This is a genomic window from Flavobacterium profundi (assembly GCF_006491645.1).
In the GTDB taxonomy this organism is placed as follows: domain Bacteria; phylum Bacteroidota; class Bacteroidia; order Flavobacteriales; family Flavobacteriaceae; genus Flavobacterium; species Flavobacterium profundi.
Genome location: NZ_VDCZ01000011.1, coordinates 1 through 115,343 on the forward strand (window position 1 = coordinate 1; position 115,343 = coordinate 115,343).

97 protein-coding genes and 1 pseudogene (1 of these 98 running past the window's edge) are annotated in these 115,343 nt (G+C 31.4%); 72 read left to right on the top strand and 26 right to left on the bottom strand.

The window, feature by feature from the left end; translation table 11 throughout:
- Window positions 1-143: 143 nt before the first annotated feature.
- A complete protein-coding gene (locus FHG05_RS13540) occupies window positions 144-824 on the bottom strand; it encodes a hypothetical protein (protein ID WP_140998637.1) in 681 nt (226 codons plus the stop codon).
- A gap of 141 nt (window positions 825-965) precedes the next feature.
- Between FHG05_RS13540 and FHG05_RS13545 the strand changes: the two genes are divergently transcribed.
- Genes FHG05_RS13545 through FHG05_RS13555 form a run of 3 tightly spaced genes read left to right on the top strand, consistent with a single transcriptional unit; the run spans window position 966 to window position 4,868 of the window.
- Complete coding sequence (locus FHG05_RS13545; RefSeq protein ID WP_140998638.1) at window positions 966-3,332, top strand: TonB-dependent receptor; 2,367 nt, start codon at window positions 966-968, stop codon at window positions 3,330-3,332.
- Between the two features lie 4 nt (window positions 3,333-3,336).
- Window positions 3,337-4,161 (top strand): DUF4249 family protein, encoded by an 825-nt coding sequence (locus FHG05_RS13550; RefSeq protein WP_140998639.1) that lies wholly within the window; start codon window positions 3,337-3,339, stop codon window positions 4,159-4,161.
- A 44-nt stretch (window positions 4,162-4,205) separates the two neighbouring features.
- Entirely contained in the window at window positions 4,206-4,868 is a 663-nt protein-coding gene (locus tag FHG05_RS13555; protein WP_140998640.1) for a thiamine diphosphokinase, read from the top strand.
- 25 nt (window positions 4,869-4,893) lie between these two features.
- Here the strand turns inward: FHG05_RS13555 and FHG05_RS13560 are convergent, their stop codons facing one another.
- Window positions 4,894-6,072 (bottom strand): M28 family peptidase, encoded by a 1,179-nt coding sequence (locus FHG05_RS13560; protein WP_140998641.1) that lies wholly within the window; start codon window positions 6,070-6,072, stop codon window positions 4,894-4,896.
- A 57-nt stretch (window positions 6,073-6,129) separates the two neighbouring features.
- Entirely contained in the window at window positions 6,130-6,711 is a 582-nt protein-coding gene (locus FHG05_RS13565; RefSeq protein WP_232338095.1) for a C40 family peptidase, read from the bottom strand.
- A 148-nt stretch (window positions 6,712-6,859) separates the two neighbouring features.
- Between FHG05_RS13565 and uvrB the strand changes: the two genes are divergently transcribed.
- The 27 genes from uvrB (at window position 6,860) to FHG05_RS13695 (ending at window position 45,183) form a co-directional block, all read left to right on the top strand.
- The gene (gene uvrB / locus FHG05_RS13570; protein ID WP_140998642.1) at window positions 6,860-8,848 is read left to right on the top strand and encodes an excinuclease ABC subunit UvrB; all 1,989 of its coding nucleotides are present in this window, start codon (window positions 6,860-6,862) and stop codon (window positions 8,846-8,848) included.
- 2 nt (window positions 8,849-8,850) lie between these two features.
- A complete protein-coding gene (locus FHG05_RS13575; RefSeq protein ID WP_140998643.1) occupies window positions 8,851-9,309 on the top strand; it encodes a YciI family protein in 459 nt (152 codons plus the stop codon).
- 4 nt (window positions 9,310-9,313) lie between these two features.
- Window positions 9,314-9,775 carry a DMP19 family protein gene (locus tag FHG05_RS13580; RefSeq protein ID WP_181369177.1) on the top strand — a complete coding sequence of 154 codons (462 nt, stop codon included), beginning with the start codon at window positions 9,314-9,316 and terminating at the stop codon, window positions 9,773-9,775.
- A 238-nt stretch (window positions 9,776-10,013) separates the two neighbouring features.
- On the top strand, window positions 10,014-11,027 hold the full coding sequence (locus tag FHG05_RS13585; RefSeq protein ID WP_140998645.1) for an SAM-dependent methyltransferase: 1,014 nt from the start codon (window positions 10,014-10,016) through the stop codon (window positions 11,025-11,027).
- A 191-nt stretch (window positions 11,028-11,218) separates the two neighbouring features.
- Complete coding sequence (locus FHG05_RS13590) at window positions 11,219-12,859, top strand: DUF6377 domain-containing protein (RefSeq protein ID WP_181369178.1); 1,641 nt, start codon at window positions 11,219-11,221, stop codon at window positions 12,857-12,859.
- A 291-nt stretch (window positions 12,860-13,150) separates the two neighbouring features.
- On the top strand, window positions 13,151-16,099 hold the full coding sequence (locus FHG05_RS13595; RefSeq protein WP_140998647.1) for a SusC/RagA family TonB-linked outer membrane protein: 2,949 nt from the start codon (window positions 13,151-13,153) through the stop codon (window positions 16,097-16,099).
- Between the two features lie 11 nt (window positions 16,100-16,110).
- Window positions 16,111-17,583, top strand: a complete 1,473-nt coding sequence (locus FHG05_RS13600; RefSeq protein WP_140998648.1) for a RagB/SusD family nutrient uptake outer membrane protein — start codon at window positions 16,111-16,113, stop codon at window positions 17,581-17,583.
- A 10-nt stretch (window positions 17,584-17,593) separates the two neighbouring features.
- A complete protein-coding gene (locus FHG05_RS13605; protein WP_140998649.1) occupies window positions 17,594-19,318 on the top strand; it encodes a SusE domain-containing protein in 1,725 nt (574 codons plus the stop codon).
- 15 nt (window positions 19,319-19,333) lie between these two features.
- Window positions 19,334-20,776, top strand: a complete 1,443-nt coding sequence (locus tag FHG05_RS13610) for a glycoside hydrolase family 30 protein (RefSeq protein ID WP_232338096.1) — start codon at window positions 19,334-19,336, stop codon at window positions 20,774-20,776.
- A gap of 13 nt (window positions 20,777-20,789) precedes the next feature.
- Complete coding sequence (locus FHG05_RS13615; RefSeq protein ID WP_140998650.1) at window positions 20,790-22,277, top strand: glycoside hydrolase family 30 protein; 1,488 nt, start codon at window positions 20,790-20,792, stop codon at window positions 22,275-22,277.
- Between the two features lie 145 nt (window positions 22,278-22,422).
- On the top strand, window positions 22,423-24,315 hold the full coding sequence (locus tag FHG05_RS13620; protein ID WP_140998651.1) for a cellulase family glycosylhydrolase: 1,893 nt from the start codon (window positions 22,423-22,425) through the stop codon (window positions 24,313-24,315).
- 153 nt (window positions 24,316-24,468) lie between these two features.
- Complete coding sequence (locus FHG05_RS13625) at window positions 24,469-27,261, top strand: response regulator (RefSeq protein ID WP_140998652.1); 2,793 nt, start codon at window positions 24,469-24,471, stop codon at window positions 27,259-27,261.
- Between the two features lie 305 nt (window positions 27,262-27,566).
- Complete coding sequence (locus FHG05_RS13630) at window positions 27,567-28,055, top strand: hypothetical protein (RefSeq protein ID WP_140998653.1); 489 nt, start codon at window positions 27,567-27,569, stop codon at window positions 28,053-28,055.
- A 5-nt stretch (window positions 28,056-28,060) separates the two neighbouring features.
- A complete protein-coding gene (locus FHG05_RS13635) occupies window positions 28,061-28,804 on the top strand; it encodes a leucine-rich repeat domain-containing protein (RefSeq protein ID WP_140998654.1) in 744 nt (247 codons plus the stop codon).
- Between the two features lie 85 nt (window positions 28,805-28,889).
- On the top strand, window positions 28,890-30,173 hold the full coding sequence (locus FHG05_RS13640) for a hypothetical protein (RefSeq protein ID WP_140998655.1): 1,284 nt from the start codon (window positions 28,890-28,892) through the stop codon (window positions 30,171-30,173).
- A gap of 129 nt (window positions 30,174-30,302) precedes the next feature.
- Window positions 30,303-33,083, top strand: a complete 2,781-nt coding sequence (locus FHG05_RS13645; RefSeq protein ID WP_140998656.1) for a hybrid sensor histidine kinase/response regulator transcription factor — start codon at window positions 30,303-30,305, stop codon at window positions 33,081-33,083.
- A 302-nt stretch (window positions 33,084-33,385) separates the two neighbouring features.
- A complete protein-coding gene (locus tag FHG05_RS13650; RefSeq protein WP_140998657.1) occupies window positions 33,386-34,138 on the top strand; it encodes a hypothetical protein in 753 nt (250 codons plus the stop codon).
- An 11-nt stretch (window positions 34,139-34,149) separates the two neighbouring features.
- Window positions 34,150-34,926 (top strand): hypothetical protein, encoded by a 777-nt coding sequence (locus FHG05_RS13655; protein ID WP_140998658.1) that lies wholly within the window; start codon window positions 34,150-34,152, stop codon window positions 34,924-34,926.
- A gap of 122 nt (window positions 34,927-35,048) precedes the next feature.
- Window positions 35,049-36,311, top strand: a complete 1,263-nt coding sequence (locus FHG05_RS13660) for an OmpA family protein (RefSeq protein WP_140998659.1) — start codon at window positions 35,049-35,051, stop codon at window positions 36,309-36,311.
- Window positions 36,312-36,319: 8 nt separating this feature from the next.
- Window positions 36,320-37,429: a hypothetical protein gene (locus tag FHG05_RS13665; protein ID WP_140998660.1), complete on the top strand. Its 1,110-nt coding sequence runs from the start codon at window positions 36,320-36,322 to the stop codon at window positions 37,427-37,429.
- Between the two features lie 181 nt (window positions 37,430-37,610).
- A complete protein-coding gene (locus FHG05_RS13670; RefSeq protein WP_140998661.1) occupies window positions 37,611-40,511 on the top strand; it encodes a response regulator in 2,901 nt (966 codons plus the stop codon).
- A 130-nt stretch (window positions 40,512-40,641) separates the two neighbouring features.
- Window positions 40,642-41,670, top strand: a complete 1,029-nt coding sequence (locus FHG05_RS13675; protein ID WP_140998662.1) for a hypothetical protein — start codon at window positions 40,642-40,644, stop codon at window positions 41,668-41,670.
- A gap of 35 nt (window positions 41,671-41,705) precedes the next feature.
- Window positions 41,706-42,197, top strand: a complete 492-nt coding sequence (locus tag FHG05_RS13680) for a hypothetical protein (protein ID WP_140998663.1) — start codon at window positions 41,706-41,708, stop codon at window positions 42,195-42,197.
- 17 nt (window positions 42,198-42,214) lie between these two features.
- The gene (locus FHG05_RS13685) at window positions 42,215-43,504 is read left to right on the top strand and encodes an OmpA family protein (protein WP_140998664.1); all 1,290 of its coding nucleotides are present in this window, start codon (window positions 42,215-42,217) and stop codon (window positions 43,502-43,504) included.
- A gap of 6 nt (window positions 43,505-43,510) precedes the next feature.
- Window positions 43,511-43,666: a hypothetical protein gene (locus FHG05_RS18440; protein WP_181369179.1), complete on the top strand. Its 156-nt coding sequence runs from the start codon at window positions 43,511-43,513 to the stop codon at window positions 43,664-43,666.
- A gap of 19 nt (window positions 43,667-43,685) precedes the next feature.
- The gene (locus tag FHG05_RS13690) at window positions 43,686-44,573 is read left to right on the top strand and encodes a hypothetical protein (RefSeq protein ID WP_140998665.1); all 888 of its coding nucleotides are present in this window, start codon (window positions 43,686-43,688) and stop codon (window positions 44,571-44,573) included.
- 25 nt (window positions 44,574-44,598) lie between these two features.
- Window positions 44,599-45,183: a hypothetical protein gene (locus FHG05_RS13695; RefSeq protein WP_140998666.1), complete on the top strand. Its 585-nt coding sequence runs from the start codon at window positions 44,599-44,601 to the stop codon at window positions 45,181-45,183.
- A gap of 69 nt (window positions 45,184-45,252) precedes the next feature.
- On the opposite strand, the gene FHG05_RS13700 is transcribed toward FHG05_RS13695, so the two are convergent.
- Window positions 45,253-45,687, bottom strand: a complete 435-nt coding sequence (locus tag FHG05_RS13700; RefSeq protein ID WP_140998667.1) for an Hsp20/alpha crystallin family protein — start codon at window positions 45,685-45,687, stop codon at window positions 45,253-45,255.
- Window positions 45,688-45,960: 273 nt separating this feature from the next.
- Here FHG05_RS13700 and FHG05_RS13705 point away from each other — a divergent pair, with 273 nt between their 5' ends.
- Complete coding sequence (locus FHG05_RS13705; RefSeq protein ID WP_140998668.1) at window positions 45,961-50,142, top strand: T9SS sorting signal type C domain-containing protein; 4,182 nt, start codon at window positions 45,961-45,963, stop codon at window positions 50,140-50,142.
- A gap of 58 nt (window positions 50,143-50,200) precedes the next feature.
- On the opposite strand, the gene FHG05_RS13710 is transcribed toward FHG05_RS13705, so the two are convergent.
- On the bottom strand, window positions 50,201-50,602 hold the full coding sequence (locus FHG05_RS13710) for a TerB family tellurite resistance protein (protein WP_140998669.1): 402 nt from the start codon (window positions 50,600-50,602) through the stop codon (window positions 50,201-50,203).
- A gap of 46 nt (window positions 50,603-50,648) precedes the next feature.
- Between FHG05_RS13710 and FHG05_RS13715 the strand changes: the two genes are divergently transcribed.
- From FHG05_RS13715 to FHG05_RS13765, 12 genes are all read left to right on the top strand, one after another.
- Window positions 50,649-51,434: an alpha/beta hydrolase gene (locus FHG05_RS13715; protein WP_140998670.1), complete on the top strand. Its 786-nt coding sequence runs from the start codon at window positions 50,649-50,651 to the stop codon at window positions 51,432-51,434.
- 180 nt (window positions 51,435-51,614) lie between these two features.
- Window positions 51,615-52,046, top strand: a complete 432-nt coding sequence (locus FHG05_RS13720) for a DUF1456 family protein (protein ID WP_140998671.1) — start codon at window positions 51,615-51,617, stop codon at window positions 52,044-52,046.
- Between the two features lie 323 nt (window positions 52,047-52,369).
- Window positions 52,370-54,298, top strand: coding sequence for a vWA domain-containing protein (locus FHG05_RS13725; protein ID WP_140998672.1), 1,929 nt, complete (start codon window positions 52,370-52,372; stop codon window positions 54,296-54,298).
- Window positions 54,295-55,548: a dihydroorotase gene (locus FHG05_RS13730; protein WP_140998673.1), complete on the top strand. Its 1,254-nt coding sequence runs from the start codon at window positions 54,295-54,297 to the stop codon at window positions 55,546-55,548. The genes FHG05_RS13725 and FHG05_RS13730 overlap by 4 nt, the downstream gene beginning before the upstream one ends.
- A gap of 153 nt (window positions 55,549-55,701) precedes the next feature.
- A complete protein-coding gene (locus FHG05_RS13735) occupies window positions 55,702-56,028 on the top strand; it encodes a DUF4870 domain-containing protein (RefSeq protein WP_140998674.1) in 327 nt (108 codons plus the stop codon).
- Entirely contained in the window at window positions 56,029-56,394 is a 366-nt protein-coding gene (locus tag FHG05_RS13740) for a hypothetical protein (RefSeq protein WP_140998675.1), read from the top strand. It begins immediately after the preceding gene.
- Window positions 56,395-56,668: 274 nt separating this feature from the next.
- A complete protein-coding gene (locus FHG05_RS13745) occupies window positions 56,669-57,208 on the top strand; it encodes a hypothetical protein (RefSeq protein ID WP_140998676.1) in 540 nt (179 codons plus the stop codon).
- 447 nt (window positions 57,209-57,655) lie between these two features.
- A complete protein-coding gene (locus FHG05_RS13750) occupies window positions 57,656-57,865 on the top strand; it encodes a DUF4287 domain-containing protein (protein ID WP_140998677.1) in 210 nt (69 codons plus the stop codon).
- A 135-nt stretch (window positions 57,866-58,000) separates the two neighbouring features.
- A complete protein-coding gene (locus tag FHG05_RS18445; protein WP_157504268.1) occupies window positions 58,001-58,162 on the top strand; it encodes a hypothetical protein in 162 nt (53 codons plus the stop codon).
- Between the two features lie 81 nt (window positions 58,163-58,243).
- Complete coding sequence (locus FHG05_RS13755) at window positions 58,244-58,828, top strand: YciE/YciF ferroxidase family protein (protein WP_140998678.1); 585 nt, start codon at window positions 58,244-58,246, stop codon at window positions 58,826-58,828.
- Window positions 58,829-58,995: 167 nt separating this feature from the next.
- Window positions 58,996-59,814: a peptidoglycan-binding protein gene (locus FHG05_RS13760; RefSeq protein ID WP_140998679.1), complete on the top strand. Its 819-nt coding sequence runs from the start codon at window positions 58,996-58,998 to the stop codon at window positions 59,812-59,814.
- Window positions 59,815-60,074: 260 nt separating this feature from the next.
- Complete coding sequence (locus FHG05_RS13765; protein WP_140998680.1) at window positions 60,075-60,719, top strand: alpha/beta hydrolase; 645 nt, start codon at window positions 60,075-60,077, stop codon at window positions 60,717-60,719.
- 61 nt (window positions 60,720-60,780) lie between these two features.
- On the opposite strand, the gene FHG05_RS13770 is transcribed toward FHG05_RS13765, so the two are convergent.
- Complete coding sequence (locus tag FHG05_RS13770) at window positions 60,781-61,347, bottom strand: fasciclin domain-containing protein (protein ID WP_140998681.1); 567 nt, start codon at window positions 61,345-61,347, stop codon at window positions 60,781-60,783.
- A gap of 142 nt (window positions 61,348-61,489) precedes the next feature.
- Between FHG05_RS13770 and tpx the strand changes: the two genes are divergently transcribed.
- Genes tpx through ribB form a run of 6 tightly spaced genes read left to right on the top strand, consistent with a single transcriptional unit; the run spans window position 61,490 to window position 68,114 of the window.
- Entirely contained in the window at window positions 61,490-61,987 is a 498-nt protein-coding gene (gene tpx / locus FHG05_RS13775; protein ID WP_140998682.1) for a thiol peroxidase, read from the top strand.
- 1 nt (window position 61,988) lies between these two features.
- The gene (locus FHG05_RS13780; RefSeq protein ID WP_140998683.1) at window positions 61,989-62,363 is read left to right on the top strand and encodes a diacylglycerol kinase; all 375 of its coding nucleotides are present in this window, start codon (window positions 61,989-61,991) and stop codon (window positions 62,361-62,363) included.
- 32 nt (window positions 62,364-62,395) lie between these two features.
- Window positions 62,396-64,879: a DNA translocase FtsK gene (locus FHG05_RS13785; RefSeq protein ID WP_140998684.1), complete on the top strand. Its 2,484-nt coding sequence runs from the start codon at window positions 62,396-62,398 to the stop codon at window positions 64,877-64,879.
- A 10-nt stretch (window positions 64,880-64,889) separates the two neighbouring features.
- Complete coding sequence (locus FHG05_RS13790) at window positions 64,890-65,534, top strand: LolA family protein (protein ID WP_232338097.1); 645 nt, start codon at window positions 64,890-64,892, stop codon at window positions 65,532-65,534.
- Window positions 65,535-65,537: 3 nt separating this feature from the next.
- Complete coding sequence (locus tag FHG05_RS13795) at window positions 65,538-66,971, top strand: LptF/LptG family permease (protein ID WP_140998686.1); 1,434 nt, start codon at window positions 65,538-65,540, stop codon at window positions 66,969-66,971.
- A 9-nt stretch (window positions 66,972-66,980) separates the two neighbouring features.
- A complete protein-coding gene (gene ribB / locus FHG05_RS13800) occupies window positions 66,981-68,114 on the top strand; it encodes a 3,4-dihydroxy-2-butanone-4-phosphate synthase (RefSeq protein WP_140998687.1) in 1,134 nt (377 codons plus the stop codon).
- A 4-nt stretch (window positions 68,115-68,118) separates the two neighbouring features.
- On the opposite strand, the gene FHG05_RS13805 is transcribed toward ribB, so the two are convergent.
- Entirely contained in the window at window positions 68,119-68,871 is a 753-nt protein-coding gene (locus tag FHG05_RS13805) for a sulfite exporter TauE/SafE family protein (protein WP_140998688.1), read from the bottom strand.
- Window positions 68,872-69,020: 149 nt separating this feature from the next.
- On the opposite strand from FHG05_RS13805, the gene FHG05_RS13810 reads away from it, so the two are divergent.
- Entirely contained in the window at window positions 69,021-70,043 is a 1,023-nt protein-coding gene (locus FHG05_RS13810; RefSeq protein WP_140998689.1) for a M28 family metallopeptidase, read from the top strand.
- A gap of 53 nt (window positions 70,044-70,096) precedes the next feature.
- Entirely contained in the window at window positions 70,097-70,480 is a 384-nt protein-coding gene (gene gloA2 / locus FHG05_RS13815; protein ID WP_140998690.1) for an SMU1112c/YaeR family gloxylase I-like metalloprotein, read from the top strand.
- Window positions 70,481-70,483: 3 nt separating this feature from the next.
- On the opposite strand, the gene FHG05_RS13820 is transcribed toward gloA2, so the two are convergent.
- Window positions 70,484-71,443, bottom strand: coding sequence for an ion channel (locus FHG05_RS13820; RefSeq protein ID WP_140998691.1), 960 nt, complete (start codon window positions 71,441-71,443; stop codon window positions 70,484-70,486).
- Window positions 71,444-71,542: 99 nt separating this feature from the next.
- On the opposite strand from FHG05_RS13820, the gene FHG05_RS13825 reads away from it, so the two are divergent.
- From FHG05_RS13825 to FHG05_RS13835, 3 genes are all read left to right on the top strand, one after another.
- The gene (locus tag FHG05_RS13825; protein WP_140998692.1) at window positions 71,543-72,307 is read left to right on the top strand and encodes an NYN domain-containing protein; all 765 of its coding nucleotides are present in this window, start codon (window positions 71,543-71,545) and stop codon (window positions 72,305-72,307) included.
- Window positions 72,308-72,383: 76 nt separating this feature from the next.
- On the top strand, window positions 72,384-74,291 hold the full coding sequence (locus tag FHG05_RS13830) for a transglutaminase-like domain-containing protein (protein WP_140998693.1): 1,908 nt from the start codon (window positions 72,384-72,386) through the stop codon (window positions 74,289-74,291).
- 12 nt (window positions 74,292-74,303) lie between these two features.
- The gene (locus FHG05_RS13835) at window positions 74,304-76,463 is read left to right on the top strand and encodes a hypothetical protein (RefSeq protein ID WP_140998694.1); all 2,160 of its coding nucleotides are present in this window, start codon (window positions 74,304-74,306) and stop codon (window positions 76,461-76,463) included.
- Window positions 76,464-76,524: 61 nt separating this feature from the next.
- Here FHG05_RS13835 and FHG05_RS13840 read toward each other — a convergent pair whose 3' ends face one another.
- On the bottom strand, window positions 76,525-79,521 hold the full coding sequence (locus FHG05_RS13840; protein WP_140998695.1) for a T9SS-dependent choice-of-anchor J family protein: 2,997 nt from the start codon (window positions 79,519-79,521) through the stop codon (window positions 76,525-76,527).
- Between the two features lie 229 nt (window positions 79,522-79,750).
- On the opposite strand from FHG05_RS13840, the gene FHG05_RS13845 reads away from it, so the two are divergent.
- From FHG05_RS13845 to FHG05_RS13870, 6 genes are all read left to right on the top strand, one after another.
- Complete coding sequence (locus FHG05_RS13845; RefSeq protein WP_157504270.1) at window positions 79,751-80,617, top strand: LytR/AlgR family response regulator transcription factor; 867 nt, start codon at window positions 79,751-79,753, stop codon at window positions 80,615-80,617.
- 129 nt (window positions 80,618-80,746) lie between these two features.
- Entirely contained in the window at window positions 80,747-81,853 is a 1,107-nt protein-coding gene (locus tag FHG05_RS13850; RefSeq protein ID WP_140998697.1) for an acyltransferase family protein, read from the top strand.
- 433 nt (window positions 81,854-82,286) lie between these two features.
- The gene (locus FHG05_RS13855; RefSeq protein WP_140998698.1) at window positions 82,287-82,925 is read left to right on the top strand and encodes a hypothetical protein; all 639 of its coding nucleotides are present in this window, start codon (window positions 82,287-82,289) and stop codon (window positions 82,923-82,925) included.
- A gap of 231 nt (window positions 82,926-83,156) precedes the next feature.
- On the top strand, window positions 83,157-85,028 hold the full coding sequence (locus tag FHG05_RS13860) for a PAS domain-containing sensor histidine kinase (protein ID WP_140998699.1): 1,872 nt from the start codon (window positions 83,157-83,159) through the stop codon (window positions 85,026-85,028).
- On the top strand, window positions 85,025-85,423 hold the full coding sequence (locus tag FHG05_RS13865) for a response regulator (RefSeq protein ID WP_140998700.1): 399 nt from the start codon (window positions 85,025-85,027) through the stop codon (window positions 85,421-85,423). The genes FHG05_RS13860 and FHG05_RS13865 overlap by 4 nt, the downstream gene beginning before the upstream one ends.
- A 168-nt stretch (window positions 85,424-85,591) precedes the next feature.
- The gene (locus FHG05_RS13870) at window positions 85,592-86,113 is read left to right on the top strand and encodes a hypothetical protein (protein ID WP_140998701.1); all 522 of its coding nucleotides are present in this window, start codon (window positions 85,592-85,594) and stop codon (window positions 86,111-86,113) included.
- A 57-nt stretch (window positions 86,114-86,170) separates the two neighbouring features.
- Here the strand turns inward: FHG05_RS13870 and carB are convergent, their stop codons facing one another.
- Both carB and rpmH read right to left on the bottom strand, forming a co-directional pair.
- Entirely contained in the window at window positions 86,171-89,023 is a 2,853-nt protein-coding gene (carB, locus tag FHG05_RS13875; protein WP_140998702.1) for a carbamoyl-phosphate synthase large subunit, read from the bottom strand.
- Window positions 89,024-89,281: 258 nt separating this feature from the next.
- Entirely contained in the window at window positions 89,282-89,443 is a 162-nt protein-coding gene (gene rpmH / locus FHG05_RS13880) for a 50S ribosomal protein L34 (RefSeq protein ID WP_008464848.1), read from the bottom strand.
- Between the two features lie 164 nt (window positions 89,444-89,607).
- Here rpmH and FHG05_RS13885 point away from each other — a divergent pair, with 164 nt between their 5' ends.
- On the top strand, window positions 89,608-90,123 hold the full coding sequence (locus tag FHG05_RS13885) for a DUF2892 domain-containing protein (protein WP_140998703.1): 516 nt from the start codon (window positions 89,608-89,610) through the stop codon (window positions 90,121-90,123).
- A gap of 56 nt (window positions 90,124-90,179) precedes the next feature.
- On the opposite strand, the gene FHG05_RS13890 is transcribed toward FHG05_RS13885, so the two are convergent.
- Together FHG05_RS13890 and FHG05_RS13895 are read right to left on the bottom strand one after the other, a co-directional pair.
- Window positions 90,180-91,082, bottom strand: coding sequence for a lytic transglycosylase domain-containing protein (locus tag FHG05_RS13890; RefSeq protein ID WP_140998704.1), 903 nt, complete (start codon window positions 91,080-91,082; stop codon window positions 90,180-90,182).
- Window positions 91,083-91,085: 3 nt separating this feature from the next.
- Window positions 91,086-91,757, bottom strand: a complete 672-nt coding sequence (locus FHG05_RS13895; protein ID WP_140998705.1) for an alpha/beta hydrolase — start codon at window positions 91,755-91,757, stop codon at window positions 91,086-91,088.
- Between the two features lie 202 nt (window positions 91,758-91,959).
- On the opposite strand from FHG05_RS13895, the gene FHG05_RS13900 reads away from it, so the two are divergent.
- Window positions 91,960-92,241 (top strand): GNAT family N-acetyltransferase, encoded by a 282-nt coding sequence (locus tag FHG05_RS13900; protein ID WP_140998706.1) that lies wholly within the window; start codon window positions 91,960-91,962, stop codon window positions 92,239-92,241.
- A gap of 42 nt (window positions 92,242-92,283) precedes the next feature.
- Here FHG05_RS13900 and FHG05_RS13905 read toward each other — a convergent pair whose 3' ends face one another.
- The 4 genes from FHG05_RS13905 to FHG05_RS13920 form a co-directional block, all read right to left on the bottom strand.
- A complete protein-coding gene (locus tag FHG05_RS13905; RefSeq protein WP_157504272.1) occupies window positions 92,284-92,892 on the bottom strand; it encodes a hypothetical protein in 609 nt (202 codons plus the stop codon).
- A 207-nt stretch (window positions 92,893-93,099) separates the two neighbouring features.
- The gene (locus FHG05_RS13910) at window positions 93,100-94,446 is read right to left on the bottom strand and encodes an RCC1 domain-containing protein (protein WP_140998708.1); all 1,347 of its coding nucleotides are present in this window, start codon (window positions 94,444-94,446) and stop codon (window positions 93,100-93,102) included.
- Window positions 94,447-94,455: 9 nt separating this feature from the next.
- On the bottom strand, window positions 94,456-94,689 hold the full coding sequence (locus FHG05_RS13915; protein ID WP_140998709.1) for a hypothetical protein: 234 nt from the start codon (window positions 94,687-94,689) through the stop codon (window positions 94,456-94,458).
- Between the two features lie 10 nt (window positions 94,690-94,699).
- The gene (locus FHG05_RS13920; protein ID WP_140998710.1) at window positions 94,700-95,866 is read right to left on the bottom strand and encodes a THUMP domain-containing class I SAM-dependent RNA methyltransferase; all 1,167 of its coding nucleotides are present in this window, start codon (window positions 95,864-95,866) and stop codon (window positions 94,700-94,702) included.
- A gap of 159 nt (window positions 95,867-96,025) precedes the next feature.
- Here FHG05_RS13920 and FHG05_RS13925 point away from each other — a divergent pair, with 159 nt between their 5' ends.
- The 9 genes from FHG05_RS13925 to FHG05_RS13965 all read left to right on the top strand — a co-directional run bounded on the left by FHG05_RS13925 (window position 96,026) and on the right by FHG05_RS13965 (window position 101,668).
- Window positions 96,026-96,769, top strand: a complete 744-nt coding sequence (locus FHG05_RS13925; protein WP_140998711.1) for a class I SAM-dependent methyltransferase — start codon at window positions 96,026-96,028, stop codon at window positions 96,767-96,769.
- Window positions 96,769-97,479 carry a ZIP family metal transporter gene (locus FHG05_RS13930; protein ID WP_140998712.1) on the top strand — a complete coding sequence of 237 codons (711 nt, stop codon included), beginning with the start codon at window positions 96,769-96,771 and terminating at the stop codon, window positions 97,477-97,479. Before FHG05_RS13925 ends, FHG05_RS13930 begins: the two co-directional genes overlap by 1 nt.
- 75 nt (window positions 97,480-97,554) lie before the next feature.
- A complete protein-coding gene (gene murQ / locus FHG05_RS13935) occupies window positions 97,555-98,367 on the top strand; it encodes an N-acetylmuramic acid 6-phosphate etherase (protein ID WP_140998713.1) in 813 nt (270 codons plus the stop codon).
- Between the two features lie 11 nt (window positions 98,368-98,378).
- Complete coding sequence (locus FHG05_RS13940) at window positions 98,379-98,843, top strand: hypothetical protein (RefSeq protein WP_140998714.1); 465 nt, start codon at window positions 98,379-98,381, stop codon at window positions 98,841-98,843.
- 2 nt (window positions 98,844-98,845) lie between these two features.
- Window positions 98,846-99,550 (top strand): hypothetical protein, encoded by a 705-nt coding sequence (locus FHG05_RS13945; RefSeq protein ID WP_140998715.1) that lies wholly within the window; start codon window positions 98,846-98,848, stop codon window positions 99,548-99,550.
- Between the two features lie 4 nt (window positions 99,551-99,554).
- Window positions 99,555-99,782, top strand: a complete 228-nt coding sequence (locus FHG05_RS13950) for a DUF6095 family protein (protein WP_140998716.1) — start codon at window positions 99,555-99,557, stop codon at window positions 99,780-99,782.
- Complete coding sequence (locus FHG05_RS13955; RefSeq protein ID WP_140998717.1) at window positions 99,769-100,350, top strand: DUF1572 family protein; 582 nt, start codon at window positions 99,769-99,771, stop codon at window positions 100,348-100,350. Before FHG05_RS13950 ends, FHG05_RS13955 begins: the two co-directional genes overlap by 14 nt.
- A gap of 28 nt (window positions 100,351-100,378) precedes the next feature.
- Window positions 100,379-100,762 (top strand): DNA topoisomerase IV, encoded by a 384-nt coding sequence (locus FHG05_RS13960; RefSeq protein WP_140998718.1) that lies wholly within the window; start codon window positions 100,379-100,381, stop codon window positions 100,760-100,762.
- A 51-nt stretch (window positions 100,763-100,813) separates the two neighbouring features.
- Entirely contained in the window at window positions 100,814-101,668 is an 855-nt protein-coding gene (locus tag FHG05_RS13965; protein WP_140998719.1) for a TerC family protein, read from the top strand.
- 43 nt (window positions 101,669-101,711) lie between these two features.
- On the opposite strand, the gene FHG05_RS13970 is transcribed toward FHG05_RS13965, so the two are convergent.
- The 9 genes and pseudogenes from FHG05_RS13970 to FHG05_RS14010 form a co-directional block, all read right to left on the bottom strand.
- Window positions 101,712-103,442, bottom strand: coding sequence for a cytochrome-c peroxidase (locus FHG05_RS13970; protein WP_232338098.1), 1,731 nt, complete (start codon window positions 103,440-103,442; stop codon window positions 101,712-101,714).
- 64 nt (window positions 103,443-103,506) lie between these two features.
- Window positions 103,507-104,952, bottom strand: a complete 1,446-nt coding sequence (locus FHG05_RS13975) for an alkaline phosphatase PhoX (protein ID WP_140998721.1) — start codon at window positions 104,950-104,952, stop codon at window positions 103,507-103,509.
- 159 nt (window positions 104,953-105,111) lie between these two features.
- A pseudogene (locus FHG05_RS13980) lies at window positions 105,112-107,374 on the bottom strand (multicopper oxidase domain-containing protein).
- A gap of 29 nt (window positions 107,375-107,403) precedes the next feature.
- A complete protein-coding gene (locus tag FHG05_RS13985; protein ID WP_140998722.1) occupies window positions 107,404-108,411 on the bottom strand; it encodes a DNA topoisomerase IB in 1,008 nt (335 codons plus the stop codon).
- 3 nt (window positions 108,412-108,414) lie between these two features.
- Window positions 108,415-110,931: a heavy metal translocating P-type ATPase gene (locus tag FHG05_RS13990; protein WP_140998723.1), complete on the bottom strand. Its 2,517-nt coding sequence runs from the start codon at window positions 110,929-110,931 to the stop codon at window positions 108,415-108,417.
- A 79-nt stretch (window positions 110,932-111,010) separates the two neighbouring features.
- Window positions 111,011-111,574 carry a helix-turn-helix domain-containing protein gene (locus FHG05_RS13995; RefSeq protein WP_140998724.1) on the bottom strand — a complete coding sequence of 188 codons (564 nt, stop codon included), beginning with the start codon at window positions 111,572-111,574 and terminating at the stop codon, window positions 111,011-111,013.
- 3 nt (window positions 111,575-111,577) lie between these two features.
- On the bottom strand, window positions 111,578-112,057 hold the full coding sequence (locus FHG05_RS14000; protein WP_140998725.1) for a DUF305 domain-containing protein: 480 nt from the start codon (window positions 112,055-112,057) through the stop codon (window positions 111,578-111,580).
- Between the two features lie 99 nt (window positions 112,058-112,156).
- Window positions 112,157-112,990 (bottom strand): DUF3347 domain-containing protein, encoded by an 834-nt coding sequence (locus FHG05_RS14005; RefSeq protein ID WP_140998726.1) that lies wholly within the window; start codon window positions 112,988-112,990, stop codon window positions 112,157-112,159.
- A gap of 88 nt (window positions 112,991-113,078) precedes the next feature.
- Window positions 113,079-113,441, bottom strand: a complete 363-nt coding sequence (locus FHG05_RS14010; protein WP_140998727.1) for a hypothetical protein — start codon at window positions 113,439-113,441, stop codon at window positions 113,079-113,081.
- Between the two features lie 214 nt (window positions 113,442-113,655).
- On the opposite strand from FHG05_RS14010, the gene FHG05_RS14015 reads away from it, so the two are divergent.
- Window positions 113,656-115,343, top strand: the 5' portion of a protein-coding gene (locus FHG05_RS14015; protein ID WP_140998728.1) for a serine hydrolase. The gene runs 175 nt beyond the window's last position; 1,688 of the gene's 1,863 nt are visible here — the first part of the coding sequence; its start codon is at window positions 113,656-113,658; its stop codon lies off the right edge, out of view.

Here is a 115,343-nt window from a genome sequence, read left to right on the forward strand (position 1 = left end):
TACGCATTCTAATTTAAATGCATAATCGTACTTGACTTTTCTTTCCATAAAAATACCCCCAAATAGTGTCTAACTTTTTGGGGGCAGTGCAAAATGGGTCGCTTTTTTTATACTTTAATTAAATGGTGTAATTTCTATTCTTATTACTTATTTTTTTTCTCCACAATTGGCTTGATATATTCAATAGTAAATTTAGCAGAAACACCTGTATTCAAGCTCCAATCGTTATTAGTTAATAAGTTTCCATTACCATCATAAATGGCAAAATTAGCCGTATTTGGCCCAGCAAGACCTTGATTTAAAGCCAATATATCTAAATAGTTATCTCCTTCTCTTAAATCTACATATGTGGTTTTGTAACTCGTATCTAAAAGTAAACTGGTAACTACTGTGATGTTGTTTACTAAAATTTGCACTTTGTCTCCATCCGGGTCTGCATAGTCACGTGTCATAATTTTTATAATAGGCGTGGAAACTTTGTACTTGCCAAAAAAAACATCTTCCCAATTCCCCTCTTTGGCGATTTCTTTATTGAGTTTATCTCTAACTTCATCTCCTGGATTGATGAATTTCTTATCATTATTTAATTCTAACACGCTCTTCTTGGGTGTTGTGGTATTTAAATCAGAATATTTTTTCAGATAATTATCATCTTTATCCAAAATACTTTTATACTGCAAAGAAGGTAATGATGAAGGTGAGGTACTGGAAGGATTGGAATCAAAAGGATTATTAAGTTGTAAATTAAAAGCTTGCTTCTTCTTATCTACTTGCGCATGCAAGCTGAGAGAAAATAAAACACCAACTATCACTAACTTTTTCATCACAAAATTCTTTTTCAACAAACGTATCATTTACGAATTAATTTAGCATGATAATTAACCATACATTAACAGATTTTATACTAAAAGTACAAAAAAAATTATTCAATTTTGTAAAACAAAAATCATACCATGGGCAAATCTATGAAATTAGTTTTACTATTTTTATCCTTCTTCTTTTTTAATAGTGTTTCTTCTCAAGAAAAATTTTCCTTAAGCGGGACCATTTCAGATAGTAATACCAATGAAACACTAATTGGCGTTACTGTTATTATTGAAGAATTAAAAACAGGGACAACAACCAATGAATATGGTTTTTATTCTATTACGCTTCCTAAAGGAAATTATACAGTTCGTTATACCTATATTGGTTTTCAAGATATCGTAGAACAAATAAACTTAACGGAAAACATTCGTAAAAATGTAAGCCTTAAAGAAACAGACTATCAATTGGATGAAATTATAGTTTCTGAAAATATTGAAAAACCGAATATTGAAAAACCAGAAATGAGTGTAAATAAAATTTCGGTAAATACGATTAAAAAACTACCCGTTGTACTTGGAGAAACTGATATTTTAAAATCTATCTTAACCTTGCCAGGGGTAACCAATGCTGGTGAAGGACAATCTGGTTTTAATGTAAGAGGTGGTGCGGCAGATCAAAATTTAATTTTATTAGATGAAGCCACTATATATAATTCCTCGCACTTATTTGGTTTCTTTTCTGTTTTTAATGCAGATGCCATAAAAGATTTAAAGTTGTACAAAGGTGGTGTTCCTGCTCGATTTGGTGGTCGAGTAGCCTCTGTTTTAGACATTTATCAAAAAGATGGAAATAGTAATGGTTTTCATATTAATGGTGGAATTGGTCTTATATCTAGTAGAATTTTAGCAGAAGGACCTATTGTAAAAGACAAAGGGTCTTTTTTAGTAGCAGGAAGAAGTTCGTATGCACATCTCTTTTTAAAACTAACGGATAATGAAAATTCTGCTTATTTCTATGATTTGAATACCAAATTAAGCTACAAATTAAACGATAATAATAACTTATACCTCTCTGGTTATTTCGGAAGAGACGTTTTTAGTTTAAACAAAAGTTTTGTAAACACCTATGGTAATTCGGTATTAAATTTACGTTGGAACCACTTATATACTGATAAGTTATTCTCTAACCTATCCCTTATATATAGTGATTATTATTACGGATTAACATTAGATTTTGTAGGCTTTAATTGGGATAGTGGTATTAAAAATTACAATATAAAATATGATTTCAAACATTATTTAAACGATAAGACAAAAATGACGTATGGTTTAAATGCGGTATATTATGATTTCAATCCAGGAAAAATTGAACCTAATAATGACGAATCTTCCATAAATCCAGATCAATTGGATAAAAAATATGCCTTTGAACCTGCTTTCTACATTGATGCCGAACAAAAGCTTTCAGAAAAATTTTCTATCAATTATGGTTTACGATACAGTCTATTTTATCGTCTAGGCTCACAAGAAATAAATGTTTACGCTAATAATGAGGCGGTTTCCTATGATAATGAGTTAAAAATTTATGAAAAGGCTACTCCAATTGGAACTAAAAAATATGGTACCAATGAAGTGATTGCTAATTTTAGCAATTTAGAGCCACGTTTTTCTATGGCTTACATAATCAACAAAGAGCAATCGGTTAAGGCAAGTTATAATCGAATGACACAGTATTTACATCTTATTTCCAATACACAATCTCCTACTCCTCTAGATGTTTGGGCTCCAAGTGATGATTTTTTAAAACCTCAAATTTTGGATCAATTTGCTATTGGTTACCAAAAAAACACAAAAAACGGCAAATACTCTTTTGAAGTTGAATCCTTCTATAAATATGTAAAAAATCGTTTAGACTATATTGATGGAGCCGATTTAATAGCTAATAATGCGATCGAACAAGTTGTTTTAGCAGGAAAATCAAGAGCGTATGGTTTGGAAATTTTAGCTCGAAAAAATGAAGGTAAGTTAAACGGATGGATTTCTTACACCCTTTCAAGATCGGAGCAAAAAACGGAAGGAAGAACCGCTGAAGAAACAGGTATCAATAATGGAAATTGGTACAAAACCGGTTGGGACAAAACCCATAATTTATCTGTTACGGGTGTATACGAATTAAATGAAAAATGGAGTTTTGGAAGTATTTTTTCTTTACAAACCGGACAACCTGTGACCTATCCTAACGGACAATATGTATATCAAGGAATTTCAGTTCCTAGTTATGGTGCAAGAAATGCGAATAATCTGCCAGCTTATCATCGTTTAGATATATCTGCAACCTTAACGCCTAGAAATAATGTTAATAAAAAATGGAAAGGTGAATGGGTATTTGGTATTTACAATGTATATAGTAGAAAAAATGCGGCCTCCATTAGTTTTAGACAAAATGCAGATTCAGGAAATAATGAAGCGGTTCGCTTATCAATATTCGGTATTGTACCGAGTGTAACGTATAATTTTAAATTTTAAAATCATGGTACGAATTCTTCTAAAATTATCTCTTCTACTTATAACTTTAGTATCAATGCTTTCTTGTGAAGACGTCGTTGACATTGGTTTAGATACAGCTGAACCCAAATTAGTAATTGATGCTTCTATTAAATGGCAAAAAGGAACCGCAGGAAACGAACAAATCATTCGATTGTCCACTACTGGTGATTTTTATCAAAATGGAACTCCTATAGCTTCAGGTGCAACAGTTTTTATAACTCATGGTGCAGAAACGTATACTTTTTTTGAAAACATTGGAACCAACACTTATAGCTGTTCTAATTTCAATCCTATTTTAAATGAAACCTATACTTTAACCGTAATTTATAAGGGTGAAACCTATATTGGTACAGAAACTTTATATCCAACACCAGATATCGACAATATTGAACAAACCGTTACTACAGGTTTTGGAGGAGAAGAAAACACACAAGTAAAATTCTTTTTTCAAGACGATGGATTACAAGATAATTTCTATCTCATTGGTTTTAAAAATAGTATGGTTGCTTTTCCAGAATATGGTGTTGTTGATGACGAATTCTTTCAAGGGAATCAAATGTTCGGACTTTACATAGATGAATTAGAGCCCAATGATCAATTGGTATTATCACTACAAGGTGTTTCTTCAAGGTACGCCAATTATATGGACAAATTATTAAATATTGCAGGTACAGACGGTGGTAATCCCTTTACTACAGCTCCAGCAACCTTAAGAGGTAACATGGTCAATCAAACGAACCCAAATAATTACCCTTATGGCTATTTTAGTTTAGGTGAAGTAGATATAGAAAATTATACCATTCAATAAAAAGATCATTTCTTATATTCGTACTTTAATATAAAAACCATTTTATGTCTTCCCATCATATAGTTAGAGATGATCAAGAACCTGCATTAATTATTGCAAATGGTGCATCTTGTAGTGAAGAATTATTAGGACAATTACTAGAATGGTCTCCTTTGGTGATTGTATTAGATTCTGCTATTGATCGCGTATTGGAATTAGGGATAAAAATAGATGTTTTATTAGGTGATTTCGATCGTGGTTTTAACCCAGAACACTATAAAGAAAGTCAATATCCTATTGAAATTGTGCACACACCTAATCAAGATAAAACCGATTTAGAAAAAGCATTTGATTATTTAATTGAACGTGGAATTCCAGCCGTTAATGTAATTTGGGCAACCGGAAAAAGAGCGGATCATACTATTACAAATGTTACGAACATTGTACGTTTTAGAAATGCCTTAAAAATTGTAATTCTAGATGATCATTCTAAAATTTTCTTACTGCCAAATAAGTTCGAAAAATGGTATCCTAAAAACACACCACTATCACTCATTCCAATAGGTGAAGTTTCTGGAATTTCATCCAAAAATTTATTTTATCCCTTACAAAATGATACTTTAAAGATTGGCTATCGAACAGGAAGCAGTAATCATGCAACTGAAGATGGTATTGTAGTCATAGAACATCAAAAAGGAGATTTATTATTAATGGAATGTTGGGATTAAACTTTTAGAAAGAAACCCATCATAATTAATTTATTATTATTTTCTTTCGTATTGTTACTCCTTCAAAAGACAATTGAATCAAATAAATACCCTGATTTAAATGACTAATATTTATATTTTCGAGCTGTTTTGGTGAATGAATCTTATTTTTAAAAACTTTTTTACCATATGTATCCAAAATCTCAATTTCATATTCCTTTGCAGGTAAAGTTCCAAAATCGATGAATACATTTTCTTTTACAGGATTTGGAAAAAAACGAACAGAAGCAGTATTAGTAAAAGCAGTTTCATCTAAGGTTGTTGTGGCAACTGCAAAATGCATCATGGCACCAGTAGCAGCTTTCGCAACATTATAATTATATACAGGATCCATATTGATTAACAAATCAGTAGCTGAATGCTTATGAGAAGTTTCATTCTTTTCAAAAAAACCAGTTATCACCTCATTATTATCTTCAAAAGGCATATAATCAGATGCATATGCATAAGATAAATAAGTATTTAAAGGAGAATATAATCCTACACAAGTTATCAATTCGTTGGTAATTGTATTTGATGCAGCATTATTGGTCGTAGGCGTACCTGTATCTCTTTCACAAGTAATGGTATTATTGGTCATTCCTGCCACTCCTCCTACTTCATCTAAATTAAACACTAACTTTATATCTAATTTAGGATTGGTTGCGTTAACAACGGTATTTACATAATGTTGACTGCCTACTAATCCATCTTCTTCACCACTAAAATTGATAAATTTTATCGAATATTCTGTTGGTATATTTTGCAACAATCGGGCTACTTCCAATATGCTCGCAATACCACTTCCATTATCATTTGTTCCAGTACCAACAATAGAATCGTAGTGACCACAAATAATAACAAATGTATTCGGATAAAGCGTACCTACTTTTGTCACAACAAGATTTTTACAGGTATAACCTCCATTCGTAAAGGAATCTTCCTGAAATTGTGCAACCGTATATCCAAATCCTAAGTATTTATTTCGTAACCAATTGTAAGTATCTTCCAAAGGTTGCGTACCTCTTCTTTTCACTCCTAAATTCTCAAATTCGGTTAAATAGGTAGTAATATTAGTTTGAGAAACTTGATTGGAAACCTCAGCATAATAGGGAATAAAAGTTTGTGAGGAAGCTATACTAGCAAGAAATAATCCTGCTAATAAGTAGATAGATTTAGTTTTCATGTTATGTTATGTTTGTGAAACAATAATACTAAAATAGTAGCTATTATACAATGTATTTTATTGATTAATAACATCTATCGCTTGATAAAAGCGTTTGGTATAATGAGAAGAATTTAATTCACTAATGGTCACTTTCATCACTTTCCCTGAAGAAGCATGAATAAACTTTGAATTCTTTCCATTTGCCTCACACACAATCCCAACATGACCTATTGAGGTACTATCTTGATATCCCTTAAAAACCAAAACATCACCTAAAGCAATGTCATCCACAGAAATTGGTTTTCCAAAATTTTTAAAACCACTTGAACTTCTTGGTACTTGAATATCAAAATTTTTAAAAACATAATTCACAAATCCAGAACAATCAAAACCTTTTTTGGGGTCTTGGGAAGAATAAACATAGGGAATATCTATAAAGGTTTTGGCAAAATCAACCAAAGCTACTCGACTGGTTTCCTGACGGATTTCCTCTTTTACAATTTCTTCTTTTGGTAAAAGCATTTCAGCCTCCTCTTCTTCTATTATAAAAGTTACAGTTCTGGGTTTAGATTCCTCTACCAAATCCTTTTCCTTATCTTCAAAACATTGAAAACTTAACAAAATAAAGGCTAATACAACTAAAAAATTCAATTTCATGGCTTTCATTTTTTGAATACAATCAAAAATAACGATTTCAAATTTGAATTTTGTTAAAATAAAATAAAAGCATACAATTCACTATCTTTGTTAGTTAGATAATGCAATAAAAAAACATTATCAAAACGAATGTAAAAATTAAAAATACATGAAGTTTCAAGTCGTATCAGATTACAAACCCACTGGAGACCAACCACAAGCCATTGAAAAATTAGCGAAAGGAATTATCAGTGGAGAAAAATATCAAACGCTTTTAGGAGTTACAGGTTCTGGAAAAACTTTTACGGTAGCCAATGTGGTTCAGGAAGTGCAAAAGCCAACCTTAGTTTTGGCACATAATAAAACATTGGCAGCCCAATTGTATTCAGAATTCAAACAATTTTTCCCAAATAATTCCGTACAATACTTTGTTTCTTACTACGATTATTACCAGCCCGAAGCTTTTATTCCTGTTACAGGAACCTATATAGAAAAGGATTTGTCGATTAATGAGGAATTAGAAAAGTTGCGTTTAAGTACTACTTCTGCCCTGCTTTCTGGTCGAAGAGACATTATTGTTATTTCTTCTGTCTCTTGTTTGTATGGTATTGGTAACCCTGTAGAATTTCAAAAAAATGTCGTTAGTATTGAAAGAGATCAGGTGATTTCTCGTACCAAATTCTTACATCGTTTAGTACAAAGTTTATATGCGCGTACTGAAGGTGAATTTACTCCAGGAACTTTTCGTATTAAAGGAGATACGGTAGAAGTTTTTCCAAGTTATGCAGACGAACCTTTTCGTATTCATTTTTTTGGAGATGAAATTGAAGAAATCGAATCCTTTGACGCCCGTTCGGCTCAAGTAATTGAAAAATATCAAAAACTGAATATTTATCCTGCAAATATGTTTGTAACTTCTCCAGATGTTTTACAAAAAGCAATTTGGGAGATTCAACAAGATTTAGTAAAACAAGTAGACTACTTTAAAGAAATTGGCAAACATTTAGAAGCCAAACGTTTAGAAGAACGCACCAATTTTGATTTGGAAATGATTCGAGAACTAGGTTATTGTTCTGGAATTGAAAATTATTCCAGATATCTAGATGGCCGTGAAGCAGGTACCAGACCTTTTTGTTTGCTCGATTACTTTCCAGATGATTATTTAATGGTAGTTGATGAAAGTCACGTTACGGTTTCTCAAGTTCATGCGATGTATGGAGGTGATCGCAGTAGAAAAGAGAATTTAGTAGAATATGGTTTTCGATTACCCGCTGCTATGGATAATCGTCCGTTAAAATTTGAAGAATTTGAAGCCCTTCAAAATCAAGTGGTTTATGTTTCTGCAACGCCTGCCGATTATGAATTAGAAAAATCAGAAGGAATTTATGTGGAGCAAATTATTCGTCCAACAGGATTATTGGATCCCATCATTGAAATTCGCCCTAGCGCCAATCAAATTGATGATTTAATAGAAGAAATTCAAGTGCGTTGTGAAGCAGACGAACGCGTTTTAGTCACTACATTAACCAAAAGAATGGCAGAAGAATTAACCAAATACCTGACTAAAGTAGCCATTCGATGCCGTTACATTCATTCGGATGTAGACACTTTAGAGCGTGTTGAAATAATGCAAGATCTGCGTAAAGGACTGTTTGATGTGTTAATTGGAGTGAATTTATTAAGGGAAGGTTTAGATTTGCCCGAAGTGTCTTTAGTTGCTATTTTAGATGCCGACAAAGAAGGATTTTTAAGAAGTCACCGTTCTTTAACCCAAACCGTTGGTCGTGCGGCTCGTAATGTGAATGGGAAAGCCATCATGTATGCAGATAAAATAACACAAAGCATGCAAAAAACCATTGACGAGACCAATTACAGAAGGGAAAAGCAGATGAATTACAACCGAGAAAATAATTTGGTTCCCAAAGCCTTAAATAAAAGTTTAGGCAATGCACTAAGCGGTAATTCGGTTTCAACCCATTACTATGAAAATTTAGAATATAAAGCAGCCGAACCTGAAAGCGAATATTTATCTAAACCTGAAATTGAAAAAAAAATTCGCGAAAAAAGAAAAGCCATGGAAAAAGCTGCCAAAGAACTGGATTTCATCCAAGCTGCTAAACTAAGAGACGAAATAAAAGTATTACAAGAAAAAATATAAGTATGCTATACAAAAAACTGTGTTTCGCTGTATTATTTTTAGTTTTCTTTACGAATGCTCAAAATACAAACCCTAATTATGATGCCACATTAGCTGAGAAATTAAAGGCAGATGATTATGGCATGAAATCCTATGTTTTTGTTGTTCTAAAAACAGGAAGTACTACTACTACTGATAAAGATTTTATTGCTTCATGTTTCAAAAGTCATATGGATAATATTCATCAAATGGTAAAAGACAAAAAATTAATTGTCGCTGGACCTATGAATAAAAATGAGGCAAATATACGGGGTATCTTTATTTTAGATGTTGCAACTTTTGACGAAGCCAATAGGTTACTTCAAAACGACAAGGCAATAAAAGAAAAATTATTTACAGTCGAACTTTATAATTGGTATGGCTCAGCTGCTTTATCTGAATATATTGAAGTTTCAGACAAAATTTGGAAAATTAAACCTTAAAATAATGAAAACACAAGAAATTCTTCAGTTAAACGATGAAATAGAAATCATTGAAGCTATTGGAAGTATCATTTGGAATAAAAAAGACGAAGACGAAACCCTAACTGAAGGAGAAACGAATTTTGTCTTGATTGACATTTTTGAAGGCGCTATGAATGAAGGTGGTTTTTCATTCTTTTTTAGCAAAGAAGCAGGTGATTATGCAAAAGAAATAATGAATGCTTATCAAAAAATTGGTGCTCCAAAAACCGCACATTTAATTTCTAAAGCAATCGGTTTGTTTGGGATGAATAACTATCATGAAGTTACAGAACCTAGAGTAAAAAGTATGGCTAAGCTAGATGAAAAAGTATTTTCAGGTTGGGAAGATTTGGACGAAATTTTTTTCAATGACGAGCAAGAAGAAGATGTGGTGTCACTAATTATAAATTACATTAGAAGTAATCCAAACCAATTTAATTATTAATAAAATTTGTTAATAAAATCTTAAAATAAAGAAAAATTGCTAACTCATAAGTAAAATAATTTTCTACTTTTGTTTCTATAATTTCATAACTCATACACAATTCCCATTTAAATTAGGAATTCACTCCCTTTAAATCAAGCAAATAGGCAAAAAGCTTAGGGAATTGTGTTTTTTTTACCTTTAAATTTTTTATTTCCAAAATCTATTTCTTTCTTTATCACTATTTTATTTAAAAGTAATGTCAAATCCAATTGCAGTACTACAAGAAATAGGTCGCATTTTTCAAAAAGAAGAAAATAATTTTGCAGAACTATCAAATACTATAGCGAATTTTAAAAATTTGGTAAACAAACTTTCAACTATAGATTTAGAAAATGAAACGACCCGAAAAAGTCTCTTTCTTACGAATGGAAAAGCTTTAGGTACCACTTGGGCAGCTCTATGTTTGGATGATGTTTTACGTACAAAAATGTTTATTAAGGGTGTGTTTAAAGCTATAGAACAATTGCAAAAGGAAAACACAAAGCCAATTCACATTTTGTATGCAGGAACAGGACCTTACGCTACCTTATTATTACCCATTTTTGCATCTTTTACGGCAGAAGAAGTTCGAGCTACTGTAATTGAAATTAATACAGAAAGTTTTGAAAACATGAAACGTCTCATCCATAAATTAGGATTTGACCCACACATTCTAAGTTATGAAAATGAAGATGCGACAACTATTCGTTTAAAAAATCCAAAAACAATTGATATCGTTTTGAGTGAAACCTTACAATGCGGTTTAATCAAAGAGCAGCAAATTCCTATTACTTTTAACCTATTGCAACAAGTTCCAGAAAATACTATTTTAATTCCTCAAAGTTTAGCTTTAGATATTTGCTTGCTTGATTATGTTGGTTTAAAAAACAGAAGTGAAGATACACCTGAAGAATCATTTTGCTATGTTTTAGAACGTGTAATTGAAATTACAAATAAGGCTCATACCCAATTTCAATTAGAATCAAATACCTCAAAAACACAAATACTTGCTCAAAAACAAATTGAGTTACCCAAGGATAAAATAGCATCATATGACAATGTAGCCATACTTACTCGAATTACCGTTTTTGAAAATGATAAAATTGCAATTAATGAAAGTGGTTTAACGATACCGATATTATTAAAAAAAGAAATTGATTTAAAAACGGTGCAAAAATTTACAATACAATATAAGATAGACGCACAACCTGGCTATATTATAACCGTATAATACTATCATTTTCTAAATCAAAAAAAATAACAAAGAATTATTTCTGAGTCTTTTTTCATTTTTTTAAACAAAAAAAAGAACCACTATACAAATCAAACTATCCCTTTTTGAAAATACCATAACTTTTACTTAATTTATAGTAAAATTATATTGATTAAGTACAAATTAATATCTCTTAAAAATTCATGTCTTTGAAATCTTCTATACTACTCGCATTTATTTTCTCTTTCAACTGTATGCAAAGTGCAACAGTTAAAACCGATTCTTTAATTTCGGTTTTAGAACAAGAAATACTATTAAGCAAAAAATATGTCGCATCGAAAGAAAATAAAATCAAAAATTTAATTTCGCTTTTGGAGGATGAAAAAGTAAACCTAAATAATCAATATTTTATAATTTCTAAAATTATTGATGAATACCAATATTACAGCTTTGATAAGGCGTTAAACTTCACTGAAAAAAACCTCAACATTGCCTTAAAATTAAACGATGATTTCAAAATTTTAGAATCGAAACTCAAGTTAGGTCGACTTCTGGTAGATTCTGGAAGATATAAAGAATCATTAGATATATTAAAAGGCATTGAATCAAAAAAACTAAAAGATACTTTACTTCGTGAATACTATTTTATTCATAAAGAAGCTTATTCAGGTCTAAGTTTTTACACCATGGTGAAAAATCGAAAAACAGATTATAATATCTTATATTCTAAATATGAAGATTCACTTTCCAAAAGATTAAAAAAATCTTCCTTTGAAATTCTGTCATTATTAGAAAAAAAATACCGTGATAATCGAGATGTTGATAAAGCTTTAGAAATTAATTCAAAACGATTGAAGGAATGCAAAATGGGAACTAGAGAATTTTCATTAGTCACTTTTGAAAGATCATTATTATTCCAACTTAAAGCCGATACGAATAATCAAAAAAAATATTTATGCTTGTCGGCCATTTCTGATATTCGTTCGAATGTTAAAGACAATGCTTCCTTGACAGAATTAGCTATGATTTTATACTCAGAAAATGATGTTGAAAGAGCCCATAAATTTATAACATTCTCTATGGATGATGCAAAATTCTACAATTCTCATTTACGTTTTGTAAACATATCCAATATTTTACCAACCATAACTATTGCTTATGAAAATAAAATAAATAATCAAAAAACAACACTTAAGAATTTTATTATTTTAATTAGTGCACTCGGATTCATTTTATTAATTGTTGTTGTATATGTTTTTAAACAGAATAAAAAACTATCTCAAGCAAAAAATAATTTAAAAGAGGTAAATGACAAATTAAACAACTTAAATAAAGAATTAAATTTTAGTAATGAAGATTTAAGTAAAATAACACAATTATTAGCGGAATCAAATGATATTAAAGAACATTATATTGCTACATTCTTAAATTTATATTCAGAATATATTGACAAATTAGACATCTATAGAAAACTAGTAACCAAGTATATTATTACTAATAAGACAAATGAACTATTGGATTTAACCAAATCAAAACAGGTAATTGATAACGAGTTAAAGATTTTCTATAAAAATTTCGATGAATCTTTTCTTCATATATATCCCAATTTCATTCAACAGTTTAACGAACTTTTAAAAGAAGACGAAAAGATAACTGTGAAAAATAGTGAAGAACTTTTAAACACTGAATTGAGAATTTATGCATTAATTCGATTAGGAATCACAAATAGCACAAAAATTTCAAAAATATTAAGATACTCTGTAAATACAATTTATAATTACAGGGTAAAAATTAAGAATAGCGCAATTAATCGTTCTGAATTCGAAAATTTAGTAAAAAAAATAGAATAAAATTTCATTTTTGACAACTAAAAAACTTAAAAACAACTCATTTTATTTACTTTTACTTCTACTTACGACTACTTTTTTTTGAAACACAAAAACCAATAAAATATTGATAATCATAATATTATATCATAAAATATAAAAAATAAATCTACTTTTTTACTACTCTTAAAAAAAGAGTAAGCGACAATTATATACTTTTGGATTAACAATAATTTAACAAAGAACTACAACGTTAGAGTTGGTTAAATTTTAAAACAGTACTAAAAAAATTATTAACCCATATTATATAATTGTATGATTTTATACGGCAAAAAAAATGGAAAATTATTACTTCTATTCTTCCTATTATCGGTACTCACTTCTTTTGCGCAAGAAAGAAAAATTAAAGGTAAGGTAACCGATAGTAATGGTATTCCTGTACCAAGTGCATCCATTATAGTAAAAAATACTTCCATTGGTACAAATACTGATTTTGATGGTTTATTCGAATTACAAATAAAAGATAATCCCAATACTATTTTAGTAGTATCTTATATAGGTATGAAAGCACAAGAAGTATTGGTAGGTAATCAAACGGAAATAAATGTGGTACTCTCTGAAAATGTAGAAGACCTTAAAGAAGTCATTGTCGTAGGTTATGGTACGCAAAAAAAAGGAGATTTAACAGGAGCCGTAGCAACTATAGATAGTGAAAAACTACAATCGAGATCCGTTGGACAAATAGGAAACTTAATACAAGGACAAGTCACTGGAGTTCAAGTATTAAGCAGTGGTGGAAAACCCTCTCAAGGGTTAAGCTTGCGTGTAAGAGGTACTTCCTCAATTTCTTCAGGTAGCGAACCCTTATATGTTATAGATGGTGTACCAACTTCAGATACTCGTTCATTAAATCCCAGTGATATTGAAAGCATTACAGTTTTAAAAGATGCATCATCAGCCGCAATATATGGTGCGCAAGGAGCCAATGGTGTTGTCTTAATTACAACTAAAAAAGGAACTAGTGCAAAACCAACTATTACTTTTGATACTTATGCTAGTATTTCACAGGTTTGGAAAACCCAGAAAGTTTTAAATGGAGAACAATATCGCGACTTAATGACCGAATTAGGGTATACTACTAATTGGGGGCAGTATACGTATAATACTGATTGGCAAGATAAAATTTTTCAAAATGGTTATTCTCAAAACTATCAATTAGCTGTTTCTGGTAAAAACAATGGAACGAACTATTATGTCTCTACAGGTTTTATAAATCAAGAAGGTGCTGTAAGAAGTGCAGCAATGACACGATACAATTTTAAAGTTAATTTAGATCAAGAAATCAACAATTGGTTAACTATGGGTACTCGATTTACGTACACTAAATATTCTGATGTTGATATTAACGATAATAATAATGTAAATGTAGGTGGTGTTCTTCTAGGCGCCTTAACGACTCCTTCAATTATTGATGAATTCAATCCAGATGGAAGTTTTACTAGCAATCCATTTCAAAATTGGGAAAACCCATTAGCAAGTACAGATGGTTTAGATAGAAAATACGAAAACACAAGAATATTAGGCAATTTATACGTACAAGCCAAAATTTTAAAAGATTTTACTTATAAAAGTAATATTGGTATCGATAATGGTCATGGTGTTTATAATTCATTTTTAGATCCTTTTAGAACAGGTTATGGAAGAGCCATTAAAGGACGTGCTATAAGAACTACAAATGAAAATTTCTTTTACATTTTTGATAATACTTTAAGTTACAAAAAGATACTTAAAAAACACAGTATTGAAGGTTTAGCAGGTTCGGTTATCCAAAAAAATACATATGACAACTCTAATTTAGAAGTTAGAAATTTTGCAAGTGCCAGTATCACTACACCAAATGGCGGTTCAGAAATTATTAGCGCTACTGCAAGTAAAGGTGAAAAATCGAATGTTTCTTTTATTAGCCGAATAAATTATGCTTTTGATGACAAATATCTTTTAACAGCAAATTTTAGAGCAGATGCATCTAGTGTCTTCGGTCCAAATAACAGATGGGGTTATTTCCCTTCCTTTTCCGCTGGATGGAAAATTTCAAATGAAAACTTTTTAAAAGAAAGTAAGGTAGTCAATAATTTAAAATTAAGATTGGGTTGGGGAATTGTAGGTAATGATCAAATTGGAAACTATGCTTACTATGGAAGAATTGGTAATGGTGCAAATTACCCAATTGGTGGTTCAATTCAGCCTGGAAGTTATCCGTCTACTTTAGAAAATCTTTCCTTAAAATGGGAAGAAACTTCTCAAACAAACTTAGGAATTGATTTTGAAACTTTAAACGGGAAAATTAAACTTACAGCCGACGCATACGTTAAAAGAACTAAAGACTTACTATATAATGCTCCTTTACCTACTTCTTCAGGTTTTGATCGTGCCTTACAAAACATTGGTGAAATTGAAAATAAAGGTTTCGAATTAGGAATCAACACCATTAATCTAGATTCAAATTTTAAATGGTCTAGCGGATTAAATATTTCGTTTAATAGAAACGAAGTGATTAACTTAATTGGTGAAGATATTTTATTAGGTTCCATAGCGGGTAGAGGAAATGCGGTTCTCTTAAAAGAAGGATTACCGTTAGGTACTTTATATGGTTATATTTTTGGTGGTGTTGATCCAGCAAGTGGTAACGCTTACTACATCGATAAAAACGGGAATTCTACTTTTACACCTTCTGATGATGATCGAGTGGTTATAGGTGATGCCAATCCAGATTTTATTTATGCAATTAATAACAGTTTCTCATACAAAGGTTTTGGTTTACAAATATTATTAGAAGGAAGCTACGGAAACGACATGTTAAATGCAACACGCATTGAAACGGAAGGAATGATTGATCCGAAAAACCAAAGTATCGAAGTACTTCACAGATGGAAACAACCAGGAGATATAACCGATATTCCTAGAGCAAGCTTTGGAAATACAGACAACTCAAGAATTTCAACTCGTTTTATTGAAGATGGTTCTTATTTGAGATTTAAAGCCGTAACCTTCAGTTATAATTTCAATCATAAAATCATTGAAAAACTAAAGCTATCCAACTTTAAACTATATCTAACCGGTGAAAACTTAATTACGCTTACAAATTATAGTGGATACGATCCAGAAGTAAATGCTTATGGCGGAGCAAATGTAGAAAGAGGAATCGATTTTGGTACCTATCCGCAAAGCAGAACATTATTATTTGGAATGAATGTTTCTTTTTAAAAAAAAATATTATGAAAAAATTTAAAATAACAATCTTATTACTTACGATTCTCTCAATAATTTCATGTGATGATTTTTTAGATTTAAAACCAATATCAGAGGAAACAAGCGGTAATGGTTATGAAACAGGCTCACAAATTGAAGCAGCGTTAGTTGGTGTTTATGAATCATTTCAGTCAGCTGAATATTATGTTTGGGATAACATATTATTTTCAGATGTAAGAGCGGATAATGCATACGCTGGTGGAGACAATCCTGAAATTTTTAGCATTGATAAATTAGAAGTAACTCCTACCAATTCAAGATTATTTAAAAATTGGTCTAATCTTTACAATGCTATTGCTAAAGCAAATTTAGTAATTGACAATGTAGATGGCATTAACGACCCCTTATTAAGTAATGAAAGAAAGCAACAAATAAAAGGGGAAGCTTATTTTTTAAGAGCATATCATTATTTCACTTTAGTAAAATTATGGGGAGGCGTTCCTTTAATTACAAATTATAGTACTTCTGCCGAACCTTCAGCAGTAAATGTACCTAGAGCCTCAGTAGAAGAAGTATATGCAAAAATAATTGAAGATCTTTTGCTTTCAAGCGATTTATTACCAGACACTTATTCAGACGCAAGTATTACCAAAGCTAGAGCTACAGCTGGTGCCGCAAACGCATTATTAGCTAAAGTGTATGCACAAAAACCTAACCCAGATTATCAAAAAGTATTACAACATATTCTATTAGTAGAGAGTAGTAACGCAAATTATACCTTAATCAATTATGATAATTTATTTGATGGAAATAATTACAACAATGCAGAATCTATTATTGAGGTACAATACTTAGGTGGAAATGAAGGAAATTATGGACCACAACTATTACTACCTCCTTCTCTATCTGGAGACAGTTGGAGAAAATTTGTGACACCTTCTCATAATTTGATTGATGCTTTTGATGAACAAGCCGATAATGTACGAAAAAATGCAAGCATAAAATTTGAATCGGTTCAATGGGTGGATGAATATTGGGGTAATACAACAGGCAGCAGTATTCCTTTTAGTTATAAATGGAAAATCGCTGGTGGTTTTGCAAGTTCTAATCGTCAGTATTTATTACGATTAGGTGATATTATTTTATTAAAAGCAGAAGCTTTGAACGAATTGGAACAATTAGAACCAGCAGCTACAGAAGTTAATCGAATAAGATCAAGAGTAAATCTTCCTGATTTAACACCAAGTCAAAAAAGTTCAAAAACGGTTTTGAGAGAAACTATTTTGAAAGAAAGAAGGCTAGAATTATTTCAAGAAGGTCATAGATGGGATGATTTAGTTCGATACAATCTGGCTGTTTCAACTATGAGCAACCTCGTTGAAATTGATTTAAGAACTGGTAATCCTGTCAATTACAATATGACTCAAGCTAAGATTTTACTTCCTATTCCACAACAAGAAAGAGATAGAAATCCAGCTTTAACTCAAAATCCACTATAAAACTGTTATTATGAAACATTATTATAAAATACTTTTCTTTATCATTATGAGTTGGTTGTTTATAGGTTGTGAAAAAGACAATCTAGATCCATTAGGAAATTGGAATCTAACTCCTCCTACATTAATAATTCCATCTGATGATATAAACATAGAACTAGAGGAAGAAGCACCTAATGAAACCGTAACTTTTGATTGGTCTCCTGCTTCATCTTCAGCAGATTTTGCTATAACGTATAGTGTTGTTTTTGACACTTTAGGTTCCACTTCTTTTGATACTCCAATTTTAGAATTATCTTCTGGAAGTGCAGGAAAAGATCATTCTTTAGCGATATCTCACCGCACAATAGATGAATATTTATCGTATAGTGGCTACCCTATTGATGCCTTTTCGAAAATCGCTTGGACTGTTAAAGCTAAATGTTTAGATCGAGTAGTATATGCTTCGAGTCATACCATTTCATTTAAAAGATTTCCAACTGAAATTATTCCTATCAAATTATATATCTCTGGAACAGCAACAGAAAACAACAACGATTTAAATAATGCTATTGCATTAAAACGTTTAAATAACGCTTCTGGTGCGCCCTCAAATACACATGAAGTATATACACAATTAACAGCAGGTAAGACCTATAAATTCTACAGTGAAAAACAAGTACCTTGTCATCAATATGGTACAAATTCGAATGGTGATTTAGTAAAATCTGGCATACCAATAACAGTTACGGAATCTGGAGAATATCGAATTAGTGTTGATTTAGATAATAATACTTATGATCTATTAAAAATAGAGAAATGGAGTATTGTGGGTGATCCTATAAATAACGGTTGGGGTGGTGACGAACCTTTGACATACCAAGGTGGTGGCATTTGGAAAGCTTCTATACAACTTGTTAACACTGGAAATTTTGCGTTTCGTGCCAATGAAAATTGGGGGTATCTTCTAAAAAGAGTTACTGGAACAACAAATCGTGTAATTATGGAATCTCAAGCTACATCTCAAGGACTTAGCTATGAAGATATACCTTCAACTAATTTAGGACATTATTTCATTACATTAAACTTATCTGCAACAGGCTATACTTATAGTATGGAAATCGATACTACTGCTCCAGATCCAATTGCTACACCTGACCAATTATTTCTATTTGCAAACGGTACTATGATTGAAGAATTTAATAAATCGGGAGACGTTTTCAGTTTAGATAAATTTATTCCTTTACAAGCTTCTGTAAATTACTCTTTAAATTCTGAATCAAATGGTTCGGGAACTAGCTACGCTATTAATGGAGTACTTGGTGATTCTAGCACTCCAGATGCGGATAAAGTAATTGGAAATAATACGATTATAGAAAGTACCAATGCCATAACAGTTGCTACTGATCGTGCTTTACGAATAACGATTGATTTTAGTCAGTCCAAAGTAAATTGGGATTACTACAATTTCAAGTTGTTTCATTGGCAAGTATGGGAAAACCGAAATGAATTTACCATGACGTATCAACACCCTAACACCTACACTATTACGACTGCTTTAAGTGCTAACTATGATATGAAATTCATCAGTCCATGGGACTTTGATATGGGTTCAACTACTCCAAATGACCTAACGGGTTCTATTACAAATGGAGGAGGATCAAACATTAACAATATTACATCAGCAGGTAATTATTTGGTTACTATAACCTTAGATGATGATTACCAATCTGGAACTTACACTTTTGTACAACAATAATTCAAAAAAATACTTATGCTTAATCGAATTGCTTTAAATACTTTTAAATTTATCATGCTTCCTCTAATTGTTCTTTCTGAGAACAGTTGTGATGACAAAAATTATCCTTATTATCCACCACCTACAGAAGAAAATGTAAATGCAAAATTTTATTTAACCACACCTAGTAAATCTAGCCTTATTAGTCTACAAAGTAGTGGCATTCAACCCTTAACACAAAATAACAATTTTACCATTACAGTTTCTGAAAACACTACGTATCAAACGATGGATGGTTTTGGCTATTCCTTAACTGGTGGAAGTGCTCAATTAATTAATACTATGTCTCCATCTGCTAAAAATGACTTATTAGAAGAACTTTTTGGAACTGGAGAAAATAGTATAGGTGTTAGTTATTTGAGAATTAGTATAGGGGCTTCCGATTTGGATGCCTCTGTATTCTCTTACAACGATTTGCCAAGCGGACAAACAGATGTAAATTTAGATCAGTTTTCTATTGCTCCAGATCTAAATAACCTAATTCCTGTTTTAACTCAAATTAAAGCAATTAATCCCAATATTAAAATCTTAGGTTCTCCATGGTCTGCTCCTACTTGGATGAAAACCAATCAAGCTACAATAGGTGGTGAATTGCAAACTAATTATTATGCAACTTATGCCAATTATTTTGTGAAATACATTCAGGCAATGCAAGCGAATGGCATTACAATTGACGCTATAACGATTCAAAATGAACCCGAAAATCCATACAACAATCCGAGTATGGTAATGACAGCACCGCAACAAGCTGATTTTATCAAAAATCACCTTGGACCTGCCTTTGCTTCAAATAATATTACCACAAAAATCATCCTTTTTGACCACAATCTAGACCATCCTAATTATCCAATTTCAATTTTAGATGATGCTGCAGCCAAAAATTTTGTTGACGGTTCAGCCTTTCATTTGTATGCTGGCCAAATTGATAATATGAGTCAGGTTCACAATGCGCATCCAGATAAAAATGTATATTTTACAGAACAATGGATTCAAGCTCCTGGCAACTTTGCAGCTGATATTAAATGGCACTTTAGAGAATTAATGATTGGTGCACCACGCAATTGGAGTAAAACGGTATTGCAATGGAATTTAGCCGCAGATCCTACTAATAATCCTCATACACCAGGTGGTTGTACTGAATGTCTTGGAGCCATTACAATTGATGGGAATACTTATGAAAGAAATCCTGCTTATTACATTATTGCACACAGTTCTAAATTTGTACCCACAGGCTCTGTTAGAATTCAATCGAACTACTCAATTGAATTGCCCAATGTAGCTTACAAAACTCCTGACAATAAAATTGTAGTTGTCGTTTTAAATAATACAGACACACAAAAATCTTTTAATATAAATGTTTCAACTGAACCTATAACTACTGTTCTACCTGCTGGAGCAGTTGCTACATATGTTTGGTAAAATGAAAATACAAATGAAAAAAACACACTTATTACTATTTGCCCTATTTAATTTAATTACAAATTCTTGCCAACAATCTAATTCATCTAGTACTGAAAAAGTCTCTGTAATTGAAAAACAAGAAATAAAGAAAACGACTATAGAAAAAGCTCAAATATATACTACAGCTGAAAATACAACTTTGCGATTACGTTTATCAGACACAAAAAGTTTTGGAGCAACGCAACAACCTAAAGAAATCGAAACTTTTATTACTGTAAATGATGCTGTAGAATTTCAAACTTTTTTAGGAATTGGCGGTGCTATTACGGATGCTTCTGCTGAAGTATTTGCCAAACTTAGTAAAGACAAACAACAAGAGTTTTTAAATGCCTATTTTAGTCAAAACGGAAACAATTACAATATTATTCGTACCAATATGAATAGTTGTGATTTTAGTACTACAAGTTATACTTATATTCAAGATAACGATGAAGAATTGAATAGTTTTTCAATTGCAGTAGACAAGCAGTTTAAAATTCCTTTAATAAAAAGTGCACAAAAATTAATTGGCAAAGATTTGGTTTTCTATTTCAGTCCTTGGAGTCCTCCAGCATTTATGAAAAGTAACCAAAACATGCTTCAAGGCGGACAATTATTACCCAAATATTATGCTTCTTGGGCAACTTATTATACTAAATTTATTAAGGCATATGAGCAAGAAGGTATTCCTGTTTGGGGACTTACCATTCAAAATGAACCAATGGCTACACAAACATGGGAATCTTGTATTTATACTGCTGAAGAAGAAAGAGATTTCTTAAAGAATCATTTAGGACCTACTATGGTAAAAGAAGGTTTTCAAGAAAAGAAAATTATTGTTTGGGATCATAATCGGGATTTAATGGTGCATCGAGCAAACACCATTTTTGAAGATCAAGAAGCTGCTAAATATGTTTGGGGAATGGGTTTTCATTGGTACGAGACTTGGACAGGAGCCGAACCAAAATTTGACAATGTGAAAACTGTGAATGAATCCTATCCAACAAAAAATCTTTTATTTACAGAAGGTTGCAAAGAAGTTTTTAATGCAACAGAGTATCAAAAATGGAGTCATGGAGAAAAGTATGGTAAAGCCATGATTAACGATTTTAATAATGGAACTGTAGGTTGGACAGATTGGAATATACTATTAGATGAACATGGTGGTCCAAATCATGTAGGAAATTTTTGCTTTGCGCCTATTCATGCGGATTTAAGTAAAAACGAATTAATTTATACACCATCCTATTATTATATTGGTCATTTTTCAAAATTCATTCAACCCAATGCCAAAAGAATAAGTACAGCAACTAGCAGAAGTTCTTTAGAAAGTACTTCTTTTAAAAATCCAAATGGACAAATTGTAACGGTAGTAATGAATTCAACCAATGCACCAATTACGTATAAATTAATACTACAAAATAAAGAAATCAGTATTGAAATTCCTGCTCATGCGATTCAATCAATCATAAGTGAATAAACTAATAGATAAATAAAAATATCGTTTAATTAAATTAGAACAATGCATTACTCCAAGAAATCTATTATTTAATACTATAAGACATATACTAGTCAATTGTCGCTTTTTTAATAGATCAAAACAAAAATTAATTCAAAACAAATACATGAAAACATTAAAAAATAGGAAGGCAATTTGGCTTAGTATACTCTTATTGTGTACAGCCATAAATTATGGACAGCGTTTAACTGTTTCAGCTACAGGAAGTAAAATTTTAAAAGAGGGTAACCCTATTACACTCAGAGGAGTTAATTTTGGCAATTGGCTTTTGTGGGAAGGCTACATGATGAATTTAGACCAAAACGGTATAAAATCCCATACTCAAATACGAGCCGGTTTAAAAGATTTATTAGGCAATAATGAATCAAAAATTCAAAACTTTGAAACCAATTGGAGAAACAATTATATTACAAATGCTGATTTCGCAAGAGTAAAAGAATTAGGTTATAACGTAATCCGAATTCCGTATCATTATAATATGTTTTGGAATAGCAGTTCTAATACGGTTAAAAATGATGGTTTTGTTTGGCTAGATAAAGCGGTTAATTGGGCAAGTGCCAATAATATTTATGTAATTTTATGTATGCATGCTGCTCCTGGCTATCAAAATCCAGATCATCATTCCGACAATCCAGGAACTAATGTTGGTTTCTGGGGAAATAATTGGGCCAATGTAGAAATCGCTAAAAAAGTTTGGAAACACATTGCTAATCACTACAAAAACTATGCAGGAAACGAATGGATTGCAGGTTATGATTTACTAAACGAACCTAAATTAGACATTCAATCAGAAAAATATAAACTGAAACTAGCTTACAAAGAAATGACTGCTCAAATACGTTCTGAAGACAGCAATCATTTAATCTTTGCAGAAGGAAATTATTATTCTAGCGACTTTTATGACATGCAAGAACGTTGGGACAATAACTTAGTTTTTTCGAATCATTATTATGGCTCTCAAGGGGAAAGCAATCCCAATCCAAGTTTAACAACCATAAAAAATTTGGCAAACAATTTAAACATTCCTTTATGGACAGGAGAATTTGGAGAAAATACAGCTACATGGGTAAAAACAGCTCGAATCGATTATGATACACAAAATGTAGGTTGGGCTTTTTGGGCATGGAAAAGACAAAATACAGACCGTTCTATTTATTCCTTTAATAGTACCTCTGGATGGGACACCATAACCAATTATCTTAAATATGGAGGTACAAAACCTTCTGCCTACAATACTGAATCTTGGTTAAATGGCTTGGTTAACAATATAAAATTAACGAACACTACTTATAGAAATGCCTTACAAGATTTACTAATTCCTTCAAAACCATTAAATCAAACCGTTTGGCTACGCAACAGCAATCAATATGTGTGTTCCAATAATGGTGTGGGGCCCATTACTGCAGATCGTACTAATGTTAGTTTATGGGAAAAATTTACTGTTGTAAATGCTGGCGATGGTAAAATAGCGCTTAAAGGCAACAACGGAAAATATGTTAATTCTCAAAATGGTGCTACTACTATGACATGTTCAAGCAATGCCATTGCGGGTTGGGAGGCATTTGAATGGATTGAAATCAACGGACAAATAGCTCTAAAAGGACTCAATGGCAAATTTGTTAGTTCGGAAGGTGGTTCTGGCTCAGGAATGAATTGCAATCGAGAAACTGTTTCGGGTTGGGAAGCTTTTGATTGGTCAACTACTTCTGCTTCAAGAATGGAAGAAATACATACAGTAGTAAAAGAAGAAACTTACACTTCTTCTCAAATAGTACTTTATCCAAATCCTGCTACTGAAACCATTTCTTTTCAATACAGCAAAAAAATGAGTAACCCTACAGTAACTATTTACAATGGATTCGGACAAAAAATTCTTTCTTTACAACCAGCTATAAATGAATCTATAAATATAAGTTCCCTTCCTTCTGGAGTTTATTTTTTTAAGATAAACGATACAATCACCAAGTATGAAGAAACGATTCCATTTATAAAAAAATAAATTTAAATTAGAATAAAAAGAGCACCAAAAGTGCTCTTTTTTATTTTAAAGAAACATTTTAAAGAATGTAACCTTAAAAATGTTACAAATCAATAATTGAAAAAGTAACGATTAAAAGTATAATTGTATAAATTTACTTTATAATTATTTTCGATGAAAAATTGGATTTCAATAGTACTCTGTTTAATTGTAATGAATGGCTTTTCACAACAAAAATCCATTTCACTTTTAGAGTATAAAATTCAAAATGAAACATCGGAACAAGTAAAAGGAAATGCATATTATCAATTAGCTGAAATTTACTTCACAAAGAGTCAGTTAGATAGCGCATATCATTATGCAACTAAAAGTTGGAAAGTCTTCGAATCTCAAAAAAAAGATTCTTTATCATTTCTAACGACACAACTATTAGTTCAGATAACATCTAAAACACACCAAAACGAGAATACGTATTACTTAAAACGTATTGAAGAAAAAGCTCAAAAAATATCCAATAAGAAAATGGTTAGCCAAGTATTCATGGAGTTAGGAACCTATTTCTATAGTATTCAAAAGGATGATTTAGCGATGCAATTTCGCTTAAAAGCAGATGAAATTAACACGGCTTACCAAATTAAAAATCGAACAGTGGTTTCTAATTTAACCGGAATCGCTCAATTATTAATTTTCTCAAAAAAAACATCCAATTCAAGAAATTTTGACAGAGCAGAAAAGTATGTTATAAAAGCGTTACAAATAGCAGAAGAAATACAAAATGATACCGCAATAGGTGCTGTATATGAAAAATATGCACATTTACAAGCGATTAAAGAAGAATATGATGTAGCCAAAAAATATCTTTTTAAAGGTTTAAAAGCATCACAAAATGTTAAAGATACACTTCGAGAATCAAGTATTTATTTAAGTTTGGCAAGAGTTCAAGAAGCTAAAAAACAAAAAGATTCTGCTTTATTCTACTATCAAAAAAGGATTGCAATACTTTCAACCTCAACACAAAAAAAAGAATTAGGATTTGCTTATCTTAATATGGGTGATTTTCTTTTAGAAGAAGAACATTTTCCTGAAGCAGTAGTAGCTTTGGAAAGGGCTCGAAATATTTTCAACCAAAAGGTCGATCAAAGAAATGAATTGGAAATCAAAACCTTAAAAACATTAGCAAAAGCCTATTCAAAAAACAACCAACCCATACAAGCTTATGCTACCTTGTCTTTAGCGACAAAAAAGAATGACAGCACCCTAATTGCTCAAAATGATGCACAAGTGTTAGAATTAGAAACGAAATATCAAACTGAAAAAAAAGAACAAGCCATTCAACTTCTCGCTACAGAAAACAAACTGGAAAAAAACAAACTATATGTGGTAGTAACTTTGATGTTATTGTTGCTAATTTCAGCATTATTTCTAGGGTATCATTATAATAATAAAATTAAAACAGCTCAAAAAATTCAAGAACTTAACGAATTAAAATCAATTTTTTTTACCAATATTTCTCATGAATTCAGAACGCCTTTAACCCTCATAAAAAGTCCTTTGCAAAGCCTGCAAAAAGAGATCACTAAGAAAAACCAACTGGATAAATTACAGTTAATTGATCAAAATTCGAATCGAATGCTGGAATTAATCAATCAATTATTAGCACTCTCAAAAATTGATTCTGGCAATCTTAAATTACTTTTGAAAAAAGGAATTGTTATTGATTTCCTCCAAAATGTAATCGCACCCTTTCGCTTTGAAGCAAATGAAAATAATAAAATATTTGAAGTTCGTTTTACAGAAAATAGAAACGCTTATTATTTTGATAAGGATGTGTTGGAAAAAATACTCAGCAATTTATTATCAAATGCTTTCAAATATACATCAGAAAAAGATACTATAATTTTTGAAGCAATAATTAATGATGCTGTTTTAACACTAATTGTTTCTAACACAGGAACCCAAATTAATGAAGAAGATTTGCCGCAATTATTTGAACGGTTTTATCAAAAAAAAGAAACTAATGCGGGTTTTGGTATTGGTTTAGCCTTGGTAAAAGAACTAGTCGATCTATATCAAGGTACCATACATGCACAGGTTCACAAAGACACTTTAACGTTCCAAGTTGCCTTACCTTTACAGAAAGAACATCACCACGCAGTTCTTATTGAAGAAAAAGAAATTTCACTTCGTCCTCACGAAAATTCTACCGAATCTAATGTTCCTTTACTTCTAATTGTAGAAGATAATGCAGACATTAGAAACTTACTTATTTCCGTTTTACAGGATTCTTATACTATTTTGGAAGCTAAAGATGGTATGGAAGGCTTAGAAATTGCTGAAAAAGAAATTCCAGATTGTATTATTTCTGACATTATGATGCCTAAATTAAACGGTTATGAATTGACACAACAAATAAAATCAAATGAATTAACTTCATTTATACCTGTAATCTTATTAACTGCAGATGCTTCAGAAAAATCTCAACTTCAAGGTATAAAAAGTGCAGCAGATGCTTTTTTAACCAAACCTTTTCATAATGAAATTTTAAGAGAAACAATAACTCAAATCCTACAAGAACGCAAAAAATTACAAGAACGTTATCGTCAAGAATTAATTTTAAAACCTACAGAAATTGTTGTGGATTCTTATGATGAAAAATTCATTGCTCGTTTGGAAATAATTTTAGATAAGAATTTATCAAATCCTGATTTTACAACTGAAATTTTCGCAAACGAAGCCAACATAAGTCGCATGCAATTGCATCGAAAATTAAAATCTTTGTTTGGTGTTTCCGCAACTGAATTCATTAGAAATGAGCGTTTAAAACTAGCTTATCAACTGCTTCAAAAACCTAACGTGACGGTTTCTGAAGTTGCTTATGCAGTAGGGTTTAATGAGATCACTTATTTTTCAAAATGCTTTAAAGATTATTTTTCAGTTCCACCATCTTCCATTCAAAAACAGCCTTAGTTCATTCTTTTAATTTTTTTAAAAAGCATGAATTTCTTTTTTACAAAGCAGTAACATTACTATGTTACATCTATTCATGCTTTTGTTACATCTGTTCATTCATAAGTTTAGTATTGGGTTTACCTTTGAGTGAAATCAATTAGCAATGTCGAAAAAGAGAAAATATTATTTTGAAGGACATTTAGAAAATCTTCCTTCTCAAAAGATTTATCTCAACATCAATAACCTTGAAAAAGGCAGGTACGAATTGCAAATTATTCACAAAAATAAAATCGTAAAAAAAACAACTTTTAAAAAATGAAACTATGAAAAAAATGAAAACCATATTGCTAATTATGTGTTACTTAGCAATATCTTGTAATTCAGATGATGACACAACAACTACTTCAATTGTAGATTTAAAAGCAGATGAAATCACCTATGAAATGGTTTCTCAAACCTCTGCTACAACTGGAGAAGTGAGAATTAGAGGGCATATAAAAAATGTAGGGAATGCCAATTTCAATTCTTCTTTAGGGCAACAAGTTGCTTATTTAATTGAACGCCCTTTAGGCACAACTACTGAAACGGTTATGGCAACTGCTAACCTTCCAGCAGTGATAAATGTAGACCAAGAAATCACGTTTAGCTATACTAGAAATTGGGACACAACTATCGAATTTCAAAATGATATTATTTTAAGAATTAGTTATGATCCCGATATTTTTATAGATGGTAATCTTACTAATGATGATGCTAACATGAATAATAATACTTTGGTATTACAAGGAAATACAATTAACTCTTTATTTTAAAAATCATGAAAAATACAGTAACTCGTTTCGCAATAATGATACTTTCTGTAATAACTATCTGCTGCAATAATGATGATGAAAGTTCGCAAGTTGTTACCTTATCTCAAAGAGAAGCACTGCTTGCCCTTTACAATGCTAACCCTGGAAACACTTTAGGATGGGATACAAATGCTACTGAAATAGCTTCATGGGAACATGTAGGTGTAAACAGTGAAGGAAAAGTCACAAGTTTAAACTTAATAGACAAAGGATTAACAACAATACCTGCTGCTATTGGGTTTCTAACAGAACTTACTTATTTAGAACTGAGAAATAATGCCATAGAGCAACTTCCAACAGAAATTGGGAATCTAAAAAAAGTCACTTATTTAGGATTAAACAATAATCATTTTACAAGTTTACCCACTACTCTTTCTCAGATGGAAAATTTAGATCGCTTATTTGTCTATAATAATAGTTTAAGCACCATTCCTGCTGAAATAGGTCAATTAAACACTTTAACGCGATTGGATTTTGGAGCCAATACAATTACAGCAATTCCTTCTAGTATAGGACAATTAACCCAATTAGATTATCTCAGTTTCTATTCTAATTCGCTAACCCAAGTTCCCTCGCAATTGAGCAATCTAACCCATTTAACAACTTTAGATGTTTCCGATAATTTTATCACTACTATTCCACAAAGTGTTTGTGATTTAGAAACAACGGGGACTACCATCATTAAAGATGCAACAACTACTTGTAATTAACTCTAAAATGACATAAAAAATGGATTGTATTTTTAATTTACCTATTTCTAATTACTAATAAATCGTTTATTTAAAAAAATACGTTATGAAAAGACTTTTCTTATGTTGTTTTTGTTTAGGTTTGAGTTATCTTCAAGCGCAAAACAATCTGTTTTTTAATCCTGAAGAGGAAGCAGTAAAAGATACGGTACATACTCCTTCTGGAAACCTTCCTGTTATTTTTTTTGATTTTAATCCGAACGAAAGAATCACATTCGATAAAAAAATTACTTTTTCATTTAATTCCAATTCCGGAACCTCTTACACAACCTCTTTTTTAGTCAATACAAATAAAGGCTATATGGGCATGAACAAAGAAATGATGGAAGCTATGATTGGTATTGAATTTCCACATAATGAAAATGTAAAAGTTTATTATAGATTAACCCATACCAATGGAAAGACCTATTATTATATTGAGTTGAATGGTATAAAACAAGTGGTAAATCGATTACCAATGAATGAAATTGCTGTAGATCAAACCAATATGTCTGTAGCAAAATTTAATCGGAACTTCTCTCCTACTGGAAACAACTTAAATGTAAGCAGTCAGAATTATAATTCGCAAGAATATCACAATGTTTCTAATGCAACTGGTCATGAAAATTTTGTGTATTTGTCCAACCAAAATGAAACACAACTCAACCCTAATTCCAATCCTAAAACAGCAGGTTTTTTAGGTCTAGGTTATATTTATAATGATAACAAAACTCAATTGGTTACACGCATTGAAAATGAAGAAGGTTCGGCTGAAATAGAAAACATTGAAAATGTTTCCATTCGTTTTGACGGAAGTAATTATCGTAAAAGAGAAAATATCGTAGCAGAGGACCACGAGCGAGTTACTAATGTAAAGGAAGACTATTTAACGAAAAAACAAGAAAATATCAATCGAGCTACTAATTCAGAACGAACGATTGCGAATAAAGAGCAAGAAATTTTAAATACAGAATCGGAAATGGAATCCAAACGTAAAAGAGCCATGAATAAATACATTGAAGATGGTGCCCCTGCGGAACAAAATAGTCGCTATGCTTTGGAAGGTTTTGATCCAAAAGATGACATTGAAGTTAAAAAATTAGAATGCGAAAAAAGGATACTAATTATTGAAAAAAAATTAGATCGAATGACGAATAGAAATCCAGATTATACAAAACTTCAAGAAGAAAAAGCCTGTTTGGAAATCAAAATAATAGACTATAAAAACGCACAAGAAGAAATGGACCAAATTCAAGAACGCAATACGAATGATTCTCATAAAGCCAATGTAGAAAAAATGAACTACTATATTTCAAATGTTATTCCAAATATTGTAGCCAAACGCTGTTAAACAATCTAAAATGGGTATTATTTATGAAACACTGGTTGTCAGTAGATTAAAATATGTAACTTTAACTTGTTACAAGAATCCATACATCAATTTTATTTTTTGTATACTTGTCATTCACAAACAATCAGCATGAAATACATTTCTCTTATTTTATTCAGTATATTCGTTTCTTACCCTTCGTTTTCGCAACATAAGAGCGTTTCTGATTCCATATCCATTTATATAAAAAAAGCCGATTCAACATTCAATACTCTAAATTATAATGCTTCGTTAACCTATGCTCAAAAAGCATTGGAATTGGCTGAAAATAAAACAGCTGTTTATTCAATCAATGAAACAAAAATAAAAGTCGCAAATGCCTATCTAAAATTAAGATTGTTTGATTATGCTTTAAAGTCCATTGAAGCCATAACTTTAAAAAACAAACCTACTCAAAAAGAAGTAGTTCAGTATGCAGCGGTTTTAAATGCAAGAGGGAACATTCACTATTCTAAATATGAAGATGATTTAGCCATTACAAATTACCTAAAAGCCGATTCTGTTAGCGAAGCACATCAATATAGCAATGATTCACAAATTAAAGCTTTGCAAAACATCGGTTTAATGTTTCTTAGAGGTTATGAAAGTCCAACTAAAACTACTTACGGAAGAGCAAAAGACTATTTTAAAAAAGCGTATGATAAAGCTAAAGAAAGTAATTCCTTAACCGAAATGCATTTTTCAGGTTTGTATTATGGTTCAACTTTTGTGGAAACTGAAAATCCAGAACCTGAAATAGCACTCACGTATTACAACAACGCTAAAAAATATTTTGAAGCAAATAACCTGATTAAAGAATTAAATGATACCTATTGGGCTTTTGCTTCTTTATACCGTAGATTAGGTCAGAATGATAAAGCAGAAACCTATTATTTAGAAAATATTGAAAAAAATAAAATTCATGCCAATACCATAAATTTAGGAAAAGCGTATTGGGCTTACGCCAGTTTTTTAAATGCAATTGAAAGCCAAGATAAAGCAATAACCGCTTATCAAAATGCAATCTCAACTCTAAAGCAAGAAAAAAATACCGATTTAGGAGTGCTCTCTGATTGTTTACACCAACTCTCCAATTTATACCATCAGAAAGGTAAAAATGAAGCTGCTTATGAAAAAATAAAGGAATATATTGTCTATAAAGATAGTGTAGATATTAAAAAAAATAGTATCAATTTTAATCAACTAGAAGCCAAATATCAAACCGAAAAAAAAGAACAAGAAATTGCTTTGCTCACTTCTAAACATCAAGTAGCAGAAAAGCAAAAATACATTTATATCATTATTTCTTTATTACTATTAGCAACTGGACTCTTTTTGTTTTTTGGTTACAAAAATAAAATTAGAACAGCTCAAAAACTAGAAGAATTAAACACCTTAAAATCTCGTTTCTTTGCTAATATTTCGCACGAATTCAGAACACCTCTTACCCTTATTAAAAGTCCGGTGCAACAACTTCAAAAAGACGCAACAACCGAACAAGAAAAACAACTCGAATTAATTGACCGGAATGCGAATAGAATGCTGGAATTAGTAGATCAATTATTAGAACTTTCCAAAATAGACAGTGGCCAATTACAACTGATAGTAAAAGAAGGAAATCTAACTAATTTTCTACATAGTATTGCTGAACCTTTTGAATATTTAGCGCAGGAATCGAATAAAAAACTGGAACTTGAGTTCGATATTCCTAACGAAAATTATCCTTTTGATAAAGACGTTTTAGAAAAAATTACTACCAATCTACTTCATAATGCCATCAAGTACAGTGATGAAGCATCAATCATAAAAGGAGAATTTTTAGTTGATAGCCAAATTCTTAAAGTAAGTATCAGCAATTCTAATGCAACACTCACAAAAACCGATTTACAAAAACTTTTCGAACGTTTTTATCAAAAAAACCCCCATCAAACAGGTGCAGGTATTGGATTGGCTTTAGTAAAAGAACTCATTACTTTGTATGAAGGAACTATTCATACGAATTTAGAAAATGATGTATTAACTATTGCTTTTGAAATTCCATTACAAACACATCTTAAAAATGCTGTTATTGGTCATACCAATGATAATGAACTTGTAAGTGCTGCAGTAACATCGCAAGAACCAAATGAAGTAAATGACGAACTACCTATTCTATTAATCGCAGATGATAATGCTTCTATACGAAGTGTTCTTAAAGATATTTTCAAAGAAGAATTTAAAATTTATGAAGCTGAAAATGGTGAAGAGGCTTTAAAAATAGCAGAAAAAGAAATTCCAGATTGTATTATTTCTGATATTATGATGCCAAAAATTGACGGTTTAGAATTTACCAAGCAAATTAAAACAAATGAATTAACTTCTTTTATTCCTGTCATTTTACTAACGGCAAAAACGACTCCTGAGACGAAATTAGACGCTATAAAAAATCAAGCAGATGGTTTTTTAACCAAGCCGTTTCAACATGATTTATTAAAAGAATTGGTATATCAACAAATTAATGAAAGAAAAAAATTACAAAAAAGATATAGTCAGGAACTGATTTTAAAACCAACCGAAATTGTTATCGATTCTGTAGATGAAAAATTTATTACTCGAATAGAAGCAGTTATTCATGCTGAAATTACCAATCAAGATTTCAATACGGAAGCTTTTGCTGAAAAAATGCATGTGAGTCGCATGCAATTGCATCGAAAATTAAAATCATTATTTGGTGTGACCACTACAGAATTTATTCGAAATGAACGTTTAAAAATAGCAGTTGAATTATTAAAAAATGAAAAACTTTCCATTTCTGAAATTGCCTATTCTGTAGGTTTTAACGATGTCTATTATTTCTCCAAATGCTTTAAAGATTTGTATCAAAAAGCACCTTCTGAATATTATAAAAAATAAATAAAAATTTCCTTTTAAAACCTCGTAAAGCCTCATTTTAGAGGATTTTTTTGTTTGTTACAATGTTACAAAAGCCTGTTACATTATCACAAAACATCTTTTGGATTAGGCTGTACTTTTGGAAAACAAACTGAGACAAAAATGGCTGATAAAAAGAAATACAATTACGAAGGTAAGTTACAAAAGATACCTTCTCAAAAAATTCTAATTAACATTAACCATCTCGAAAAAGGAGAATACGAACTAAATATTATTCACAAAAATAAAGTCTTAAAAAAAACAAATTTCAAAAAAAAATGATCATGAAAACAATCCAAACATTTTTCCTAGTAAGCTGCTTTTTAGTGTTATTATCCTGTAACAATGACGATGATGCCACACCTCAAGATGCTTTTCCAACCCAATTAACACTCACAGACTATACCAATGCAGTTAATAATAAAACGGTGACTCTAACTTACAATAATGATAACACTATTGCTAGTATTACTATTCTAGATAATCAAGGGCTAAAAACCAAACAATATGCGTATAGCAATGGGAAAATAACCAGTGTAGCCAATTCTGGCTTTCTTTCTGGACCAGATGTTCGTACGTTTGTATATAATGCTTCTGGAAAATTGTCTTCTATTATTGATGATGTGAGTGGAACAACCGAAACTTTCCCGATTACTTACAATTCTTCTACAAATACGTATACACTTACTGATGGTGGCGATACCAATACCGTAGTTTTAGATGCTAGTGACAACCCAACCACTTACTCCAACACTTTTGTTGCATCTGATTTAATCTTAACATTAGATAGCAATAACTCAGGCGTTTTTAAAAATGTTTCACCTCAAATTGCGCTTCAATTCGATTTAGGTTTGTATACAGGTCATCTCTTCTATTTTTTCAGTCAAAAGCAAATCAATCATTTCCAATATGGGGTTCAAGATTTTGACTTTGTTCATACAAGAGACTCTGAAAACAATATTACAACTGTAGTGTATAACTTTAGCGGCGGTGGAAGTCAATTAGATATTACCTACGAAAAAAGAAATAGATTCTAAATAAATGAGTTATGAAAAAGTATATCTATAAATCCCTTTTCTTTGTTTTAACGCTTGTATTAATGAGCTGTAATAATGACGATGATAGCCAATCAATTTGGTTACCTGTAAACATGGAAATCATTTATCCTGCTTCAGCAGCCTCTTACCAAACGTTAGCTATCAGTTATACCAATGAATTTTTAATTCAAAATGTAACCCGTAATCTTTCTGGAGGCACTAAAATAAGTTACGATTGTTCTTATAATGAACTTCAATTACTTTCCAATTTGAAAATTAAAGATTTGCCTTCTGGAGAAGAGACCGATTATCAAATTTCATATACTAATGGAATTGTAACTAAAATTACAGTTAATCAATCTGGTTCAAGTACAGAATATAATATTGATCATGATAGTAATACAAATCTTTATCGATACAACTTTCCTTACACTTGGAAATTCAATTCGGCAAATAATTTAGAATATTATTATTTTTCAAGCGATGAAACCCTAGAAGTTACTTATGATACAGAAAATGGGTTCAATCATTTTATGAAACCGCAACCTGTTCTCGCCATTTTGGATACCTATTTTAGAGATAACTTTTTTCAAGATTTGTACTTTCTAAGCACCCAAAATGTAAAAGAAACGCGATATGAAGACTTGATATCATCAGATGTTATTGAATCACATTTCACACATACTTTGGATACCCAAAATCATATTTCTAAGACGGAAATTAGAATAAATTCAGACACCAACCCTTTCATGATAAAGAACATAACGTATCAGGAAAAGAAATTTTAATTAAGTAGAAAAATAAATCGCTTGTATGATACATAAAGAAAAATAGCTTCATTAGTTCAAACAAAATAATGACTTTCAACCCATTAACTAAAAAAAATATAAAATCTTAAAAATCTAAAATTATGAAAATTAAAAATTGTAGTATCGCATTGCTGCTTCTTTTAGGTACCCAAATTTGTAATGCACAATTAATTGATAAATTAAAGAAAAAAGCCGAAAGAGCAGCGGAAAGAACTGTTGAACGAAGAGTAGAAAGAGAAACGGAAAAAAAGACAGATCAAGCCATGGATAGTGTTTTCGGATCGGATAAAAAAAAGACTAAAAAAGAAAAAAAATCTAGTAAAGAAAGCTCTGGTTCTTCATCTTCTTCAACTAAAAAAGGGCAAGATATCGTTACAGGAAGTAGTTTTTTCCCAAATGGAGATATCCTATTTTCTGATGATTTTAACCAAGATAATTTTGGGGATTTCCCAGCGAATTGGGACACAAATTCTGGTGGGGAAGTTATAAAAGTGGGACAAAACAAAGCTTTCAAATTGAATCCAAACGGAACCTATTCAGCTAAAACAAACAAACTCCCTGAAAATTATGCTTTAGAATTTGATTTGGTTACAGAAAATTTGGATTACAAAGGGCTATCTGGTTCTCAATTTGGTATTAACTTTTCCAGTGAACAAACTTTAAACAGGCCTAAAAATGGTGGTAAATTTAGCTTCTCCTTGTGGAAAGGATCAACTGTTTGTAATCAAATAAATGTGCAAAATTGGGGAAAAACAAATGCCAAAATTGACAATAACATTCCCTTCAAAATGCAAGAAAAATTTAATACTACCACACATTTTACTGTAGTTGTAAATGGGAATCGTTTGCGTGTTTTTATTGATAATGAAAAAGCAATTGATTTACCTTCTTTCTTAAGTAATAATTTTGGTAACTATATTCAATTTTATTTAAAAGGAACCGATCCAAAAGAAAACCATATAGCTGCCATTGCAAATGTAAAAATAACAGAAGAAGGAGAAGACTTGCGTTCCTTAATTCTAAAAGGAGGTTTCTCGACTACAAAAATTTTATTTGATTCAGGTTCTGATAAAATCAAAAAAGAATCATATGAATTTTTAGATAAAATGGCAAAAGTATTGCAAGATGACAAAACCCTTCGTTTGAACATTATTGGTCACACCGATAGCGATGGAGATTCGGTAAAAAATATGACATTATCTAAATCAAGAGCAGCTGCTGTAATGAACTATTTTATTGATAATAAAGGATTAGACAAAGCTCGCTTTATGTTTCAAGGAAGAGGTGAAAACGAACCCGTTGCCGAAAATAATTCTGCAGCAGGAAAAGCTAAAAACAGACGTGTAGAATTTCAAAAAATATAATATTTGAAATGAAATTAGCAGTCAAAATTATACTCGGTTTAGTTGCAACAACTGCATTAGGAATGGTTACAGGTGCCATTCCAAATCCTTTTGAAATACCTACAGATGTTCCCCTTCATTTACAACATGAAATGAAAGTGGTATGGAATTATGACGGCAAACAGCAATCTGTACCCACTATTGAACAAGGTACTCCTTTTGATGATTCTAAATATTTTGATTTAAAGGCAAAAATTGCCATTAATCCTATTGAACCTCACGGTATCTTTAAGTTTGATTTTGAAATAGAACAATATATTTCCATTAATAATCAATCAGGAAATTTCACATATAAGGTAAACAGTAATGATAACTCTATGTACATTCATGGAACAGATATTGAAAACAATGACTTGTTCCAAGCTTTAAAAAACAATCCGTATGTGCAGCAGTATAAAATTAATTTTATCATTCGTAATGCTCAAAATGATTGGTACGCTTTTGTAGAACATCAAGAAAAAGGAAAAATATGTATTAAAATGCCTTCTGGTTTTACCTTTTCAAATGTATTTACTGACACCTATAGTAAAAGTTTGGAAGTTTTAAATAGTGCCAAAGCGAATGCAAACACCGTTACCAATACTAGTCCGCTCGAACCTTACAGCGGTACATTTACAGATGATGATGGTTCTCTAAAAAGTATTACTTTTTGGTTTGCCAAAGAGGAAGCTCAAATTCCAACAGGTATTCCTCTGATGGGATTTGGAGTAGGTATTTTTAAAAATGTATTTGAAAAAAAACAAAAATTTTTAGCGGTAACCGAGGCTGAAGATGGCGTTTCTAAATTATTACATTTAGAACAAATTGAAGAATGGGGCATTAATACAGATGGTTATAAAATACTATCTTTTGATTTTCATTTACCATCTGGTAAAGCTAAAACAGAGAATATTGTCAATTGGCTTAAAACGAAGCAAGATGAAATCGCCCAATTAAGAGCAGCAAGAAAGAACTGTCCCTCTCATCAAGCTGGAAGCAATTGTAGAAAAAATTATGAAAAGAGAATTAAGGAAGTACAAGATGAAATTGCTTCGAGAGCACAAGAATTAGCAACTCAAATGATGCCTCCCATGAAGTAAGTTTCTTTTCTATAGTTATATAAAAGTACAAAAACAAGCCTAAAATAAAGGATACTGTTGTTGTACTTTTATTTTTTATAGTCATTTAAAAAACATGTAACACACTATGTTACAATACTTTTATAAAAAAAAGTTTTTTCTTATTATAATTGTCTAAATTTACATATCAAGTAAACAAACTATGAAAAAAAAACAACTGAATCGAGCTGTTTCATATGGCTATTTCCTTTTATTTAGCTTATTATTAGTTATACCCGTTACACTTCATTCACAAACATTTACAAAAAAAGACTCTGTAAAAATATTCAACTATATCCAAAAAGCAGAAGATTTTTATAATCTTTCGGAATATGATTCGGCTGTATTTTATACCACTAAAGCTGAAAAATTAGCAAAAGCAAAAAATTATGAAATAGGTTATGCTCATGCTTTACTTAAAAAAGAAGATATTTTTATCAATTATGATGAATTAGACAAAGCAGAAATTATAAACAAACAAGTAACGGCACTTGGAGAAAAACTGAATAATTCAAAAATCATCGCTTATGCCACCTTACATACAGCTCAAATAAAAATGTATCAAAATAAAATGGATGAAGCTATTCCACTCTTTCAAAAATGCACTAAAAATTATTTTGATCAACATCCCTCCTATCATGCAGCCTTAGCCTATAATGATTTTGGTTATACTTATGGATTACAAGATGATTTAATCAATCAAACCAAATGTTTGATCCAATCGATTAAAATATACGAAAGTCTTCCCGAAACGTATAATGGAGAATTAGCAGTCGTTTACAACAACTTATCATTAGTTTACTACCGATTGAAAGACAATGATAAAACCATTGAATATGCTAAAAAATCGATTTATTACAGGGAAAAACATGGCGATATTGATAATCTAGCATTAGGATATTGCAACATGAGTCAATTGTATCGTCAAATTGACGCAAAAGAAGCTAAGAGATATCAAGAATTATGTGTCAAATATGCAGAATTGTCGAAAAATGAAGATCGTATTGCACAAGCATATATGACTTCTGCTTTAATTGCTAGTGATGCTGAAAACAGAACTTTAGCTATAGCGTTTGAAAAAAAAGCAGTCAAAATATTGGAACAAAAAAATAACAATCCTAGTTTACTTGCGCTACGCTATATCGCTATAGGCATGCATTTAGTAGCCTTGAAAAAAAATCCGGAAGAAGCGATTTCTTACTATAATAAAGCTTTAAAAATAAGTGAAGCCATTCATAGTAAAACAAATATATCCGAAGTTTATAAAAATTTAACCAAAGCGTATACACTACAAAACAATTATAAAGCGGCTTTAGAAGCTCAAAAAAAATATTATGCTTACAGAGATAGCATTGTAGATGAGAAAACCAATGTAAGTGTTGCCGAATTAGAAAAGAAATTTCAAACTGAAAAAAAAGAACAAGAAATTAAACTATTATCTGCCGAAAATAAACTCGCGCAAAAGCAAAAATACATTTATATTGGCTTGGCTGGATTCCTTTTTCTAGCTGGTTTTACCTTATTTTTTGTATATCGAAACCAATTGAAAACAGCTCAAAAAATCAAAGAATTAAACACCTTAAAATCTAAATTTTTTGCCAATATTTCTCACGAATTTAGAACACCTCTAACGCTTATTAAAAGTCCTGTTCAAAGTCTGCAAAAAGTTATTTCAAATGAGGATGAAAAAAAACAATTGCAACTCATTGACAGAAATGCCAATAGAATGTTGGAATTGGTGGATCAATTATTAGCGCTTTCCAAAATAGACAGTGGTAAATTGAAATTAATTGTAAAAGAAGGTAATATCAGTTCGTTCTTACATAGTCTAACAGAGCCATTTGAATTTCAAGCCAAAGAAAACAATTTGAAATTTGAAACTCTCATTGAAAAAAATACAACTTCTCATTATTTCGATAAAGATATTTTAGAAAAAATTGTAACCAATATCTTATCCAATGCTTTCAAATACACTCCTACAGGAGAAAGAATTGAGTTTCATTCGTCCATCGAAAATAAAAAATTAAAGTTAATTTGTAGTAATTCTGGTATTTCCATAAAAAAAGAGGAAATCAACCAACTTTTCGAACGCTTTTACCAAAAAAATGAAAGTGAAAAGGGAGTTGGTATCGGATTGGCATTGGTCAAAGAATTAATTGAATTATACGAAGGGGAAATACAAACACAAGTTACCAATCAAAACCTCCAATTTACAATCTTACTTCCACTCGAAAAATTTCCTAAAAATGCTGTGGTTGTGACCAAAGAAGCCACTCCTATTATAGAAAATCAAACTCAAGAAAATGATTTACCAATTGTCTTAATTGCAGATGATAATGCTGAAATACGAACGGTTTTAAAAGATGTATTAAATGGAGATTTTCAAATATTGGAAGCGGAAAATGGTGAAGACGCGCTAAAAATTGCAAAAAAAGAGATTCCAGATTGTATCATTTCGGATATTATGATGCCTAAAATGAATGGCTATGAATTTACCAAAGCGATAAAATCGAACGAACTTACTTCCTTCATACCCGTTATTTTACTTACAGCAAAAACATCTGAAGAAGCTCATTTAGAAGGTTTACAAAGTACAGCTGATGCTTTTCTTACCAAACCCTTTCATCACGAAATTATAAAACTTACGGTAACCCAACTCATAAAAGAAAGAAAAAAGCTCCAAGAACGTTACAGCCAAGAACTGGTTTTAAAACCGGTTGATATTGTTATTAATTCAGTGGATGAAAAATTCTTAGAAAAACTACAAGAAATTTTACATAAAGAAGTAGCAAATGCCGATTTCTCATCTGATAATTTCGCATCAGCTGTAGGTATGAGTCGCATGCAATTACATCGCAAATTAAAAACACTATTAGGTGTTAGTGCCACCGAATTTTTAAGAACAGAACGCTTAAAAACTGCTGTTGAATTACTCAAAAAAGGGAATGGAAATATTTCAGAAATTGCCTATTCCGTTGGTTTTAATGATGTGTCTTATTTCTCAAAATGCTTCAAAGAAATGTATCATTGTACGCCTTCAGAATATCTTGAAAAAAAAGCATAAAACTCTCAAACACCTTATTTTATTGACATATAAAAGCGTGTTACATATGTCATAACCCTTGTTACAATTCTCCTATTGTCTTTGTTGGATTATGTTCAAATTTGTCATATCGAATTAAAACAAAGAACATATGAAAACAATTAGTAAACCATTTATGATGCTACTTTTTATAGTAACATTATTTTCTTGCAGTAGTGATGATGATAGTAATGTGATTCAAAATCCTATTAATAGAGATATTTATACTTGTGGCACAGAATCTAATGGTATGTATAATATAGCCAAAGTATGGAAAAATGGAATAGGCACCGATTTAACAGATGGCACAAGAAATACCATAGCACGATCTGTGTTTGTTTCTGGTAATGATGTGTATGTTGCTGGTTATGAAGAAAACAGTCTTTCTAGAATTGCTAAATTTTGGAAAAATGGTGTTGTAACTAACTTAAGCGATGGTAGTGAATTTGCTTATGCGTATTCTATTACAGTTTCCGGATCAGATGTTTATGTCGCAGGGTTTGAATCCAATGGAACCGTAAATGTAGCCAAGATTTGGAAAAATGGAACTGCAATAAATATAACCGACGGAACAAAATCTGCTATAGCTAGTTGTGTACTTGTAAATGACGCTGATGTTTATGTAGGTGGTTATGAAACAATAGGTACCAAAAAAGTGGCAAAAATTTGGAAAAATGGCGCTGCCATTAATTTAAGTGATGGTTCCAATGATAATTCCGTTTCTTCAATTGCAATATCGGGTACAGATATATATGCATGCGGATATGCTTTTAATGGGATAAAATTTGTCGCTAAAGTATGGAAAAATGGTATTGGAACAACTTTAACGGATGGTATAAATACTTCCTATGGAAATTCTATAGCTGTATCCAATAATGATGTGTATGTAACTGGCTACGAATCTAATGGTACAAAAAACATTGCAAAAGTCTGGAAAAATGGAATAGCAACCAATTTAACGGATGGTATAAATAATGCTTATGCCTCTTCCATATTCATTTCTCAAACAGATATTTATGTTGGTGGCTCAGAATTTAACGGAACAAAAAATGCAGCAAAATTCTGGAAAAATAGTACTGCAACTGCTATTGAAGAATCCATTTTAAATGACCAACAAGTATATTCTATTTTCATCAAATAAAAGAAATTCGTAAAAACAATTAAAACAAAGAACATATGAAAACAATTATGAAACCATTTATGATATTACTTTTTATAGTAACATCATTTTCTTGCAGTAGTGATGATGATTCTTCAAATTCAACTACATATGATAATTTTATTAGAGCTAAAATTAACGGTGTTTCTTACGAAGCCACAGGTTCAGGATTACATGGAAGTTTCGATGAAGAAGGATTAGATATTGACAGTCGAGATACCAACGGAACAGGTATGGATTTTTATATCATTGGAAATGTGTCACAAGGCACTTACAATTTTAGTTCCTCAAATGTTACTACTCAAGGTAGATTAAATTACCGATTAACTGGTGAAAATTTTTCAAGCGGTTTTTGCTCTGTTTCAAATGGAACTTTAACAATTACTTCTATAAATGGCAAAACAGTTACAGGTACGTTTAGTTTTACAGGAAGTTCTATGTCAGAATCATGTTTGAATCCTTCAACTAAAGCTATAACAGAAGGGTCTTTTAAAATTACTTTTCCTTAATATAAAATAATATTTGTATGAAATTTATACTAACCATTGGTTTACTTTTATTGGTGACCCAATCCCAAGCACAGTTCTTTAAAAAATTAAGTGAAAAAGCAGAAAAAGCGGCAGAACGAACTGTAGAAAGACGTGTAGAAAAAAAATCGGAAGAAAAAACCGATGAATCGATAGATAAAGTTTTTGAAAAGAAAAAAAAGAAAGAGAAAAAAACAAAGGGAAATAATTCACAAACTGAAGAAACGAATTCAAAAACTACAGCTAAAAAAACAACAATTACGAGTGCTAAAGATTTTATAGCAGGAACCAAAATAATCGCTACTGAAAATTTCAATCAGGATGCTATTGGTGATTTTCCAGTAAATTGGAACACTAACAGTAGCGGCGAAGTGATTACTTTTTCCGATTCCAATGAAAAATGGTTGCAATTAAGTGATAAAGGCAACTATACTCCTATAAACTTTTCAAAACTTCCTGAAAATTGCACTTTTGAAGTTGACATTTACACCACAGAAAATTTTTCATTCTACTCTAGTGGTTTAAGTATCGCCTTTGTATCGTCCCAAAAGAAAACGGATTATACCCAATGGGGAGATTTTAAAAGCGGAAAAGAAGGTGTCATTGTTAGCCTTCATCCACAAGGAGCAGGTAGTAGGAAAATAGGTGTTTCAGGCTTTAAAGTAATCACCAATCATGCGCTTGCCATAGAAAACAATGTAGATTTAAAATCTTTTAACAACGATAAAAACACAGCAAAAGTACAGTTTTGGCGACAAAAAAAACGCCTTAGAATGTATGTGAATGGTGAGAAAATTTGGGATTTACCCAATGCTTTCCAAGATGTTACCTATAACAGTATCGTTTTCTACCTACATACCTATGGAAATCCTGAGGATAAATATTATATCTCCAACTTAAAATTAGCTGAAGCAGGTGCAGATACACGTCATAAACTCATTGAAACAGGCACTTTCACAACTAATGAAATTCTTTTCGATACCAATAAATCTAGTATTAAAAACTCTAGTAAAACTGTTTTATCCGATTTAGGAAACGCTTTACAAGAAAATCCAACTATCAAAATTAAAATCACTGGACATACAGATAGCGATGGAAAAGAAACAGATAATCAAAAACTATCGACACAAAGAGCAGAAAGTGTAAAAAATTATTTGAGTAGCAATTTTGGCATTGAAAAGTCAAGAATGCTAACAGAAGGAAAAGGAGAAGCAAATCCCATAGCTAGTAACGATACGGAAGATGGTAAAAAACAAAACAGAAGAGTTGAATTTACGGTAATTAAATAAAATTATATGCCTAAAAAACCTACAAAATATGAGGCAAAAATTGAAAAAATCCCTTCCAATAAAATTTATTTAAATATCAATCACTTAGAAAAAGGAGAATATGAATTAAATATTATTCATAAAAATAAGCTTTTAACGAAAATGACTTTTAAGAAAAAATAAAACTAAAATTATGAAAAAAATGAGTAAAACAATTGTCTATTTCATACTGCTTTTAGGATTGCTATCCTGCAGTAAAGACGATGACAACACAACCGAAGAAACCTATTTGAGCAGTTATACCTTTTCTTTTTCCACTGAAGAATTCCAAGTACACTACAATTCAGAAAATCAAGTAACGGGTTTTGAAACATTAGATCCTAGTAGTTCCACATTGACAAAAATTAATAATGAAATTATTAGAAATAATAATGAAATAACAGCAATTGGTAATGCCTCTCTTACATACAATTCTTTAAAGCAAATTGCTTCAATAAATGATGGTACTGGAAACGGACAAACCGAACTAGAATATGATGCATCAGGAAGACTCATTAATCAAAGTACCACTTACTTTGGTGGAAGTATTACAGAAACTAAAAATATGACGTATGATTCTAATAATAGGATTATTAAAATTATCATTCATATTGTAAGTAGTTCCATTAACCAATATTACAAGTATAATCTTAGCTATGACATACAAAATAACATAAAAGAAATCAATCTAAGCACGAGTACTGATAATAGCACTTATAATCTTATCGAAACGCGATTATATACTTATGATACTAAGGTAAATCCATTTAAAAAAGTAATCGAGCGACTTTCCTCAGGAAACTTTTATATCTGTCCTAACTCTTCTTTTTCTCTATTTGAAACAATCAAATTCAATTATCTCGCTGCCTATGCTTTAAATTGGACTAGCAATAATAATCTTACTCATATTACTATTGTAAGTGCTTTCGGAGAAATTAGTAATGCAACTTACGAATATACCTACAACCAAGAAGGGTTACCCTCTAAAGTAATTATCACAGATGAAGATGGTGGAACCTACTCACAAAACTTTTTTTATACTCGTAAATAACTTTAATTAAATAAAAATCAAACACATGAAAACAACAATTTTAAAAATTTGGTCACTAGTGGTAGTAATTATGATGCTTTCTTGCTCAGCAGAAGATGGAAAAGATGGTATTGATGGAATAGACGGAATAAATGGTATCGATGGCGTTAATGGTGCTACCGGACCACAAGGCCCAGCCGGAACTGCAAATGTAATTTATTCCAATTGGATTCCAGCAAATTTCACGGGCTCATCTGCTTCAATAAAATATATGGGCATCGATTTTCCTGCAGGAATGCCATCTGCTTCTAGTATAAAAAATACCCATACTATCATTGTTTATTTTACAGGTTATGGTGATGGAAATGTTTACCAATTACCTGTTTTAGATTTTAGAGGCGCTCAATTTACCTGTGGGTTTGGTAGCGGAAGCATCTCTGCATCAGACATTAACATTACCGCTAAAGCACTTAGTGGTAGTCTTGTTGATCAACAAATAAGTCCAAGTTTAGGAGCAAAGTTTAGATATGTAATTATTCCTGGTGGTGTAACAGCGGGTCGCAGTAGTTCAATAGATTATTCTACTATGGGCTACGATGAAATATGCAATTATTTTAATATAACGAATTAAAATTTGAGTTAGTTTTTCACAAAAAAAGCCTAATGGAAACATTAGGCTTTTTTTATCTTTACTTCTTAATTAACCAATTTCAATAAAACGTTTTGGTTTTGGTAAAGCTTCCTCTTTTTTAGGAAGTAGTACATGTAAAACTCCATTTTCGTAATTGGCTTTAATATCTTCCTCTTTAACGGTTTCTGGTAAATTGAAAGAGCGTTTAAAAGAAGAAAAACTAAATTCTTTTCGAGTATACTTCCCATTTTCATTTTGAGATTCCGATTCTAATTTTCTTTCAGATGAAATGGTCAACACATTTTCATCAATTTCAATATTAAAATCTTCTTTTTTCAATCCTGGAGAAGCTAATTCAATGGTAAAGTCCGTTTCGGTTTCTTTAATATTAACCGCAGGAATTGTATTTGAAAAACTTTGTACGCCACCCATAAAATCGGGTTTTAAAAAATCTTCCATTACTGATGGGAAAAATAACTTTGGATTTGTTTTTACTAAGTTCATATCTTTAAATTTTTGATTAAACATTTCTCTATTAAATTCAAAATTTATTCCAAAATGAAAAAAAGTCAAAATGTCTATAAAATGAAGTTTTGAAAAGACAATTTGACCTATATTTAAGATTATATTCACAAATTAACTGACTAAATTTCAGTTCTTTAATTTCAAAAAAAACAAATACAATTCTTTTTTATGTACTTTAAAAAGAGTCAAAACAAGAAATAAAAGTTATAATTTGTAGATATTTATATATTTGTAAAATTAAACATTCACTCAATGAAAAAAATTATACTCGTATTTCTTTTGTTTTTAAGCATTTGCGTTGGTTCTTTTTATTTTTTTAAAAATAATACTACCAAAAGAAATAATCCAAAAGAAATTGCTAAACCACAAAACAATTCAAATAACACACCAACTTCAAGTGAAGTGATACTTGTTAGTGAAAAAACAAAGGAAGTAGAAGAAAAAGAAACAAGTACTTCTAAGAACATTTCCAAAAATCAATTGGCTAGTAACCCACCTAAATTAGTTAGAAAAGTTATTAATGCTACTAAAAAAGGAAAAAAGAAAACCTTAGAAGAAAGAGCGCAATTTAATGAAGGCCGTTTATTATATGAATTTTATAGACAGGTAAACCCTAATACAGGTAGCATTTCTGCAAGGGATAAAGAATTAGAAAGAGAAGAGTCTAAAAATGTACCCTTAGCAGATAATGGTAGCTTTTCAAGAGTCTCTGCACCAAATTATGTAAATCGTGGTCCGGGAAACTTAGGAGGTAGAACGAGATCGTTAGTATATGATAAAAGTGATCCAACAGGAAACACCATTTTAGCAGGCGCTATTAGTGGCGGTGTATTTAGAACAACGAATGGCGGTGCAAGCTGGACAAAAGTATCGGCTCAAGATGAAATTCATAATGTAACTACTATTGCACAAGATCCTAGACCAGGCTTCCAAAATATCTGGTATTATGGTACTGGAGAATCTTTAGGAAATAGTGCTTCCTTAAGTGGTGCATTTTATTATGGAAGAGGTATTTGGAAATCTGTAGATAGCGGTTTATCATGGACTCAAATTACTACTTCTAATTCGGTACAAGAAACTTTTGACAGTCGTTTTGATTTTGTACACCGATTAGCAGTTCATCCGGTTACAGGTGACTTATATGCTGGTATCGCAGGACAATTAGCTAGATATAATGGGACAACTTGGACAGCTGAAAGAAACGATACGGCTGCATCTAGTAGCAAACTAGTCGATGTAATTATTACTTCAGCAGGAAGAGTGTATTGCGCTTTCTCTGGTAACTCTGATGCTTCAATCAGAGGAATATGGTCCTCTGCTACAGGTATTGGTGGATGGTCGAGAATTGCAGATAATGGTACTCCAACAGGATGGTCTATGAGTGGCAGAGTTGTCCTTGGTCTTGCACCTTCTAATGAAAATATTTTATATGCATTATATTTAAAAACAGGTACCACACCTTCACCTGGCGATTGTGATTTATGGAGATGGAATCAAGCTACGACTACATGGACTAACTTTTCATCAAAAATTCCTGATGAACCCGGTGGAAGTGCTGGAAATGACCCTTTCAATTCTCAAGGTGCATATGATTTAGTAGTCAATGTAAAACCTGATAATGAGAACTTTGTAGTAATTGGTGGTACTAATGCATACAAAATAAGCAACATTAACACAGGGTCTTTTGTGAGAATTGGTGGCTATGGAAACCCGAATAACTATGCACAATGGAGTGTGGGTGGTGTAACACATCATCCCGATGTTCATACATTAGTCTTTAATCCAATCACAACTAGTATTTTATTGTCTGGTACCGATGGAGGAATTCATCAAACGAATGATATAAATGCCTCTTCAGTAAGTTGGGTAAACCTAAATAATAAATACCAAACCTATCAATACTATCATGTAAACATGGATCCTCAATCGGGTTCTGATGGTGTCATTGGTGGAGCGCAAGATAATGGTACAACTGCAGGCGGAACTATCTTTGGTTTAACAAATCTAACCAATATGACCAGTGTTTTTAGTGGTGATGGTGTAGCAGCTGCTATTTCAAGAGATAATGCTTGTGTTCCTTTCTTCATGGGTTCACAAGGTGGAAACCTTTATAGAGATTGCCCAACTGGTGCAACTATAACCCCTACAGGTTCCGTTAGTGAATTTGTTACTTATTTTTATTTAGATCCAGATAACAACAGTAATTTATATTATGCAGGTAGAAACGTACTTTGGAAAACGAATAATTCCTCTACTGTAACAGCAGGGACTTGGACTAATATGGGGGCAACCTCACTTAAAGGACATAACGATTATTTTCAAACTTTTTCTACAACTAGAGGTACTTACAATGCGAGTACCAGTTATTTATTATTAGGTGGAGATGAAGGACATATTTATCGTTTAAATGATCCTAGAAATGCTACAAGTTTTTCCGCTGCGGTAGACATTACGCCTCCTGGAGCAACAATTGGCTTTCCATCTATTGTTACAGGTTTGGCCATTCATCCAACAAATAGAAATATTGTCTTAGCTACTTATTCTAATTATGGCACACAAAGTATTTTTTATACTACTAATGCAACTGCTGCTACTCCAACATGGACATTAGTGGAAAGAAATTTAGCCAGTCACTCTATTCGTTCAGCAGCTATTACACAAGTAAATGGTCAAACGCTGTTCTATGTTGGAACCGCAAGAGGATTATATAGTACTACCGACCCTTTAACTACGGATTGGGTAAGACAAGGTGCTAATGAAATAGGATATGCTTTAGTAAGTTCTTTAGCGTATCGACATGCAGATGGCACACTTTTAATTGGAACACATGGGAATGGAATGTATCAATCTAAAATTACATTGTGCGATGGTATAACAACAACTTGGAATGGTTCTTCTTGGTCAAATGGTGTACCTACAGCAACCAGAGAAGCCATTTTTACAGGAGATTTTAGTTCAACAGCTAATCTTGAGGCTTGTACTGTAACCATTACAAATAATGCTACAGTCACCTTTAATAGTGGACATACTTTTATTATAGGAGGCGGTTTAACAGTAGATACTGGAGCAAACCTTGTTATTGAAAATAATGCTGCCTTAAGACAAATTAATAAAGATGATAATTCGGGGTCAATTGTAGTAAAAAGGACTTCTTCTCCAATGATTCGACAAGATTATACGGCATGGTCTTCTCCAGTTGCAAACCAACAATTATTAGCTTTTTCTCCGAATACCATCCCAACTCGCTTTTATGAATATTTGTATACAGGAACCACTACGCCAACAGCGTATCAATCAGTCGATCCATCTACAAATTTCCAAAAAGGTAAAGGGTATATGATTCGTGTAGATAACAATTGGTCCTCTTCTACTCCAGCGGCTTACAACGGACAATTTGAAGGTGTTCCTTTTAATGGTGATGTAGTACAGCGCGTAGGTAAAGGTTTCAATGTTTTAGGAAATCCTTATGCTTCTCCTATTAGTGCCGATACTTTTTTAGATGATAATTTAAATGCGAGTACACTCTATTTTTGGACCAATACAACTCCTGCAACTGGTGGTTCATATCCTCAAAACAACTTTGCTTCCTATACTAAATTAGGCGGTGTAGCTGCTTTTGGAAGTGCCAAAATACCAAATGGAACCATTCAAACGGGACAAGGATTTTATGTACAATCTACAGCTTATCAAGATTGTTTCTTTAAAAATACGCAACGAGTGAATGCATCGGTTTCTACACAATTTTTCAAATTCAATCAAACTCCTTCTGAAAAACATCTTTTCAGACTTAATTTTAATGACGAAAATGTTTCTTATAACCAATTCTTAATTGGATATACAGATGGTGCTACTGATGGCGTTGACAATCTTATTGATGGAAAAATGATTGACACTTCTAAACCTTCAATGTACAGTATCATCGATGAAACTGAATATGTCATTCAAGGAAAAGGTTTGCCTTTTAATGATGAAGATAGCATTCCTTTAGGATACAAAGTAATCAATGAAGGAAATTATTCTATCTCCATGGAAAATGTAGAAGGTTTATTTGATACACAAGATATTTTTATTAAAGATAAGTTATCCAATATTGTTACAGATATTAAAAATAACACCTATCATTTTTATTCTAATGCGGGAACATTTGAAGATCGCTTCGAAATTATATATAGAAATACACTGCTATCAAATGATCTTATAACTTCAACCAACGCAATTACTATCTTTTCTGACAATGTAGGAATTAATGTAAATTCTACTGAAAAAATTAAGGAAATAACGATTTATGATGTAGTCGGAAAAACATTATATCAAAACCAAAATGTAAATGCGTCAACTTTTGTTGTGAATAGTTTACCGAAAAACGCTCAGGTACTTCTTGCAAAAGTGACAGATTACCAAAACCAAGTAACTACCAAAAAAATAGTTTTTTAATGGAATTTTAAATGATTTCAAAAAATAAAAAAAGCCTTAAATAAGGCTTTTTTTATTTTTAATTATGTTGTTCTGCAAAAACTGATAATAAGGTTTGTCCATCAATCATTCTATTGGGCGACTTTTTCATCATATGCAATACTCTTTTCATGGCATAAGGATTCAGTCCCATATTAATGCCTATTTCATTAATCTTTATTTGCTCTCTTTCATGCAAAATACCATCTGCATGCATCAATAAAGCCAAACGGTAAAACTGACAAATGCGATTGAACTCATCTTTTATAACTTTGACTTCCGATCTATTTTCAAATAATTTATGAAATGTTTCTTTATCAATTTCTAATTCGAGTGAAATCATCTCAATGAAATCATACTCTCGATCATGCAATTCACCATCGACTAAGGCAAAGGCTATCATTTCTTGCAACAAACTTATTTTTTCTTGGTAGGTTTCCATCAAAGCAGTACTTTTATTAAGTTTTATAACCCAAATATAATTAAAAATGAAAAAACTTGGCTTTCTTTTCAGTATCTTTTTTTTAACATCCCTATCGCTTTGGGCTCAGAAAAGATATTCGCAATTTGAAATTAAAGCACCTCAACTCGATACCATTAAACGCATTTGGGTCTATTTACCCTTAGATTACAATCAATCTGAAAAAAAATATCCTGTGCTTTACATGCACGATGCACAAAATCTTTTCGATGAAAAAACTGCATTTTCTGGAGAATGGAAAGTCGATGAAACCTTAGATAGTTTACAAGCTAAAATTATTGTCATAGGAATAGAACACGGTAATGAAAAAAGAATAGACGAACTCACACCTTATAAAAATGAAAAATATGGTGGTGGTAACGCTAACAATTACTTAGATTTTATTGTTTCCACTTTAAAACCGCATATCGATTCGATATATCGTACCAAAACAAATTCAAGAAATACAGGAATAATGGGAAGTTCACTCGGAGGATTGGTTTCTTTCTATGCCAGCTTAAAATATCCTGATGTCTTTGGGAAAGTGGGTGTTTTTTCTCCTTCTTTTTGGTTTACCAATGATATTTATACCCTTACCGAACAAACAAAAAAAATAGACACAAAATATTATTTCATGTGTGGTGACAGTGAAAGTGAAACTATGGTCGACGATATGAATCAAATGATTCACCTTATCCGACAAAAAAGATGCGATTGTTTGCACCTACATAAAACAAAAATTGTTGCCCATGGAAAACACAATGAAAAACTTTGGTCAAAAGAATTTGCAAAAGCGTATCTTTGGCTTTTCTAAATAAAAAATACAATTTAATTTGTTTAAGCAGGATATTCATTCTTCTATTCAAGTGTTTTTATAATAAATAGAAGAGAAAATACTATATACATAACAAAATGCGTCAGTTCGAGTGTTTTTTATGGAATGAAATGGAATAAAAAATGTATCGAGAGCTTAAATTAAAAAATAAAAATTAAAATGACAAATAACGATATCTTCAAAAAATTACGCGTAGCGCTACAATTAAGAGACGATCAAATTGTAGAAATCTTACAATTGGTAGACTTTAGAGTGTCTAAAGGGGAACTAGGCAACATTTTCAGAAATGAAGAACACCCTAACTATGTAGAATGTGGTGACCAATTATTGCGTAACTTCCTAAATGGTTTAGTCATTCATTTAAGAGGCACAAAAGAAAACCCCAAAAACCCTATGGAGGTCATCAAAAGCCATAAAAATACTCCTCCTAAAGAAGGTTCTATAAAAACGGAAGAACAACCCAAAAAAACAAATTTTAAAAAATCAGAAACGGGTTTTAAACCCAAACCGAAGAAAAAACCGTTTCCTAAAAAAGAACCTATAGTTGAAAAAGTACGCTTTAAAAACGGAAAAAATAAACCGAAAGAGTAATGGTAATTGGACTATTCGGTTTTATATTTCTTATACTTCCCATTGCTGCCCTTTTTTATGAAGGATATAAAAGAAAAGGAATAAAACAAGGAGTATTAAACGTTTTGTACTTTGGTACGTTTTCAACTCTAGTTATAATTTTTACTATGTACTATGGTCTTAATTTTATCATGCTGATTCCATTCTTTTTCATTCTATTTTTCTTTTATAAATACAAGAATAAAAAAAAATAAACATCAACAACGCTCTTTTCATTAAAAACCATTTCATTTTTGTATTTTTGAACACCGTAACTTGATGGTACTGAAATAAACCTAAAATACATGCAGTTTAAACATCCTGAGATTTTATACTTTTTGTTCCTGTTGGTTATACCAATTTTAGTCCATTTATTTCAATTACGTCGCTTTAAAAAAGAATATTTTACCAATGTAAAACTCCTGCGACAACTCCAACAACAAACTCGAAAAAGCAGTACAATAAAAAAATGGCTGCTGCTAGCAACACGTTTACTGCTTTTAGCATTTTTAATTTTGGCTTTTGCCCAACCTTTTTTTACCGCTAAAGAAAGCAAGAGTAAAGATAACGAACTCATTATTTTACTTGATAATTCCTTTTCCATGCAAGCCAAAGGAAGTCGTGGAGAATTGTTGAAAAGAAGCATTCAAGATATTTTAGAGGCTTTTCCTGAAAATCAAACTTTTTCAATTCTTACCACGAATACTGCTTTTTGGGATGTGGATCGCAAAACAATTCAAACGGAACTTCAAAAAATAGACTATTCGGCTTTACCTTTTGAATTGGATTATTTACTCACACAAGTAGCTACTAAAAAACCCAATACTAAAAAAGATTACCTTATTATTACAGATGCGGTAGGACTTCAGTCTAAAAAAATGGAACCTGTGTTTGCTGAAAATGAAGTGTATTTTATGCATCCGAAAGCGGAAAATAAAAACAATATTAGTATCGAAAAAGTAACACTATCACAAGTTTTAGAAACTTTTTATGAAATTACAATTGCCCTGAAATCCTATGGTAAAAACACTGAACCTGTTTCTCTAGCCGTATATAATCAAGAAAATGTAATAGCAAAATCACAAGTCACTTTTGACACTAACGAAAAAGAATTAAAAATAAACATTCCTAAAGCGGCTTTTCACGGCAAAGTAGTCTTAGAGGATAATAGCCTAACATATGACAATGCTTATTATTTTAGTATTTCCCAACCTAAAAAACAAAATGTAATTTGTATTGGTACTCCCGAAAAAAATAAATTTTTACATAAAATTCTAACGGATAAAGAATTTGTGGTTACCAATACGGAATTGGCACAACTGAATTACAACGCCATTGAAAACCAACAAACCATCATTCTTAACGAAATCAAAGAAATCCCACAAGCTTTAGCCACAACTTTGGCTTCTTTTTATTCCAAAGGTGGTAGTGTTATTGTTATTCCTTCTGAAGAAACGAATGTTCAAAATATCAATAGCTTTTTGAAAAATTTTGGTTCGTTACAGTTGGCTCCAATCAATAAAACCGAAAAACAAATTACCAAAATCAGCTTCAATCATCCTTTATATAAGAATGTTTTTGAAAAGAAAATCACGAACTTTCAATATCCAAAAGTAAACCAATACTTTCCTTCTTCTGGGAAAGGATTGCCTATTTTACAATTGGAAGATCAAGCTAATTTTGCCTTTTCGGTTACCAATACTTTAGGAAACTTATATGTTTTTACAGCGCCTCTAAACAAACAAAATTCTAATTTTCAGAATTCTCCTTTAATTGTACCTACTATTTATAACATGGCACAAGCCAAGAATAATTCGAAAACAAATACCTTCACTATTGGCGAAAATGAAACTTTAGTACTTGAGGCTGCTTTATCCAAAGATGAAGTAGTGAGCGTAACCAATACTACGTATAGTTTTATTCCGCAACAGCAAATCATAAGCACAAAAGTGAAACTTTCTTTTGGAGATTATCCTGAAAAAGCCGGAAATTACTCGGTGAAACAAGCCGAAAACGATATACAAGAAATTAGCTTTAATTACACACGTACAGAAAGCGATTTAAACAACGAAAACAACACACTATTTGATAAAGCAACCAGCGTAAATGATGTAACTACGGTTCTTAACGATTTAGAATCCAAACGAACCGATACCTCATTATGGAAATGGTTTATTCTAGGAACTCTCCTATTTTTATTGATTGAACTACTAATACAAAAATTTGTAAAATGACAACCGTTTTAATTAAACAAGCAACTATACAAGATCAAAACAGTTCGTTCCACAACCAAACCGTCGACATTAAAATTGAAAACGGTATCATCACTGAAATAGCAAAAAACATAGCCATTCCTGAAGGTGCAACAGTAGTAGAAAAAGAAAACCTACATGTATCTCCAGGTTGGTTCGACACTTCTGTATCTCTGGGCGAACCGGGTTATGAAGATCGCGAAACCATTGCTCACGGTTTACAAGTAGCTGCTAAAAGTGGTTTTACCGCTATTGCATTACAACCAAATACAACTCCGGTTATCGATAACCAAGCACAAGTAAAATTTGTTTTGGAAAGAGCCAAAGAGCAAGCTACTTCCTTGTTTCCTATTGGCGCCCTAACCAAAAATAGCGAAGGACACGATTTAGCAGAACTGTTCGATATGAAAAATGCGGGTGCCATTGCTTTTGGAGATTACAACAAAGCCATTCAAGATGCCAATATTCAAAAAATAGCACTACAATATGTTCAGGATTTTGACGGATTGGTGATTAGTTATTGCCAAGACAACTCCTTAAAAGGAAAAGGAATTGTAAATGAAGGCATCACCTCTACCCGATTAGGTTTAAAAGGAATACCCACCTTAGCAGAAGAATTGCATATCGCTCGTAACTTATTTTTATTAGAATATACAGGCGGAAAAGTACACTTCCCTACCATCTCTACTCAAAAATCGATTGCCTTACTTAAAGAAGCCAAAGCCAAAGGTTTACAAGTAACCTGTAGTGTTGCCGTGCATCATTTGGTGTTAAACGAAGAGGTGTTAACAGGTTTCGATTCTCGATACAAAATCGCTCCACCTTTACGCGACGAAGCTACTCGTAAAGCTTTGATTGCAGCAGTTTTAGACAATACGATAGATTGCATTACTTCCGATCATAATCCATTAGACATTGAACATAAAAAATTGGAATTTGATATGGCAAAAGATGGAACCATTGGGTTAGAAAGTGCTTTTGGAGCCTTACTTACAGTTTTGCCTTTAGAAGTGGTTCTCGAAAAATTAACTGCAGGAAAAAAAATCTTTGGTCTACCAAAACAGGCTATTGAAATAAACACAACAGCCGAATTAACTTTCTTTACACCAACAGGCGAAAGCACGTTTACCAAAGAAAACATTTTATCCAAATCCAAAAATTCAGCTTTCTTAGGACAAAAAGTAAAAGGAAAAGCTTACGGAATTTACAACAACGGTAAATTGGTAATCTAGAAATTAAGATGAAAGATGAAAGAAGAAAGATGAAAGAAGAAAGAAATACAGCCTGCAACAAATAACAGATAACTGATAACTGATAACTGATAACAGTCAACAACTTTAAACTTTTAAACCATTAAACTTTTAAACCATAAACTTTAAACAAAAATGAATACCGATATCGAAAAAGGAAAAAACGCAGCCATTGTAAGTTACATCACCATTATTGGTAGTGTAATTGCTATTTTTATGAACCAAGACGAAAACAAAAGTGAATTTGCAAGCTTTCATATTCGCCAAGCTTTAGGCATTTTTCTAAGCTTTTTCTTACTAGGTTATCCTATTGGTTATTTCAATAGTTGGATGGTCACTTCAGCTTTTTGGTTGTTTATTTTTATCTTATGGATTTATGGTTTCTTAGGAGCTTTAAATGGTGAAAAGAAATTGGTTCCTTTAGTAGGTGAATTCTATCAGAATTTATTTAAAGGGCTTTAAATGAGCAAAATAACAACTAAAGAAGATGAAAAGAAAATTAGAATAATAATGGGGTTTTTTGCCTTGATAGTCTTTATATATCTACAATTTACAAAAGAAGACACACAGAAAGCAGAAAAAAAACAACGATTGGAAATGGCTTTTGAAGGATATGTTACCAATATTATATTAGACTCTGTAACTCCTAGAACAAGATTAAAACGAACATTAATCATTAATGATACTCTATTTATAATTGATAAAAAAAATAAATCCTTCTTTGACAAAGTAAATTTAGGTGATTATTTAGTAAAAAAAGAAAACGATAGTATGGCAAGAATTAATGCCACTTTCTACAATTATTTAGAGAATTATAACCCTAATTAAATATAACTTATTTATATTCAAATTAATAGGCAGAACAAAATTCATTCCTTTTTATATTTAATGGATACATATTATAAACACTAAATCCTTACCCAATGAAATACCTCAAAATAACATTCGTAAGAATTCTACTAGGCTTTTTTGCCGCAAATATGACACTTGCATTACTAACAAATGATAGTTTCGAAACCTCATCTTATTTAATTTATAGAATACTTCTAACAGCTGTTTTTTATTTTGGACTAACAATCTATACAAACAAACAACCAAAAAAATGAAAAATATCTCGAATTATGTCACTAATTTAAATTTTGAATATGCCATTACGTATTCTGGATTAAGAGGTAAAAAATTTCATGATTTGAAAGAAGTCAACGAAAAGGAAATCAAGAGAATAAAGAAAGAATTGGCATCGTCTAGATATGTACAAATACCAAAATTAAACAAACAAATAGAAGCTTTAGAAGAGGAAATAAATATTTATAGAGCGCTCATTATAGATAAAAATGAAACATTTCACAAATCAACTGAAAAGGTTTACAAATTTGAAAAAGAAGATAAACAACTACAATCTATTCTAGAAATATTGAATACTAAATTTGAAGAACAAACATTCGCAATGTGTCCACCTGTTTTTAGAGATGCAATTGTTTTTTACTCCAACGAACATAAAATAATACGTATTTTACAACTATGTTTTAGTTGCTGGTGGATAAAGGATGAAAATAATCAAGATATTCAAGTAGATCATAAAATATTTCCACTTTTAAAACACAAACTCATAGAAGTAGGTCATAAAATTGAAGAAGAATAATATAAAATAAAATCCATTTATTCTGCAAAATAATGCTTCTTATTCACATTTTAATACCAAAATAAGTATCTTTCCAATTTACTATTAATATGACCAAGTTTATAGTTCAGCGCGTAGCAGTGCTTCTAGGAATATTTTTGATTCCCTTTTTATTATTTTTACTACTTTTCAGTGAACCAAGTGCTGCTTTAGGTGCTAGTATAATCTCATTAGTATTAGGCATACTACTCATTTCCTTTTTTATTATTTTCCTTTTTATAGAATGTATAATTCTCCTAAAGAAAAAACAGAAAAAAAAGGCTTTCGTCGATTTTCTAATCGCATTTCCATTACTAATAATACTCCTACTCGTAATTAATCATGTTTTTTTTAGAATCTATTTTTAAAACCAAATAAAAAGTGGCTTATACTTTAAAATGTAAATTTACAATCGTAAAAAACAATACCATGAAAAAAGAATATTGGGACGTAACAGACGAACAAGTAGTCGAAAAAACAGGCAAAAAAATTGCCGCTTGGATTACGATTTTAGACCAATTCAAAGCTGCTGAAAAAAAATCCAATGAAGTGGTAGCATACCTTCAAGAGGAATACCAAGTTCCAAGATATTGGGCAAGAACACTAACCACTTTGTATACCAAAAGAAAAGATTCTTAAAAAAAACCTCTCGCAATTCTTCAAAAACGAATGGGAAGAATTCAAAAATCTATCGTACAAATGCAACAACGCATCGTAACTTTTCAAAAACCAATGGTAAAAGAGTAAATACGTATCGTAAAAAAGCAAATACGAATGGGAAGAATACAAAAACCTATCGTACAAATGCAACAACGTATCGTAAAAATGCAACAACGTATGGGAAGAATGCAAAAACCTATCGTAAATAAGCAACAACCTTTGGTTCCATTTCAATATACTAATGTACAATACTCAATTAGCACTGTAATTATATAACATCTTCTCCAAATCCTATAACTTCTTCGCTGTAAACTACAACTACCTTTATCCTACTAATAATTACTAAAAATAAACAGTATGGAAACCAAAGAAAAAAAACAAACAACTACCAAAGCAACTCCTAAAAAAGATGCTGCGGAAGGATTAAGAGACTTATTTATCGATTCTCTAAAAGACATTTATTGGGCGGAGAAAGCGCTTTCTAAAGCACTTCCTAAAATGTCTAAAAATGCAACTAGTAAAACATTAATTAAAACAATAGATAGTCATCTAGAAGAAACCCATCATCAAATTGAACGACTAGAAAAAGTCTTTGAAAGTATTGGCGAAAAAGCAAGTGCTAAGAAATGTGAAGCAATGGATGGTTTAATCAAAGAAGGAGAAGAAATTGTAAAGGAAACGGAAATTGGAGCTGTTAGAGATGCGGGAATAATTGCAGCTTCACAAAAGATTGAACATTATGAAATAGCAACTTATGGTACACTTGCTTCTTTTGCCAAAACTTTAAAAGAAGAAAAAGCATTAAAACTGCTATTAGAAACGCTTAAAGAAGAGAAAGACGCAGATTACGCCTTAACAGATGCCGCATACAACTCTATCAATTTCGACGCAAAAGAAGAAGAAGAAGAAGAAGAAGAAGAAGAAGAAGAAGAAGAAGAATAAAAACCCCTCGTGAGTTATTTTTTTTTGATGCCTGCTTTATATTGATTTATAAAGCAGGTTTTTTATTTAAACCTAAAAAACAGGAAATTCATCCCAAAGAAAACAGGCTTTTTCCCCGAAATCACCTCTTTAAGTATGAGTATTTTTAGTATCTAAAAAATCGAATCATGCAAAAAAAATCATACCTTAAAGAAATAAGCATTAGTAGTACCCAACAACGATTTGGAACTACTAAGGTTAAAAAAGATGTTGAAAAAATTCAATCGTGGCTCACCCTCTTTGCCATGCAAATTCCAAACGCTGGAACGGCTACAGGTATCGATGGCGATTTTGGTCCCGCTACTGAAAAAGCCGTCATGAATTTTCAAACCGCAATTGGGGAAAGACCCACAGGAATTGTAGACGCCCACTTGTTTGCACAACTAACAGCGCCTCTTAAAAATGCATTTGAAGCACCTATTACGGGAAACAATGTAAGAGAATTAGTAGTCAACACAGCTAAAAATCACGCCAAATACAACCCTTTCGAACTAATCATTCGAAATCAGAGTAACTCAGGTCCTTGGGTACGTGCTTATATGGATGGCAACGAAGGTACGTATTGGTATTGGTGCATGGGGTTTGCACAAACCATAATCGATCAAGCCGCTTCTATAGTCGGAAAAAATTTCAAAACCCTCATGCCTTTATCTTACAGCTGCGACACCATTGGTACAACCGGATTGCAAAAAAAAATCTTGACACGCTATCAAACTGCCAGAACCAACCCCAGTCTAATTCAACCGGGTGACCTGTTTCTTTTGCAAAAATCTACTTATGATTGGTACCATACAGGTATTGTTATTAGCGTTCAAGGTGATACTATCGAAACCATCGAAGGCAACACCAATGCCGATGGCTCCAGCAATGGGAATGCAGTACTCAATAGAATCCGAAATTTCAAGCAATCTAAAATCGATTTCTTTTCTATCGAGTCTTTGGTGTAATTAAAAGTAAAACCATCAGTTCGAGTGCCTCAATCCCAATTGAGGTGTATCGAGAACTCTTAGGAGCACATAAATCGTATTCGCAGCAAAATCCTCCCGCTATTCGTTCTATCTTTTTATTTTCTTTCATTTAAATGAGAAAAAAAGAAAATAAAAAGGATGCCACTACTATCGGGGCTAACCTACAACTTTTTCAATTTAAGACCAAAAAACTAAATATTAGTGCTATTTTTGACATCCAATAATCAGAATACAAGACCATGAATTTACATTATCTCGTTAGAGAACCAAAAAACATACAAGCACAAAATCCTCTATTATTATTATTACACGGTTACGGCAGTAATGAAGAAGACTTATTCTCATTTGCCAGTGAATTACCGGAAGAATACTATGTCATTTCGGTACGCGCACCTTATAATTTACAGCCCTATGGTCATGCTTGGTATGCCATTCATTTTGATGCGGATGAAAACAAATTCTCAGATGATGTTCAAGCGCAACAATCCAGAGATTTAATTGCTTCTTTTATTGATGAAATAGTGGAAAAATATCCCATTGCAAAAGAGCAAGTAACCTTAATTGGTTTTAGTCAAGGGAGTATTCTAAGTTATGCAACTGCTTTGAGTTACCCAGAAAAAATTAGTCGTGTTGTGGCTTTAAGTGGTTATTTAAACGAAAACATATTGGCTCCTGACTATCAAAATAAAGCAAACCAACACTTACAATTTTATATTTCACACGGTACGGTTGACCAAGTAATTCCTGTAGATTGGGCCCGAAAAGCAAAACCTTTTCTAGAAAATCTTGGTTTTTCAGTAACCTATAAAGAATATCCAATTGGTCATGGCGTTTCTCCGCAAAATTTTTACGACTTTAAAAATTGGTTGGAGGATACTAAATAAAAAAAGAAGGCGCTACTTAGCAGTAGCGCCTTCCCCAAAAAAACAAACTAAAACTAAACAACTATGTACGAGGCAGTAAAACCGAATCTACCACGTGTATAACGCCATTCTTTTGATTTACATCAGCGATAGTAACTTTAGAGCTATTTCCATTTTCATCTGTAATGTAAACGTCTTTTCCTTTCATCCAAGCTGTTAAAGTACCACCACTCACTGTTGTAAAACTATATTTCCCTTTCCCTTTTTTAATAGCAGCTATAATATCTGCAGCACTCCATTTTCCAGCAGCTACATGATATTTCAAAATGGTTTGTAATTGGGCTTTATTTTCTGGTTTTAATAAAGTTTCTACAGTACCTTTTGGCAATTTTTCAAATGCTGCATTCGTTGGTGCAAAAACAGTAAAAGGTCCATCTGAAGCTAACACATCTACTAAATCAGCAGCTTTTACGGCTGCCACTAAAGTCGTATGATCTTTAGAGTTTACTGCGTTTTCAACAATGTTTTTACTTGGATACATAGGAGCACCACCTACTTTGACTGTTTTTTCTTTTTGGGCATTCATTTCAATTCCTGATAAAAAAGTAATAAGAACAAATGCGAAAGCTAATTTTTTACTGGTTTTCATGTTTTATATTTTAAGTTATAAAGGCATTTACGAGAAAAATGTTTTTTTGGTTTTAAAAAACATAAAAAAATGTAAAAGAATAATTATATAAATAGCATTTCAATATAATTTATTACTTTTGAACTTCATTAAAAAACAAATTATGGCTACAGTAACCTTAGGCGGAAACGCAATACATACTTCAGGAGAATTACCAAAAGTAGGATCAAAATCACCTGATTTCAAATTAGTAAAAACAGATTTAAGTACGATAAATTTAGCGGATTTTGCAGGAAGCAAATTAGTATTAAATATATTCCCTAGTGTAGACACAGGAACTTGTGCAGCTTCTGTTAGAGCTTTTAACCAAAAAGCAAGCCAATTAGAGAACACTAAAGTATTATGCATTTCTCGCGATTTACCCTTTGCTCAGAAACGTTTTTGTGGAGCAGAAGGTTTAGAAAATGTAATTAACTTATCTGATTTTAGTACAGGAACTTTCGGTAAAGATTATGGTTTAGAAATTGTAGACGGTCCTTTAGCTGGTTTACATTCCAGAGTGGTTATCGTTTTAGACGAAAACGGAACTGTAAAATATACGGAGCAAGTTGCAGAAATTGCAGACGAACCTAATTACGAATCTGCGTTAGCTTCCCTATAAAATGAGTTTTGAAAAAGATAATACTTTCGTAAAAGGAAGATTAAAAAGTATTGTATTTGCTGTAAAAGGAGCTTTTAAATTAGCCACTACAGAACATAGTGTAATGGTTCAGCTAAGCATTGGATTACTATTAATTATAGCGGGTTTTTATTTTAAAATTACCAAAGAAGAATGGTTAATTCAAACACTTGCAACAGGATTGGTTTTAGGTATTGAAGGCTTGAATACAGCGGTAGAAAAAATTGCTGATTTTATTCATCCAGATTATCATAAAAAAATTGGTTTCATAAAAGACATTGCTGCTGGTGCTGTATTTTTTGCTGCTTTAACTGCAATTCTAATTGGTAGTATAATATATATTCCATATTTATTTTAAATTCTCTATTTTTGTAAAATAGTGTTTGCTACATGGCTAAAAAAAACAAAAAAGAATCACAAAATAAGACAACTACAAAAGAAAAGAAATCGTGGCGACTCTCGAGACAGCAAAAATTTACTATTGGTGTCTTGTTAGTTTTGCTTGCTGTGGCTTTACTATTATCATTTATTTCTTATTTCTTAACGGGAAATTATGATCAAAGTCAAGTTAACGATGTCTTAGACCGAAGTATTCAAACCAAAAATTGGTTGGGTAAATTTGGTGCTTATTTAGCTCATTTCTTTCTTTATGAAGGATTTGGTGTAGCATCTTTTGTTTTTGTACGTATTTTATTTTTAGCAGGAGCTTACCTTATTTTAGATTTGAGTTTAGGAAAACTTAAAAAAACACTTTTTTGGGATTTATATCTCATCATTGTTCTTTCTGTACTATTTGGATTTTTCTGGGATTATTTACCAGAGTTAGCAGGAACAATTGGTTTTGAAATTAACACCTATGTACAAGATTATATCGGTCAAATTGGAACGGGTTTAACGTTATTCTTTGGAATCGTTATTTATTTAATTTTTAAAATCAAAGTTTCTCCAGATCGTGTAAAACAAGCTTTCGAAAAATCAAATACTTCTTTCCAAGAGGATTTACTAAAAGAAAAAGAAGTAGAAAAAGAAACGACAGTAACACCTATAAATACTTTAGAGGATATTACGGTTGCCGATGATGATGATTTTATCATAAGAGAAGATGAGGAAGCCATTTCTAAAATTGAACTGAAAACATCTCCTTTCGAAATCAATAAAGAAGCTTTAAAACCCACTATTTCAAATGCTTCCGAACTCAATTTAGATCCTAAACCTAAAAAAGAAGATTTTAGTATAACAGAAAAAATAAGTCCGCCTGAAACTACCATTATTTCCGATGATAATGATTTTGTAATAGAAACGGCAGCAGAAGAAGAAATTGTTGATAGCAATTTAGCAGCTAAATTAGTTCAGGATTTTGGAGAATTTGATCCTACATTAGAATTATCCAATTATCAATTCCCTCCTATTGACCTTTTAAAAGAATATTCAACAGGCGGAATTACTATTAATCAAGCAGAATTAGAAGAAAACAAAAACCGTATTGTAGAAACACTTAAAAACTACAGTATTGGTATTTCTCAAATAAAAGCAACCGTTGGACCTACTGTTACGCTTTATGAAATTGTTCCCGATGCTGGAATTCGTATTTCAAAAATTAAAAACCTAGAAGATGACATAGCATTGTCTTTAGCGGCTTTAGGTATTCGAATCATCGCTCCAATTCCTGGAAAAGGTACTATTGGTATTGAAGTACCAAATAACAACCCTACTTTGGTTCCCATGAAGAGTGTGATTAGTTCTCCTAAATTTCAACAAGCAGAAATGGAATTACCTGTGGCTTTAGGAAAAACAATCTCCAATGAAACCTTTGTTGTGGACTTAGCGAAAATGCCTCACTTATTGATGGCTGGAGCAACTGGACAAGGAAAATCAGTTGGTTTGAATGCTATTTTAGCATCCTTACTTTATAAAAAACATCCAGCTGAAGTAAAATTTGTATTGGTCGACCCTAAAAAGGTAGAACTAACGTTATTCAATAAAATTGAAAGACATTATTTAGCCAAGCTACCCGATACAGAAGATGCTATTATTACAGACAATACCAAAGTAATCAATACGCTAAACTCTTTATGTATCGAAATGGACAACCGTTATTCTTTATTAAAAGATGCGATGGTTCGTAATATTAAAGAATATAATGAGAAATTTAAATTACGTAAACTAAATCCAGAAAACGGTCATCGTTTTTTACCCTATATTGTACTGGTAGTCGATGAGTTTGCAGATTTAATTATGACAGCTGGTAAAGAAGTAGAAACTCCTATTGCGCGTTTAGCACAATTAGCACGTGCCATCGGAATTCACCTTATCATTGCGACACAAAGACCTTCTGTAAATGTTATTACAGGTATGATTAAAGCCAATTTTCCTGCCAGAATTGCATTTAGGGTAATGTCAAAAATTGATTCTAGAACTATTTTAGATGCAGGTGGTGCAGATCAACTTATAGGAAGAGGAGATCTTTTATATACTAATGGAAACGATATGGTTCGTGTTCAGTGTGCTTTTATTGATACTCCTGAGGTAGATAAAGTATGTGACTTTATTGGTAGTCAAAAAGCATATCCTGAAGCATATCAATTACCAGAGTATGTTGGGGAAGAAAGTGGCATGACTCTTGATATTAATATTTCAGACCGAGATACGTTATTTAGAGAAGCAGCCGAGGTAATCGTGACAGCTCAACAAGGTAGTGCCTCATTAATTCAAAGAAAATTAAAATTAGGTTATAATAGAGCGGGGCGAATCATTGATCAATTAGAAGCCGCTGGTATTGTTGGACCCTTTGAAGGTAGTAAAGCCCGATCGGTTTTAATTGCTGATTTAGTAGCACTTGAACATTTTTTAAACAATGAACAAAACAATAATTAAGTTAAATAAGATGAGTAAAATTTTAAAATTAGTATGTTTTCTTTTAGTAAGTGTTTCAATTCAAGCGCAGGACGCGGCAAAAGCTAAAAGTCTTTTAGATGAAGTTTCTGCTAAAGTTAAAACTTATGAAAATATTGTTATTGATTTTAAGTATGCTTTGAACAACCCTAGTGAAAACATTAATCAAGAAAGTAAAGGAAATGTAACTTTAAAAGGAAATTTATACAATTTAAATTTTATGGGAGTTACCAAAATATTTGATGGCAAAAAGGTATATACAATAGTGCCTGAAGATGAAGAAATATCCATTTCAAAATTTGATGATAAAGATGAAAATGCAGTAACACCTTCTAAAATGCTTACCTTTTTTAATACGGGTTACAAATATTCTTGGGATATTCTACAAGATATAAAAGGAAGAAAAATCCAGTATATCAAACTAATTCCAATTAGCTCAAAAGACCAAAGAAAAGAAATTCTTTTAGGTATAGACGTTCAAACAAAAAATATTTATAACCTTATTGAAGTTGGAAAAAATGGAACAAGAACTACTTTAACTGTTAATTCTTTTAAAACAAACCAACCTTTATCAGATAATCATTTTACCTTTACCGAGTCAAAATATCCAAATTATTATATCAATAGACTAGACTAAAAGGTGAAAATCTTAGATAAATACATTATTAAATCTTTTACGATTACATTTACTTCGGTATTTGTAATCCTTTTTTTTATATTCGTTTTACAAGGAATATGGCTTTTTATTTCCGAATTAGCAGGTAAAGACTTAGATTTTTTTACGATAATTAAATTTTTATCTTTCTATGCACCTACCATAGTTCCGCTAGTACTTCCATTATCTGTCGTTTTAGCCTCGATTATGACCTTTGGAAGTTTTGCTGAAAATTATGAGTTCGCTGCAATGAAATCATCTGGTATTTCTTTGCAACGCGCCATGAGAATGCTTACCCTATTCATATTTGGGTTAAGCATTATCTCTTTTATTTTTGCCAATAATGTGATTCCTAAAGCACAATATAAATTTTTAAACTTACGAAAGACCATTATTCAGCAGCGACCAGCCATGGCTATTGCTGAAGGGCAATTTAATCCAATTGGACCCGCTATAAATATAAAAGTAGAGAAAAAAACGGGTGCTAATGGTCAATTTTTAGAAGATGTAACGATGCACATTAAAAACACTAGTGCTGGATTAGGCGCTAATACAGTTATTAAAGCTAAAAATGGAGTATTAAGAAGTGATGAAAATTCAAACTATTTGCAATTAGAATTACTTGATGGGAACTATTATGAAAATGTAATTCCTAAAAAATATGAAGAAAGAAATAAACACCCTTTTGCAAAAAGTAGTTTTAAAAAATATATCTTAAATATTGATTTAACCAAGTTAAATGAAAATAATGGAGATAATGGAGACATTACTTCTGAGAAAATGTTAACTTTAAACGAATTAAACTACACTATAGATTCGCTTCAAAACAATTATAATAAAGATATTGTTTCTTTTGCTGAAAATACAGTTCAAAGAAACGATTATGTTTTCCAGTTAAATCGTGTTCAAAATATTGATAAAGAAAATAATGTTGACAATATATTAACTGTCTTTTCGAATACTGAAAAACAAAAAATCTTGGAAATGGCCATTAGCAATACTTCCAGTACAGAATTTAGCATTCAAAATAGCCAAAGTGATTTAGAATACAAAAAGAAGAACATTAATTCACATTGGGTAGTTGTACACGAAAAGTTTATTATTGCCTTCTCTTGCCTTTTAATGTTTTTTATTGGTGCACCCTTAGGAGCAATCATTAGAAAAGGAGGAATTGGCTTACCCATTGTTTTCGCCATTGTCATTTTCATTGCTTTTCATTTTATGAATACATTTGGTAAAAAAATTGCAGAAGAAGATACTATTCCTGTCGCATTAGGAATGTGGATTTCTTCCATAATTTTAACTCCATTGGCTTTATTTTTAACATATAGAGCCACAAACGACATAGGAATTATGATTAATTTTGACTGGTTAATTGATCCTATAAAAAAACTTTTTTCAAGATTCTCAAAAAACTAAAAAACTACCATGTCTAACAACATACAACTCAACACTATTGAAGAAGCTATAGAAGATATCCGTCAAGGAAAAGTAATTATAGTCGTAGATGATGAAGATCGAGAAAACGAAGGTGATTTTCTCGCGGCTGCTGAAAAATGTACTCCTGAAATGATTAATTTCATGGCTACTCATGGAAGAGGTTTAATTTGTACACCTCTTACAGAAAGTAGATGTAAAGAACTCGATTTACATGCGATGGTTCGAAACAATACCGATCATATGGAAACTGCCTTTACCGTTTCCGTTGACCTTAAAGGTAATGGAGTAACCACTGGAATTTCTGCAGCAGATAGAGCTAAAACGGTGCAATCTTTATTAGACCCTAATACAAAACCTTTTGATTTAGCAAGACCTGGTCATATTTTTCCTTTAATTGCAAAACAAGGAGGCGTATTAAGAAGAACAGGACATACAGAAGCTGCTATTGATTTTGCTAGATTAGCCGGATTTAAACCTGCTGGAGTAATTGTAGAAATCATGAATGAGGATGGAACAATGGCTCGTTTACCCCAATTAGTAGAAGTGGCTAAAAAATTTAATTTGAAATTAGTATCTATTGAAGATTTGGTTGCCTATCGCATGCAACATGATAGCCTAATTCAAAAGAAAGAGGATTTTGAAATTGAAACTCGTTTTGGAACTTATCGCTTGAGAGCTTATTTACAAACTACCAACAAACAAGTTCATATCGCTTTAACTAAAGGTACATGGAGTAATGGAGAAGCAATTTTAACACGTATTAATTCCACTCAAGTCAACAATGATATCTTAGGGACTTTAACGAATGATGCCGATAAAAAATTGGATGTCATGTTTAAAAAGATAGATGAAGTTGGAAAAGGAGCTATAATTTTTATCAATCAAGAAGTAAAATCCTTAGAACTTTTATCTCGTTTAACCGAACTAAAAAAATTACAAGAAGACGGTATTATTAAAGCACCTCAAGTAAAAATGGATGCTAAAGATTTTGGTATTGGTGCCCAAATTTTACATGATATTGATATTTCAAGAATTAAATTATTATCTAATAATTCCGAACCAACAAAACGTGTAGGTATGATTGGTTATGGCTTAGAAATTACAGAATACGTTACTTACTAAAAAATTAAAAAAACCACAATTTAATAGCTAATGAGGACACCGTAATTATTAAAAATAAACGAATTACTTTGTCCTCTTTTTTTACAGACCAACGACTTCCAAACCAAGCTCCAGAAGCATTACCAATGGTTAATATAAAAGCTAACATATAATTAATTTGTTTCTCCAGAGCAAATACCAATACTGCTCCCACAGTATAAACGCAAACTACAAAAACTTTGGTAGCATTCGATTTTAATAAAGATAAACCATTTACGTAGGGAAGAATTAATAACATTAAGAAGCCTATTCCAGCATTAATAAACCCACCATAAATACCTAAAAAAAAGAAAATAATTAACGATATGTATAAGGTCTTACCTGTTGTTTTTTCTATTACTTCGGTATAATTTTTTTTGGGATTCAAAATGATAGTCAATAACACCATTATCATGATAACAGCTAAAATTTTATTAAACAACTCACCTTCGATTCCTATTGCAAGTTTAGCTCCAATAAAAGACCCTATTAAAGCAGACAATCCCAAATACAAACTAAAAGGATAAGTACTAATACCTTTACTTTTAAAACCTCTTACTGCTGCAAAAGTTTGAATTAAAATCGCTATTCTATTCGTCCCATTGGCTAAAGGTGCAGGTAATCCCATAAAAATTAAGGTTGGCAAAGTTAATAAAGTACCTCCACCAGCAATTGTATTTAAAAAACCAGCTATGAAACCTACAGGAATTAATAAAAGATATTCGTATTCAAAATTCATAAGCTATAAATTGAGTGCAAAGGTATCAAAATAAAAACGCTATGGCTTACAATAGAAAACACATAATTATAAAAAAATGTTAATTGCTTTTATTAATTTCTTATAAAAAGGCTATTTTTACTTACTTATTCAAAACCCAACCTTACAAAATGAAGAAAAATATAATTTCTGGTGGATTACTAACCTTACTTTTAATAAGTTGTAATGCAGTACCTAAAGCACAAACTGAAGCAGATGTTACAAAATACATGAATACAATTACTGCGCCTGAATTAAGTACCCATTTACACATCGTAGCTTCTGATGAAATGGAAGGTAGAGATACTGGAACAGAAGGTCAAAAAAAAGCAGGAAAATATTTAATTGAACAATATCAAAAAAGTGGTATTTCATTCCCTCCAAAAGCAGAAGGTTGGTATCAAAAAGTACCTTCTGAATTTATGACAAAAGGATTTGCACCCAAACTAAATGATTCTGAAAATATTTGGGCTTTTATTGAAGGTTCTGAAAAACCAAATGAAATACTTGTCGTATCTGCTCATTATGATCATGTAGGTACAAAAAATGGTGAAGTTTACAATGGTGCTGATGATGATGGTTCAGGAACGGTAGCTCTTTTAGAAATTGCACAAGCATTCGCAAAAGCTAAAAAAGACGGTTATGGTCCAAAACGTTCCATACTATTTCTTCATGTAACAGGTGAAGAACATGGACTTCATGGTTCAAGATATTATTCTGAAAATCCATTATTTCCATTACAAAATACTATTGCCGACATTAATATAGATATGATTGGTAGAAGAGATACTTTACATCCAGACACTAATAATTACATCTATGTAATAGGTTCAGATCGTTTGAGTTCTGAACTACATACTATTAATGAAGCTGTAAATAAAAAATACACCCATTTAGAATTAGATTACAAATACAATGATCGTAATGATCCTGAAAGAATTTATTATCGCTCTGATCATTATAATTTTGCTAAAAAAGGTCTTCCAGCTATTTTCTTTTTTAATGGAGTGCATAAAGATTATCATATGGCTTCAGATACACCTGATAAGATTGAGTACGATGCTTTAGCAAAAAGAGCGCAATTAGCTTTTACTTTAGCATGGGAATTAGCGAACAGAGAAGAAAGAATTGTTGTAGATAAAGACGGAAAATAATTATTTAAAACTTATAAATCCTCATTGCTTAATGAGGATTTATTTTTTACATTATGCTAAATAGAATACATCACATTGCTATCATTTGCAAAGACTATGAAATCTCAAAAAAATTTTATATCGATATTCTAGGACTAAAAATCATTAATGAAACCTACCGAGCAGAAAGACAGTCATATAAATTAGACCTAGCTATTAATGATACCTATTCCATAGAATTATTTTCATTCCCAAGTCCTCCACAACGCCCTTCTCGTCCAGAAGCAACAGGTTTACGGCATTTGGCTTTTGAAGTAGATCAATTAGAAACCATTATTCAGCATTTAGAAAAACACAAGCTATTTGTTGAACCCATTCGAATAGATGAAATTACCCAAAAAAGATTTACTTTTACTCAAGATCCAGATGGATTACCTATTGAGTTTTATGAAAAATAAAAATTACTGTAAATTCACTTTTTCAAATGAATTTAGTTTTTGTAAATCTAAAATGGTAACACTATCATCTTCATTCTGATTGTACATGATGTTAAACTTAGCACCATATACAATTTCTTTGAAAATATAAGAAGTTCTTTTAACCAAGTGCGTACTGTAAACATCATCAAAAACTTTAATAAAAACCAATATCTCGCCATCTATAGAACCATAATCTTGTGCTGTAAAATTATATAACGGACTTTTCTCAGTAATGGGATGCACTAAGGTCCAACTTAGAGTTAATGCATTTACTTTATCCAATTCTAAAGGTAATTGATAAAACTTATTGACCATCTTTCCGTTTTCTTCTATACTTAATCCAAGCGTTACTCTGGCTTCAGCATCGGTTAAATTAACATTTTTAAAGGGAGTCATTCGAAACATTAATGCGGTACCATTCTCATAAGGAGCAATTATGGCGTTTTCAGAAAACTTAATGTAGGCTTCAGGTTTACTAAATCTTCCAAAAAACAAACCTGTAGCTATCGCAAAAGTAAGCAGACCTGTCAGTGCTTCAACCGAGGAAACAAAACTTGCCCAAAATCCAGTTGGATTAATATGTCCATAACCAACCGTTGTGAAAGTTTGTACACTAAAAAAAAAGGCTTGACCAAATTTTTCTGCGTTATTGGTAGCTATAATTCCATTCAAATGTTCAACCCCTATATAATAATAGATTGTAGCAAAAAATAAATTAGCTAAAAAATAAAACAAGATAATAATACCAAAAAATTGCCATCTTGGAATAGTTAACATAAAATGATGCCAACTCGTACGCTCTAAAATACCAATCCCTTTTTTTCTAACATTTGCATCACCATTCTTATTTACAAATCGTCCTCCATAATTAGAAGCACTTGTTCCAAAACCAGAAGAATCAATCGTTTTTGCTTTATTATTGATCGATTTAAATAACGCCATATATTTTCACAATAAATCTTAATCTATTTCAAAGGTACTATTTATTATGCTTACTCAATCATTTGTAGTACATTTACTATCTCAAACAAAAAAGGAAAGATGGAAATAAAAAAAGATTTAAAATTAGCTGTTTTAATTGATGCTGATAATGTCCCCTATGCGAATGTAAAAGAAATGTTTGAAGAAATTGCAAAATATGGAACACCCACATTTAAAAGAATTTATGCAGATTGGACTAAACCAACAGTTTCTGGTTGGAAAAATGTCTTATTAGAAAATGCCATAACACCTGTACAACAATATAGTTACTCAACAGGCAAGAATTCTAGCGATAGCGCTTTAATTATTGATGCTATGGATATTTTATACACCGGAAAAGTGGATGGATTTTGTATTGTTTCTAGTGATTCCGACTTCACCCGATTGGCCACTCGATTACGTGAAGCTGGAATGACAGTAATAGGTATTGGAGAAAAGAAAACTTTAAAACCTTTTATCACCGCTTGTGATAAATTCATTTACATTGAGATTCTGAAAAAAGATGACACTGAAAACCATGTGGAAACTTCTTCAAAGAAAACAGCCAAGAATACCCCTACCAAAAAGAAAACACCACTTAGCAAGATAGATCCAAAAATCATTAAACTTTTTTCTACAAGTATTGATGATTTAGAAGATGAAAATGGATGGGCATTTTTAGGAGACTTAGGCAATTTGATTTTAAAAAAGAAAACCGATTTCGATCCCAGAAATTATGGCTTTAGCAAACTATTACCCTTAATTAAAAGTATGCAAAAATTTGAGATTGACGTTAGAGAAACAAATAATCCTAATGTTAAACACGTTTACATCCGAAAAAAATAGCACAAGACGAACTACATTAACCTACTAAAAAACAATTAATTCGATATATTTTTTTAATATTGCAGAAATTTTAAAGATGAAAAAAATTAACCTACTTTTCGTTTTTTTAATTTCACTACAATTGTGGAGTCAGAAAAACATAGAACCTACAACTACAGAAATAAAAACAGCAAAAGAATTAAGGGAGAAATTTGATAAATCAGACATTGCTATTTTAAAAAGTACAGAAACTGTTGATTTTAAAATTTCTAAAGACAAAAAGAACGTCGAAGTAGATTATTCTGTTTCTGAAGTACTATTAAATATTAATCATAGAGCCGATATTCAAAAATATGAGTTTTATGATAGCCAATCTTCTATTCAAACTTTTTCATTAAAGTATAAAAACAATAAAGAAGCAAGCATCTATCCAAAGGATGAATTTTACAAAAGCAACGATTTATTTTATAATGACGCAAGAGTAAAATACTTTGATATCGATTTTCCAGTTCAAGGATATACCTATTTATACCATTTGGAGAAAAAAATTAATGACGTAAAATATTTTACTTCTATTTATTTCAATGACGAATATCCTGTAATTGAAAAAGAAATTATAATTACTATTCCTAAATGGCTTACTTTAGAAATAAAAGAATTTAATTTTAATGGATTCGATATTACCAAAACCGAAACAAAAAATGAGGAAGCTGTAGTTTATAAATATAAAATTAAAAATATTCCCCCATCCAAAAGAGAAAAATTAGCTCCTGGACCAAGCTATATTTATCCTCATCTTCTATTTATTGCTAAATCATTTTCAAACAAAAATGAAAAAAATATTTTGTTCAATGATACTGCAGATTTATATAAATGGTATAAATCGCTAATAGATGATATGCATGATGATCCAAAAGTATTTGAAGCTAAAGTAAAAGAATTGATTGCTGGAGCAAAAACGGATGATGAAAAAATAAAAAAAATCTATTATTGGGTACAAGATAATATTCGATACATTGCTTTTGAAGACGGCATCGCTGGATTTAAACCTGATGATTCTCAAAATGTTTTTAATAAACGCTATGGTGATTGTAAAGGAATGGCTAATCTTACTAAACAAATGCTTAAAGTAGCAGGTTTTGATGCAAGACTATGTTGGATTGGAACTAAACACATTGCATATAGCTATAGTATACCTTCTTTATCTGTAGATAATCACATGATTTGTTGTGTTATCAAAGATGGAAAAACTTACTTTTTAGATGGAACAGAGAAATTTAATTCATTTAAAGAATATGCAGAAAGAATTCAAGGAAAAGAAGTGTTAATTGAAAACGGTAATGATTTTATTATTGAAAAAATACCTACTCACGAGGCTAATGCCAACAAAGAAGTATATACCGTTCAATATAATCTTGACGGAGAAACTTTAAAAGGAAAAGTAAATAAAGAGTTTTATGGAGAAAGTAGAAGTTCTTTTCTTTACAATTATAATAGCATCAAAAATGACAAAAAAGAAGAAGCTTTAAAATGGTTTATAAATTCTGGAAATAAAAATTATAATGTAAGCAACATTATTACTTCTGATTTATCAAACAGAGATCAAAACGTAAAATTAAGCTACGATGTGGCATTAGAAAATCATGTTTCCTCTTTTGACAATGAAATTTATATTGATTTAGATTATGACAAAGAATATAATAATTTCGATTTATCTGAAAGAAAGCAAAGTGTCATATTAGATTATAAAAGTTACGATGACGTTACAGTAACTTTAGTAATTCCGCCTGGTTATACGGTAAAAAAAATACCTCAAAATCTAAATATAAAAACAACAGATTACGAAATCACCATTAATTTTGAAACCAAAAACAACAGCATTGTCTATCATAAAATTTTCAATTTCAAAAATGGAATCATTAAAAAAGAGGATTTAGAGATTGCTAAAAAAGATTTCGATTTAATCAAACAACTTTACGCTGAACAAATTATTTTAACTAAATAGTGACTCTATAAAATGAAACAAAAATACCTACACCTACTACTCCTTATTGGTACTTATTGTATGACTGCTCAAAATAAGGAAGAAATTAAAAATTTTTTTTGGAACTCAAATGATAATTATAGTAAAATAATTAACGTTCCTGAAAAATACAAAAACGAATCCGCTGTTATTATATACAAAAATGAAAATTATGATTTTCATAAATTTGGTAAAAGTGTAACCTATACTACTTCTACAAGAAAAAGAATTAAGCTGCAAGATCAAGCAGCAATCACTGAATTCTCTGAATTTTCTTTTCGCGATAAATTTTATGTTAAAAAAGGATTTTCGTGGAAAAAAGGAACACTTACATTAGGCATCAAAATAGTAAAACAGGATGGAAAAGAAATAGAAATTGATGTAGATAAAGAATCTGTTACTGAAGATGATTCTAAAAAAATTGCGATATCAAATCTAGAAGTAGGCGATATTATAGACTTTTATTTTCATTCAGTTGAACCTTTCAAGTCTATTGAAGCATTTGGTTTTGAACCAGTTGAAGCCACCCTTGGTGAAAACTATCCCATTTTAAACTTAAAAATGACCTTTGAAACAGAAAATGATTTCTTTGTAAATTTTAATTCTTATAATGGAGCTCCGGAATTAAAAAAAATTGAAACTAAAAAAAGTAGTGACAGAAAATACGAGCTTATAGCATCTGATGTTGCAAAAAATGATTTTCCTAGATGGTTCCTCCCTTTAGTAGAACTTCCATGCTATAAATTTCAAGTATTTTTTGCAAGATCGGGTAAGTTTGAACAAAGAGCTGATGCTTTTTTACCAAAAGACGAAAGTGAAATAAAAAAAATAGTTTCAAAAGAAGATATTTTAGATTTTTATACTAGTAAATTTTATCCAAATGGAAACCTTAACGATGTAAATGATTTTTTAAAAGATAAAAAATTTGCATCTGAAGAAGAAAAATTGAAAGAAATCTATTATTTTGCTCGTCATCAATTTTATACACGATATATTGAAGCCTATGTATTAGGGGAAACCAATATTGTTGCCTACCCTTATCATCTTTATAATTCATATCCTATTTTCTTTAATTCTGAAGAACAATTCATCAGATACTTTATGGAATATTTGAAAAAAAATGAAATTGATTATGATATTATTGTGGCAACTGGTAGAGAAAATGGTCCAATTAAAGACATATTAATACAGCAAAATGCAAGAGTATTATTAAAAATCAACACAACTAATCCTCTTTATTTTGGTAATTTCACTCCTTACTCATTACCAAATCAATTTGATACCAGTTTAGAAAATACAAATGCATACGCTTTAAAAGTAACAAAAAACAAAAAAGTTACAGATATTGAAGAAATAAAACTTCCTGGGTCTACCAATCAAAATAATATTTCCAAAGTAATGTTGCAAACTAGTTTTGACATAGCTTCAAACACCTTAAACATTTCCAAGACTACTTCTTTATTTGGCAACAATAAAAGCTTCGAACAATCTAATAAAATGAACTTTTATGATTATATAAATGAAGATTATGAAAGATATCAAACCACTCCACTTTTAGAGTTGGTTCGAAATAAAAAAATGAAAGAAAAGTACAAAAAGGAATATGATGCTTTATTGAGTAAATTGAAAGACAAACAAAGTGAAAGTCTTAAGAATGCAACCGAAAAAGAATATGACGTTAAAGTTGATAATTTTTCATTTACCATTCTAAACACTGGTAGATATAGTGATACCGAGCCTTTTGAGTATAAAGAAAATTTTTCAATTAAAGATAATTTTATAAAAAAAGCAGGACCTAACTATATAATTGAAATTGGAAAACTTATTGATTCTCAAGTAGAAATAAGTGAAAAAGAACACAAACGAGAAAACAATATATATACCGTTTTTCCTAGAACATTTAATTACAAAATTGAATTTACAATTCCAGAAGGATATACTGCAAATGGTATAGAAAAATTAAGTAAAACTATCGAAAATGAAACGGGTAGTTTTATAAGTACTGTAACTATCACAAATAATGTTTTAACTTTAGAAGCCACAAAAAAATACAATCACGATTATGAACCCGTTTCAAATTGGCAAAAAATGATTGCTTTTCTAGATGCGGCATACCAACTTACACAAGAAAAAATTCTTTTAAAAAAGCAATAACAATAAAAAACCTTTGAAATTAATTTCAAAGGTTTTTTTAATAAAACAATGAAGTTTGCTATTATTTCTTAATCACTTTCACACTTTGTATCTTACCATCAATTGTTACATTTATTAGGTAAGCACCAGACTTTAAGTGAGACATATCTACAGTCATTTCCTTATGCATACTTTCTTCTTTTTCAATTAAGACCTGACCCAATAAATTAATAACCTGTAATTTACTAGCCTCTGACGCTAATTCTAAGTTTAAAACTGAATTTACTGGATTTGGAAATACCTTGATCGCCTTGTTAGCTGAAAAATTATCTTGAGATAAATTAAGAGGTGCAAACTTAATACTTGCCGCAAAAACATTTAATATTCCTGTTCCAGAATCTTTTTGAAGATCTACAAATGTAAAAGTCTTATCTTGATTTGCTGGATCTATGTCTATTTCAAGTTGATAAATTCGAGGATTTCCAGTAGGATTTTCAATTACATCAGTATTTGTATTTACTCTTCCAATACCTGAAACAGCTATTGGTAAACTGGTTTGACTATACCAATCTGCTATTAAAGTAGCTGTAATAGTTTGAATTGAACTATCATCAAAATGAATTGTTCCTGACAAAGTACTTGAACCTCCACCTGAAGTAAGTAACAAATACAGTTTTTCTGCTGGATAAATCGTATCAAAAGTTAATGTTCCTCCATTCCCAGCTCCAGCTGTTTCTATACGTAATGAATTGTTTCCGTCATATGGTGCATTTGAAGGACTCATATTAAAAATCAAACCAGGAATACTAGCACTAGATATAAGCCCATTGATTGGCAATCCAAATGTTAAATCAGAATCCGACGCATTCACTTTAAAATCTTGAGACAAAAACACAAAATTACCCCCATCAATATTATTCGTTATTGAATTGGCAGAAGGTCCTACTCCATTTGCAATAACATCTGCATTTAGACCTGAAAATATTGCTAAGTTCATATAGTTACCAAAAACAAATGGTCCTGCCCAAGGACTATATCCTGAATTATTATCACAAACTGTACGCACATAAAATTCTGATACTGTACCTTCAGGATAAGTGGCATTATAAGTAGTGTTTGTAGTAACATTCCCAGAAAGAGGCTCTCCAGAACCATAATCTTGAACAGCAACTTCCCATTCCGTACCTACACCTCCATCCCAAGATAATACAGCAGATATTTCACTTATATCAGAAGCTGATAAATTTGTAGGCGCATCACATATTGGAGTTCCGGATGTCTTTAAATCATCAACAAATAAATAATATTGATCTGTAGAAATAGCTTGAATGGCAAAATATATGGTTTGACCCACATAAGCCGAAAGATCATAGGTATACTCTGTATAAGTGGTTGTAGGCCCCACATTGGAAGCTAACACATCTGTAAAATCGGATAATTGATTACCTGTTGTGGAGACCAACACATTAAATCGATCGATATAAGTAGTACTATAATTTCTAGACCAAAAACTAATCCTATCACTTACATTAGCAGTTACCGTGAAAGGTGGAGTAATTAATAAATCATTATGTGCTGTTCCACTGTAAGTTATCCTAGCAAATTTAGTTCCTGAATGTGGATAAGCAGGAAAATTACTCTGTACTGCCCAAGTATTTGCATCACCTCCATTAATTAAAGACCAACAATTTGGTAGACTTCCTGTTGTAGTACCTTCAAAATCTTCATCCAAACTAGTAACAACTGAACAAGCTGTTACAAAAGTATACATTGTCCACGCGCTATAACCATTGGTTCCACAATTAGCTCTTACATAAAAATCATAGGACATATTTGGTACTAAACCAGATATGTTTGCAATTGGATTCATCACTATACCATTTGGGAAATTGGGTGCTGAACTTCCTGTTGGCAAGACTGCATATTCCCATTCTGTTGCTGTTCCAGCATCCCAAGTGAATTCAGCTTCCGTAGTGGTAATTCCAGACACTTGAAGATTTGTTGGTTCTTCACAAGCTACCGCAGTTGTAAAAGTATAAGGACCAGTCCAAAAGCTATAACCACTTCCAGAGCAAACAGTTCTTACATAAACATCATAAGTTGTATCTGGATTCAAACTTGTAAATGTATATGAATTGGTTGTACTTGCATCTCCAGAAGCTGGAATTGGACTACTAGTATATACTATAGCAACTTCAAAAGTATCAGTCACATTCGCTCCTGTCCAAGAAATGTCAGCATCAAAAGCATTTATAGTCGTAGCTGTGATATTAGAAGGTCCAGGACATTCTGGCACTAATTTTCCACTAACTGCAAAAAGATTAAATACACCACCACTACTCTTTTCAACAGTAATTCCAGAAACAATTTTACTTTGATTGGCTACATCTATAGCTAAGTCTAATTGATAAATTCTTGGATTATTTGTTGGGTTTTCCAAACCATTATCTAATCTACTTCCACGGCCTATGCCTGAGATTATAGTTGGCAAAGCATTGGAATTAAACCAATCCGGTATATTTACACTTGTAAAAACTTGAGAAGAAGCATCTGTAAAATTAACGGTAACCGTTACATTAGAAGCGCCACTTCCAGAAGTTACCGCTAAATACAAGGTTTCAAAAGACTCTAATTCGGTAAACGTAATCGTTGATAAACCTGCGGCTCCATTATCTTGTATTCGAAGCGAATTATTTGAATCATAAGGAGCCAAATTGAAAAACAAATCGCTATTATTTACAGATAATACACCATTTGTTGGTAACCCATAAGCAGTGGGAGTCGATCCTGAAGTAATTTGAGTTCCTTGAGAAAGATAGCAAAAATTAACCCCATCCACATCATTTGTGGTTGATGTATTTAAACTTCCAACACCGTTTGCAATAACATCATCGGTAAAACCGCTTACGGTTAAAGCCATATAACTGGCTGGATCAAAAATTGCATTTTGGACAACTTTTTTTCTTTTTTCTTTTTTTGGTTCAGCTCTTGAGAAGGCTAAAAAAGGAAAAGATAAGCTTAGTAGCAGTAGGGTTTTACACGAAACACCCCAAAAACTAGAATAATTTTTTTTCATCATATTTGTAGTTACTCATTTGTCTAGTAAATATATGAAAAAATAACAAAAACAAAGTTTAAATATATTTATTCACAAAAAACTCATTAAAAGATAAATATAAAACAACAATTATGTTAAAATAATAAAAAAAATAAAAACAAAAAATCACTTACAAATTATATAGAATAAGTTTTGTTTTAATAAAAGCTATACAATAAATTAGCGCTAGCAATTTTATAAATCAATTCACTTGAATGACTTTATTAAATATTTTGACCAACCCTATCTTTATTACTATAAAGGCAAAAAGTTATTTCAAATTAGTGTATTAATTTTCGCATTAGGTTTTTTCTTTAATTATGTAATTGAACCTTTTGAAATTAATTATGAGGAATTAAAATTAAAAGTTTGGATAATTGCGTTCATTCACACTATAGTTCCTTTTTTCATTCTATATTTATTAGCCCTAATAACCAATCAATATCCAAAAACAACTGAAAATTGGACTGTAAAAAAAGAACTCTTTTTTATTTTTATACTTTTATTCCTAACAGGTATTGCCAATTATTTACTACGAGACCTCTTATACAACAACCCTTATAATCGTTCTATTAACTATTTAGTTGAAGAAGTATTTAATACTCTTGTTAGCGGATTTTTACTAGCATTTAGTGTGATTTCTGCGAATTTAAATATTCATTTCATCAAAAATAGTGAGCTTGCCTCTGAATTGAATTTAAAGCTAAAAGAACAATCAAAAAACACTCTAGATTATGAAATTGAAATTGAAACCGAGCTTAAATCTGAAACTTTCAAACTAGCAGTCGCATCTTTTATTTTTGCTAAAGCAGAAGGCAATTACATTGAGATATGGACAAAAGATGGATGCAATTCAAAATCTTCTATAAAAAGAATGAAGCTGAAAGAATTTGAAAAAGAATTATCCAATTTTCCTGAAATCTGTAAAATACATCGTTCCTATTTACTCAATATAACTTACATTGAAAATGTAAAAGGGAATGCACAAGGTTACAAAATAAAATTAAAAAATTGTGACGAACAAGTTCCTGTTTCTAGAAATTATTTAACCTTATTTAATGATAAAATGAACCAATAGGATTTTCAATTTATACCAAAAAAAACATTTCATACCTTCTTCTTGCATTCCATCACAAAAACGTGACATTGATACCAATTCTTTTGAACCCTTGTTTTTAAAGCTAAAATTTGCAAAAAAAACAAAAAAATGGAAAGACGTTACGATTTAGATTGGTTACGAGTTTTAGCTTTTTCGCTACTGATTTTTTATCATATAGGAATGTTTTTTGTTCCTTGGGATTGGCATATAAAAAATAATATTATTTATGATTGGATTATGTATCCCATGCTATTTTTAAATCGTTGGAGGATGCCTTTATTATTTATCATATCTGGAATGGGAGCTGCCTTATCTTTAAAAAAAAGAACCAATATACAATTTATAAAAGAACGTATTATTCGTATATTTATACCTTTAGTCTTTGGAATATTAATCATTGTACCACCACAAGTATATATAGAGCGTATATCCAATTTCGATTTTTCAGGTTCCTATTTTGAATTTTGGCCATCTGAAGCCTTCAAAGGAACTTACCCAACAGGAAATTTGAGCTGGCATCATCTATGGTTTTTACCATACATCCTTTGTTATTCATTGCTTTTACTACCTTTATTTCAATATTTTAAAAAAAAACCAAATGGTAGTTTACTACGTTGGACTTCTAAAAGAATACAATCAAAATATGGTGTTTTTCTACTATTAATACCTTTATTCTTGATGGAGTGTTTTTTAGATCCTTTCTTTCCTATTACTCATGGTCTATTTGATGATTGGTTCAATTTCTTTTACAATCTTGTCCTCTTCCTTTATGGTTTTATATTTATTTTACAGCAAGAACTTTTTTTTAATACAGTAAGATTATATTATAAAACCTATTTCAAAATTGGTTTGTTTACTTTTCCTTTATTTCTATTTATTATTAGTTATCCTGATGGCTGGCAACGTCATTTTATTGAAGCAGCAATTAATCAAATCAATATGTGGACTTGGTTATTATTCTTTTTTGGAATGGCAGCACAATTTTTAAATAAAAAAAGTAAATTGATAACCTATTGCAATACTGCGGTTTACCCATTTTATATTTTACACCAAACCATTATTATTATTGTTGTGTATTATTGTAAAGATAAAGATTGGTCATTTATAATTAAGTTTTTATTTATTACACTATCTACTTTTTTAATATGCTTCTTTTTGTATCATTTTATTATTAGAAAAATTAAACTACTAAAAATAATGATGGGTGTAAAATAAAATAATAAAATTCTTACAAAAAAATTATGTGAAAATTTTTTTTAAGAAAAAAACAGTGCCTTTTTTTTACCCAAAAAACCTCAAAAAAACAGATTTCTTAACACAAAAAAACGCTTCAATTTGAGCATGTTTTTTTATAGAATCTGCGTTTTTTTAAATGTAGTAAATTTGGAACAAAATTACATTATATTCAATTTTAACAACTAATTATTAAACATAATGCAATTTTGCTTTTTAAGCACAAAGATTAAAATAATTTAAAAAACACTGTAAACCAAAGACTTAAGCGCTATAAAAAACCATATCAGCCTTAGGAATAAAATTGATGTTTTTATAAATTTTGATTACATTTTTTTAACATTTATTTAACCTTTTAGATGTTGCACGTAATAAAAATACATCTAATTTTGCCGAAAATTTTAGAACATATTTTATGCGAAATTTATCCCTAATTCTAGCTTCATTTATTACATTAGTTTCTTGCACAGTTGAACCACTTTCTACTAATGAAAATGTTTCACAAAATAATACAACTACAAATTCAGAAAACTTTCAGTATTTGACTTCTGAAATTATTCCTAATTTCATGACAGCAAACATTAACGGTGTTCAGTTTAACAATCTTAAACCAATGGATTATGTTGATGCAAGCACCAATCAAATTAAAATCGAAACCTATACTACAGAAGGTATAAACTTTAAATACCTCTTTATTCAAGGTTCTAATACAACTATGAATGCAGTAGCTAGTAACGAATCAGTTATCATCAATTTAAGAATTCCGCAAAGTCAATGGAATGCTGGTACTTATGATTTAGTTAGCGAAAACGCAACCATCATGAACGGAAGCAACAGTAGCATCGGTTTTTATGATTTAGGAAGAGGAAATAAAACAGTATCAGTTGAACAAGGAAGCATCAGAGTAACTGATTTTGATATTGCAGCAAAAAGAATTAAAGGAAATTTCAATATTACATATTATTTAACAACAAATAATGACGTCATAGAAGGTCCATTTACAATTACCAATGGTACTTTTAATTATGAATTAGATGATCCATATTTCCAATAATACATTTGAGTTAGTTAAAAATTAAAAGCCTTAAGTTTTCTTGAGGCTTTTTTTATGTGCGTAAAAATTTTAAGAATTTTCATCGAAAAATGATACAGAAATTTTGCAATTGCAATCTTTTGTAATAAATTTACTAAATAGCTCGAACTAGTTTTCACTATAATATAAAACCAATACCGCTATAAATAAGCTCAATTCACCTATCTACACATAATACTAACATAATTGCCCATGGAGAAAATAGCAGACTATAAGTATGCTCTCGATGAATCATCAATTATTGCTATTACCGACCAAAAAGGAATTATTAACTATGTGAACGACAATTTCTGTAATATTTCCAAATATACAGCGGAAGAACTTATCGGTCAGGATCATCGCATTATCAATTCTGGTTTTCACTCAAAGACTTTTATCAAAGATTTATGGAAAACCATTGCACATGGTAAGGTTTGGAAAGGAGAACTTAAAAACAAAGCCAAAGATGGTTCCACCTATTGGGTGGACACCACCATTGTTCCTTTTTTAGACGAAAATAACAAACCCTACCAATATGTTGCTATTCGTTCCGATATTACCGATAGAAAAGAAGGAGAAGAAGAATTAAAAAAAATACTCAAAGAAATTTCAGATTACAAATATGCCTTAGACGAATCGGCTATTGTTGCGATTACCGATCAAAAAGGAATTATTACACACGTAAACGATAACTTCTGCAAAATTTCTAAATATTCTACAGAAGAACTCATTGGCCAAGACCATCGAATTATTAATTCGGGCTATCATTCGCAAGAATTCATTAAAGAACTTTGGAAAACCATAGCTCATGGTAAGGTTTGGAAAGGGGAACTTAAAAACAAAGCCAAAGATGGTTCTACCTATTGGGTGGACACGACCATTGTTCCTTTTTTAAATCAAGATGGAAAACCCTACCAATATGTGGCTATTCGCTCCGATATTACCGAACGAAAAGAAGGCGAGGAAGAATTAAAAAAAATACTCAAAGAAATTTCAGATTACAAATATGCCTTAGACGAATCGGCTATTGTTGCGATTACCGATCAAAAAGGAATTATTACACACGTAAACGATAACTTCTGCAAAATTTCTAAATATTCTACAGAAGAACTCATTGGCCAAGACCATCGAATTATTAATTCGGGCTATCATTCGCAAGAATTCATTAAAGAACTTTGGAAAACCATAGCTCATGGTAAGGTTTGGAAAGGGGAACTTAAAAACAAAGCCAAAGATGGTTCTACCTATTGGGTGGACACGACCATTGTTCCTTTTTTAAATCAAGATGGAAAACCCTACCAATATGTGGCTATTCGCTCTGATATTACCGAACGAAAAGAAGGCGAAGAACAAATTAGAGCCAATAATATTAAAGCGATTGAACATGCTCAAATTTTAGAACTTAAAAACACGCAACTTGTCGACTTCTGTAATATTGTATCGCACAATCTTAGAGCACCTTTAATCAATATTGCCATGTTAGTTGATTTTGTAGAACAAAGTGAAGATGAAGAAGAAAAAAGTGAAGCATTAGCAAAAATAAAGCCTGTTGTGAATCATTTAATGGATGTTTTTAATGAATTAGTGGAATCCATTCAGGTGAAACAAGATACTGAGGTAGATGTGGATACTATAATTCTAGAAGATTGTTTGGTGAAAATATTACGAGGCTTTGAAACTCAAATTGAAGAATATGAAGCCAAAATTCATATTGATTTATCGGAAGCCAATTCCATTTATTTCCCTCCAAAATATATTGATAGCATTTTATCCAATTTGATTAGTAATGCCTTAAAATACAAATCGCCACACAGAAATCCTGTCATACATATCAAAACCCAAAAAACCGAACAAGACTCCGTAATATTATCAGTTGCCGATAATGGTTTAGGAATTGATTTGGTCATGCATAAAGATCAAATTTTTAAAATTCGAAAAACCTTTCACAAACATCCCGACGCGAAAGGGTTTGGTTTATTTATGACAAAAACACAAGTAGAAGCCATGAATGGTAAAATTTGGGCAGAAAGCGAACCTGAAAAAGGGACTACATTTTTTATAGAATTTAAAAAACTACAATCATGAAGCATATTAAAAACCTGACACTAGTAGATGACGATGATGTATTTGTTTTCTTAACGAAAAAAACCATTGAACAAACTCATTTGGTTGACTTAATTCGTGTGTTTAATAATGGTATGGATGCCTTAAACTTCTTAAAAGAAAACAAAGACAATAGTGCCGAATTACCTGAAATTATTTTTTTAGATTTAAGTATGCCCATCATGAATGGTTGGCAATTTTTAGAAGAATACACCAAGCTAAATCCTTACATTGGTAAAAAAATATCGATTTATATTTGCTCTTCTTCTATTTCTCAAGATGATATTACACGCGCCAAAGCGATTAATGAAGTAACCGATTATATCATTAAACCCATTGCAAAAACCAAATTAATTGATGTTATAAAGAATTTATAAAAACAACACTTCCAAACCATTTTTAACAAGCATAAGGTTTCCTGAAATTCAGTGAAGCCTTGTGTGTTTTGTACACTATACAAATGACAAATAAAATATATAAAGAATCTATTTTTAAATACCATAGATTTATTTCATTATAATTGCATTAAAATAACAAAACACAAAATGAAAAAAACATTTTTTATAATAACGTTTATACTAACATATAGTAGTTATTCTCAAGTAACTTTATTTAATGAGAAAACAAATACTAGTGTAAATGATTTAATTAAACAAAATAACCAACCTTCAGATTTTGGAGAAACTCCATTAGTTGTACTTGATGGAAAACCAATTGAAAAAGACAAATCAAAAATACTCAAAAGTTTAAAATCAGAAATTATAGCCAATATAAATACTTTTAACAAAACATCAGAAACTGGAAAGGCTATTTGGGGAGAACAAGCTGAAGATGGTGTATTGTTAATTTCTACCACTCTTACTAAAAACACAGTATCGCCTAATTCAAAAGACAGTAAAATCTTATTTATTCTAGATAATAAAATTATCAGCAAAGAACAAGCCTATGCTCTAAATCCTGCTGAAGATGTTCAAGATATAAAAATTTATAATATGGGTTCCAAATTTTTACTTTTTAATAACGAAGAATATGATGCCATTATGGTTTTAACTTCCAAAACAAAATAGACAATTTCAAAATTCAAATAAATAAAAATCCCAACGTTTCCGTTGGGATTTTTTTTCTTATTTACTTAAGTACATTTTTCTTCTCGAATACAACTCATAGAACTGATCGTCTTTTAAGTCATCGATAAACAAGATGCTTTCTCCCGTAGATTTCATTTCGGGTCCTAACGCTTTGTTCACATTTTTAAACTTACTAAATGAGAAAACTGGTTGCTTAATCGCATAACCTTTCAATTGCGGATTGAAAGTAAAATCGGTTACTTTATTTTGCCCAAGCATCACTTTAGTCGCATAATTGACATAAGGTTCTTGATACGCTTTCGCTATAAATGGTACCGTACGAGAAGCTCTCGGATTGGCTTCAATGATATATACCGTATCGTCTTTGATTGCAAACTGAATGTTAATTAAACCAACCGTTTTCAATGCAATCGCAATTTTCTTCGTATGGTCTTTTATTTGTTGCATCACAAATTCCCCTAAGTTAAAAGGTGGTAAGGTGGCATTACTATCTCCTGAATGCACGCCACAAGGCTCAATGTGCTCCATAATTCCTATAATGTACACATTTTCCCCGTCACAAATGGCATCTGCTTCAGCTTCGATAGCACCATCCAAATAATGATCTAATAATAATTTATTCCCTGGAATCGATTTCAATAAATCAATAACATGTTCTTCTAATTCTTGTTTATTAATTACAATTTTCATTCCTTGACCTCCTAATACATAAGAAGGACGTACGAGCAATGGAAAATCTAATGAATCCGCTAATTGAGACGCTTCTTCTGCACTTTCAGCGATACCAAATTTTGGGAAAGGAATTTGTAATTCGGTCAATAAATTAGAAAAACGACCTCTATCTTCTGCTAAATCTAAAGCTTCAAATGAAGTTCCAATGATTTTTACACCGTGTTTTGATAATTTTTCTGCTAATTTTAAAGCGGTTTGGCCTCCTAATTGTACAATAACACCTTCTGGTTTCTCATGCTGAATGATATCATAAATATGTTCCCAAAACACAGGTTCAAAGTACAATTTATCTGCTGTATCAAAATCAGTGGATACCGTTTCTGGATTACAGTTAATCATAATGGTTTCATAACCACATTCTTTAGCAGCTAAAACACCGTGAACACAAGAATAATCAAACTCGATTCCTTGTCCAATACGATTAGGTCCCGAACCTAAAACAATAACTTTTTTCTTATCTGTTACGATACTTTCGTTATGCACATAACGCGTTCCATCTGCTTTTTCAATTTCAGCTTCAAAAGTAGAGTAATAATAAGGGGTTAACGCCTTAAACTCAGCCGCACAAGTATCTACTAATTTATAAACACGATTTATCTTTTGATCCTGACGTAATTTATAGACTTGACTCTCCAAACAACCCATCATGTGCGCAATTTGACGGTCACCATATCCTTTTTGTTTTGCCTCTAACAACAATTCTCTTGGAAGTGTATCTACTTTATAGTTGGCAATTTCTTTTTCCAAGTGGAATAGTTCTTCATATTGTTTCAAGAACCACATATCAATCTTTGTAATTTCATGAATTCTGCTTAACGGAATTCCCATGGCAATGGCATCATAAATCACAAACACACGATCCCAACTCGCATACGTTAGCTTCTCTATGATTTGTTCGTAATTTTTATAGCCTTTACCATCAGCTCCTAACCCATTTCTTTTAATTTCCAAAGATTGTGTCGCTTTATGTAAGGCTTCTTGAAACGAACGGCCAATTCCCATTACTTCTCCTACCGACTTCATTTGTAAACCTAACGTTCGATCTGAACCTTCAAATTTATCGAAATTCCAACGAGGTATTTTTACAATTACATAATCCAGTGTAGGTTCAAATAAAGCTGAAGTTGATTTTGTAATTTGGTTATGCAATTCGTCAAGGTTGTATCCCAAAGCTAATTTTGTTGCAATTTTAGCAATTGGATACCCTGTCGCTTTAGAAGCTAAAGCCGAAGAACGGGAGACACGCGGATTAATTTCAATTGCTACAATGTCTTCTTTTTCATCAGGAGAAACTGCAAACTGAACATTACAACCACCTGCAAAATTTCCGATAGCACGCATCATTAAAATGGCCATATCACGCATTTTTTGATACGTTCTGTCTGATAAAGTCATTGCTGGTGCAACGGTGATACTATCTCCTGTATGAATTCCCATTGGATCCATATTTTCGATAGTACATATAATAACTACATTATCGTTTTTATCACGTAGTAATTCTAATTCATATTCTTTCCATCCAAGAAGTGCTTTATCAATTAACACTTCGTGAATAGGAGACATTTCCAAACCATAGGTTAGTTTTTCGTCAAATTCTTCTTTCGTATGCACAAAAGCTGCTCCTGTTCCACCCAATGTAAAAGAAGGACGAATCACTAATGGAAAACCAAATTCTTGTGCAATCTCTTTTCCTTTTAAAAAGGAATTGGCAATTTTAGCAGGTGCAGCACCTACTCCTAATTCTTGCAATAATTGTTTGAATTGTTCCCTGTCTTCTGTAATATTAATGGCATTAACGTCGACACCTATCATCTTAACATTAAAATCTTTCCAAATTCCTTTTTCATCTGCTTCAATACATAAATTTAACGCAGTTTGACCACCCATGGTTGGTAAAACGGCATCAATTTGCGGATGTGCTTTAAGAATTTCAATAATAGATTTTGTAGTTAAAGGTTTTAAATAAACATGATCCGCCATAGTAGGATCTGTCATGATTGTTGCTGGATTAGAGTTAATCAAAATAACCTCTAAACCTTCTTCTTTTAAGGAGCGAGCCGATTGCGAACCTGCATAATCGAACTCACACGCTTGACCAATTACGATAGGACCTGAACCTATAATTAAAACCGATTTAATAGAATTGTCTTTTGGCATTGTGTAGTTATTGTTGTGTAGTTATATTATTTATTGTTGTTTTCGTTTTAAAAAAATCTTGCTGTAAGGGAATCATTTGAATGCTATCAAAATTAAAAAGATTATCTCATATATTTTTATTTTTTCTATGATTACCTTAATAATCAGATTATAATAACCTTATTTATCAAAACGTTGTTACTTTTCTCACGAAAAGATTAAAAAAAAGGTGTTACTAAAAAATAGTAACACCTGATATTGTTGCTTGGTAAAAGAACATTATTTTTTATGTCTAGGTTCGCTAGAAACAGTCAATTTGTGTCTTCCTTTAGCTCTTCTACGAGCAAGCACTTTTCTTCCGTTTGCAGAAGCCATTCTATCCATGAAACCGTGCTTGTTTCTTCTTTTTCTTTTTGATGGTTGAAATGTTCTCTTACTCATTGCTTGTATTTTTAAAATCTATAAATAAAATCGAATTTTTAACTCTTGGTTCTCTTTTTGTAAAACCGAGTGCAAATATACAAAGTCTTTTTTCAATAGCAAGTACTTTTTTAAAAATATTTTTAATTGATTTTATTACCTTTGCAACACTTAAAAAAATAATTATGTTCAACAAAAATATTAAATTAGTTTTAGCAGGTTTAATCATTGCGTTTGCAGTCTATCAATTTACAGAAGGCAATATTGGAAACGGAATCTTCTTATTATTGTTATCTACAATTTTTATCTTTTTATATTTTAAAAATGAGATGATTTTATTGGCTTTCTTAAAATTGAGAAAGCAAGATATGGATGGTGCGAAAAAATGGTTAGATAAAATTAAGAATCCAGAAAGCGCTTTAGTACGAAAACAACAAGGATATTATAACTACCTTAATGGAATAATGGTTTCACAAACTAATTTAACTCAAGCAGAGAAATTTTTCAAAAAAGCGGTAGAATTAGGTTTGTCTATGGATCAAGATTTAGCGTTAGCAAAATTACAATTAGCAGGTATTGCCATGACTAAAAGACGTAAAATGGAAGCTAACAACTTATTAACAGAAGCCAAAAAGCTAGACAAACATGGCATGTTAAAAGACCAAATTAAAATGATGAAAGAGCAAATGAAGAAAATCTAACAATTTCTTCTTTCGATAAAATTAAAAAAGCACTCTAAACGAGTGCTTTTTTATTATTAGTTTTCTAATTTACTATATCCTTCCGTAGGAATTGCTATTGTATATTTTTTTCGCGCTTTATTAGGCAAGGATTTATCTCTCAACCAAGGATTGTGAATTTTTAAAATCTTGTAGTTTATTCCTTGAGCCAAAGCAAAATCGGCCAAATCAGTTACTGTTGAGTCAATTTCAATTTTTTTAACGGGTATTTCAGAATACAAAGCATGCGTTGGAATTTCAAAACCATACTTTTGTGGGTTTTTCATAATTTCTTTTAAGGCTAGAATACGATACACATAACGTGCTGTTTCTTCCGTTAGTAAAACATCATAATAACTCGTTACTTTTTGAGATTCCAACTGTTTTTGAACACCAGCCATACCTCCATTGTAAGAAGCGGCAGCTAAAGTCCAATTTCTACCAAATTTCAAATATGCTTCTTTCAAATAATCACAAGCAGCTTGCGTAGATTTTTCCAAATCATAACGTTCATCAACAAAATCATTTACTTCCATTCCTTTTTCTTTCGCTGTCGTAGGCATAAATTGCCAAACCCCTCTTGCACCAGCTGGAGAAACAGCATTTACTAAACTGCTTTCTATAACTGCTAAGTATTTGAAATCGTCTGGAATACCATTTTTAGCTAAGATAGGTTCTATAATTGGAAAAACCTTATTGGCTCTTTTAATGACTAAAGTCGTATTGGTATGATAATTAATATTGGTTACCATTTCTCGATCTAATCGCTCTTGAACATCCACCATGTAAGTTGGTACAACTTCTTGAGCAAAATTCATTTGTGTAGGATAATCTACATGAGCAATTTGTACGACATTGCTTTTTGTCGCATAAATAAATAATCCGCTAACTGTGATTACAGCACAAATTAAAACAATTCTTTTTACAACATCCTTCTTCATAATTTATGTTTTTTCAATTGGGTTTATAATTTTGGGTAAATTTTCATTCAACCATTTGTATTTATTAATAATCATAATGTGCGTTCCTCCTTTTACAATTATTGCATTTTTTATATTTTGGATAGGAAAAACGGAATCAGAATCACCATGAATATGAATTACTTTTTCATCTGCTTTGTCTCTAGACCATAAAATTACGTTTTCTATCGCCCAATCCAAATATTTTTTATCACGAACACTTAAATATTTTTCATATAATTTGAGTCGGCTTGCAATAATATTATCTCCAAAAGCATATTTAACCAATAATTCCACATTCGACAACAAACTAGTGGGTATCAATTTATAGGCCAAAGTTTTTTTAGCAATTTTCATTCGACTTGGCATTTCTTTATTAGTCTTTACACTTGAAATGATAATTATTTTTTTAGTTTCAATATACTTGCTCATTTCTTGTACCAAAATGCCTCCAAAAGAAACACCGATTAACACGGGTTGTTTATGCTTAATTTCCTTTGTCATTCGCAATGCATATGCTTCTAGAGATTCTTTTGGCTTTGGTACAAACCATTCTAAAAAATGCATTTCGAAGGTATCTTCAGGTAACTTAATATTTTCAAATATGATTGAACTTGCAGCCAAACCAGGCATAAAGTAAACAGCTATTTTTGACATGTAAAGCGTAATTATCTTTTAGAAAACATAAATGTACTAAATCTATTGTAAAACGGGTGTTATTTAACATATCTGTACAAAAAATCTTAAAAGTTAAAATTATTTGAAATTGATTATCAAATCGTTAACTTTGCAATGTATAATTTTAGCAATTGGATAAATCTTTACAGATTGTTAAATTTTAATTTTAAAGCATTAACCAATGGAAATTAAAGACAATGAGTTGTTAAGACAATTTGAAACTATTACTGATGATGGATTAGTATCTATCGAATATTCGTTACAAGAGCGAAAGATTTTTTTGACAAAATTTTGCGAAAACGAAAATTCGGATGAAGCCCTACACGAAGAATTCATTAAAAATGTACTATCTATAGCAGAAGACAGAAAATTAAAAGTAGTTCCAACGCATCTTAAACTTATCAAATTTTTTAGAAAGAATCGTAAATACCAAGACATGTTACCTCCTGGTATTAAAATATAAAAAAAGGCCTCAATTGAGGCCTTTTTTATAAATCATGAGTTTTTAGATTTCTTCTAATACAATAACCTTCACTTCTCCTTTTACATTCAAATCATGATCTGAATCATTATTTAAAGCGGGTACATCAAATGAGAACGAAAACTTTAATTCATTCGTAGCATCATTAAAACTATAATTTGTAATTTGAATATTTGTACTTGGACTTGTAGTATCATAACTATCTGAAAGTACAAAATACTTTAAATCATCACCTACTATAGCAAAATTTTCAATTCGAAATGAATTTAATTCTAATGCTTCTGTAGCCAATCCAGCATCGGTTACATTCAAACTAAAAGATACTGTAGATTCTTGAAATACATCATCAGGCGAACTTAAATATCTTAGAATATTGAAAGTTAAATCACTTCCGTTCGGTTGCACAGAATTACTACTACTATAATCGCTTCCTTCAACTGAGGTAAATTTAAAAGCTGTTGTTTTAGAAAACGACACTTCATCTGGTCTTACACCTGTTAATGTAAGTTTTACGTCACCAAATTTGACTAATTCTTCAAATCCAACACCATCTTTACCATCTTCAACCGAACAACTTGTTACTACTAACATCGAAAAGCAAACTAAAAAAGCTTTCATTTTTTTTGTAATCATTTTATTATATTTGTTTATTATTTGGGCGCAAATATAGAGTCTAGGAAATAAAAAAAATCACCATTTTAGGTGATTTTTTGTTTTATTTAACAATCTTGGTATTACTTTACTTCACGAATTCCTTTTACAAATATTTATACAACAAATATAAAATTACAACGTTTAAAAAATGTCTCGATACTTAGACACTTTTTATATATTTTCAATCTATTTCTTTATAAATTTAAAATTCTTTTCCTTAATTTTAATAAAATATACTCCTCTATCATATTTCTCGATATAAATTTTATCGTTAAATGAAATGAAACCTGAATCTATTTTTTTTCCAAAAACATCTGTAATTGTATATTCTTGAGTAGAATTTAGGTTTAAAATTGAAATATAACTTTTCGCAGGATTTGGATAAATAACAATAGAATTATAATTATTCTCGAAAGAATCTGACGAAAGAACAGAACAACTTATATTATAAGGAGTATTTCTATGATCAGTTGTTCCGTCACCCACCTGACCAAAAAAATTAGCTCCATAGGTCCACAAGGTACCATCGGATTTTAAAGCCATAGTATGCCCATAAGAATCTATCTTCATCCATAAATCTGTGCCTATCTGCACAGGTGAATTTTCATCCACATTAGTTCCATTACCCAACTGTCCGTATTGATTGCTTCCCCAAGACCACAGAGTACCATCTGTTTTTATAGCATGAGAATCTCTAAAACCGCCTGACACAGTATTCCAATCTGTTTCGGTACCAATTTGAGTTGGAATATGCTTATCAATATTAGTTCCATCACCTACTTGACCTTGTTGATTATTTCCCCAAGCAAATAATTCTCCAGTCGTCTTAATCGCTAAAGAAAAAAAGTCTGCTCCCGCATCTATTTTAGTCCAATCTAAATCAAAACCAATTTGAATAGGTGTCATTCTTTGATCAGTGGTCCCGTCTCCTAATGCACCAAAATCATTTTCACCCCATGCCCATAAAGAACCATCATTCTTAATGGCTAAATTATGAAAATCTCCTGAGCTAATAGTATACCAATCATTATCACTACCTATTTGCATTGGTTCTGTTATTGTTGAGGAATTTCCTAAACCAATTTGTCCAAATGTATTGCCTCCAAATCCCCATAATGTATTATTTTGTTTTATTGCTAATGTGTGATAATAACCCGTATTTATTTCCTTCCAATCGTTATCAGTTCCTATTTGCATTGGAAAATTTCTATTATTGTTAGTTCCATCAGCTAATTGATAAACATTATTTAGACCCCAAGACCATAATGTCCCATCTGTTTTTAAAGCAATGGTAAAATTAAAACCTGTAGTCACTTTATCCCAATTCGTATCAGTTCCAATTTGAATAAAAGACGTTTTATCACTATTAGTTCCGTCCCCTAATTGACCATTATTATTATGTCCTAAAGCCCATAAAGTACCGTCAATACTTATAGCTACTGTATGCCCATTCCCTGTAGCAATTTCTTTCCAACACTGTGCTTTACTAGTTGGGAAATAAAAAAATATGGCTAAAAATAAAATATATCTCATATAATTAATTTACTTCACTTCACGAATTCCTTTTACAAATATCCATTTCATAAATATTTTTTCACCTTCATGGGTTTGCATGTATTGAAATTTAGGCGAAAGAAATAACGAAACAATAAAAGAAGGTCCTGCTATCCAAAAACCTATTAAATCTGTAAAGTGCATAATTATCAAATAAGCAGGAACATAAAAACAGGTAAAACCTAAAAGATTGTATAAAAATGCTTTTGTTTTTTTACTCATGATTTCTTTTTTAATAGTTAGTATCCGTTTGAAATTTAGCTCTTTTACTTCCCGCATACATTTCGTATTTTACGAATCGAGCTTCTAATTTTCCGTTAAATAATTTGATTTTTCGACTGGGTTTCAGACCCACAAATTTCAAAGCTTCTAAATTGGCCGTAATAAACCAAGCATTTGTATTGGGATATTTTTGTTTCATCGTATCACCAATTTCTCTGTAAAAACGTTCCATTTCAATATCCAAACGTTCTCCATAAGGAGGATTAAACACAATATGCAAAGGCCCTTCAGTCATTTTTTCCGTATCGAAAAAATTAGCCTGACGAATGGAAATATATTCGTCTAAATTGGCATTCCTAATATTATCTTTAGCTTTCGCAACTGCACTCGGTGCTTTATCATAACCGGTTATGGTATAATGAAATTCACGTGTTTTTTTCAATAAAGATTCCAATACTTTATCAAATAATTCACTATCCCAATCTTGCCATTTCTCGAAAGCAAACTCTTTTCTATTAATATTAGCTGGAATATTACAAGCAATCATCGCTGCTTCAGCTAAAATGGTACCACTACCGCACATAGGATCTAAAAAATGACTGTTCCCATCCCAACCCGACAACAACAACATTCCTGCCGCTAACACTTCATTAATTGGTGCTATATTCGTAGCTGTTTTATAACCTCTTTTGTGTAAGGATTCTCCAGAAGTATCTAAAGAAACGGTAACCATATCTCGGTCGATATGAATATGAATACGCAAATCGGGAAAGTCTTTATCAATATTTGGGCGTTTCCCTGTAGCATCTCTAAATTGATCCACTATAGCATCTTTTGTTTTTAAAGCGACAAACTGACTGTGGTTAAAATGTTCCGAATGTAAAGTAGTTTCTACTACAAATGTCTTGTATTCGGTAAGGTATTCCGACCAATCAATTTTTTGAATTCCATCATACAAACTCTTATCATTATACGCTTTAAACGTTTTAATTGGTTTTAGTATTTTCAAAGCGGTTCGTAAAGCTAAATTGGCTTTGTACATAAACCCTTTATCTCCTATAAAACTAACCATTCTAGTTCCTTGCTCAATTTTTTGTGCACCAAGTTGCAACAATTCTTTTGCTAATACTTCTTCAAATCCAAATAAGGTTTTGGCAACCATTTTAAAATTTTCCATGTTCAAACATCAATTTCAATTGCAAAAATACATTAAATTTATTCTAAATCTTTTATTTGTTTCATTTAGGACGAACGAAGCTATATTCTTTACATAATAATTTTATATGAAAGCAAATTTTATGTAGGTTTGCAAGATTAATTAGTGCGCAAAAGAATAATGACTGAAAACAAGAACTCAATTAACCAAAAATGGTATGCTTCATGGTTTGACACCCCTTTTTACCATATTTTATATAAAGATAGAGATTATCAGGAAGCACAATATTTCATGGATAACTTAACGGGTTATTTGAATCTTCCTGAAGAAGCTAAGATATTAGATTTAGCTTGTGGAAAAGGCCGTCATTCCATTTATTTAAATTCGCTTGGTTATGAGGTAACTGGAGCAGATTTATCTGAGAATAGTATTGCAGAGGCGTCTCAATTTGAAAACGAAAAATTGCATTTCAAAGTACATGATATGCGTGACATTTGTGAAGAAAAATATGATGCCATTTTTAATCTATTTACCAGTTTTGGTTATTTTGAAAACGACGAAGACAATCTCACTACCATAAAAGCGATTCATAATAGCTTAAACGAAACCGGATTTGCTTGTATCGATTTTATGAATGTTGACTATGTAATTGCTAACTTAGTACCAGAAGAGATTAAGACCGTTGAAGATATTGATTTTCACATCAAACGTTATGTAAAAGACAATCATATTTTCAAAGAAATTGCATTTACTCACGAAGGAGAAAAATATCATTTTACAGAAAAAGTCCAGGCACTTCGATTAGCTGATTTTGAACAAATGATGGAAGAAGCTGGTGTATATTTACTGGATATTTTTGGAAATTACAAACTACAAAAATTTTACAAAAACGATTCAGAACGTTTAATCATGATTTTTAAATAATGGATTATAGTGTCTATTTTTTACCGTTGCTATCTGTATTGATAGGATATTTTATAGCGCTTTACTTTCGTCCAAAAAGTAAAAAGAATTTAAAACTACTCCTCGCATTTAGTGGTGCTTTTTTATTATCATTAACTGTAATGCACTTGTTACCAGAAGTATACGAAGCTGATTTACATCATACAGAAGATCATCATCATAATCACAATAGTGCTATTGGTATTTTTATCATGATTGGTATTGTTTTCCAAATTATTTTAGAATATTTCTCTAAAGGTGCGGAACATGGTCATGTACACGGACATCAAACGCTACATCAAATTCCTTGGCTTTTGTTTTTTAGTTTATGTTTACATGCGCTATTAGAAGGAATGCCGATTAGTGCACACAATCATTTAGCCTATGGAATTGCCATTCACCATTTTCCAATTGCTATTATTTTGACTACTTTTTTTGTGAATGCCCATTTGAATCGAAAAGCCATTTTCTTTTTTATGTTGGTTTTTGCAACAATGACACCGTTAGGCACCTATTTATCGGCTCATTTAACCTTTTTGAGTGAGTATTATACTCAAATTTCTGGCATCGTGATTGGAATTTTATTCCATATTTCTTCAACTATTATATTTGAAACAAGCGAAGGTCATAAATTTAATTTAGCCAAACTTACGGTAATTGTTTTAGGGATTGTTTTAGCTTATTCTATTTAGCTTTTAAATTCTAAATCTAAAATTCTAAATACCGAAAAAATCTTTGTATTTTAGCAGTTATATCATTACTATAAAATGCACTTTACTAAAACTACAGAACAAACCTCTAAATATGAACATTTAGAGCAAATGTCGGTTCATGATTTGTTGACTAATATTAACAAAGAAGATCAAACAGTTCCATTAGCTGTTGCAAAAGCGCTTCCTCAAATAGAGACTTTAGTAACCGAAATTGTTACTAAAATGAAGCTTGGAGGCCGTCTTTTTTACATTGGTGCTGGTACATCTGGGCGTTTAGGAATTGTAGATGCTTCCGAATGTCCACCTACTTTTGGGGTTCCATTTGATTTAGTTATTGGTATAATTGCTGGTGGTGATGCCGCTATTAGAAAAGCAGTTGAAAATGCAGAAGACAGTACTACTCAAGCTTGGGTCGATTTACAAGAATGGCTAATTAACACTAATGATGTGGTAATCGGCATTGCTGCTTCAGGAACGACTCCCTATGTAATTAAAGGACTAGAACAATGTAATGAAAACGGTATTAGTACGGGTTGTATTACGTGTAATGCGGGAAGCCCTTTAGCTATAACTGCTCAATTTCCTATCGAAGTAGTTGTAGGACCAGAATTTGTTACTGGTAGTAGTCGTATGAAAGCAGGAACGGCTCAAAAATTAGTCTTAAATATGATTTCAACTGCCACTATGATTCAATTAGGAAAAGTGAAAGGTAACAAAATGGTTGATATGCAATTGAGTAATGACAAATTAGTCGATCGCGGTACCAAAATGATTATGGAAGAATTAGCCATTGAATATGAATTCGCTAAAAAATTATTATTAAAATATGGCAGTGTAAGAAATGCTGTAACCAACTATAAACCTTAACTTTTAAAACTATGAAAAAAATACTTTCTCTTTTTTGTTTCTTTACTATTAGCTTAATTTTTTCTCAACAAATTGAAGTGAGAGATAACAAATATTATGTGAATGATGCTTTAGTCTATAAACACGAAATCACAAAAACCTTAGCAGCTAACCCTGAAGCTTTACAATTATATAAAAAATCTAGAACCAAAGAATCTGTTGGTGGCTTATTATTAGGTGGCGGAATTGGATTAATAATTGGAGATGTGGTAAAAGGTTTGGTTTCTGATGTAGATTACCCTTCAGGTTTTACCTATGTGGGCGCTGGATTAATAGGCGTTTCTATTCCAGTCCTTTCGGGTAGAACCAGAATGCGAGCTAAAAGTATTGAACTTTATAATGAAAGTGTAAAAGATAATTCAAATAGTTTAGGCTATCAATTTGACATGAAAGTAATTACCAATTCAAATGGTATTGGATTGAATATCACTTTTTAAATTTGAGAAAAAGAAAAAAATATTATAATAGCAAAGGCTTTCTTTTTGCTTCCTTAATTACTATCTTTTTAGTGAGTGGTTATTTTTTGTTTTCTAATAAAACGTTTCAATATTGTTCCAATGAAAAATATCTTTTAGGTATTCCTGATTCGTTACCCACAATATCTATTGATTACAACCAATATCGAGAAGATATCTTAGAAGAAATAACGATAAAACTGAATCGAGAAACCTGTTGTAAAACCCACGAGTTTCTTTTAAAATTAAGTACTAATGAAACGGTGAATGTAACACTTTTTAATCATTGTAAAAGTTGCCCTATAGTATGTGGTGGACGATTATTTACTCGTGTTTTAATCAATCGAGATAATCAGGTTTTAGTCAATGAAAGACTTATTGCAAATGATTCAATAGCAAATTATATTCATGAATTTTTAAAAAAACCAGATACCGATTATAACTATGCAGAAAATTGCCTTCTAAATTGGGATTTAACAACAAATAAAGAAGCTATAGAACAGGCTTTTATCGGCATTCAAAAAGGGTATCAATTGTATTATGAAGAAATCGCACAAAAAGAATTTGGTAAACCTATTTGCGAACTCACAAAAAAAGAAATCGAAAGTATAAAAAGAGAAAAATCTAGTATTTATTTAGGTGTTGGCTACAGGATTCTAGAACCTCCACCTCCACCACCAATAGAATAATATTATGGCAACAGATAGAAAATTACTTGCAAAAGGAATTAAGTACTTATCTGGTACTTTACCCCTTTTATTTATGGGACCAATTGTTATTAATAGTTCGTTTAAAAACGAGGAAAGTCCGTATTATCCTTATGTTTTAGCAATTGGAATTCTCATTAGTGCTATTGCTATTTATCTTGGGTTTAAAGGAATTAATATTATCATGAAAAGTTTATTCGATGGAAACAAGTAACATCTATTTAGAAAGCGTTAAAAAACAAATGCTGTACTACAAAACCATTGCCGAAAAAGCAATCGATCAGTTAGAAACTTCACAGTTATTTATTACTCCAAATTATGATACTAACTCCATTGCTACTATTATCAAACACATGCATGGCAACATGTTGTCGCGTTGGACTGATTTTTTAACAACCGATGGCGAAAAAGAATGGCGAAAAAGAGATGAAGAATTTGATGCCCTTTTTGAAAACCAAGATAAAAAGAGTTTACTTCAACTTTGGGAAGAAGGATGGCAATGCTTTTTTAATGCAATTCACAGTTTGCAACCTGAAGATTTATCTAAAATTATTTACATTCGAAATGAAGGTCAGACGGCTTTAGACGCTATTAACAGGCAATTAGCTCATTATCCTTATCATGTGGGACAAATTGTTTTTTATGCCAAAATGTTAAAACAAACGGAATGGAACAGTTTATCGATTCCAAAAAACAAGTCCAACGAATACAATACTGATAAATTTTCCAAAGAAAAAGAATTGAAGCATTTTACAGACGACGAACTTAAGAAACTGCAATAACCTTTTATAAATCAATATTAAATTACAAATGCGCATCAAAAAACATACTCTCTTTCTTTTTTTAGTGCCCTTTTTTTTAGTTTCTTGTTATGAACAAGAACGCAATTGCAAAGATTTCAAAACAGGAAATTTTGAATTTACTCGTGAAATTGAAGGCAAACTAGAAACTTCCTATTTTGAACGTAACGATTCCATTCAAATTGAGACGTTTAGAGGTCATAAAGACACCTCTTCGGTTCGATGGGTAAATGATTGTGAATGTATTCTTAAAAAAATCAATCCCAAATCGATGAGTGAAAAAAATGCAGTACAGATAAAGATACTGACTACCAATGCAAAAGGATATACTTTTGAGTATAATATCGTTGGACAAACAAAAAAACAACGTGGTTCTGTAACAAAAAAGGAATAATTTACGTTTAACAACTTTAATTTCAATTCGCAACAAATAAATTAACTCACTATGGAGATTTTATCAAATCCAGATGCATGGATTGCCCTGTTAACCTTAACTTTTTTAGAGATTATTTTAGGAATAGACAACATTGTTTTTTTATCCATTGTTTCTGGTAAATTAAAAGCAGAAGACCAACCAAAAGCAAGAAGAATAGGGTTATTATTAGCCATGGTTTTCAGAATAATTTTACTTTTTGGAATTACTTGGGTTATGGGATTGAAAGAATCCTTCTATGATTTTGATTTCGGATTTTTCTCAGGAGGTATTTCGGGTCAGAGTTTGATTATTTTTGGAGGAGGTTTGTTTTTATTGTACAAATCCGTATCTGAAATTCATCATAAATTAGAAGGAGAAGAAGAAAGCACCGCTGGAAAAGCAAGTAGTGGTTTATCGGCTGCCATTATTCAAATCGCATTATTGAATATCGTGTTCTCTTTTGATAGTATTTTAACCGCTATTGGATTAGTAAGTTCTGCGGAACCACCAGCTGGTTTTGGTTACGCAGGTTCCTTAGAAATCATGATTATGGCAATTATTCTTTCAATTGTTGTAATGTTAGCTTTTGCTGGACCCGTAAGTAAATTTGTTAATGAACATCCTACCATTCAAATATTAGGTTTGTCCTTTTTAATTCTTATTGGTGTAATGCTTTTAGCAGAAGGCTCGCACTTGGCAAACTTTAAATTTGGTAACGATATTGAAGTGCATAGTATTCCAAAAGGCTATTTATATTTTGCTATTTTCTTCTCTTTATTTGTAGAGTTTTTAAATTTAAAAATGAAGAAAAACAGAAAACCGGTTCAATTGAAGAATAGTAAAATAATGGATGAGAAATTAACGAATGACGATTTTTTAGATTAATTCAACACTATAAAAAAACTCCCAAATTTGGGAGTTTTTTTATTTAAAATGTATCTGTAAGTGTTTTCATGAACAAAACCAAATCCTCTTTCTCATGATTCGTTAAGTTAAGTTTATCGAAAGGCAAGGTTTGGTTTTCCAAAGTTATTCCCAAACCAACGCCTCCTCCTCTGTTATAAAAATCTACAATTTCTTCCAAAGTAGTATACACACCATTATGCATATAAGGAGCCGTTTTTTCAATATTCCGTATAGTAGGCGTTTTAAAGAAATACTTTCTTTGTTCCGTTTTGTAAACACCATAACGTCCTAAATCGTCGTCTAAAACAGCTGTTAAAGTATCCTTTGTTTTGGGTACACCAATGAGTTCCAACTCTGATTCTTTAAAGGCTACTGGTACTAAACCATTGAATAAAGGTGCAAAATGACAGGTTGCGCATTTGGCCTTCCCCATAAACACATTAAAACCATTTATTTCATTTTGCGTAAGCGTATTTTCTTTACCTTGCATGTTTAAATCAAACTTAGACTGGAATGGACTAAGCGACATAATGTAAGAAGCTATAGCGCTACGAATTAAATGATTATCAATCTCTTTTGCGTATACTTTTTTAAAAGTGGCTACATAATTTTCATTTTCTAAGACTCTTTGCTCTAAATCGTTTAATGACAAATGAAACTCGTTTGGATTATTTACTACATCTACAATTTGTCCTTCTAAACTACCCGTTCTTTTATCATGAAAAAAACCTTTTTGTAAGGCTGCATAAAATAAAGTAGGCGAATTGCGAGTGGTTCCAGGAGATTTGCTCAATCCATCCGTAAAATACAATTCTTGTTTATGACAACTTGCACAACTTATCGTTTTATTATGAGATAAAGTTTTATCTTCGAAAAGCATTTTCCCTAATTGCACTTTTTCTTCTGCTAATGGATTTTCTTTTTGATCGGTAAAGTAATTAATATTAAAAGTATTCTTTTCAAATAAATTAGTTATGTCATAGTTAATCGGTTGCTTGAATGGAAAGGTAATATTCCAATCTGTTACGGTTTGGTTCCAAATTCCCAAAGCTTTATGAGTGTGTTCTTTGATAAAAATATATCTATCAAACGTATTAAAATCTTTCCCTGTTAAAAAAGTAATACTACTTTCAATTTGGTTCATCCAATTATGATACAAATCTTTATTTTGAAATTGACGTTCATAAATAGACAGTATTTCTTTTAAAGAAGTGTAAACTATCTTACTTTCTTCCAATGAATTGGATAAAACAGGAGAATCAAAACCTGTAATTCCAGTTAAAGCCACTCTGTTTAGTGCATCTCTGATAATCCATAAAATATGATGTTCTTTTAAAAACTGTAAGGTAAGGTTCTTATGCAAAAATTTAAATTTCGTACTAGCGCTAACAACTTGTCTTTTTAGAGTTTCTAAATCAACTGTATCTTCATACAACAATTCTTCAATTACCTGAAAACCATTCGATTCTTTTATTTTAATATCCGTAAAATCTTCTTCTTCTACTTTTAAAAGATTAGGCTGGTTCAAAAAAGTATAATTATCTGCATCGATATAGGCTAAAACAGGTTCCGACTTTTTAAAAAACATTCGTGCTTTTAAATAGAAACTGTGTTTATCGTTTATATTTTCTGAAGCATTTAAGGAATCCAAAGCTAAAGCCGCGTTCCATAAATCATTTTTAAATTGTATTTCTAATTGTTGTAAAGGAGCAATTGTTTCATACACTTCTTTTTCTTTACAACTAAGACTCATAAATACCAAAAGGCTATATAAAAATATAGCCTTTAAAGTATTTTTTTTCAATGTTTTAATCATATTAACGCTCTAGACCTTTGATCAAAAATAACTGACTTCCTTCTGAACTATCTGGGTTTGAAATTGCTTCAGCATCTGTAAATGCGCTGTTCGTCCAACCGTGATTTTGTGTACAAATTAAGAAACTTCCTTCCACTCCAATTACATCAGATACATCAATCATACCGGTTAATTCCCATATATTTGAAGCAGATCCCATTCCAGCTGCAGCAGCGGTATTTTGGTCACATTCTAAAACTACTTTTAACGCTTTTGTATTTAAATTGTATTGGTATAAATAAGGAAAATGGGTTTTATCAGCAGTATCAGGATAACCGTTAGGATCTTCCATAATGTATGCATAATCTTTTGTTACTACAATATTATCTGGACTATGGAATTGTCTGGCAACACCAGTTAAGTTATCACCGTCTAAAACACAAGTAATAGTTGCCACTTTAGGATCATTAGCATCTAAAACCACTTTATAAATTCTACCGTAAAAAGTTCCTTTACCTGTTAAAGCAGTACTCTTTCTACCAGTAACAGCAAAATATATTTCTCTATTTGCGCTTCCAGAACCTTTTCTGTAATCAATATCTTCTACCCTAGAGAATCCCATAATTCCTTTATCTCTAGATTCTTGCTCTAATTCGTTTAATGTTCTTTCTGTATATTCTTCAAATACTACTGGATACGTAACACCTTCTTGCATATCCATTTCATAATCAATCCCTGCTTGAGTTACCTTTAAACCATATAACTTCCCACTTGCTAAATCTCCTCTATTACCAACATACATAGCTAACTGACCAGATGGCGTAGTGTTATCTCCTGTATCATCACCTATAAAAGCTACTGTTTTTGAAGGATATGCATCTTTACCAATTACTACAGCGTTTTCTGTAGACCATTGTCCTAATGCAGGAAGTAAAGTAGCTAATTCAGCATCTTCTGCTTTTTTAAAAGGATCGGTTGCGAAAACTCCTTTAGATGCGCCACCCCATTCGCCTCCAGATAAATACAAAGGACCAAAACCATGCTCTTCCGGCATAATTAAAGATCCAGAACATTGAGCGGTTCTAGCAGTTGCAGCTGCATTTAAGATATATTCTCCTTTTACTGGTTTGAACGTTTTGTCAAATGAAATTCTTGCGATAGAATAATCTGCTTCAATATTGTTAATTAAAGAATAGGTTCCATCACTTAATTTCATTAATCCCATTCCGTCAGCCATAGATCCGTATACAAAATTAGGAGATTCAGACAACTGATCTTGAGAGCTTAATAAAGAATAAATTTCAAGGCTTTCAAAACCTGTTTTTTTGGCTAAATAAGCTGGTGTTTGTGAATGGTTTTTTAAAGTAACAGATTCTTGTGTTTCTACTTCTTTTGTATCATCATCATTACAAGAGACTACTGTAATAGATAAAGCAAGTAAAAAAATGGATTTAAAATTTGTTTTCATAATAATAAAAGGGTTGTTTATTTGTTGTCCAAAATTACCCTATGATTGTAAACAAAAAGTAAATCAAGTATTACTATATGTATAGGCGAAGTTTATGAAAACTTTACAAAAAGGTTACTAACTTAATTTTTCATTAACACAATGTGAATTTATTCTCTTTTAATAATTCAAATTCACTCCAAAACCAAATCCCATATCGCTGTCATAATGTGTTGTTATTCCAATATTTTTACCAGCAATATATTTGAAACCTGCCATATACTCTTTATCTGTATTTACCATAAAAGCCATTCTCAAGCGTTTTGAAATGGGAATATCTTCACGCATAAGTTGGAGTCTTACATTACCATCATGATACAATTCCGATTGAAAAGTAATAAGCATGGGTAAGGTGTAAGCAAATCCAATACTGGCTTGTAATCGCTTGTCTTTTGTACTTGTTTGACCAAATAAATTTTTCTCAATTTCGCCATAATCCAATTTACGATATCGAGCATCGAAACCTATAAAAGGCATAAACCATTGATTTCTTCCAATATATCTTCCTATATGTGTTTCTGATTCATACCCATGATGATCATTATATCCCAAACGCCATTCTGTAGCCAAACTCCAGCGTGTATTTTGTAACATCATTTGACCGTCATTTCCATTAGTGGCAAAGTCATTTTCTGCCATAAAATGAAAACGATTACTTTCAGCTTGCAATTTTTTATATGCTTTTTCTTTATTCGTCAGATAAGGATTAGGCTTAGAATTTTCATAACTAAAAACACGATTCATTCCTGCCATCATGTGATACAAAATATGGCAATGAAAAAACCAATCTCCATCAGCATTTGCTTCAAATTCGATGACATCTGTTTCCATGGGCATAATATCTAAAACATTCTTAAGTGGAGCATATTCTCCTTGCCCGTTTAAAATTCTGAAATCGTGTCCGTGTAAATGCATGGGGTGACGCATCATGGAATTATTATATAAGGTAATCCGAAGCACTTCACCCTTTTTTATTAAAATTTTATCAGTTTCTGCCAGTACTTTATTATCCATACTCCAAACGTAACGGTTCATATTTCCTGTTAATTCAAAATGCAATTCACGAACAGGTGCTTCTTTTGACAATGTGGTTTTTGTAGGTGATTTCAACATCGCATAATTTAAGGTTATCCTATTGGATTCTTTAGAAGGCATATTATGATTGCTATGGTTCATTTCCATTCCTTTAGCATTCATTTTTTCGTGTTTACCCATTTTATTCCTCATAGAGTTTCCTGCAATTTCAGGATACATTACAGTATTCATGTCCATTTTTTGAAAACTCATTTGCATTCCCATATCATCCATAGTACCATCCATATGCATCATGTTGTTCATCATTTTCATACCTTCAAAATACTTTAATTTAGGCATTGGATTAGCCAATTGTTTTACTCCTTCACCAATAAATATGGAGGTAGCATTGGTTCTATCTTCTGGTGTAGCTAAAAATTCGTATGAAATATTTTCATTGGGAATCGTTACAATTACATCATAGGTTTCCGAAACTCCAATAATCAACCGATCCACCTCAACAGGTTCCACATCATTTCCATCATTAAGCCACTACTGTTATTTTCCCACCTGCATACTGTAACCAAAAATAGGAAGATGCTCCACCGTTTGCAATTCGCAATCGGACTTTATCTCCTTTTTTAAATTGACTTAATTGGCTTTCTTTTTTTCCGTTTAACAAAAATGCATCGTAATAAACATCACTTACATCCATAGCTAACATTCTTTTCCACTCGTTAGTCAATTTCGTTTTAAAATGACCATCTCGAATGGCTTCAGCATAACTTTGAGTTGTTCCTTTTTTAATAGCAAACCAATCGGAAGCATTGTGCAACATACGATGTACATTCTTTGGATTGTAATCCGTCCATTCACTTAAAATAATTGGTATTTGAGGTATATCATCGATTCCAGTTCTGAATGTAGGATCATCAGCCCTTTTCTTTAAAATTAGAGAACCATACATGCCAATTTGTTCTTGCATACCACTATGACTATGGTACCAATGTGTTCCCGACTGTACAATTGGAAAACGATATACATGTTCGGTTTCAGGAGCAATAGGCATTTGTGTTAGATAGGGTACTCCATCTTCGGGATTAGGTAAATATAATCCGTGCCAATGCAATGAAGTTCCTTCTTTTAAATGATTATAAACATGTATTTCAGCTACATCTCCCTCAGTAAAAGTTAGTGTTGGCATTGGAATTTGTCCGTTAACCGCTATGGCTCTTTTTCCTTTTCCTGAAAAAGTAACTAGGGTATCTCGAATATGTAAATCATAACGCACTGTTTTTTGTGCCACACTATTTACAGTAATTAAAAATAGAGTTAATATATATAATATTTTTTTAATATTTATTTTCATTAGAATAGTATTTTTTTTTTACATTCTGTTTAAATGTGCTTTAGTAATTCTTTTTCTGATGCCGTTAATTTCCAACTCAAAGCACCTGAATCTTCATAGAATCGATTGGGTAAGGTGCGTGCTTCCATTTTTTGTAAAATAGAAGGATGAACATAATAGGATTTACAAACGGTGGGTGTATTCCCTAATTCATCAGCAACCATTCTAATTAAAGTATTACTGAACTTCTTTTTGGTACTGGAGGCAATCGCTTCTAAAGCATAAGGATATAATTCAACAGCTAATCTTGTGGCTACCCAAGTTCTAAAATCTTTACTTGAAAAAGCTTCTCCCATATGTGAATGAATGTAAGAATTGACTTCATCACTATCAACAGCATGAAAGCAACCCGATTCGTCTTTATATCTAAAAATTTCGTAACCTGGCAACTCCGAAGATTTTTTAATTAATTTCGTTAAAATAGCGTCATCAATTTCAACATGTCTTATTTTATTACTCTTTCCTTTGTATTCAAAAACAATTTGGTCATCTTCTAAATGCATATGTTTTCTTCTTAAAGTAGTTAAGCCAAAGGTTCCATTTTGAGAAGCATACTGTTTGTTGCCAATTCGAATTCCTGTTTCATCTAAGATTAAAATCAATAACGCAATGATTTTATCTTTATTCCATTTCTTAGTTTGTACATCTGCTATGACTTTTTTTCTAAAACTTTCCAAAGCGGTTCCAAAATCTTTCATTTTAGCAAATTTTTCTTCTTGTTGTTGCTTTTCAAAAGCAGAATGATAAATGTATTGTTTTCTTCCTTTAGCATCTCTACCAATGGCTTGAATATGACCATCATCCCATTTACAGATATACACATCGGTCCACATAGGAGGAATTATTAACTTACGAAATCGATTCAATAATTTTTGATTGGTAATTTTTTTTCCATCCTCATCGAAATATTGAAACCCTTTGCCATATTTTCGTTTGTGAATCGACATTGCTTCATCGTCTACAAGCTTAAATTGCCTTTTTGATTTCAATTTTTTCATACTTTATATTTTAACCGTTCTTAATCGAAGTGCGTTTGCAATTACAGAAACTGAACTAAAACTCATGGCTAAAGCAGCAATCATAGGAGATAATAACATTCCAAAAAAAGGAAATAACAATCCAGCTGCAATTGGAATTCCAATAGAATTATAAATAAAGGCAAAAAATAGATTTTGCTTTATATTTTTCATTACGGCATGGCTTAATTCTTTCGCTTTTACAATTCCTTTTAAATCTCCTTTTACTAAAGTAATTTTGGCACTTTCAATAGCCACGTCTGTACCAGTTCCCATTGCAATTCCAATATCGGCTTGCGCTAGTGCTGGGGCATCATTAATTCCATCACCAGCCATGGCTACTATTTTTCCTTGATCTTGAAGTTTTTTTATGTAATTCAATTTATCTTCTGGCAAACAACTGGCTTTAAAATCTGAAACTTCTAATTCAGTAGCCACTGCTTGAGCCGTATTTTCATTATCACCAGTGAGCATTACTACGGAAACACCTTGTTCTTTTAATTTTTGAATAGCTTCTAAACTAGTTTTTTTAATAGCGTCAGTAATCGTAATATAACCTACTAATTTCCCTTCGATAGCGATATAAGAAACTGTTTTACCTTTTTCTTGTTCAGCTGTAACTTCATTTTGTAAAGTTTGCTCTAAAGTAATTTTTTCTTGTTCCAATAATTTTTGGTTCCCCAATAGAATTCTTTCATCATTAATTTCACCCACTACTCCCATTCCTGTAACAGCATCAAAATCATTTACTTTAAAGAAATCAACATTCTTGTTTTTTGCAAACGTAACTATTGCATTTGCCAATGGATGTTCACTATTTTGATTTAAAGAGGCTATTTTTGCTAATACTTCATTTTCACTTGCTTCATTTACCACTATCTTTTCAACCGATGGCTTTCCTTCAGTTAAGGTTCCCGTTTTATCTGTAATTAAAACATCTATCTTATCCATTTTTTCTATGGCTTCAGCGTTTTTAATCAATACCCCTAATTTGGCTCCTTTCCCTACTCCAACCATAACTGACATTGGAGTTGCCAATCCTAAAGCACACGGACAAGCAATTATTAAGACCGCAATTGCATTTACAAAACCATAGACTAATTTAGGTTCGGGACCAAAAAGCCACCATATGAAAAAAGTTATAACTGAAATAAGAACAACAATTGGTACAAAATATCTAGAAATTTTATCCACTAAATTTTGTATAGGAGCTCTGGATCGACTAGCATCAGAAACCATTTGAACGATTTGAGATAGTAATGTTTCTGAACCAATTTTTTCAGCAACCATTAAAAAAGATTGCTTTCCATTGATAGTCCCTGATTTCACCTCATCGTTCTCTTGTTTATCCACTGGAATAGGTTCTCCCGAAATCATAGATTCATCAATCGTACTTTTTCCTTCCGTGATTTTACCATCTACTGGTATTTTTTCTCCTGGTTTCACTCGAATTGTATCTCCAATTTGTATATCATGAATGGAAATTTGTTTTTCTTCTCCATTAAGTACAATAGTTGCGTTTGTAGGCGCTAATTTTAATAATTCTTTAATCGCTCCATTCGTTTTAGTATGCGCTTTTGCTTCTAAAAGTTGCCCTAATAAAACCAAAGTTAAAACCACAGCAGTAGCTTCAAAATATAGATGAACACTTCCTTCAGCTGTTTTAAATTGGTCTGGAAAAAAAGAAGGGAAGAGTAATCCTAATATACTGAAGAGGAAAGCAACTCCTGTTCCGATGCCGATTAAAGTAAACATATTTAGATTCCAATTGACTATTGACTTCCAAGCTCTTTCAAAAAACATCCAACAAGCATAAAAAACAACCGGTAGCGTTAGAAAAAACTGAACCCAATTCCAAGTTTTTAAATCCATCAGTTCATACAATGGATTATTGGGAATCATATCGGACATGGAAATAATAAAAACAGGAATACTAAATAGTAGTGCTATTTTCATTTTATGCCATAACTTTTTATACTGCTTTTCTTCTTCAGAATCTGTGGGTTGAATAGGCACTAAATCCATTCCGCACTTCGGACAGCTACCTGGCTTATCTTCCATTACTTCTGGATGCATGGGACAAGTATATTTTGTTGCTCCACTTGATTCAGGTTGTTTCACTAAATCCATCCCGCAAACTGGACAATCACCAGGTTTACCGTACACTTTATCACCTTCGCAATGCATCGGACAATAATATTTCCCAGGCGTGTGATGATGATGATTGCTTTGCTGCTTTTCTTTATTGACACTGCAACAATCAGAAAGCTTCGTTCTTTTAGATGACTGATTACCAATAGAAATTTGATATTTACTTTCTTTTCCTCCTAAAGCATCTTGCAAAACTGGCAACTCAATATGTTCAGTCATGGTAATGATTGCTTCTTTGTTTTCTTTTGATACGGTAACCTCTGTAATATTTTCTACTTTTAACAAATTGGATTTTACAGTAGCTTCACAGCCCGAACACGTCATTCCTTCTATAGTATATTTGTGAGTCATAATCTTTACATTTTATAATACAAATTTCGGAAGACAAAAAAACAATCGCTTACACAATTATGGATAGATTTTGCAAAATTTATAATTGATCTAGTTCCTTTCGCTGTATTATTTTTAATTTCTTAAAATAACTAGGTGAAAAACCTGTTACTTTTTTAAATTGGTTACTCAAATGAGCCACACTACTATAATTTAATACAGCTGCAATTTCAGAAAGTGTCAGTTCATCATAGACGATGAGTTCTTTTATTTTTTCAATTTTTAGATGTATAAAATATTTTTCTATACTAATTCCTTCCACATTGGAAAACAAATTGCTTAACTTACTATAATCTTGATGCAATTCTTGTGATAGATAATCTGACAAAGTCAGTTTCAACTGATTATTTTTATAGTGCACTAAATCGATTAGTAGTGTCTTTATTTTTTCAATTGTTTTACTATTGGCATCATCTAAAATTTCAAAACCATACGATTGTAACTTTTTACCAATTATTAACTTATCATTTTGTGTCAAATCTTTTTTAAAAACTACTTTCCCTAATTCAACCGAAACTAGAGCGTGTCCTATTTTTTCTAATTCAGAAGTAACCACCATAATGCAGCGGTTACAAACCATATTTTTAATATGAAGTTGCTTCATGTATTACTGTTTTTTTTCCAAACGTTCCATCATTTGTTTCATTTGAGCAATTTCTCGTTCTTGAGCTTCAATGATATCTTGTGCTAACTTTTTTACTTCTGGGTCTTCAAATTTGACATTACTGCTGGTCATAATAGCTGAAGAATGGTGTGGAATCATGGCTTTCATGTATTGAATATCTGAGATAGGAGTTTGGGTTCGCAGTAAATATAAGGTTCCAAAAAAGACAATTGTTGAAAAACCAATGATTCCATAATTTACTTTTTTGTTCGGATACATTTTCCACATAAACAATAACATAGAAATAGCCATCGAGGCAATCATCAAAGTAGTCATATAAACTCGGGTAAAACTGTTATAAATATGATTGAATTCGGCAACATTTAAAAACATAACCAAATACATAATTACAAAAGATACTGTCATAATTAAAGCAAACTTTAGGTAGGGATTTTTATTTTGACGTGTCTTATTTTGGTCCATAATTATATTTTTATGTATAAAAGTAAAAAGAAACTACTATTTTTTATTTTAAAATTTAATGAGATTGTTATACAATTCGCACAACAATCCCATTCTAAATTATTCTATAGTTTCAATTATTTTACCACAGGATAACATCATGGCTCCATAATATGGATTTTTAATTTGTTTTTCTTTACTAAGCCAATTGGCACCTTTTCCATCGTTTGCCATAGGACAGTGCTGATAGTAAATTGCATTGTTCAATTTAGAAGCTTTCATCAAAACATAGATATTTTCAGATATCGCTTTGAAGTTTGTTCGTTGCTCTTCTAGTTTTTTTGAACTCGCAATAATGGAAGTATTTTCTTTTAAGTGCATCCTTTTTTCCATCCAAACGTTATGTGTTTCTGCACCTAAAGAATGCATATCAACTTTTTCGATAAGGACTACTAAATCAGAAGCTAACTTAGATGCCAATTTAGAATTGGAATCTACCAAAGCATCTTTTAATTCGAAATACATTTCAAACACATTTTCTAAATTGGTTTGAGCCTCTTCAGAATTTTCTTTATGCTTCGTATTAGATGGCATCACAACATTTTCCTGCTTATTCTTTCTTTCATATTGACAACATTGCGGTAAATTATCATATGCTTCTTTTGGAGCTAAATAAGAATTGTTATCATAACCTGCTAAAGCAATACGTTTTAAAACAGCATCTTTAGTTGTTTTTTTAGCATCAAAAGTAATAGTTGCTAACTTAGTTTCTTTGTTCCAATTTACTTCAGTTTCGTTCTTAATACTTCCTGCTTTTTCAATGGTCTTTTTACACATACCGCAATTACCTGAAATTCTTTCTGTAATTGAAGTTTCATTTTTAATTTGTGCGTTACAAGATGCGAACGATACTAATAGTAATAGTATCATTATTCTATTTTGAATTGATTTCATTTTTGATAAAGTTAATTTATAAATAATATAGATTGCTTTTTAAAAAAAGCGTAAAAAAGCCACAATTATGGCTAGACATAATTATAAATCAACCTATTTTAGGAGGAGACCAAATTGAAAAATAAGGAATGACTGAGCATTTTTCTAAGTAACTAAAATTGGTCTTTCTTTCTAAAAAAAGGAAACAGCTTACTTTTAGTAAATCGTTATTTGGTAAAACACTTGAAAAAACTGTAGTCACATTACAATTTGTATTGTCACAATTTCCAGAGCAGGATTTTTTTTGTTTTTGATGATCAGAACAAGCAGGTTGTTTTGTTTCCGTTTTACTTTTAGGTGTAGCACAACATGTTTTTTCACTAGCCACAGTTTTTGAACAAGCATAGTTTCTATTTGGATTGCATAAGAATCCAATACATAGTACTATTAGAATGTAAAAAGACTGTTTCATAAGTAGATTCAAATTTACAAAAAAAATGATATTGAAAGAATAAGTTGGTGTTAATCAAAATATAAAATTTTAAACTAACCGTAAAAACACAGCAAAATAAAAAGGGGAATTCACCCTAAAGAAACAGTATTCTTGCTCTTTCTCCATACTTGGATGGAACATACATTTGTCGAACAAAAATCAATTACCCCAACAGGTAAATAAACAAAGAAAAATGAAACAATTATTTAAAAAAGAAATTTTAGTTGTAGTACTATTATTTATTACCACAACAATGTCAGCTCAATTTGTAGCAAGACATGCTATGACACCAGCTCAGTATCAAACTGAATTTAACAATTTAAATGCGAAAGGATATCGTGTAACCTCTCTTTCAGGATACACAAGTAATGGAAAAGAATTGTATGCTGCTATTTGGAAAAAAGTGGCTGGTCCAGCTTGGGCTGCTCGACATGGTATGTCTGCAGCGGATTATCAAAAAGAATTTGACGACAAGGTAAGTAAAGGGTATCGACCTGTATGTTTATCGGGTTATGCAGTAGGCAATCAAGCTAAATTTGCTGCTATTTGGGATAAAAGAGCTGGTGGTGCTTGGAAAGCAAGACATAACATGACTGCTAGTGATTATCAAAAAGCCTTCGATGATTATGGTAAATTGGGCTATCAATTGCAACAAGTGTGTGGTTATGTGGTAAATGGAAAAGAATATTTTTTAGCTTTTTGGGAAAAAAAATCAGGAGCTATTATTGCAAGACATAATCTTTCAGCAGCAGATTATCAAAAAGCATTTGATGATTGTACGAATAAAGGATACCATTTAAAATCAGTAAGCGGTTACCAAAAAGGAAATACCGATTTATATGCAGCAGTTTGGGAAAAATCGGCTACACCCGCTTGGGCAGCAAGACATGGTTTAAGTAGAGTGAATTACCAACATACATTTGACAATATGTATTACCAAGGTTATGTTCCTGAATTTGTAAATGCTTTTGCTTCCGGCAGTGGTGATAAATACAATGCCTTTTGGACAAATACAGCTATGAAATCTTCCGATTTAACCTTACTAGATAATGCAGCAAATAATTACATGAAAACACAAGGCGTAGATGGCTTATCCTTTGCGGTTACTAAAAATGGAAAACTTGTTTTTGCAAAAGCCTATGGTTATGCTGATAAATCTAAAAATGAATACCTATCTCCCAATCATTCGATGCGAATTATGAGTATTTCAAAAGGAGTTACTGCTGCTGGAATAATGAAATTATTAGAGCAAAATAAAATTAGTATGAACCAAAAAGTATTTGGCCCTAATAGTATTCTTGGCTCAAAATATCCAACTCCTGCAGACAAACCTAAATTAAATCAAATTACGGTTTCCCAATTATTACATCATACTTCAGGTTTACGTACTTGCAATGGAGAAGCTGAATTTTGGAACAAAGACAAAACCTATGATGATACCATGAAAATGTTATTAAAGTCCTCTGATTTATTAAAATTTGATCCTAATACCAAATATTCGTATTCCAATACAGGTTATTTTATCTTGGCATGCATCATCCAACAAATAAGCGGACAATCCTATGAAACGTTCATTCGTAATAATGTATTGAATCCTTCTGGTGTAGGTTCCGGAATGTATGTTGGTTTAGCCAATGGAAGTGTAAAATCGAATGAAGCACATTATACACCTGAAACCAAACAAAATATGCAATTATGGGCTGGTTTTGGTGGCTGGGTAGCGAGACCAATAGATTTAGTAAAATATTTAGGCAAAGTAGATGGAAGTACAACACCTCCAGATATTATCAAAGCAAGTACCCATGCAATTTTAACTCAAGATACAACTTTATCACCAGGTTATGCTTGCGGTTGGAGTGTTTCTGGAGATCGTCAAAATCA

Excerpts from the sequence above, each read along its gene's own strand:
- FHG05_RS13965 (WP_140998719.1), top strand. The coding sequence starts at position 100,814 with ATGGAGATTTTATCAAATCCAGATGCATGGATTGCCCTGTTAACCTTA.
- FHG05_RS13595 (WP_140998647.1), top strand. The coding sequence starts at position 13,151 with ATGATTTTATACGGCAAAAAAAATGGAAAATTATTACTTCTATTCTTC.
- FHG05_RS13850 (WP_140998697.1), top strand. The coding sequence starts at position 80,747 with ATGGAAAGACGTTACGATTTAGATTGGTTACGAGTTTTAGCTTTTTCG.
- FHG05_RS13920 (WP_140998710.1), bottom strand. The coding sequence starts at position 95,866 with ATGGAAAATTTTAAAATGGTTGCCAAAACCTTATTTGGATTTGAAGAA.
- FHG05_RS13770 (WP_140998681.1), bottom strand. The coding sequence starts at position 61,347 with ATGAAAACCAGTAAAAAATTAGCTTTCGCATTTGTTCTTATTACTTTT.
- FHG05_RS13910 (WP_140998708.1), bottom strand. The coding sequence starts at position 94,446 with ATGAGATATATTTTATTTTTAGCCATATTTTTTTATTTCCCAACTAGT.
- FHG05_RS13785 (WP_140998684.1), top strand. The coding sequence starts at position 62,396 with ATGGCTAAAAAAAACAAAAAAGAATCACAAAATAAGACAACTACAAAA.
- FHG05_RS14000 (WP_140998725.1), bottom strand. The coding sequence starts at position 112,057 with ATGGACCAAAATAAGACACGTCAAAATAAAAATCCCTACCTAAAGTTT.
- FHG05_RS13730 (WP_140998673.1), top strand. The coding sequence starts at position 54,295 with ATGACAACCGTTTTAATTAAACAAGCAACTATACAAGATCAAAACAGT.
- FHG05_RS13740 (WP_140998675.1), top strand. The coding sequence starts at position 56,029 with ATGAGCAAAATAACAACTAAAGAAGATGAAAAGAAAATTAGAATAATA.
- FHG05_RS13560 (WP_140998641.1), bottom strand. The coding sequence starts at position 6,072 with ATGAAAACTAAATCTATCTACTTATTAGCAGGATTATTTCTTGCTAGT.
- FHG05_RS13655 (WP_140998658.1), top strand. The coding sequence starts at position 34,150 with ATGAAAAAGTATATCTATAAATCCCTTTTCTTTGTTTTAACGCTTGTA.
- FHG05_RS13760 (WP_140998679.1), top strand. The coding sequence starts at position 58,996 with ATGCAAAAAAAATCATACCTTAAAGAAATAAGCATTAGTAGTACCCAA.
- FHG05_RS13715 (WP_140998670.1), top strand. The coding sequence starts at position 50,649 with ATGAAAAAACTTGGCTTTCTTTTCAGTATCTTTTTTTTAACATCCCTA.
- uvrB (WP_140998642.1), top strand. The coding sequence starts at position 6,860 with ATGAAGTTTCAAGTCGTATCAGATTACAAACCCACTGGAGACCAACCA.
- FHG05_RS13555 (WP_140998640.1), top strand. The coding sequence starts at position 4,206 with ATGTCTTCCCATCATATAGTTAGAGATGATCAAGAACCTGCATTAATT.
- FHG05_RS13860 (WP_140998699.1), top strand. The coding sequence starts at position 83,157 with ATGGAGAAAATAGCAGACTATAAGTATGCTCTCGATGAATCATCAATT.
- FHG05_RS13710 (WP_140998669.1), bottom strand. The coding sequence starts at position 50,602 with ATGGAAACCTACCAAGAAAAAATAAGTTTGTTGCAAGAAATGATAGCC.
- FHG05_RS13600 (WP_140998648.1), top strand. The coding sequence starts at position 16,111 with ATGAAAAAATTTAAAATAACAATCTTATTACTTACGATTCTCTCAATA.
- FHG05_RS13540 (WP_140998637.1), bottom strand. The coding sequence starts at position 824 with ATGAAAAAGTTAGTGATAGTTGGTGTTTTATTTTCTCTCAGCTTGCAT.
- FHG05_RS13865 (WP_140998700.1), top strand. The coding sequence starts at position 85,025 with ATGAAGCATATTAAAAACCTGACACTAGTAGATGACGATGATGTATTT.
- FHG05_RS13950 (WP_140998716.1), top strand. The coding sequence starts at position 99,555 with ATGGCAACAGATAGAAAATTACTTGCAAAAGGAATTAAGTACTTATCT.
- FHG05_RS13955 (WP_140998717.1), top strand. The coding sequence starts at position 99,769 with ATGGAAACAAGTAACATCTATTTAGAAAGCGTTAAAAAACAAATGCTG.
- FHG05_RS13545 (WP_140998638.1), top strand. The coding sequence starts at position 966 with ATGAAATTAGTTTTACTATTTTTATCCTTCTTCTTTTTTAATAGTGTT.
- FHG05_RS13780 (WP_140998683.1), top strand. The coding sequence starts at position 61,989 with ATGAGTTTTGAAAAAGATAATACTTTCGTAAAAGGAAGATTAAAAAGT.
- murQ (WP_140998713.1), top strand. The coding sequence starts at position 97,555 with ATGCACTTTACTAAAACTACAGAACAAACCTCTAAATATGAACATTTA.
- FHG05_RS13625 (WP_140998652.1), top strand. The coding sequence starts at position 24,469 with ATGAAAAATTGGATTTCAATAGTACTCTGTTTAATTGTAATGAATGGC.
- FHG05_RS13605 (WP_140998649.1), top strand. The coding sequence starts at position 17,594 with ATGAAACATTATTATAAAATACTTTTCTTTATCATTATGAGTTGGTTG.
- FHG05_RS13670 (WP_140998661.1), top strand. The coding sequence starts at position 37,611 with ATGAAAAAAAAACAACTGAATCGAGCTGTTTCATATGGCTATTTCCTT.
- FHG05_RS13985 (WP_140998722.1), bottom strand. The coding sequence starts at position 108,411 with ATGAAAAAATTGAAATCAAAAAGGCAATTTAAGCTTGTAGACGATGAA.
- FHG05_RS13585 (WP_140998645.1), top strand. The coding sequence starts at position 10,014 with ATGTCAAATCCAATTGCAGTACTACAAGAAATAGGTCGCATTTTTCAA.
- FHG05_RS13695 (WP_140998666.1), top strand. The coding sequence starts at position 44,599 with ATGAAAACAACAATTTTAAAAATTTGGTCACTAGTGGTAGTAATTATG.
- FHG05_RS13680 (WP_140998663.1), top strand. The coding sequence starts at position 41,706 with ATGAAAACAATTATGAAACCATTTATGATATTACTTTTTATAGTAACA.
- FHG05_RS13735 (WP_140998674.1), top strand. The coding sequence starts at position 55,702 with ATGAATACCGATATCGAAAAAGGAAAAAACGCAGCCATTGTAAGTTAC.
- FHG05_RS13580 (WP_181369177.1), top strand. The coding sequence starts at position 9,314 with ATGAAAACACAAGAAATTCTTCAGTTAAACGATGAAATAGAAATCATT.
- FHG05_RS13630 (WP_140998653.1), top strand. The coding sequence starts at position 27,567 with ATGAAAAAAATGAAAACCATATTGCTAATTATGTGTTACTTAGCAATA.
- FHG05_RS13855 (WP_140998698.1), top strand. The coding sequence starts at position 82,287 with ATGCGAAATTTATCCCTAATTCTAGCTTCATTTATTACATTAGTTTCT.
- FHG05_RS13905 (WP_157504272.1), bottom strand. The coding sequence starts at position 92,892 with ATGATTACAAAAAAAATGAAAGCTTTTTTAGTTTGCTTTTCGATGTTA.
- FHG05_RS13620 (WP_140998651.1), top strand. The coding sequence starts at position 22,423 with ATGAAAACATTAAAAAATAGGAAGGCAATTTGGCTTAGTATACTCTTA.
- FHG05_RS13975 (WP_140998721.1), bottom strand. The coding sequence starts at position 104,952 with ATGAAAACAAATTTTAAATCCATTTTTTTACTTGCTTTATCTATTACA.
- FHG05_RS18440 (WP_181369179.1), top strand. The coding sequence starts at position 43,511 with ATGCCTAAAAAACCTACAAAATATGAGGCAAAAATTGAAAAAATCCCT.
- tpx (WP_140998682.1), top strand. The coding sequence starts at position 61,490 with ATGGCTACAGTAACCTTAGGCGGAAACGCAATACATACTTCAGGAGAA.
- FHG05_RS13995 (WP_140998724.1), bottom strand. The coding sequence starts at position 111,574 with ATGAAGCAACTTCATATTAAAAATATGGTTTGTAACCGCTGCATTATG.
- FHG05_RS13685 (WP_140998664.1), top strand. The coding sequence starts at position 42,215 with ATGAAATTTATACTAACCATTGGTTTACTTTTATTGGTGACCCAATCC.
- FHG05_RS13835 (WP_140998694.1), top strand. The coding sequence starts at position 74,304 with ATGAAACAAAAATACCTACACCTACTACTCCTTATTGGTACTTATTGT.
- FHG05_RS13840 (WP_140998695.1), bottom strand. The coding sequence starts at position 79,521 with ATGATGAAAAAAAATTATTCTAGTTTTTGGGGTGTTTCGTGTAAAACC.
- FHG05_RS13650 (WP_140998657.1), top strand. The coding sequence starts at position 33,386 with ATGAAAACAATCCAAACATTTTTCCTAGTAAGCTGCTTTTTAGTGTTA.
- FHG05_RS13665 (WP_140998660.1), top strand. The coding sequence starts at position 36,320 with ATGAAATTAGCAGTCAAAATTATACTCGGTTTAGTTGCAACAACTGCA.
- FHG05_RS13565 (WP_232338095.1), bottom strand. The coding sequence starts at position 6,711 with ATGAAATTGAATTTTTTAGTTGTATTAGCCTTTATTTTGTTAAGTTTT.
- FHG05_RS13870 (WP_140998701.1), top strand. The coding sequence starts at position 85,592 with ATGAAAAAAACATTTTTTATAATAACGTTTATACTAACATATAGTAGT.
- FHG05_RS13810 (WP_140998689.1), top strand. The coding sequence starts at position 69,021 with ATGAAGAAAAATATAATTTCTGGTGGATTACTAACCTTACTTTTAATA.
- FHG05_RS13615 (WP_140998650.1), top strand. The coding sequence starts at position 20,790 with ATGAAAAAAACACACTTATTACTATTTGCCCTATTTAATTTAATTACA.
- FHG05_RS13550 (WP_140998639.1), top strand. The coding sequence starts at position 3,337 with ATGGTACGAATTCTTCTAAAATTATCTCTTCTACTTATAACTTTAGTA.
- FHG05_RS13720 (WP_140998671.1), top strand. The coding sequence starts at position 51,615 with ATGACAAATAACGATATCTTCAAAAAATTACGCGTAGCGCTACAATTA.
- FHG05_RS13900 (WP_140998706.1), top strand. The coding sequence starts at position 91,960 with ATGGAAATTAAAGACAATGAGTTGTTAAGACAATTTGAAACTATTACT.
- FHG05_RS13690 (WP_140998665.1), top strand. The coding sequence starts at position 43,686 with ATGAGTAAAACAATTGTCTATTTCATACTGCTTTTAGGATTGCTATCC.
- FHG05_RS14010 (WP_140998727.1), bottom strand. The coding sequence starts at position 113,441 with ATGAAACAGTCTTTTTACATTCTAATAGTACTATGTATTGGATTCTTA.
- FHG05_RS13575 (WP_140998643.1), top strand. The coding sequence starts at position 8,851 with ATGCTATACAAAAAACTGTGTTTCGCTGTATTATTTTTAGTTTTCTTT.
- FHG05_RS13830 (WP_140998693.1), top strand. The coding sequence starts at position 72,384 with ATGAAAAAAATTAACCTACTTTTCGTTTTTTTAATTTCACTACAATTG.
- FHG05_RS14005 (WP_140998726.1), bottom strand. The coding sequence starts at position 112,990 with ATGAAATCAATTCAAAATAGAATAATGATACTATTACTATTAGTATCG.
- FHG05_RS13790 (WP_232338097.1), top strand. The coding sequence starts at position 64,890 with ATGAGTAAAATTTTAAAATTAGTATGTTTTCTTTTAGTAAGTGTTTCA.
- FHG05_RS13805 (WP_140998688.1), bottom strand. The coding sequence starts at position 68,871 with ATGAATTTTGAATACGAATATCTTTTATTAATTCCTGTAGGTTTCATA.
- FHG05_RS18445 (WP_157504268.1), top strand. The coding sequence starts at position 58,001 with ATGGGAAGAATACAAAAACCTATCGTACAAATGCAACAACGTATCGTA.
- FHG05_RS13660 (WP_140998659.1), top strand. The coding sequence starts at position 35,049 with ATGAAAATTAAAAATTGTAGTATCGCATTGCTGCTTCTTTTAGGTACC.
- FHG05_RS13970 (WP_232338098.1), bottom strand. The coding sequence starts at position 103,442 with ATGAGTCTTAGTTGTAAAGAAAAAGAAGTGTATGAAACAATTGCTCCT.
- FHG05_RS13990 (WP_140998723.1), bottom strand. The coding sequence starts at position 110,931 with ATGACTCACAAATATACTATAGAAGGAATGACGTGTTCGGGCTGTGAA.
- ribB (WP_140998687.1), top strand. The coding sequence starts at position 66,981 with ATGTCTAACAACATACAACTCAACACTATTGAAGAAGCTATAGAAGAT.
- FHG05_RS13640 (WP_140998655.1), top strand. The coding sequence starts at position 28,890 with ATGAAAAGACTTTTCTTATGTTGTTTTTGTTTAGGTTTGAGTTATCTT.
- FHG05_RS13915 (WP_140998709.1), bottom strand. The coding sequence starts at position 94,689 with ATGAGTAAAAAAACAAAAGCATTTTTATACAATCTTTTAGGTTTTACC.
- FHG05_RS13635 (WP_140998654.1), top strand. The coding sequence starts at position 28,061 with ATGAAAAATACAGTAACTCGTTTCGCAATAATGATACTTTCTGTAATA.
- FHG05_RS13755 (WP_140998678.1), top strand. The coding sequence starts at position 58,244 with ATGGAAACCAAAGAAAAAAAACAAACAACTACCAAAGCAACTCCTAAA.
- carB (WP_140998702.1), bottom strand. The coding sequence starts at position 89,023 with ATGCCAAAAGACAATTCTATTAAATCGGTTTTAATTATAGGTTCAGGT.
- FHG05_RS13820 (WP_140998691.1), bottom strand. The coding sequence starts at position 71,443 with ATGGCGTTATTTAAATCGATCAATAATAAAGCAAAAACGATTGATTCT.
- FHG05_RS13705 (WP_140998668.1), top strand. The coding sequence starts at position 45,961 with ATGAAAAAAATTATACTCGTATTTCTTTTGTTTTTAAGCATTTGCGTT.
- FHG05_RS13745 (WP_140998676.1), top strand. The coding sequence starts at position 56,669 with ATGAAAAATATCTCGAATTATGTCACTAATTTAAATTTTGAATATGCC.
- FHG05_RS13940 (WP_140998714.1), top strand. The coding sequence starts at position 98,379 with ATGAAAAAAATACTTTCTCTTTTTTGTTTCTTTACTATTAGCTTAATT.
- FHG05_RS13825 (WP_140998692.1), top strand. The coding sequence starts at position 71,543 with ATGGAAATAAAAAAAGATTTAAAATTAGCTGTTTTAATTGATGCTGAT.
- FHG05_RS13610 (WP_232338096.1), top strand. The coding sequence starts at position 19,334 with ATGCTTAATCGAATTGCTTTAAATACTTTTAAATTTATCATGCTTCCT.
- FHG05_RS13960 (WP_140998718.1), top strand. The coding sequence starts at position 100,379 with ATGCGCATCAAAAAACATACTCTCTTTCTTTTTTTAGTGCCCTTTTTT.
- FHG05_RS13645 (WP_140998656.1), top strand. The coding sequence starts at position 30,303 with ATGAAATACATTTCTCTTATTTTATTCAGTATATTCGTTTCTTACCCT.
- FHG05_RS13675 (WP_140998662.1), top strand. The coding sequence starts at position 40,642 with ATGAAAACAATTAGTAAACCATTTATGATGCTACTTTTTATAGTAACA.
- gloA2 (WP_140998690.1), top strand. The coding sequence starts at position 70,097 with ATGCTAAATAGAATACATCACATTGCTATCATTTGCAAAGACTATGAA.
- FHG05_RS13885 (WP_140998703.1), top strand. The coding sequence starts at position 89,608 with ATGTTCAACAAAAATATTAAATTAGTTTTAGCAGGTTTAATCATTGCG.
- FHG05_RS13765 (WP_140998680.1), top strand. The coding sequence starts at position 60,075 with ATGAATTTACATTATCTCGTTAGAGAACCAAAAAACATACAAGCACAA.
- FHG05_RS13895 (WP_140998705.1), bottom strand. The coding sequence starts at position 91,757 with ATGTCAAAAATAGCTGTTTACTTTATGCCTGGTTTGGCTGCAAGTTCA.
- FHG05_RS13925 (WP_140998711.1), top strand. The coding sequence starts at position 96,026 with ATGACTGAAAACAAGAACTCAATTAACCAAAAATGGTATGCTTCATGG.
- FHG05_RS13930 (WP_140998712.1), top strand. The coding sequence starts at position 96,769 with ATGGATTATAGTGTCTATTTTTTACCGTTGCTATCTGTATTGATAGGA.
- rpmH (WP_008464848.1), bottom strand. The coding sequence starts at position 89,443 with ATGAGTAAGAGAACATTTCAACCATCAAAAAGAAAAAGAAGAAACAAG.
- FHG05_RS13890 (WP_140998704.1), bottom strand. The coding sequence starts at position 91,082 with ATGAAGAAGGATGTTGTAAAAAGAATTGTTTTAATTTGTGCTGTAATC.
- FHG05_RS13750 (WP_140998677.1), top strand. The coding sequence starts at position 57,656 with ATGAAAAAAGAATATTGGGACGTAACAGACGAACAAGTAGTCGAAAAA.
- FHG05_RS13700 (WP_140998667.1), bottom strand. The coding sequence starts at position 45,687 with ATGAACTTAGTAAAAACAAATCCAAAGTTATTTTTCCCATCAGTAATG.
- FHG05_RS13725 (WP_140998672.1), top strand. The coding sequence starts at position 52,370 with ATGCAGTTTAAACATCCTGAGATTTTATACTTTTTGTTCCTGTTGGTT.